The following is a 110,841-nucleotide window of genomic DNA, read 5'->3' on the forward strand; positions in this document are numbered from 1 at the left end:
ACGGATGGCGGTGCCGGCGCCGTCGAACAGCATGCTGATCAATTGATGGGGGCTGGCCGACATTACCCCGCTTTCCACCCCTACCCGGGCGTAGGCCCCCGCGCCCCGGGCGTACCCGGCGGCGCCACGCGTCATTGTCATGAGTCGTACCCTCTGCTGGTTACCTTTCCTGGCTTACTGGCTCAACTGGGCGTTCAGCGAATCGAACTGCTGAGTCAGGTAGCTGCTGGTGGAGTTCATTTCCGCGATCATCGAGTCCAGCTTGCTGAACTGCTCGCGGTAGCGGGCGATGGTGCTGTCGATGCGCTCCTCGGTGCGCAAGTAGCGTTCGCCGAGGCCCTCGATGCGGTCTTCCAGACCGCTGGTGGCGTTCCCCAGGGTGCCGCTTTCACCGAGCATCTTGCCGAGGGTGGCATCAAGCTGCGCGGCCAGGCCCTCCGATTCTCCGGTGCCGGAGAAGAAATCCGTCAGCGCGCCGAGATTGTCCGCCACCGCGGCGTCCAGTTTTTCGTCGTCCACTTCCAGGGTGCCGTCGATGGTGAGGTCCACGCCGATATCGGCGAGAGCGCTGAATTCACCGCCGGACACCACGCCGCCCATGACGCCGCGGATACGGGATTCAATGCCGCGCAGGGTGGTGTCGCCGAGCAGCTCGCCGCTGGTACCGGTTTCCTGGTCGTAGCTGGTGAGGCTGTCCATGGTCTTCTGGAGGCTGTTGTAGCTTTCCACGAAGCTGGTCACCGCTTTCTTGATGCCGGCGGTGTCGCGGGTCACCGAGATGGTGGCGTTGCCCTCTTCCTCGAGGTTGAGCGTGACCCCCTGAACCGCGCCTTCCACGCGGTTGCTCTGGCTCTCGATATCGATGCCGTTGACGCTCAGGGACGCATTGATGGCGGTGACCTCGGTGCCGGCATCCACGGCGAGGGTGTCGCCGAGACCGCCGGTACCGAAGTCGACGCTGGCGATCGCCGCGTCGGTGCCGGTGTCGGTGGCGGACAGCACCAGCCGGTGCGGCTGACCGCTGCCGTCATTGACCAGTGAGGCCTGGACGCCCTTGCCCGCCTCGTTGATGGCGTCGCGGATGCCTTCCAGGGAGCTCTGGTCCTCGCCCACATCAATACTGAAGTTGTCGCCGTTACCGAGCGTGAAACTGATCGCGCCGGCGCCCAGCTTCTCGGTTTTGTCGGTCACGCCCTGGGTGGCGATGCTGTAGGCACGGGCCTTGTGGTTGACCACGATGTCGTGGGTGCCGGGCAGCGCGTCCTCGCCGACCACGGCGGTCAGGGCGTCGCCGGACACGTTGCTCTTGACCGCGTCGAACTGCTGGCTGTCGGCGAGCTTGGCCGCCGCCTCGCGGAAGTCGTCGAGCTTGCCCTCCAGCGTGCCGTAGGCGGAAATCTTCGCCTGGTAGCTTTTCTGTTGCTGGGTGATCGGCGCCAGTTGCTGACGCTCCGCCGACTCCATCTGGTCGAGCAGGCCGTTGAGGTCGAGCCCGGAACCGATACCCAAAGAAGAAATTGAAGCCATGGTCTTTCCTTGCAAAGTACCTACGTATTGTGCGCCGCCCGGGCGCCGCCGCAGCGGTGGATAAGGGCGACCATTTACCGCTATTTCATGCTATCGGCGGTAACCGCCTCGACTTTAGCGCGCCGCCACTAGCCGGGCGCGGGCAACGACGCCACCGGCTCGCCGAGCCGCTCCAGCGCGCCGCCTTCCAGCAACTGCTCGGGGTCGGCGCCGGGAAACGCACTGCCCCGGGATATCTGCACCTCCACGGGAAGGCCCTGGTCGTCCAGTCGCCGCACCCAGGCCAGCAGCCCGCCCTGGTAACGCACCAGAGTGCCCACCGGCCAGCGCCCGAAATGCGCCCGATAGCGCTCCACCCAGCGGCGGTCGAACTGATGGGGAGAACCGTGCAGGTGATCGTGAATCGCTTCCGCGGACCAGGGCCGCCGCCCCGGGCGCAGCCGCGCCATAACGTCGGAGACATCCACCACCGAGGCGAGCCGTGCCAGCTCCGGCAGGTCGTCGGCACCGCGTCCGTGGGGATAGCCGTGACCGTCGAGCCGCTCATTGACGTCGCGCACCACCGCTTCCACCACCGAGGAGGCCAGCCAGCGGCAGCTTTCCAAACGCTGGGTAATCAGTGCCACGTGCCCCTGCAGCCAGCGGTACTGGCTGGCGTTGAGAAACTGCATCTCAAGAAGATCCCGGGGCAACAGCGCCTTGCCCAGGTCGTGCACCAGCCCGGCGGCGGCCAGCGCCTTGCACAGCTCATGGGGCATTTTTTCCCCTCTGGCGAAGTCCAGCAGATGGACCGACACGCCCAGGGAGTGCCGCACCAGCAGCGTTTCCTTATCCAGGCACTGCACCGCGAACAACAGCGCCTCACGGTCCTCGTCCTGCAGAGCCAGCAGGCGGTCCGCATGGCGCGACAACTGCACCGCGTCCACCATGCCGCCCTGGCGCAACGCCAGAATCTGGTTGTCCAGATAGGCGGCGGTGGGCGCCAGCCGGCGGGTCATGGCGGTGGCGTAATCGTGCGTCTGGCGGCGGCTCACGCTGCCGTGCTCTTCGTTTTTGTTGCCCTGGAACAACTGCGACGGCGCCAGCGGCGTGCGCGTGTTGCCCGCCATGCGCGCCGCCTCGCGCTCGATCTCGCGGACCATGAACCACAAGCGTCGGTCGTCCTCGGCGCTGCGCTCGGCGAACACAAACCCCACTTTGACCAGGCCCCGCTGCGCGTCCGCCTTCTGGTGGCGCGGGCTGCCACGCACCACGAAGCGGGTGCCGTTGGGGAAAAACAGCTCCAGCTCGAACACCGCCGCGTTGGACATCAGCGCGGTCATGGCGCTGGCGGACAGCTCCACCAGACAGCCCTGCAAGGACAGATCGCGCAGATCGCCCTGGGCGGACAGGCCGCTTTCCCGGTCACGCAGCACCACACCCACCTCCATGCCCAGCCGCAGCTCGGCACGGAAGGTATCGCGGCGCTGCAGAATCTCCATCTCCGGCGGGTAATCGCAACGGCACAGCATCCTGTCGTCACGCTCGAAACACATGTCCGCGCTTAATAAAGGCGTGCGCAACACGCCACCGCGGGCCAGCCCCATCAGCCGGAAGCCGGCGCCACGGCGCAAATCCGCGGCGATATGCCGGATCGCGCTGATATCCAGCAGCAGGCTCTCACCCGGGTTTACCTCGAACACCACCACCGGCATCGGCTCGCCACCGGTCTTATCCAACGCCAGCGACGCCGCCCCCGGCTGGGTCAGATGTTCCAGCAAATCCTCTATCTCCGGGGGATGCTCCACCCGACTGAATGCATCGTCCTGCGACGTCATACCGATATCCCTCGCCTTCGCCTCGCTAACAGGCTTGCTTATCGGCACACCCCGGCCCGGCTTTAGCCGCAAAACTTTTTGCCGCCAACCCTAAAGCGAAACGCGAATCCGCCGAAAGACGGTGTAACGGCCAGCGCCGTTGCTCTCAAACCAAACGGTGAATCACAAAAGGACATTTGCTATGTCAGTTATCAACACCAACATCACGGCCATGATCGGCCAACAGAACCTGGGCAAATCCCAGAGTGCTCTGCAGACCTCCATGGAGCGTCTGTCCTCCGGCCTGCGTATCAACAGCGCCGCTGACGACGCCGCCGGCCAGGCCATCGCCAACCGCATGACCGCCCAGACCACCGGCCTGGGTCAGGCTCAGCGTAACGCCAACGACGGCATCTCCGTGGCGCAGACCGCTGAAGGCGCGCTCAACCAGGTCAACGACAACCTGCAGCGCATCCGTGAGCTGACGGTTCAGGCACAGAACGACACCAACTCTCCGGAAGATTTGAACTCCATCCAGGACGAAATCACCCAGCGCCTGGGCGAGATCGACCGTATCTCCGAAGAAACCAACTTCAACGGCGTGAAAGTGCTGGCTGAAGACCAGGAATTCTCCATCCAGGTGGGCGCCAACGATGGTGAGCAGATCACCATGAACCTCAAGGAAATCAACGCCGAGACCCTGGGTCTGGACGATTTCAACGTGAACACCCGCCTGGCTGAAGCGCCCGCCGCTGGTGATACCATCGAAGTCGATGGGGACACCTACTCCTTCGTTGCGGCAGGTTCAGCATCCACAACTTCAGGTGATATGGAAGTTGAATCCGCCACTGAAGGCACCAAAACCGGTACTCCGATCGCTTCCGGCACTAACAGCCTGGTGATCGACGATGACGGAAACGCCTTCGTGAAAAACGAAAACGGCGGTGAAGTAAACTACTACGAAGCGGAACTTAGCGGCACCCCTGCCGACGGCACTAACGCAGCAACCCTCACCTACACGGTGGCCGCGGATGCCAAAGCGGTCAGCGGCGTGACCGACGATGCCACCAAGGTTGCCACCGAGAATCCACTGGCGGCACTGGACTCCGCACTGAGCGACGTGGACAGCCTGCGCTCCGAAATGGGTGCCATGCAGAACCGCTTCGATTCCGCGATCACCAACCTGAGCACCACGGAAACCAACCTGTCCGCGGCCCGTTCGCGCATCGAAGATGCCGACTACGCGGTGGAAGTGTCCAACATGACCCGCGCGCAGATCCTGCAGCAGGCCGGCACTTCCGTCCTGGCACAGGCCAACCAGGTACCCCAGAGCGTGCTTTCCCTGCTGGGTTAAGCCGGTTCCGGTACCACCAGAGGGCCCCTTTCGGGGCCCTTTTTTTATCCATCAAATCCCACGAATAGCCCCTTACGCATCGCCTATTCCGGCCACCACTCCGGCCTTGCGCTTGCTAGGCTGATTGCAATGCCATCTTTCCGTGTGATCGGGGTCCGGATATGTCCGCAAAACAATTCGCGCGTGCCTACCACGCAGGCAACTTTGTCGAAGCCGAGAAGCTCGCCATCGCCCTGGTCGAGCGTGACCGGCGCAATGCCATGGCCTGGCAAGGGCTGGGCGCGGCACGGCTGAATCAGCGCCGTCCTCAGGAAGCCCTTCAGGCGTTGGAAACCTCGCTTGGATACGACGCCGATAACGCACAAACCCTGTACTTACTGGGCAAGTGTCAGCTGGCGCTGAACCACTGGCGCGCCGCTGTTACCCGGCTGAGCCAAGCCGCGAGGCTGCGACCCGACCACGCCTACACCCAGGTGCAACTGGCCGAAGCCTGGCAAACGCTGAACGACCACGAGGCAGCGGTCGTATGTATCGATCGGGCCTGGGATCTGGACAATAGCAACGCGGACATCCTCTACCGCCGTATCAAGATTCGTGGTCGCGCCCGACGGATGGACGGCCTGCTCGCGGATTGCCGGCACCTGATCGCCCTGCGGAGCAACAATCCGGACTATCACAATCTGGTGGGATCGACGTATAACGACCAGGGGCACTTCGAACAGGCCGAACATCACTATCGCGAAGCGCTGCGACTCGATCCGCAACACGCGGTGGCGTTCTCCAACCGTATCTTCAACGCCCATTACAACCCGGCTCTGAGCCGGGCACATATTCTCGATCTGGTGCTTCAGTGGCGCGACACGTTCGAGCCCCGGCCCAGGCCCTCTCGTCAGCGCGCCAGTAATCGCGACGAAGGTCGCCCGCTTACGATCGGCTTGCTCTCCTCTGGCTTGCGAAGTCATCCGGTCGGCCAAATGATCACAGCAGCCCTGGAGCATCTGTCGGCGGACGATTTTCAGCTCATCGCCTATGCGACCAGCAATACCGAGGATCATATCAGCGCGCGATTACGCCGGATCAGCCACCGTTGGCATTCGGTCGCCACCGCGCGTCGTGACACCCTGAACTCCCTGATCCGGGACGATCAGGTGGACATCCTGATCGACCTCAATGGCCACGCCGACGGCAACCGTCTGCGCCTGCTGGCGGACGAGCCGGCGCCGTTGCTGGTTAAGTGGGTCGGCGGCCTGGTCAATACAACCGGCCTCGAGGCGATCGATTATTTGATCAGCGACAGCGTGGAAACACCCGCCGGATACGATGATCAGTATCTGGAGAAGCTGATCCGCATGCCCGACGACTACATTTGTTATCAGCCTCCGCGTTACGCGCCGGCGGTCGAGGCTCTACCCGCGCTACGCAACGGCTACGTGACCTTCGGCTGCCTGAACAACCCCGCCAAGATCAATCCACGACTGATCGACGAGTGGGTCCGCCTGATGGAAGAGGTGCCGCAAAGCCGACTACTCTTGAAAGGCGCCCAGTACGGCGACGCGGATTTCCGCGAAACCCTGCACGAACAGTTCGAGCGCCGGGGTATCGTGCGCCAGCGTGTGCGCCTGGAAGGCCCGGAAAATCACACCGCCTTCCTGGACACCTACAACCGCATCGACATCGCCCTGGACCCCTGGCCCTATTCCGGCGGCCTGACCACCTGCGAAGCGCTGTTGATGGGGGTACCGGTGATCACCCTGCCCGGCCCCACCTTCGCCGGCCGGCATGCCGCCTCCCACCTGGTCAACGCCGGCCTGCCGGAACTGGTGGTGGACAGCTGGGATGCCTACCGCGCCCGGGCCCGCGATCTGGCCGGCGACCTGGACAATCTGGCCACGGTGCGGCGCCATCTTCGCGATACCCTGATGCAGTCCCCGGTGTGCGACGCACCCCGCTTCGCCGCCCACCTGAGCGCCGCCCTGCGGGGCATCTGGCAGCGCTATTGCCGCGACCTGCCACCCGCCGCTCTGACGTTCAGTCAGGACGGCACCGGGCACTTCGAGGATCAGGCGCTTCCGGTACCGGAGCCGATCCTGCCATCCGTGACCCTGGCAAAGGCGGCGGCACGGCGGGAAAACGCCGGCCGATTCCAGTTTGATTTCAGCGGTAAGATCGTTGCCCTGGATAACGGCGGGCAGCTGCTGGCAACCGGCGCGGCGGACTCACTGCTGCCGCTGGGCGCGTTTGAGCTGCTGGTGTTCGATCCGCTGGGTGAGCATGCGGCGCAGGCGGACGGTCAACGCAACGGCCTGCAGGTTTTCCCGCAAACCACCCTCGGCGACGGTAACCCGGCGGTCCACTACGCCTGCCTGGACCCGGCGTTCAGCGCCACACTGCCACCCGCAGAGGGCGCCGGACAGGGCGCCCGGGTACTCACCGAGTTGCCGGTGAACACGGTAACGCTGGATAGCATCGAGGGGTTGCCCAGCCTGGACTGGCTGGTGCTGGACCACCGCAACGACAGCCTCGCCACCCTGCGTAACGGCGCCCGCGCCCTGGAGCAAACCCTGCTGATCCAGGCCACCGTCTGCTTCGGCCCCGGACCGGAGAACCAGCCGGACCTTGCCGGGCTGTGCCAGTGGGCCGGCGAACACGGCTTCCGCCTCTACCGGCTCGATCCTGTCCGGCATCACAGTCACCTGCCGGAACATCTGGGCCCGCAACGCCAGGCCTCGGAGCTGAGGACCGCCAAGGCGCTCCTGCTGCCGGTGCCCTCGCGTCTGGCGGAACTGGACCACAACCGCAAGACGCGGCTCGCGTTCTTGCTGCATACCGTCTACGGCATCCAGGATCTGGCCTATGCCCTGCTCAGCGAGGTGGACGAAACGCAGGCGGCGCGCTACCTGGCCGATCTGAACGGTGACGCCCCTTCGCCACGGACGCCGGACATTCCCGACGCGCCCTTTATGTCCGAGGCCGAAAAAGCGCTGTTCAAAAAGAGTCTGGAGCGGGCCGGGCGCTACTTCGAGTTCGGCTCCGGCGGCTCCACGGTGTGGGCCTGTCAGGCCGGGCTGACCGTACACGGCGTGGAGAGCGACGCCGCCTGGGTGGACGGGCTGAAGCAGCGTCTCGGCGAAGCCTGCCAGGTCCACGCCGAGGACATCGGCCCCACCAAGGAGTGGGGTTTCCCCGTTTCGGATGCGGCCCGTCACCGCTTCCCGGCCTACGGTGAAGCCATCCACCGCCACGATCAGGCCTTCGACCTGATACTGGTGGACGGCCGTTTCCGCGTCGCCTGCGTGCTGAATGCGATCCGTCATACCCTGAACGTCGCGGACCGACCCGGCGATACGCGCCTGTTCATCCACGACTTCTGGAACCGACCGCATTACCACGCCGTGCTTGAGTTCCTGGTGGAAGAAGAGTCGGCGGAAACCGCCGGGGTGTTCCGTATCGCCGAGAATATTGATCCGGAACGGATGGACGCGGTGCTGGAGGCCTATCGGTTCCAGCCGGCTTAGGGCTCCGGGATCCTGCGAGGCAACCTTTGCCGGCCGGCGTTGCCGGCCTTTCGCGGGCTGGGCCCGCTCCCACAAACCCGCCGCCACCCGCCTGGGCCGGTGGCGGCATAAAGTTATGGGCGTGGCGGCCGATATAGGTACAAACCTGTGCATATCACTATCGGCTGAGGGCCCGCCCATGACCACGCCCGTGGACAACAACAGCGTTTCATCCCTGCCTTCGCAGTTCTCCTACCTGGCCGCGCGTCAGCGCGTGGAAAAAGTGCTGGCACAGCTGCCCGCCGCCGGCGGCGCGGTGCAGGAGAGCGACTCGGAAGGTCGGATGGTAGAACGGGAGGAGCTGGTCAAACCGGTCCAGCAGATCAACGAAGTGCTGCGCCGCTACGGCGTGGAGTTTCAGCTGAGCGAGGATTCCGGGCGCACCATCATTCGCCTGATCGACCGGGAAAACGGCGAACTGATCCGCCAGATCCCCCCGGAAGAGGCCCTCAACGCCGCCCAACGCCTCGAAGAAGTAAAAGGCCGCCTCTTCAGCCTGGAAGTCTAAGCTCGGGCCCTGCCTCCGGCACGGCCCGCTCTTCAGCTATTAACTGTTAACTATCAACTATTAACTGCTTTTTATACTTGCATATTCATAACGTCTTTATAGGCGGACACCAGCCGATTGCGCATCTGCACGCCCATCTCGAAGGCGATGCTGGCTTTCTGGCTGGTGATCATGGTGTCGTGCAGCGACACGCCGGGCTCACCGGCCTGGAACGCCTTGGCTTTGTCGCCGGCGTCGGTCTGCATCTGGTTGATGCGCTCCAGGCTGGATTGCAGCGCCTCGCTGAAGCCGCCGCTGCCCACGGTGGTGTCCAGATTCTGCCCGCCGGCCCGGGGCACGGCGCCGGCCGCCTGCCCGGCGAGGTCCTGCATCTGGTTGAGCGCGGCCTGCATGGCCGGATTGATGGTCGGTGTGCTCATAACGTATCGCTCTGCGTTACCCGCTATTTGAACCGCAAGATTACCAGCCCCCGCCGTGACCCAAGCGGTCAAATGACGGCAAAAAGGCGGGCTTTTCTTTCCTTTGTGTGTCCCGGCGCTGCTCATAATGGCATGCGTCGCAATACCACCGGAAAGCAGCAATGCCTTTTCAACACTATTCCCGTCTCCCCGGGGGGCACGCATGAGCAACGGCGAGACCCGCCCGGACAATAACGGCATCGAACAGATGCTGGCGCGGCTGCGCGCCAACCCGCTGGTGCCGTTGCTGGTGGCCGGGGCCGCGGTGATCGCCCTGGTGGCGGCCATGCTGATGTGGGCCAGCGCGCCGGAATACCGGGTGCTCTACAGCAACCTCAGCGAAGCCGACGGCGGCCGCATCATCAGCGAATTGGAAAGCCGCGCGGTGCCCTATGAGTTCAGCCAGGGCGGTCGCGCCCTGATGGTGCCCGGCGACCAGGTCCACAAACTGCGTTTGCAACTCGCCGAGCAGGGCCTGCCGGAAGGCGGCAACGTGGGCTTCCAGATCATGGACGAGCAGGCGTTCGGCATCAGCCAGTTCGCCGAGCAGGTGAATTTCCAGCGCGGCCTGCAGGGCGAGCTGGCCAGTTCCATTGAAGCCCTGGGCCCGGTATCACGGGCCCGGGTGCATCTGGCCATGGCCAAGCCGTCGGTGTTCATCCGCGACCGTGAGCCCGCCAAGGCGTCCGTGGTACTGACCCTGGAAGCGGGCCGCGCGCTGGGCGACGGCCAGGTCGACGCGATCGTGCATATGGTCTCCAGCAGCGTGCCGGAACTGGCCCTGGAAGACGTCACCGTGGTCGATCAGGCCGGCCGCTTGCTGTCCCGGCCCTCCGGCAGCGGCGGTGGCCTGGACGGCACCCAGCTGGAGTACGTGCGCGAAGTGGAGCGCGTCTACCGCCAGCGCATCGAGAGCATTCTGGCGCCGATCCTGGGCCCGGAGAACGTGCGCGCCCAGGTCACCGCGGAGGTGAATTTCGCCCGCCGCGAGGAAACCAACGAACGCTTCGGCCCCAACCAGGGCGGCAACCCGGCGGCGGTGCGCAGCAGCCAGACCCGGGCCGTCTACAGCGGCGGCGAGGATCTTGCCCAGGGCGTGCCCGGCGCGCTCACCAATACGCCCCCGGGCGCGGCGGCCTCGCCGGTGCAGCAGAACGACGATCAGCAGGAAGGCGAAAACACCGAGGACGACGACACCACCAAGCGCCTCAACCACGAAGACGTGATCAATTACGAGGTGGACCGCAACATCACCCACGTTCAACACGAGCGCGGCCAGGTGGAGCGGCTGTCGGTGGCGGTGGTGGTGGATTACCGCGACGGCGTGAACGAGGACGGCGAAGCCGCCCCGGTGCCGCTGAGCGACGACCAGCTGGAACGGATCAACCAACTGGCGCGCCAGGCAATGGGCTTCTCGGTGGAGCGCGGCGACGGCCTGGAAGTGGTCAACAGCCCCTTCACCCGGGTGGAATCCGAGGACCAACAGCGCGCCTGGTGGCAGGACCCGTTCTGGCAGGACTTCCTGTTCTCCATGGGCCGCTGGCTGCTGGTGGGCCTGGCCGCGCTGCTGCTGTTCCTGCTGGTGCTGCGGCCGATGCTCAAGCGCTACGCCCGGCAGGCGCCGGCACCGGCGGCGCGTCCGGCCCAGGCACAGGCGCCGACACCGGCGCCGGCCGCCACCGACGAAGCCGAGGACGAGCCGGAACCGGTGGTGCCACGCCGCCGCCGGCGCCGCTCCTCGGCCTACGAACAGAACCGCCAGGACCTCCAGGACATGGCCCAGGAAGATCCGGCCATGGTGGCGATGATCGTGCGTAACTGGATGAATCGGAATGAGTGAGCTCAACAACACCCAGCGGGCCGCCGTGCTGTTACTGGCCCTGGATGAAGACAGTGCCGCCGAGGTATTCAAGCATCTGTCCGCCCGTGAAGTGCAGGAAGTCAGCCAGGAAATGGCCAAGCTGGGGAACATCTCCCACGACCAGATGCGCCAGGTGCTGGACGATTTCTATGACGAGTCGGAGCAGTTCGCGGCGCTGAACCTGTATTCCAGCGACCATATCCGCTCGGTGTTGACCAAGGCGCTGGGCAACGAGCGCGCCTCCAGCCTGCTCGAGGACATCCTCGAACAGAACGGGGCCAATTCCGGCATCGACGCCCTCAACCTGATGGAAGCCAACATCGTTTCCGAGATGATCCGCGACGAACACCCGCAGATCATCGCCACCATTCTGGTCCATCTGGAACGGCGCCAGGCCGCCGACGTGCTGGAGTACTTCGACGACAAGCTGCGCAACGACGTGGTACTGCGCATCGCCACGTTCAGCGGCGTGCAGCCCGCCGCCCTGCAGGAGCTCACCGAAGTGCTCGGCGGCATGCTCGACGGCCAGAACCTCAAGCGCAGCAAGATGGGCGGCGCCCGCACCGCCGCCGAGATTCTCAACCTGATGAACTCCAGCGCCGAGGAAACCGTGATCGAAACGGTGCGCGCGCACAGCGAGGACCTGGCGCAGAAGATCATCGACGAAATGTTCCTGTTCGAGAACCTGCTCGACGTGGACGACCGCGGCATCCAGCTGCTGCTCAAGGAGATCAACACCAACGCGCTGATGGTGGCGCTGAAAGGCTCCGACGAAAAACTCAAAGAGAAATTCCTGCGCAACATGTCGACCCGCGCCGCCACCTTGCTGCGCGAGGACATGGAAGCCAGCGGCCCGATCCGCGTGTCGCAGGTGGAGAGCGAACAGAAAGCCATTCTGCAGGTGGTGCGCCGCCTGGCGGACAACGGCGAAATCGTGCTGACCGGCGGGGACGATGCCTATGTCTAGCGCCCACTCAAGCTGGCGCCGCTGGCGGATGGGGGAACTGGACAGCGCCCGCGACCCGGGCGCCGCCCGCCCGGCCGCGGTCGACGCGGAACAGCGCAAGGCGTTTCAGCATCAGGCCGAGCTGCAGGCGCTGCGCAATGAAGCCCGTGAGGAAGCGCGCCGGGAAGGCCACCGGGAAGGCTTCGAGGCCGGCCGTCAGGAGGGCCACGCCCAGGGGCTGGAAGAGGGCCGCCGCGCCGGCGAGCACGAAACCGCCCGCCAGCGCCAGGAGGCCCTGGCGCCGCTGGCCGCGCTGGTGGACGAATTCCGCAGCGCCCTGGCCGACCTGGACCACGCCATCGCCGAGGATCTGGTGGACCTGGCCCTGGCCACCGGCCGCCAGCTGGCCGGCGACGCCCTGCGCGAAGAGCCCGCCGAGATTCTTAACCTGGTGCGCACCCTGATTCACGAGGAACCGGCGCTCAACGGCAAAACCCGACTGTGGCTGCACCCGGACGATCTGGCGCTGGTGGAACAGGAGCTGCACGCGGAATTCCACGCCGCCGGCTGGAAACTGCACCCGGACGATCAGCTCAGCCGCGGCGGCTGCCGGGTTACCAGCCCCAGCGGCGAGCTCGACGCCACCCTGGAAAGCCGCTGGGAAAACCTGGCGGCGCGGGTGCGGCGGCGCAGCCGCCGGCCGCAAGCCGGCGGCGACGACGGCGGGGAACAACCATGACCAGCGCCGAGAACCTCCATCAGGCGCAATGGCGCCGCACGCTCAACAGCGTCACCCGGCGCGTGGCGACGGCGCCCCACTACCAGGCCAGCGGCCGGGTGGTGCGCGCCACCGGCCTGGTGTTGGAAGCGGTGGGCCTGCGCACACCGCTGGGCAGCGCTTGCCGCATCGAGATCACGGCGCCGGGCAGCGACCGGCCGGACTTCGCCGAAGCGGAAGTGGTGGGGTTCTCCGGGGACAAGCTGTTTCTGATGCCGCTGGCGGAGATCAGCGGCCTGGTACCGGGCGCCCGGGTGTTCCCGCTGGGCGACGGGGAAGACACCGGCGCGCGCCGCTTCCCGCTCGGCGACGCGCTGCTGGGCCGGGTGGTGGACGGCAACGGCCGCCCGCTGGACGGCGGCGCGCCGCTGGATGACGTGCCGCACGGCACCCTGGCCTCGCCGCCCATGAACCCGCTGGCGCGGGCGCCCATCGACACCCAGATCGACGTCGGCATCCGCGCCATCAATACCCTGCTCAGCATCGGCCGGGGCCAGCGCATGGGCCTGTTCGCCGGCTCCGGCGTGGGCAAATCCGTGCTGCTGGGCATGATGGCCCGCTACACCGGCGCCGACGTAATCGTGGTGGGCCTGATCGGCGAGCGGGGCCGGGAAGTAAAAGACTTCATCGACAATATTCTTGGCGAGGAAGGCCGCCGCCGCTCGGTGGTGGTGGCCGCCCCGGCCGACACCTCGCCGCTGCAGCGGCTGCAGGGCGCCGCCTACGCTACCCGGGTGGCGGAGCATTTCCGCGACGCCGGCCTCAGCGTGTTGCTGATCATGGATTCATTGACCCGCTACGCCATGGCGCAACGGGAAATCGCCCTGGCAATCGGCGAACCGCCGGCCACCAAGGGCTATCCGCCGTCGGTGTTCGCCAAACTGCCGGGGCTGGTGGAGCGCGCCGGCAACGGCGAAACCGGCGGCGGCTCGATCACCGCCTTCTACACCGTGTTGACCGAAGGCGACGACCAGCAGGACCCGATCGCCGATTCCGCGCGCGCCATCCTCGACGGCCACGTAGTGCTGTCACGGACCCTGGCGGAGTCCGGCCACTACCCGGCCATCGACATCGAAGCCTCGATCAGCCGCGCCATGACCGCCATCGTCGGCGGCGGGCAGCAGCAGCGCGCGCAGCAGTTCAAGCAGCTGTTCTCGCGCTACCAGCGCAACCGCGATCTGATCAGTGTGGGCGCCTACAGCCCCGGCCATGACCCGGCGCTGGACCGGGCGGTGGAGCTGTACCCCTCGATTGAACACTTTTTGCAGCAGGGTATCGGCGAGCGCGCCGATATCGATGATTCGCAACAGGCACTGGGTGCCTTGCTTGGAGGTGTGCCATGAACGCGTCCAACCCGCTGGACACATTAATCGAGCAAAGCCGCAAAGCCCGCGACCACGCCGGCCGCAACCTGGCCGACGACCGCCGTGGCCAGGCGCAGAGCGCCGCGCAGCTGGACGCCCTGCGACGCTACCGGCACGAGTACTGCCGGCGCCTGCAGGACGCCATGAGCCGGGGCATCGACGCCGCCACCCTGGCCAACTACCGGCGCTTCATCCGCTCCCTGGACGACGCCATCGACAAAGCCCTGCAGGCGCTCGACCAGCAGCAGGAAAAAGTGGCCGCCAGCCAGCAACACTGGCAGCAACGGCAACGCCAGCTGTCGTCCTACGACACCCTGGCCGCGCGCCGCGCCGAGCAGGAGCGCCGCCAGGAACAACGCCGCGAACTGCGCGACAACGACGAATTGACCAACAACGCGATGGCCCGCCGCGTGCGCCGGGACTGACGGGAGGATAACCCATGGATATCACCGCCTTGCTTAGCCAGAACCTCGCCAAGACCGGCGCCACCGGGCAACCGGCGACCGCCGACGGCGAGGCCTTCGCCGGCTCGCTGCGGGATGCGGCGGCGAAACTGCTGTCCGCGTCCGAATCGGACGGCGCCAGCGGCGAGGCCGCCCTGGCGCTGCTCGATGCCGGCGGCGACCGCCCGCTCACCGGCGAAGCCAGCGACGCCCTGCGCAACGCTCTGGAAGCGCTGGCCGGCAGCCGGCTCAAAACCGGTGACGGCGACGTCCTGCCCGCTCAAAAGGCCCCGTTGGCTGAACTGGCCGGCGCCGGCGTAAGCGAAGAAAACGCCATCCGGGATTTGGTCGAGCACGCCGCGGACAACGGCGCCGCTAACCCGATGACCGGCGGCCTGGCCGTGCCCGCACCGCTGACCGCCGCCGCCTCGAAAAACACGGCGCAGGCACTGCCAGTGATGCGCGCGCCGGACGCCCTCAACCGGCCGGCCACCGTTTCCGCCCTGCCCACTGACGGCGCCGCCGGCGACACCCTGAGCCCGGCCCCCGCCGCCACCGGCGAGGCCAAGCCGGCGATGCCCGCCTGGGCCAGCGACGCCCAGGCCTTGAACGGCACCCTGGAGCGGTCACGCCTGGACACGCGCCTCGGCGCTAACCAGGAAGGCGGTGCTCAGAACGCCGGCGTGATGGGCGCCACCGGCGCCGCCGGCGGCCAGACCGGCGCGGCCGGCGCCACCGGCCCCGCCGCCCAATTCACGTTGCAGGCGCCGGTGGCCAGCGCGCCCTGGCAGCAGCAACTGGGCCAGCAGATGGTGGGCCTGGCGCAACGCGGCGACCAGCACATGGAGCTGCACCTCAACCCGCGCGAGCTGGGGCCGCTTTCGGTGAGCCTGAAACTCGACGACCAGGGTGCCCAGGCGCATTTCTTCTCCAGCCATTCCACGGTGCGCGGCGCGGTGGAGCAGGCCATCCCGCAACTGCGGGAAGCGCTGGCCGAACAGGGCATCGCCCTGGGTGAAGCGATGGTCGGCGAGCACCGCCAGGGGTTCGCCGGTAACGGCGACGGCCAGCCCGGCCAGCGCGGCGGCGCCCCGGGCGGTGACGGCCTGGCCGGCGAGCCCGCCGCCACTGAAGAGAGCGTGCCGGTGAGCCGCATCATCGGCGGCGACACCGGCGGCGTGGATCTGTACGCCTAGGGCCTGTTCACTAAACGCCAAAGATAGGCCCTTTAGCGGGGCCTTTTCCGGCCATGCCGGCGCCCGCGCCGGCGGCATACTGCACTCTGAAACGGCAACCCTTATTCAGGATGGAAGGCACAACCCATGGCGGATTCCCCGAACCGGTCGAGCAAACTTGGATGGTTGATCGCCTTGATGGTGATCCTGCTCGGCGCTCTGGTGGCCATCAATATGTACCTGCTGCTGTCCGATGACAGCGACGACGACGATGAAGAGACCGTGGAGCAGGTGGAAGCGCCCCGGCCGGTGCTCTACGTCAAGCTGGAACCGTTCACCGTCAATCTGCAGGGCGAGCTGTGCGGCCAGCGGCTGCTGTACGTGGGCCTGTCCCTGCAGGTCGCCGACACCGAGACCGAGAGCTACCTGCTCGAGCACATGCCGCAACTGCGCAGCCGCATGCTGATGCTGTTGTCCGGGCAGAGCTCGCAAACCGTGGCCACGCAGCAGGGCAAGGAATCGCTCAAGGCCGAGATTCTCGAGCTGTTCGCCCAGCCGCGCGACGACGGCCAGCCCGAACTGCAAGTGGATGATGTGCTCTTCACCGAGTTCATCGTGCAATAAACCGGGTGGACGCCAATGGCACAAGACGATCTGCTATCCCAGGAAGAAATCGATGCGCTGCTCAACGGGCCCGGCGGTGACGACGAGTCGCCGGCCAGCAAAGAGCCGCGCCTGCGCCCCTATGACCCCGCGTCCCAGCACCGGGTCATCCGCGAGCGCCTGCACAGCCTGGACATCATCAACGAACGCTTCGCGCGCCATTTCCGGGTCAGCCTGTTCAACCTGATCCGGCGCAGCGCGGACATCACCGTGGATTCGGTGCGCTACCAGAGCTTCAAGGACTTCGCGCGCAATCTGCCGGTGCCCACCAACCTGAACCTGATCGCCATGAAGCCGCTGCGCGGCACCGGGCTGGTGGTGTTCCCGCCCAGCCTGGTGTTCATGGTGGTGGACAACCTGTTCGGCGGTGACGGCCGCTTCGTCACCAAGTCCGAGGGGCGCGAATTCACCAATACCGAACAGCGCATTATCCAGCGCCTGCTCAAGCTCGCCATCGACGCCTACCAGGACGCCTGGAAGTCGGTGTACTCGCTGGAGATCAGCTACCTGCGTTCCGAGATCCAGGCCAAGTTCGCCAACATCACCAACTCGCCCAACGAGATCATCGTCAACACCACCTTCCATCTGGAAGTGGGCAACCTGGCCAGCGACTTCCAGGTGTGCATGCCCTACTCGATGATCGAGCCGCTGCGCGAGCAGCTCAATAACCCGATCGCCGATGGCCGCGACGCCGGCGATCAGGCGTTCAGCCATCGCATGGCGGGGGAAATCCGCCGTTCGGAGGTGGAGCTGGTGGCCGAGTTCGTCAACGTGCCCAGCCGCATCTCCCAGGTAATGAGCCTCAAGCAGGGCGATGTGCTGCCCATCGATCTGCCCGACACCGTCACCGCCCGCGTGGACGGCGTGCCGGTGCTGGAATGCGATTACGGCAGCCGCGACGAACAACGGGCGCTGCGCGTACAGCGCGTCATCGACCACGCCAACGCCCATGCGGCGGCGGCACCGAGGAAGCCGAGCAATGACTGATCCCAACAAACCCGATCAAAACGCCAGCGACGACGACTGGGAAAAGGCCATGGCCGAACAGCAGGGCGAAGAGACCGGCGGCGACGACGCCGATCCCTGGGCCGAGGCGCTCGCCGAACAGGAAGCGGCCGAAGGCGGTGGCACCGGCGATGCCGGGGACGCGCCGGCGCGCAATGCCGACGACCGGGTGTTCAAGCCGTTCGACGCCGGCACCGGCGCCGGCGACGCCCGCGACCTGGAAATGATCATGGATATTCCGGTCAAGCTGAGCGTGGAGCTGGGGCGCACCCGCATCACCATCAAGCAGCTGCTGGAACTGGCGCAGGGCTCGGTGGTGGAACTGGACGGCCTGGCCGGCGAGCCCATGGACATCCTGATCAACGGCTACCTGATCGCCCAGGGTGAAGTGGTGGTGGTGGAAGACAAATACGGCATCCGCATCACCGAGATCATCACCCCCTCCGAACGGGTTCAGAAGCTCAACCGATGAGCAGCGCCGACGCCCAGACTAAGACCGGCATCGAGGCGGTGCAGGCCGGCGGCGACGCCATGCTGGGCATGGCCGCGTTCGGCAAGACCGCGCTGGTGCTGGTCGCCATGGTGGGGTTTATCCTGCTGTGCGGCTGGCTGCTCAAGCGCTTCGGCCCGGGCCAGACGGCCGCCGGCCAGACCCTGAAAGTGGTGGCCAGCCGCGCGGTGGGCGCCAAGGAACGGGTGGTGGTGCTGGAGCTGGAAGACACCTGGCTGGTGCTGGGCGTGGGCGGCGGCAAGGTCACCAAGCTGCACGAGCGGCCGGCCCCGGAGCGGCCGCCGGCACCCGAGCCGGCGCCCACCAGCCAGGCGGTTAATCCGGAAGACGGCTTCGCCGGCCGTTTCGCCCAGGCGTTGAAAGCCAACCTGCGCGGCGGCCCAGGGAAACCACGATGAGCACGCTCTGGTCGCCCGGTACGCTGCGCCGCGCCCTGCCCTGGCTGGCACTGGCGCTGATCTGCGCGCTGCCCGACCTGGCCTGGGGCCAGGCGACGATCCCCGGCATCACCAGCGAGCCCACCGCCGGCGGCGGCCAGCAATGGTCGATCAAGCTGCAGACCCTGCTGCTGCTCAGCAGCCTGGCGTTCCTGCCGGCGGTGCTGCTGATGATGACCTGCTTCACCCGCATCATCATCGTGCTCAGCCTGCTGCGCACCGCCATGGGCACGCAATCGGCGCCGCCCAACCAGGTGCTGCTGGGGCTGACGCTGTTCCTCACCTTCTTCGTGATGTCACCGGTGTTCAACAAGGTCTACGACCAGGCCTGGGTACCGCTGGAGCAGGAACAGATTGAATTCCCCGAGTTCGTGGAGCGCGGCGCCCAGCCGTTCCGTGAGTTCATGCTGGCGCAGACCCGCGAGCCGGACATCGCCCTGTTCGCCCGACTCGCCGAGGTGGGCCCCATGGCCGGGCCGGAGGATCTGCCGTTCCGCGTGCTGCTGCCCGCCTTCGTCACCAGCGAACTGAAAACCGCCTTCCAGATCGGCTTCACCATTTTTATTCCGTTTCTGATTATTGATCTGGTGGTGGCCAGCGTGCTGATGGCACTGGGCATGATGATGGTGCCGCCGGCGACTATCTCGCTGCCATTCAAGCTGATGCTGTTCGTGCTGGTGGACGGCTGGCAGTTGATTATCGGATCCCTGGCGGAGAGCTTTTTCGTATGACCCCCGAAACGGTAATGTCGATCGCCTACCAGGCGATGATGGTCACCCTCTACCTGGGCGCCCCGCTGCTGCTCACCGCGCTGCTGATCGGCCTGCTGGTGAGCCTGTTCCAGGCCGCCACCCAGATCAACGAGATGACGCTGTCGTTTATTCCCAAGATCCTGGGCGTGTTCGCGGTGTTGATCATCGCCGGCCCCTGGCTGCTGTCGTTGATCATCGATTTCACCCGCACCCTGTTCCAGAACATTCCGTTCCTGGTTTCCTGAGCCCACGCCATGGTCGATGTCTCCTTTGACCAACTGCACGCCTGGCTCACCGCCTTTCTGTGGCCGTTCATGCGCCTGACGGGCTTTTTCATGGCGGCGCCGCTGCTCGGCCACAGCGCCGTGCCCAACCGGGTCAAGATCGGCCTGGCGGCGTTGCTGTGCATCGTGGTGGCACCGGCCCTGCCGCCCCTGCCCGCGGCGCCGGTGTGGTCCTGGGCCGGGCTCGGCATCGTCGTGGAGCAAACGCTGATCGGCGTCGCCATGGGCCTGGCGCTGCGGGTGATGTTCACGGTGGTGCAGGCGGCGGGGGAATTCATCGGCCTGCAGATGGGGCTGGCGTTCGCCACTTTCGTAAGCCCGGACGGCGCCAACACCATGATTTTGTCGCGGCTGTTCTACATGATCACGCTGCTGATGTTCCTGGCGGTGAACGGCCATCTGATCGTGATCGACACCCTGGCCACCAGCTTCCAGACCCTGCCGGTGGGCACCAGCGGGCTTAACCCCAACGGCTTCGAGATGCTGGTGCGCTACGGCGGCACCATCTTCGTATCCGGTCTGCTGCTGGCGTTGCCGCTGGTGGCGGCGCTGCTGATCGTCAACCTGTCGCTGGGCATCCTTAACCGCTCGGCGCCCCAGCTCACCGTGTTCTCGGTGGGCTTCCCCACCTCGCTGACCCTGGGGCTGTTTCTGCTGCTGGTACTGATGACCGATTTCGGCCGCTTCCTGCAGGGATTGTTTTCCGAAGGGCTGCAGTTCCTCAGCCAGTTGGTCGAGGCGCTCGCGCCTCTCTCCTGACGGTTGTGGATCCTCACTTGTGGGAGCGGGCCCTGCCCGCGAAAGGCAAGCGAAGCTTGCCGGCGGGATGCCAGAGACCTGTTTGAACGCGTAGAAAAGAATTCTCTGGGATCCTGCCGGGTGGCTGGACGCCACCCTTTCGCGGGCGGGGCCCGCTCCCACAGCCCGCTCCCACAGCCCGCTCCTACAAATCTACATGCGATCGAACAGAGACATGCCCTTGATGTCGACGAAGGCTTTCTGGGCGGCCTGCAGGCTGACCTGACGCAGGCTGTATTGGGAGACCACTTCCGCGAAGTTGGCGGGATCGCTCAGGTCGCCGATCAGGTTGGAGTAGGTTTCGGTGTAGTTGAGCTGGCGGTTGTCGGCCACGCCGTCGACCACATTCAGTTCGTTCAGGCGCGAGCCCACCGACGCGCGTACCGTCAACACATTGTCCAGGCTGTTATCGAACTCGCGCATGACGGTATTGATGGTGTTGGCGCGGGCCGCCTTCTCGGCGTCGTTGCCGGCCGGCTGGTCAAGCACCGCCAGCGCCTTCTCGAAGGTCTTGAACAGGTCGGTGTTCATGTTCTCCGCTTTGCCCATCTCAATGCTGTCGCCGTCGGCGGGCTGGCCCTTGAGCGTGATCGACAGGCCGCCCACTTCCACCGGCTCGCCCTCTTCATAGGCCTGCGCCGGGCCGCCGTCCACCGAGTAGGTGGTGGTGCCGCCGGTGACCGAGAATTCGATCTGGAAGCTGTTGCCGAAGTCCGGGTCGCTTTCATCGATGACCTGCGGGCCCTTGAACGTCAGGCTGCCGCTGTTGCCGGCGTCCGCTTCCGCCACATAGCCGGCGCTGGAGTGCACGCTCTGGAAAATGGTCTGGCCGTTGTCGGTCACTTGCATCAGCCGGGAGGCATCGATGCGTTGCTCGCGGGTATTGGTATCGCCGACATAGCTGACGGTGCCGTCGGCGGCGCGCACGAACGGCTCACTGGCGTCCTGGTAGCCGCCGAAAAGATGGCGGCCGTTGCCGTCGGTGGCGTTGGCCTGGCCGATCACGGTTTCATACACGCCGCGCAGATCACTGGCCACCGAGGCGCGGTCGGCGTCACTCAGGGTGTCGCTGGCGGCCTGGATCATCAGCGTCTTGGCGCTGGCGATGGCGTCGCTGACGCTGTTCAGCACGCTCTCTTCCTGGGACAGGGCGTTGCGGGCGCTGATCCGTGAATCGGTGTACTGCTGGGTGACGGACATGGATTGCGCCACCTGCACCGCCCGCGAAGCGGCCTGGGGGTCGTCGGAAGGGTTGACCACCTTGCGCCCGGTGGCGATCTGCTGGCCCACCCTCATGAACTCGCCCTGCTGTTGATTCAGGGAATTCATGCTCTGCTCATACATGGTGACGGTGCTGATACGCATGATCTTTTCCTGTTAACGCAGGCCGAGGATGGCGTCCATGATGGTGGAGCCGGTCTGAATCACCTTGGCGTTGGCCTGGTAAAATTGCTGGTAACGAATCAGGTTGGCGGCTTCTTCATCCAGGTTGACGCCGGATTCGGACTGCTGCACCGCTTCCAGTTGCTCGGTGAGGCCCTGCTGGGCGCTCAGGTTGGCCTGAACGATATTGGTGCGGTTGCCGACATCGCCGACGATCGCCGCGTAGGCGCCGCTCAGCGTGGCGCCGCCGCCCACCAGCAGGCTGTCCTGCAGGTCCTGCAGGGCCAGGGCGTTTTCGTTGTCGCCGCTGCCGCCGCCCTGCCCGGCGGCCAGTTGCGCCGGTTCACTGATACGGTTTTCCAAACCGCCGGCGGCCTGCCGCGTGGGCTGCAGCTGGAAGCGGTCGCCGTCGGCCAGGGTGCCGGCGTCGCCGATGGTCACCACCACGCCGCCCACGTTGAGCTGATCACTGCCGTCCAGGGTCGCGGTGACTCGCTCGCCGGTGTCGCGCCGGGTGATTTCAAACTCACCGGCGGCGGCGTCGGTGACCACCAGGTCGTAGTCACCGGTGGTGAGCTGGTCCACGTCACCGAACGCGGCGTCGATGGTGGCCGAGCCGGCGTTGTTTTCGTTGGAGAAGGCACGCGGCTGGCCCACGTCGAACATCGCCTCGCCGGGATCGCCGTTCAGGTCGAAGCCGGCCTGGTGCTGTTCATTGAAAGCGGTGGCCAGGGACACCGCCAACTGACCGATCTGGTTCTGGGTCTTATCCAGGGTCTCGGAGCGGAACGTGAGCAAACCGCCCAGCGCCCCACCGGTGATCGCGTCCTCGTCAAGCTCCACCTGGTTGCCGGCGGAATCGTTGTAGCCGACCACCGTGCGCGTGGGGTCCGCGGAGGACGACATCGCTTCCAGCGAGAAGCTGCGGGTGCCGGCGACAATCGGCTGGCCGTTGCCGATGGAGAGGTTATAGGTGCCGCTCTCCTGAATGGTCAGCCGCACGTCGACACGCTCGTTAAGCTCGGCCACCAACTGGTCGCGCTGATTCAACAGGCCGTTGGGCGCCTTGCCGGTCTTCGCCTTGGCCAGAGCGATCTCCCGGTTCAGGTTGGCGATCTGGTCGGCGCTGTTATTGATCTGGGTGATTTCGTCACGGATGTTGCTGTCGATACCGCTCTGCATATCGCGCAGATAACCGTCGAAGGAACGGAACTGGGCGCTGAGCGTGTCCGCCGCGCCGATCACGCCCTGGCGGGCGGCCGGGTCGGACGGCGAGCTGGCCAGGTCTTCCAGGGACGAGAAGAAATCCTGCATCAGCGGCGCCAGACCCGCGTCCTGATCGGCGAGCAGGTTATCGATCTGGCTCACCTGGGTCTGGTAGGACTGCAGCGCGCTGCTTTTGCTGCCCGCCGCGTTGAGCTGATCGGCCACGTAGTGGTCGAACTGGCGCTGGATATCGTTGACCTGCACGCCGCCACCGGCGGATTGCTGCTCGCCGAGCAACGTCAGTTCGCGGTTGTAGCCGGGCGTGTAGACATTGCTGATGTTGTTGCTGGTGGTGTTCAGGGCGTTCTGCGCGGCGTTCAGACCGCTGAGCCCGATGGAAAACATGCTCATCGTTTTGTTCCCGTTAACCAATGCCCTTTATATCGACCGCGCCGCGCGTTTCTTTAATGCTTCCTGTGGGAGCGGGCCCTGCCCGCGAAAGGCAAGCAAAGCTTGCCGGCGGGATACCAGAGACCCGTTCAATCAGCGTCTCCGGGATCCTGCCGGGTGGCTAAAGCCACCCTTTCGCGGGCCGGGCCCGCTCCCACAAGCCCACCGATCTGGTCCATCAGCGCGACCAGTTTGTCGGCGTAGGCCGGGTCGGTGGCGTAGCCGCCGTTCTGCAGAGCCTGTGCCGCCTGCTTCGCATCGGCGGCCTGCAGCACCGGCGCGTAACGCGGGTTATCACTGATCAGGCGGCCATGGTCCTCGAACGCTTCAGCGTAGGAGTCATAGACGCGGAAGCGGTCCACCACCCGGGTGCGCTGGCCGTTGATGTATTCGTGGGTGACCACCTCGGTGGTGGGGCCTTTCCAATCGGCGCCGGCCTTTATGCCGAACAGGTTATGGCTGTTGCCGCCGTTATTGGTGGGAATTTCCCGGCGTCCCCAGCCGGTTTCCAGGGCCGCCTGGGCAAGGATCAGCGGCGCCGGCATGCCGGTACGCCGGGACGCTTCCCGGGCCGGCTCCGACAGCTGGTGCACGAAGTCCGTGGGGGTGGCCGGGTTGGCGGCGCTCAGCAGCGGCGGCCGGGGCCGTTCGGTGCGCGCCACGGCGGTGGCAGCGCCGGCATCGTCCATCGCGGCGGTATCGCCTTTGGAAGCGCCTGCCGCAGGGTCGCCTGCCGCAGGGTCGCCTGCCGCAGGATCCACGCCGGGCAGGCGGCGCGGCTCGCCGCGCGGAATGGCGTCCAGCGGCGACGCGCCGCTGGCGGCCCGGGCGGCGTCCGCGGAAGTGCCCTTACCGGAAAGCTGCGCCACCAGCTGGTCCGCCAGGCCCAGACCGCGACCGGCCATGTGCTGGGACATCTGCTGATCGAACAGCGATTGATAAAAACGCATCTGCGAGCTGTCGGTGAGCTCCGAACGCGGCGAGGCGTCGCGCATGCTCTTGATTATGCGGTGCAGGAACAGCGCCTCGAACTGCTCGGCGGCGCTGCGCAGCTGTTTTTGCGGGTCGCGGGCGGCGCTGTGCTTGAGCCGGTCGAGGCCCTGCACGTCCAGCGCGAACTGACCCTGTATGGAACCGTCCAGACCGGCCATCAGATAATCTCCAGTTCCGCGCGCAGGGCCCCGGAGGCTTTCAGCGCTTCCAGTATCGACATCAGCTCCTGGGGCGTGGCGCCCAGCGCGTTGAGGGCGTCCACCACTTCCATCAGGTCGGCGCCTTCGACGAACTGCAGCGAACCCTGTTGCTGCTGAATGCTGATATCGCTGTCGGGCACCACGGCGGTCTCACCGTCGCCGAACGGGGCCGGCTGGCTGACGCCGAATTCGGTGTCGATCACCACCGACAGGTTGCCGTGGGCCACTGCCGCCGGTTTCAGGGTGACGCGGCCGTTCAGCACCACCGAACCGGTGCGCGCGTTGATGATCACCTTGGCGGGGGCGTCCGTTGGCGTCACGTAGACACGCTCCACCCGCGCCATGAAACTGACCCGGTCGTTTTCGTTCTCGGGGCCGCGCAACTGAATGGTGCGGGCGTTGCGGGCCGCCGCCACGGTGCTGCCGAATTCCTGGTTGATGGCGCGCACGGCGCGCTCGGCGGTGCCGAAGTCGGCGGTCTTCAATTGCAGTTCCAGCAGCCCGCCGTTGGCGCCCAGCTGCAGCGGCACTTCCCGCTCCACCACCGCACCGCCGGCGATACGGCCGCTGGCCTGCTGGTTGATCTGCACGCTGCTGCCGCCGGCTTCGGCGCCGGCGCCGCCGATCAGCAGGTTGCCCTGGGCCAGCGCGTAGGTGGCACCGTCGGCGCCTTTCAGCGGCGTCATCAGCAGGGTGCCGCCGCGCAGGCTGCGGGCGTTACCGATCGACGACACCACCACGTCGATGCGCTGGCCGGGGGCCGAGAACGGCGGCAGGTCAGCGGTCACCATCACGCCGGCCACGTTGCGCAACTGCATGTTGGTGCCGGGCGGAATCGCAATGCCCAGCTGCGAGAACATATTGGTCAGGCTTTGCGTGGTGAACGGGGTCTGCATGGTCTGGTCGCCGGAGCCGTCCAGGCCCACCACCAGGCCGTAGCCCACCAGCACGTTATCGCGCACCCCGGAAAAGTCCGCCAGCTCGCGCAGGGGTTCCGCCCGCGCCGGCGAGCTGAACGCGCTCAGCAGCAGCCCCAGCGATAATGTCAGCGCGACCAGACGCAACCGTGCCATGACCGTCACTCCCATGTTCAAAACGGCGAAATGTTCAGGAAGAAGCGCTGCAGCCAGCCCATGTGCTGCGCCTCGTTGATGTACCCGTCGCCCACGTACTCGATGCGCGCGTCCGCCACCTGGGTGGACGGCACCGTGTTGGTGTCGGAAATCTCCAGTGGATCCACCACCCCGGAGAAGCGGATGAATTCGGTGCCCTGGTTGATCAGAATCTGCTTCTCGCCGCGCACGCGCAGATTGCCGTTGGTGAGCACTTCCAGCACCGTCACCGTGATGGTGCCGGTGAAGGTGTTCTCCGCCTGGGAGCCGCCGCCGCCTTCGAAGTCGTTCTCGCCGGTGAGGTCGAAGCCGTAGTCGCTCAGATCCTCCAGGCCGGTGGGTACGGTGGTGGGCGTAAAGGAAGCGGAGCCGCTGCGGTCGGCGTTGCTCTGCGAGCTTTTGCTGGCGCTCACCTGCTCGTTGACCATCACCGTCAGCACGTCGCCCACCGCGCGCGGCCGGCGGTCCTCGAACAGCGGGTTCTGGCCGCGCCCGGCCTGGTAGATGGAACCGTTGGACAGCGCCGGCGGCGGTTGGGGAATTTCCACGCTTTCCTGCTCGCCGACCACCGAGGGCTGCGGCAGTTGCGCGCAGCCGCCCAGCGCCAGCAGCAACACCACGATACCGATGCGGCAATGTTTAACGATGGCGTCCACCAGGGTCTCCCGCATCAGGATCAGAGCTGCGCCAGACGGGACAGCATTTCGTCGGAGGTTTTCACCGCCTTGCTGTTGATTTCGTAGGCGCGCTGGGTCTGGATCATGTTGACCATTTCCTCCACCACATTGACGTTGGAGGTTTCCACATAGGACTGGTACAGGCCGCCCGCGCCGTTCATGCCGGGCATGCTTTCGGTGCGCATGCCGGAGGCGGTGGTTTCCAGGTAGAGGTTCTCGCCGATGCTTTCCAGGCCGGCGGGATTGACGAAGGTGGACACGGTCAGCTGGCCCACTTCCACGCTCTGGCTGGAACCCGGCTCGGTAACGGTGACCAGGCCGTCCTTGCCGATGCTTACCGACAGGGCGTTTTCGGGAATCATCACCGCCGGCTCCAGCGGGTAGCCGCTGGACGTGACCATCTGGCCGTTCTGGTCGAGCTGGAAGCTGCCGTCACGGGTAAAGGCCACGTTGCCGTCGGGCATGCGCACCTGGAAGAAGCCCTTGCCGTTGATCGCCAGATCGCGGGAGTTGCCGGTGTTCTCCAGGCCGCCCTGGCTGTGCAGCCGCTCAGTGGCCACCGGGCGCACGCCGCTGCCCACCTGCATGCCGGACGGCAGGGTGTTCTGCACGTCGTTGGCGCCGCCGGGCTGGCGCAGGTTCTGGTACAGCAGGTCTTCGAACACCGCGCGGGATTTCTTGAAGCCGTTGGTGCTGACGTTGGCCAGGTTGTTGGATATCACATCCATTTTGACCTGCTGGGATTCCAGACCGGTCTTGGCCGTCCACAAGGATTTAATCATTGGGTTCCCCTCCGCCTGGCTGCCAGGCTTACTGGATCGACAGCAGACTGTCCGCGCGCTGCGCGTTCTGGTCCGCGGTGTCGATCACCTTCATCTGCATTTCGTAGCGGCGACCGTTGTCGATCATCGCCACCATGGATTCCACCGGGCTGACGTTGCTGCCTTCCAGGGCGCCGGACACCAGCCGGGCGTTCTCGTCCATGGGCAGGGCGCCATCAGGGCCACGGAACAGACCGTCTTCACCGCGCTGCAGATCGCCTTCGCCACCGTTGACCAGCTTGACGCGGCCGATCTGCACCAGCGCATCCGGATCCTCACCGGCGCCGATGGCACTGAGGGTGCCGTCGGCGCCCATGGACAGCTTGGCGCCCAGCGGCACGATGATCGGCCCGCCTTCGCCGATCACCGGACGGCCGGCGCTGTTGAGCACGCCGTCGCCGTCCACCTGCAGGTCGCCGCGGCGGGTGTAGGCTTCGTCACCGTTGGTGGCCTGCACCGCCAGCCAGGCGTCGCCCTGCATGGCCACGTCCAGATCACGGCCGGTGGCGTTCATGGGTCCGGCGCTGAAATCGGCGCCCGGCGTGGACGCCATCACCGAGGTGCGCGTGGCCAGGGCACCGTCGCCCTGCACCGGCACCGCGCGCAGTGCCTGCATCTGCCCACGGAAGCCGGTGGTGGAGGCGTTCGCCAGGTTGTTACTGACCACCGATTGCTGGTCCATGCTCTGGCGCGCGCCGCTCATGGCGGTGTAAAGAATGCGATCCATCCGGGCTCTCCTGTAACGCGATTAGCGCAGGTTCACGGCGCTCTGCAGCACCTCGTCCTGGACCTTGATGGTCTGGGTGTTGGCCTGGTAGTTGCGCTGGGCGACGATCAGGTCCACCAGTTCGCTGGTCAGGTCCACGTTGGAGGTTTCCACGGTGCCCGCTTCCAGGCTGCCGAACTGGCCGGCACCGGCCAGGCCCAGCAGCGGCTGGCCGGAAGCGCCGGTCTCGGTCCAGGCGTTGTCGCCTTCCGGCTGCAGCCCTTCCGGGTTACGGAAGTTGGCCAGCGCGATGGTGCCCAGCACCTGGGACTGTTCGTTGGAATAGTTGCCGACGATATTGCCCACTTCATCGAAGGCGATGCCCACCAGGGAGCCGGAGGCGTAGCCGTTCTGGGTGAGAGAATCGAGGGCGAAATCCTCACCGAACTGGGTGGTGCCGTCGAAATCAATGCCGAAGTTCATCGGGTCGGCGCCGCCCCCGGGGGTAAACGCATAGTCGGGGAAGGTGCTGGCGCCTTCGTCGAGGGTGCCGTTGCCGTTAAACGCCAGCTGGCCCACGTTGGTGGCGTCCGCGTTGCCGTCCAGGGACACGCGCACTTCCCACTGGTTTTCACCGGTCTTGGTGAAGTAGGTGGTCATGGTGTGCTGCACGCCCAGGGAGTCGTAGGCGGTGCCGGTGTTGGCGTAGGAATAGGTGTCGCCGTCGGCGGCGTCGAACGGCGTGGCGCCACGGTCGATCTCATCCACGGTGGCGTCCAGGTTGAACGACGCCTCTACCTGATCGGTGGCGGTGGCCGCCATGGCACCGGCCGGCACCTGCAGGGTCTCCGGCTGACCGCCGGTGCCGACGCCGGCGGGGAAGCCGGTGAGCCGGGCGCCCTGGGCGTTTTCCAGGTAGCCGTCGGCGGTCAGGGTGAGCTGGCCGTTGCGGGAATAGACGGTCTGGTCGCCCTGGGTGAAACGGAAGAAACCGTTGCCGTTGATACCCAGGTCCAGGTTACGGCCGGTGGATTCCAGGGTACCGTTGGAGAAATCCTGCAGCACCGTGGACACGCGCACGCCCTGGCCCACCTGGGCACCGGCGTAGACGTCGGCGAACTGCGCGCCGGACCCTTTGAACCCCACGGTCTGGGAGTTGGCGATGTTGTTGCCGACCACGTCGAGATTGGTCGCGGCGGAGTTAAGACCACTGAGTGCCTGTGAAAAACCCATCTTCGTGCTCCTAGAAGTTATTCTTTACGAAATCTTGTTTAAAGAATCTGGCGGATATCGCCGAGACTGACCTGTTCGGAAACGCCGCCCAGATCCAGCAACGGCGCGCCGTTGTCATCCAGGCTCACGCCGCTGACCATGGCGTAGTTCAGATTGACCACCTCCAGAGGCTCACCGTCGGCGCTGGCTTCAACGGATACCGTGTAGGAGCCCTTGGGTGCCTCCTCGCCACTGTCCATTTCGCCGTTCCAGGTGAACGACTCACTGCCGGCGTCCATGGCGAACGGCTCGAAGCGGCGCACCACCTCGCCGCTGTCATTGCGCACCGTGATCTGCACTTCGTCGGCGGCCTGCTCCAGCTCCACGCCGAACGGCGTGGTGGAACCGTCTTCACCCACCAGCACCCGGTTGCCGGGCACCAGCACGCCGCTGCCGATCAGGCCGGCGGCCTGCATCGCCTGGCCGGCGTCGAGCTGGCCGGTGATGCCTTCCAGGGTGCTGTTGAGTTCGGAGATACCGCTGACGGTGTTGATCTGCGCCAGCTGCGAGGTCATCTCCGCGTTTTCCATGGGGTTCATCGGGTCCTGGTTCTTAAGCTGCGTGACCAGCAGGGTCATGAAACTGTCCTGCAGGTCGGCGCCGTCGGACTTGCTGGCCGCGGCGGCGGCCTGGGCGGCGGCGCTGCCGTTCACCGAATTGAGCACGTTGGAGCCAATCGTCGACATCAGTTTTCTCCCAGCGTCAGGGTCTTCATCATCAGTTGCTTGCTGGTGTTCAGCACTTCCACGTTGGCCTGGTAGGAGCGCGACGCGGAGATCATGTTGACCATTTCATTGACCGGCTCCACGTTGGGCATGGACACGTAGCCCTGGTCGTCGGCCAGCGGGTGGTCGGGGCGGAACTCCCGGCGCAGGGGCGAGGGATCCTCGATCACTTCGCGCACCCCCACGCCGCCCACGCCGGTGCCGTTCTGGCCGCGCGCCTCGAACATCACCTGCTTGGCGCGGTAGGCCTCGCCGTCGGGGCCGGCGACGCTGTCGGCGTTGGCCATATTGCTGGCGGTGACGTTCATGCGTTGCGACTGCGCCGTCATCGCCGAACCGGAAATCTCAAAAATCGAAAACATCGACATGGTTCAATTCCTATTCAGGCTGCATGGCGGACTTGAGGCCCTGGATGCGGCCGTTGAGCATGGTCAGCGCCGCCTGGTAACGCACCGAGTTGTCGGCGAAGCGGGTGCGCTCCACGTCCATGTTCACGGTGTTGCCGTCCAGGCTGGGTTGGTCCGGCACCCGGTAAAGCAGGTCGCCGACCGGCGCCGAGCCGCTGCCGCCGGCGATGTGCCCGGCGGCGGTGGTGGACAACGACAGCCCACCCTCGGCCGGCCGGCCGCTGTCCATGGCGCGGGACAATTCACTGGCGAAATCAAAATCCCGCGCCTTGAAGTTGGGCGTATCCGCGTTGGCGATGTTGTTGGCCAGAACCTGCTGGCGCTGGTGGCGCAGGTTCAGTGCTTCCTGGTCGAATTGCAGGGCGGCGGCCAGTCGGTCAATCATGCCGAAGCTCCAATGGCTTGTAGGTCAGAGTGGAGATTAATACCGGCGCGGTCAGGTCAAAGGCACAAACAGGCCACCATTTTGATTCCAATTCGTTTATTCACCCGGCGGCCGGTTACCTAGAATAAGGACCTGACTGGAAAAACCCGTTACCCCGAGGCGTCCTATGCCAGGCCCCCTGTTCCATCACATTGCACGGTTCGTCGTATCGCTGGCGCTGCTCGCCATGGCGCCGACGGTGGCCGCTGACGGCCAGCCGGCGGCGGGCGCGGCCGAGGCCCCCGCGGTCAGCGCGGTGCGCGCTTTCTTGCTGGAACGGGCCGGCGGGCTCGGCGACAGCGTCGCCGTGGAGGTCCGGGCACCGAGCGCCCACCTGCCGCCCTGCGTGGCCCCGGAAGTGTTCATGCCGGGCCGCGGCCAGAAGCCCTGGGGCCGGGTCTCCGTGGGGGTGCGCTGCGGCGAGCAACAGCGCCGCGTGCGCTATATGCAGGCCCGGGTGACCGTCACCGGGCGGTACTGGGTCAGTGCCGGCGAACTGCCGGCGGGCACGCCGATCCGCGCCGGCATGCTCCGCGCCGAACAGGGCGACCTGAGCCGCCTGCCCGCCAACGCGGTACTGGCGCGGGACCGTATCGTCGGCCAGGAGGCCGCCCGGCCACTGCCCGCCGGCACCGTGATACAGAGCCACCAACTGCGCAAGCCGGCCCTGGTGGAGCGCCGCCAGGCGGTCACCCTGGTGGCCGGCGGCGAGGGTTTCCGCATCAGCCGCGAGGGGCACGCCCTGGACGACGGCGCCCTGGGCGGCCGGGTGCGGGTGCGCCTTTCCAACCGGGAAGTGGTGACCGCGCAGGTCACTGGTCCGGGCCGCGCCCGGGTGATGTTTTAAGTATTAAAGGTTTTCCCGGCGCTGCCGATAACCGGGATGAACGCGTGACGGAGGGCTTCCCTTGAAAATTGACAACATTTCCCCCCTGACCCAGCCGGGCACGGTGAATCAGGGCAAAGGCGGCGACAAGGTTTCCACCGAGGCGCCCAAGCAAGGCGGCAACGCGACGGCCGGCGAGGTGGCCCATCTGCGCCAGCCCGCCGCCGACAGCGGCCAGGACATCGACACCGCGCGGGTCGACGAGATTCGCCAGGCGATCTCCGAGGGGCGCCTGGAAATCCGCGCCGACAAGATCGCCGACGGCCTGATCGCCAGCGTCCGCGACCTGCTGGACGCGGACTCGCAATGAGCCTGGCGGAGCACCTGGAGCGCCATCGGGCGCGCCTGGACACCCTGATCGACCTGCTTGACGACGAGCGGCGGTTGCTGGGCGACGGCACCGTCGACGGTGACGGCCTGGCCCGGGTGGCGCAGGCCAAGCAGGAACAGTTCCAGGCGCTGGAGCACTTCGAGACCCAGCGCCGCCAGGTGCAGCGGCGGCTCGGCTACGACGACGACCGCGCCGGCGACGCCCGGGCCGCGGCCGACGCCGGCTGCACCGCCCTGTGGGCGTCGATCCGTGAACGCGCCGATCAGGCCGCGCGCCTGAACCGCACCAACGGCGTGCTGATCGGCATCCGTCTGGAGCACAACCAGCGGATGCTCAACTTCATCGAGGAAGCCGCCGGCAAGGGCCTGTACGGACCCGACGGCCAGGCCCGTGCCGCCGGCGGCCATGTCAGCAGCCGCGTCTGAAACGCCAGCAAAGGGGGAGCCCCAAGAGTGACCAGAGCACGGGACGCCATCGAGGCGGAAGACAAGCTCGACGTGATACTGGCCTGCCGGCCGGTGTACACCCGCAACCAGGACGTGGCCGCGTTCCAGTTGCTGTTGCACGGCGAAAAGCCCGCCGAGGGCGCGTCGCTGTCCGACATCGAAGCCACCAACACCGTGATCCTGGGCACCTACACCCACGTCTTCCAGGGCGGCAAGACCCGCTCGGTCCCCAGCTTTCTGAAAGTCACCGACGAAGTGCTGATGGCGCCGGAGCTGCCCAACCTGCCGAAGAAGCAGTACATTCTGGAAATTCCCAACAACCTGATGCTCACCTCGGAGCTGGTGGACCGCCTCAAGGCGCTGGCGCGGCGCGGCTACCGGCTGGCCATGGACGGCTATGACCCGGGCGACGACGAACTGGACGTGCTGCTGGATATCGTCCACATCGTCAAGATCGACGTCCGCGACAGCGACGCCGACAGCCTGCGGCGCACCTCGGAAAAACTGCGCGGCCACGGCGTTGAACTGCTCGCCGACCAGATCGCCGACCGCACCCGGTTCCAGCAATGCATGGAGCTGGGCTTCGACTATTACCAGGGCGATTTCCTGAGCACGCCGTCGCCGGTGAAAGGCAAGAAGATCGCCGGCAACAAGCTGCTGCTGCTGCAACTGCTCACCGAGCTGCACAGCCCGGACGCCTCGCCGGCGCGGCTGGAAGAGATCGCCATCAAGGACGCCGGCCTCACCTACCGCCTGCTGAAAACCGTCAACTCCGCCGCCATGGGCCTGCGCCGGGAAGTGAATTCCCTGTCCGACGCCATCGCCCTGCTCGGCCTGGAGGAAATCAAACGCTGGGCCAACCTGTTCCTGATCGACGGCGAGATGCACAAACCGGAGGCCCTGACCCGGGGCATGCTGATACGCGGGCGCATGTGTGAAGTGCTGGCGGAACTCAGCGACCAGGAAGGCGGCCAGCAAAGCACCTCGGTGAACCATTTTATCGTCGGCCTGCTGTCCCAGCTGGACGCCCTGATGGACATCGCCATGCCGGAACTGATGGAACAGGTGCCGCTCAGCCAGGACGTGAAAAGCGCCCTGCTGGAACGCCGCGGCCCGCTGGGCGCGGTGCTCACCGAAGTGGAAGCCTATGAGGCCGGGCGTTTCGACGCGCTCTCGCTGCTCAGCGAGCGCGCCTACTACGAAGTGGCCTACCGCCACAGCACCGCCTGGGCCCGCCAGGTGCAGCAGGCCATGGGGTATCAGGACTAAGCGTTGCGGTCATGGTAGAGTTCGTCGCACGGAATGCGATCAACACACCGACAATCACAACAAGGATGATCCCATGCGCGCCTTTTACCTGGCCCCCGCCCTGTTGCTTATCGCCCTGCTGGCGGCCTGCAGCGACACCCCCAACGACGGCGTGATCCGCGACGCCCTGAATCAGGAACTCAAGCAGGCCCATCTTGATGAGCTGTTCCAGGTCACCGAGGTGGAAACCGCCGGCCGTTACCCGGAAGACGACGACCACGTCGCCCTGGACGTGCGCTACACCATGGAAGCGCAGCACGACCTGTCCGAGTACAGCAAGGCGGTAAAACGCGACGAGGAACGGGACGCCATGGATCGCTTCGCCATGGTCATGGCCCTGGCGGCGGTCCGGGTGGAATTCGGCAACTTCGAGGAAGGCGACAACTTCGAACAGGAGCGCCGCCTGATGCTGGAACGCACCGAGGAAGGCTGGCGCGTGGCCCAACCAGAAGCCCCAACCGGCCCCGATTCATAGCACTTTGTGCTATTTATGCCCAAGCAACTCCAGCATCATCAGCACCGCGTCCTCACGGCCGGCGCCGGCCCGATAGTAGCCCTTGCGGCGGCCGTTCTCCACGAAGCCCAGGCGCCGGTAGAGGCTCTGGGCGCCGTCGTTGCCGGCGCGCACCTCCAGGTACATCACCGACATGGAGGCGGTGCGCGCCTCGTCGAGCTCGTCCTCCAGCATCCATAGGGCCAGGCCGCGGCGCTGGCGCGCCGGGGCCACCGCCACGTTCAGCAGATGGCGTTCGTCGAGCACGCTGGAAAGAATCATGAAGCCCACCGGCTCGCCGTCCACGGCGGCCACCCGGCAACGGTAGGCCCCCTGCAGACAGTCGCGGAAATTACCCTCGCTCCAGGGGGTGGGCTGGCTGGCGTTTTCGATCGCCAGCACCGCCGGCAGATCCGCGCTGGTCATGGCCCGCATGCGGGCGCCGTCCGGCCCCACCGTCATCCACGCGACCCGGCGAAGCCGTGCGCTACCATCGCCTGCCAACTGCGTTTCTTGGCCAGCGCCGGCCGGTCGAGCATTTCCTGCAGGCTGTCCACCGCCAGCGCCGGCATCTCGCCCAGCTTCACCGCCTGGAAGCGCTCGCCGCCCAGCACCGCCGTGGCCAGACTGGGGTCCACGCAGAACAACGCCCGACGGCCACCGTGCTGGCGGCTCAACCCGGCAAAGAAAGCGGTCAGCGCCTGGGCGGCCTCGCCGGCGCTCATGGGCTGCTTGGTGAGCGGGCAATAGAAGCGGCGCGGGCGCTCCGGGGCGGCGCCGAACACGGTCAGCAGGGAGGCGGCCAGGGCGCCGGTGTAGCGGCCCAGCTCCGGCGCCTGGGGGTCTTCCTGCTGGAACACCACCCAGGTATCGCCGGCCAGATGCGCCTCCAGGGTGAAGGTCAGACCCGCCGCGTTGTCCGGGGCGGGCGCCCGGGCCGGCGTCTCGGCGACGCTGTCACGGGGCGCCGGCGCCCGGCTTGCCGGTGCCTCGGCGCTGGTGTCCGCCGCCGCGGCACCGGCCGCCGCGGTCTCCCTGGCGGGCTGCTCGGCGTCGCCCACGCCCGGCGCGGTTCGCACCGGCGTGACTTCCACCGGCGCCGCCGCCAGGCTTTCCCCGGCGTCGGTCTCGGCGGCCCAGTCCAGCGGCTCGGACGGCGCCGCGCCGGGCAGCGTCGTGCGCGCCACCCAGGGCGTCAAACCCAGGGCGCGGAGATAACTCTGACGCTGCGCTTCATTCATGGTGGTGTCCTGTGCGGCCGGCCGTACAGCTTAGCAAATGTCCGAGCGCCGTCCGAGGGTTGTGCGCCGGCGGCCAGCGACCAGCAGCATGGCCACGGCCAGCAGCGCGCCGCTGAGCGCGCCGTACAAATGGGCGTTTACGTACACGCGCCCGTTAATCCAGGCGCGCAGATAGTCCACGTCGTAGCCGGGCAGCTGCTCCCACACCAGGCGACCGGCCACCACCGCCAGCACCAGGCTGTGCAGCACCGGATTGCCGCGCCAGCCGATCAGCAGACAGAGCACCAGAAGCCCCTGCAGCAGCCCCGACAGCCCCACGTACCAGCCCAGATCCCGGTCCAGCACGAAGAAAACCGCGCCCACCAGGGGCGCGCTCACCGCGAACCACAGCCAGAACCGCCGCCGGTCCAGCAGGTCGCGGAAGAAGAACAGAATCAGCACCAGGCCGCCCAGATTCAGCAGCGCATGCCAGAGGTTCAGGTGCACCAGATGCGCGGTAACCAGACGCCAGACCTCGCCGCCGGCCACCGCGGCGCGGTCGTAGCGCAGCCAGGGGTTCACCCACTGGTGGGCCAGGCCCAATGCCAGAACGACGGCGATGAACGCCAAGGCGTGAGGAAGGAGTTTGGGATCGCGAGTTTGCATCGTGGCAGGATAAGTGAACTCAGAGGCCAGGTCTTGCCTTGTGGGAGCGGGCCTGCCCGCGAAAGGGTGGCTTTTAGCCACCCGGCGGGATACCAGAGACGCTGTTTGTGCTGCTGTTAGGAAGGTCTCTGGGATCCTGCCGGGAGCTTCGCTCCCTTTCGCGGGCGAGGCCCGCTCGCACAAGAGCGCCCTTTAACGGGCTGGGCCCGCTCGCACATAAAAAAGCCCCGGCGGGAGAACCCGCCGGGGCTTTTGGGAGGTCGTGGGACCGGCTGATTTACATCATGCCGCCCATGCCACCCATACCGCCCATGCCGCCCATATCCGGGGCGCCACCGCCGGCGTTTTCTTCCGGCTTGTCGGCGATCATGGCTTCGGTGGTGATCATCAGACCGGCCACGGACGCGGCGGCCTGCAGGGCGGACCGGGTCACTTTGGCCGGGTCCAGGATGCCCATCTCGATCATGTCACCGTACTCACCGGTGGCGGCGTTGTAACCGAAGTTGCCGCTGCCGTTGCGTACTTCCTGAACCACAACGGACGGCTCACCGCCGGCGTTGTAGACGATCTGACGCAGCGGAGATTCCAGTGCGCGGATGATCAGAGCGATACCGGCGTTCTGCTCTTCGTTGTCGCCTTTGAGCGCGCCGATGTTGGCCAGGGCACGCACCAGGGCGACACCGCCGCCGGGCACCACGCCTTCTTCAACGGCCGCACGGGTGGCGTGCAGGGCGTCGTCGACGCGGGCTTTCTTCTCTTTCATCTCCATTTCGGTGGCGGCGCCGATCTTGATCACGGCCACGCCGCCGGCCAGCTTGGCCACGCGTTCCTGGAGCTTCTCCTTGTCGTAGTCGGAGGAGGAGTTCTCGATTTCCTTGCGGATCTGCTCCACACGGGCGTCGATGTCCGCCTGCTCGCCCTTGCCACCGACCACGGTGGTGTTTTCCTTGTCGATGTTGACCTTCTTGGCGGAACCCAGGTCTTCCAGGGCCACGTTTTCCAGGCTCAGGCCGACTTCCTCGGAAATCACGGTGCCGCCGCTGAGGATCGCCAGATCCTGCAGCATGGCTTTACGGCGGTCGCCGAAGCCGGGCGCTTTCACGGCGGCGCACTTGATGATGCCGCGCATGTTGTTGACCACCAGGGTGGCCAGCGCTTCGCCTTCGATGTCCTCGGCGATGATCATCAGCGGCTTGCCTGCCTTGGCCACGTTCTCGAGAACCGGCAGCAGCTCGCGGATGTTGGAGATCTTCTTGTCAACCAGCAGGATGTAGGGGTCTTCCAGCTCCACCTGCATCTTTTCCTGGTTGTTGATGAAGTACGGGCTCAGGTAACCGCGGTCGAACTGCATGCCTTCCACGACTTCCAGCTCGTTGACCAGGGACTGGCCTTCTTCCACGGTGATCACGCCTTCCTGGCCGACCTTCTCCATGGCCTGGGCGATGATCTCACCCACGGACTTGTCGGAGTTGGCGGAGATGGTGCCCACCTGCTCGATGCTCTTGGTGGTGTCACACGGGGTGGACAGCTTCTTGATCTCTTCGACGATGGCGTCGGTGGCCTTGTCGATGCCGCGCTTGAGGTCCATCGGGTTCATGCCGGCGGCCACGGCTTTCAGGCCTTCGTTGACGATGGACTGGGCCAGTACGGTGGCGGTCGTGGTGCCGTCACCGGCTTCGTCGTTGGCCTTGGAAGCGACTTCCTTGACCATCTGCGCGCCCATGTTCTCGAACTTGTCTTCCAGCTCGATTTCCTTGGCGACGGTCACGCCGTCCTTGGTGATCAGCGGCGCGCCGAAGGATTTCTCCAGCACCACGTTGCGGCCTTTCGGGCCCAGGGTCACTTTGACCGCGTCGGCCAGGGTGTTAACACCCTTGACCATTTTTTGACGACCCTTGTCGCGGAACAATACTTCTTTAGCCATTATTCAATACCTCTGCAGTATTCTCGGCACCGGAACCCGGAGCCTGTATTCCCTGTTAATTCTCAACCTTCGATGACGGCAAGAATCTCGGCTTCGCTCATGATCAGAAGCTCTTCACCGTCCACTTTCACGGTGTTGCCGGAGTACTGACCGAAAATCACTTTGTCGCCCGCCTTCACGTCCAGGGCGCGAACGTCACCGTTCTCCTGGATCTTGCCGTTGCCGACGGCGATCACTTCGCCACGGGACGGCTTCTCGGCGGCGGAACCGGGCAGCACGATGCCACCGGCGGTTTTGGTCTCTTCCTCCTCGCGGCGCACCAGCACGCGATCATGCAAAGGACGAATTTTCATGGTCTCCATTCTCCAAGTTGGCTCTAAGGTCACCGGGGCCTGGCCCCGCAAACCGGAATTAGCACTCTCACGAGTCGAGTGCTAATCATAGTTACCGCTTCACGGCAGTCAATAGGTGGGTGACGAAATCTGTTTCGTCACCGTGCCCCGCGAGATGGGGGCGACGGGGCCCGTTTCAAGCTGTGTGTTTTGGTCATTGGCCCGCCGGGCGGCGCTGGGCATACTCCGGCCTTTAATCCGATCTGACGAGGAGCGACCCATGGATTTGAACAATAAGGTAGTGGTAGTCACCGGCGCCGGCCGGGGCCTGGGGCGGGGCATCGCCGAAGCCCTGGCGAGCCGCGGCGCGCGAATCGCCTGCGTGGACCTCAACGAGGACGACCTGCGCGACACCGTGGCCCGCTGTGAGCGCGCCGGCGGCGAAGCCAAGAGCTACCTGGCCAATGTCGCCCGGGAAGACGAGGTCACCGCCCTGTTCGACGGCGTGGTGGCGGACTTCGGCGCCCTGCACGGCCTGGTCAACAACGCCGGCATCACCCGTGACGGCCTGCTGGTGAAGTTCAAGGACGGCGAGCTGCAATCGTCCATGAGCCTGCAGCAGTGGCAGGCGGTGATCGATGTGAACCTGACCGGGGTGTTCCTGTGCGGCCGCGAGGCGGCCCGCTGCATGCTGGAGAGCGGCGTCGAGGAAGGCGTGATCGTCAACATCTCCTCGATCGCCCGCCAGGGCAGCTTCGGGCAGACCAACTACGCCGCCGCCAAGGCCGGCGTGGTGGCCATGGCCGAGGTCTGGGCGCGGGAGCTGGCGCGCTTCAACATCCGCACCGGCGTGGTGGCGCCCGGCACCATCAACACCGATATGATCGCCGCCATGAAGCCCGAGGCCCGCGACCGGCTGGTGAGCTCGGTGCCGCTGAAGCGGCTCGGCGAGCCGGAGCACATCGCCCGCTCGGTGCAGTTCATCTTCGAGAACGACTACTTCACCGGCCGCGTGATCGAAACCGACGGCGGCCTCCGCTAGACGTGCCGGGGCCAAAGGACTGTGGGAGCGAGCCTGCTCGCGAAAGGCCGGCAAAGCCGGCCGGCGGGATACCAGAGACGCCGATGGTGTTCCGCTTTTTAGGTCTCTGGCATCCTGCCGGGCGCTTCGCGCCCTTTCGCGGGCGGGGCCCGCTCCCACAATCCATCGGCTTGTAGCTTGCGACTTGAAGCCTGAAGCTAGTCTCATGAACCAAGAATTCACGGATGCGGTGTATCAGATCGTCGGCGCCATCCCGGCCGGCCGCGTGGCCAGCTATGGGCAGGTCGCACGGCAGGCCGGCTACCCCCGCCACGCGCGCTTCGTCGGCCGTTTGATGAGCCGGCTGCCGAAAGGCTCCACCCTGCCCTGGCACCGGGTGATTCGTGGCGACGGCGTGCTGCCGCTGGCCGGCACGCCCAGCGGCGAAACTCAGATCCAGCGGCTCAGCGATGAGGGCGTCACCATACTTGGCGCCCGCGTTCCCAAGTCCTGCTTCTGGCGGCCCTGACCAGAGGTCAGGGCTTGTGCGAGCTTGCCTGCAAGCGAAAGGCCGGCAAAGCCGGCCGGCAGGATCCCAGAAACGCTGATAGTGCTGCCGTTAGAAAGGTCTCTGGCATCCTGCCGGGGCTTCGCCCCTTTCGCGGGCGGGGCCCGCTCCCACAAGGCCTGCTCCCATAGAGGAGGCGGCTACCGCGCGGCGGTCTCGTCACGCCGCCGCAACCACCAGATCGTCAGCAGGATGGCCGGCACGCCGAGCAGCGCGGCGTAGTTGAAGAACACCGTATAGCCGGACGCTTCCACCACCTCGCCGGAGAAGCCGCCGATGAACTTGCCCGGCAGGGTCATCAGCGAGCTGAACAGGGCGTACTGCGTGGCGCTGAAGTTGCGGTTGGTGAGACTCGACATAAAGGCGATCAGCGCCACGTTGGCGAAGCCGCCGAACAGGTTGTCGGCGCTGATCACCGCCGCCAGCCAGGCCAGTGACACCCAGCGCACCTGCTCCGGATCCACCGGCACCTCGGTGACCGGCGAATAGGTGGCCATCACCGCGAACAGCAGGTTGGTCAGCGCCACCCCCACGGCCCCCACCAGCAGGGAGCCGCCCAGGCCGTGGCGCAGCACCGCCAGCCCGCCCACGGCGGAGCCCAGCATGGTCATGAAGAAGCCGAAGAACTTGGCCACCGTGGCGATCTCGTTCTTGGTGTAGCCGATGTCCAGGTAGAAGGGGTTGGCCATCACGCCCATGGTGATGTCGCTGATCCTGTAAATCGCCACCAGCGCCAGCAGGCCCAGGGCGATCCGCCCGTAGCGGCCGAAGAAGTCCCGGAACGGGGCGATCAGCGCGGTTTCCAGCCACTGTTTCGGGTCGCGCCCAAAGCTTTCCCGGGGCGGCGTGTTCGGCTCCCGGATAATCAGGGTGGTGACGATGCCCACGCCCATCAGCCAGGCCATGGCGTGGTAGGCGCCGTTCCAGGAGTCGTAGCTGGCGATGTAGAAAGCCCCGGCGCCGGCCACCAGCATGGCGGTGCGGTAGCCGAAGATGTAGGTGGCGGCCATGGCGCCCTGGAAGGACTCGTCGGCGGAATCGATGCGGTAGGCGTCGATGCAGATGTCCTGGGTGGCGGAGCAGAACGCCACTAGCAGCGCCAGCTGGGCGAAGCGCTCCAGGTGGCCCACAGGCTCCACCAGCGCCATCGCCGCCAGCGACAGCGCGATGCCCACCTGGGCCAGCAGCAGCCAGCCGCGCCGCTGGCCGAACAGGCGGTTCAGCAGCGGCAGCTTGAGCCGGTCCACCACCGGCGCCCAGAACACCTTGATGGAAAACATGATGCCCACCCAACTGAAATAGCCGATGGCGGCCCGGTCCACGTCCGCGTCCGCCAGCCAGGCGGACAGGGTGGAAAACACCAGCAGGTAGGGCAGCCCCGCGGAAAACCCCAGGAACAGCATCACCACCACGCGGGGGTGGCTGTAGAGCTGCCAGGCGGTGCGGAACGTATCGCTCAGGGGAGGCATGGCTTTCCCGTACTTATTCGGATCGGTCGGCGAAAGCGAACATAGTCCCGGTTTGCGCGGCACAGCACAACACGGGCCCGGGAACATTTAACAACCGCCGCCACCCCGGACGCCACGCCGCGATTGTGGCCGGCCGCCGGCGCGCCTAGCATAGCGCCATGACCACGCCAGCCTCCCCCGACCACGCCGAACCCTGGTACCTGCTGGGCGCCGGCAACATGGGCCTGCTCGCCGCCCACTACCTGCAGCGCGCCGGCTTCACCGTCATCGCCCTGCGCCGCGACGATACGCCGATTCTGGAACGCACTCTGATTCTCCCGGACGGGGACAGGGTGCGACTGCAACTCTTGTGCGAGCCACTTGTGGCCCACGAAACGGAGCTTTTGTGCGAGCGGGCCCCGCCCGCGAAAGGGGCGAAGCCCCGACAGGATCCCAGAGCCCGCTCTAACGACCGCACCAACAACGCCTCTGGTATCCCGCCGGCCGGCTCTGCCGGCCTTTCGCGGGCAAGGCCCGCTCCTACAAGGTCCGCTGCCACAACCGAGAGCACCACAATCCGGCGGCTGGTGGTGGCCTGCAAGGCGCCGTTTTCGGCGGCGGCGCTGGGCGGGCTGCCGCTGGCGGCGGACGCCACCGTGCTGCGGCTGCAGAACGGCCTGGGCAGCCTGGATGGATTGCTGCCCGCCGGCGCGCGCAAGGTTGAAGTGGTCAGCGCCTCGGCGGTGAAGCGCGACGGCGACGCCCACCGTGTGGTCGCCGAGAATGACACCTGGATGGGAGAAAGCGCCGCGCCCGGCGGTCCGGCGGCCGGCGCCGCTGAGCCTCCGGCCTGGTTCGGCCCCCTGGCCCGGCACTGGCCGAAGCTGCACTGGCCCGACGATTTCCGCCACCGCCAGTGGCGCAAGCTGGTCGGCAACGCGGTGATCAACCCGCTCACCGGCCTGCACGACGTGGCCAACGGGCACATCTTCGAGGACCCGGCGCTGGCCGCCGAGGCCGAACAACTGGCCTGCGAAGCGGACCGGGTGCTCACCGCCCTGGACCCCACCTGGCCCGGCGATTCCCTGCCCGGCGTCCGCGCGCTGGCCGAAGCCACCGCCGGCAACACCTCCTCCATGCGCGCCGACATGCAGGCCGGCGCCGTCACCGAAATCGACGCCATCAACGGCTGGCTGCTGCGCCAGGCCAGTGAACTCGGCATTCATCTGTCCGCCCACCGCCGCATTGTTGCGGCGGTTAAATCCCGCCATCCCTGAAGAGAGGCACTTGTGGGAGCGGGCCCAGCCCGCGAAAGGGGCGAAGCCCCGGCAGGATCCCAGAGCCCTCTCTAACGGCAGCACCAACAGCGTCTCTGGCATCCTGCCGGCCGGCTTTGCCCGCCTTTCGCTTGCAAGCAAGCTCCCACAAGCCCGCCCCCACAAACTCCGGCAAAGTTGTGCCGGGGCCGGCGTTGCTCTATGTTTGCCACCGCTTCAGGTGTACGGGAAGCCGGTGAAAGGCCGGCGCTGCCCCCGCAACGGTATGAGGTAGCCGTTACCACAACGCCACCAGGCACGTCCTGGGAAGGCGGTAACGGCGCCACCCCTCGAGCCCGGAGACCGGCCTGTCGCCACTGGCGCGCCCCCGCCGACCACGGCCGGGGCGCACCCCATGTACGGAGGGTGCATCGGGAGGACAATACTATGCATACCCACCCCCTTAAGCTGGCTTTGGCCATGGCTTGCCTGTACGGGCCTGTTACTCAGGCCGCTCAGTCCGACAACGATGAGACCGACAATCTGCTCACCCCGGTGGAGGTCACCGGTTCGCGCACCGCCAGCGTGGCGCGGGAACTGCCCACCGGCACCCTGATCCTGGACCGCGACACCATCGAGGCAATGCCCGCCAACAATCTGGCGGACGTGCTGGACACCCTGGGCGGCGTCCAGGTGCGCCGCAATTTCGGCATCAACGGCGCCCGCGCCACCATTGATATGCAGGGCTTCGGCGCCAACGCCACCTCCAACACCCTGGTGCTGCTCAACGGCCGCCGCTACAGCAACGTGGACCTGTCCGGCCCGGACATCGCCTCGATCCCGCTGGCGGCGATCGAGCGCATCGAAGTGCTGCCCGGCGCCGGCGCGGCGCTATACGGCAACGGCGTGGTCGGCGGCGCGGTCAACATCGTCACCCGCGAGCGCTACCGGAACCAGGCCGGCGTGGAAGTCACCGGCGGCAGCTTCAGCACCACCGGCGGCGGTCTGTGGGCCACCGGCCACCATCAGGACGAAGGCGGCGGCGACAACCACACCAGCGCCGCCGCCTCGGTGCAGGCCCTGCACAGCGACGGCTACCGGGAGAACAACGACCTGCAGCAGCGCAACGCCTTCGCCGACCTGCGCACCCGCCGCGACGACCTGACCTTCTACCTGACCGCCACCGGCGAGCGCCAGAACCTGGACCTGCCCGGCGGCCGCACCGTCAACCTGGCCACCGGCGAGAACCTGTTCGAGGACGATCCGGACGGCGCCAACACCCCCTATGACTGGGCCGACCAGGACACCGTCACGGTGATGCCGGGCATGAACGTGCGCATCGGTGATCACAGCCGCCTGCATCTGGATTTCTCCGGTCGCCGCAAGGAGCAGAGCTACTTCTTCTACTTCCCCGGCTTCTCCACCTACGGTGAAACCGACGTGGACAGCTACAGCGTCAACCCGCGCTTTACCAGCCAGTTCCGGGCCGCCGGCCTGACCCACAACACCACGGTGGGCTGGGATTTGTACGACTACCGCCTGGAGAACCGCAGCGCCGCCGGCAAAGGCGACATCGGCGACCCCACCAGCACCAAGGACCTGGACCAGCGGCAAACCGCCTGGTATTTCCACGATGTGATGACCCTGGACCGCTGGTCGTTCACCCTGGGCGCGCGTCGCCTGGACGTGGACACCGAGACGGAAACCACCGGCTTCGGCGCCGGCGAGGGCGAGGACAGCCAGGACGCGGAAATGTACGAAGGCGGCGTGCGTTACCACTTCGACGGCGGCCTGGACGTGTTCGCCGGTGCCCAGCGCAGCGTGCGCATCGTCAACGCCGACGAAATCACCCCGGACGACGAACTGCTGGAGCCGCAAACCGGCGAGCAGTACACCCTGGGCGCCAGCTGGCAAAAAGGCATCCAGACCTCGACGCTGACCGCCTGGCAGGGGCGCTTCGACAACGAAATCGTCTTCAATCCTTATGCCGGCGGCTTCGGGTCCAACGTCAACCTGGAAGACCGCACCCTGCGCCGTGGCGTGAGCCTGAACAGCCGCTGGCGGCTGGACCGCGACCTCACCCTGGTGCTCAACGGCACCCTGCAACGGGCCGAGTTCGACGAGGGCGAATGGGAAGGCAACGACGTGCCGCTGGTGTCGCGCCAGCTGTTCTACGCCCAGGCCAACTGGCAGGCGCTGCCCTGGCTGGAGCTGTCCCTGGCGCACCGCTACGTGGGCAAGCGCCGCTTCGACAACGACCAGCCCAACGACTTCCAGCAGATCGACAGCTACCGGATGACCGACCTGGAGGCCACCGCCCGTTATCAAAATGCCTACTTGCGCATCGGGGCCTATAACCTGGAGGATGAACTGGCGGCGGATTACGGCGTCAAAGCCACCAACAACCTCAGTTATAACGCCTACCCCCTGCCGGAACGGCACTACCGGGTAAGCCTGGGAATGGAATTCTGACCATGAGCGACGGCAAGGACGACAAAACCCGCATCAACCGGGTGATCACACGCAGCGGCGACGACGGCCGCACCGGCCTGGCCGACGGCAGCCGGATCGCCAAGGATCATCCGCGCATCCAGGCCCTGGGTGCGCTGGACGAGCTGAACAGCGGCCTGGGCGTGCTGCGCGCCCGGGCCCTGGACGACGATCTGGACGCGTTGCTGGAGCGGATTCAGCACCTGCTGTTCGATCTGGGCGGCGAACTGGCGGTGCCCGGCACCGTCACCCTCACCGACGACGATCTGGTGGAAGTGGAATCCCAGGCCGACATGCTCAACGCGGAACTGGCGCCGCTCAAGGAATTCGTGCTGCCCGGCGGTCATCCCGACGCCGCCTGGTGCCATCACTGCCGCACCGTGGCCCGGCGCGCCGAACGGGACCTGATCGCGGTCGGCGACGACGACCAGGTCAACCCGGTCAGCCGCGCCGTGCTCAACCGCGTCGGCGATTTGCTGTTCGTGATGGCCCGCGCCATCAACCTGCGTACCGGCACCGATGAGCCGCAATGGGTGCGTCGCCAGGATCGTTAACGGCGATGTCGTACTCCTGCAGGCACCGCAGGTTGTTCTTCAGCCAGTGCTGAAAACGGCGGCGTAGCTCTTCGTCGCTGGGCACCGGCACCTGTATCCATTCGCAGCGTTGACGCACGCCCAGCCGGAACGCTTCGAACGCGCCGTGCCGGCGCATGGAAAACCATTTCTTTTGCCCGCGCTGCGCGGTCACCGACACATTGATGCCCTTGGGCTTTTGCCGACGCGTGACGGTGATGCCGATGATACCGAAGCTGTTGTCCCGCGCTTTCAATGTATTGAGCTCGTTGACGGCGACGCGCCTTAATCGGGGCGGCGTGCCCAGGGTGCCCTGGCGTTTCAAGGCGCGCATCTGGGCGTCCCGCCAGGCCACGGCGGCGTCCAGGGCAGCCTGCTTATTGTGGTAGCGGTTGTCGCGGAAGCACTTTCTGAACTGCCGCTTACGCCCCTTTTCGTCCACATAGGGCAGCGCGCACCACCAGAATCGGCAGGCTTCCTTTCTGTAAATATACCGGTATTGATTCCCCGTTTTTTTATTCTGAATATCATCCATTTTTAAAAATTTCCTTATTATTGGGGCGATTTTTCTGTCCCCTTTTTTATTGGTTTTTATTGCGCGGGAAACCTAGCATTACCCTGACATTAACTTCCACATTAATTTGGCTAATGAGACAGACCCGGTGGTCATATATAGGGGGCGCTTGCGATTTTGAAAGAATGTGCAAGGCGCTGGGTCGCGGGGCCGGCAGGGCTTAGACTGGCGGTTCCGTTATTCTGGCGAGGTCCGCCGGCCGACCATGGGCATACGCAACAAGCTTTTCCTCACCTTTCTCGGCACCTTCGTGGTGCTGATCGTGGCCGCCAGCGGTTTCTATTTCTTTGCGTTCGAGCAGAGCCTGCGCAAGTACATCGACGAGCGCCAGCAGGCCCAGGTGGAGCGCCTGGCCGACCACCTCGGCGTGCTGTACGCGCAACGGGGCAGCTGGGACTTCCTGCTCAGCGACCCGCGGGTGCTGGGCCGGCTCTACTGGCTGGCCGGCGACCGCAACACCGACACCGAGCCGGGCAAGCGGGACCGCCGCGACGCGCCCCGCCATCTGACTCTGCTGACGGCGGACCGGCGCCCGTTGATCGGCCCGCCGCCGACGCAACAGTTCAGCCGCCTGGTGCCGATCCGCACCGACAACGATCTGGTGGGCTGGCTGGCCTACCCCGACCAGGAAGCGATCCGCGACAAGCTTGACCGGCGCTTCCAGGAGCGCCAGCTCAATTTCGCCGGCTGGATGGCTCTGGTGGGCCTGGCCCTGTCGCTGCTGGTGTCCTGGCTGCTGGCGCGCCACCTGGTGGCGCCGGTAACGGCACTCAGCGCCCACACCCGCAAGCTGCGCGAAGGCGACTATCAGACCCGGCTGGGCAGCCGGCGCCGCGACGAGCTGGGGGATCTGATCCGCCATGTGGACAGCCTGGGCGAGCGCCTGGACCAGGGCCAGAAAGCCCGCCAGCGCTGGTTTTCGGACATCGCCCACGAGCTGCGCACGCCGTTGTCGGTGCTGCAGGGCGAGCTGGAAGCGGTGGTCGACGGCGTGCGGCCGCTCAACCACGAGACCATCGCGGCGCTGGAATCCGAGGTGCGTCAGCTCACCCATCTGGTCAGCGACCTGCATGACCTGGCCCTGGCCGACGCCGGCAACCTGCGCTATCACTTCACCGCACTGGATCTGGACACGCTCTGCGAGGACGCCGTGGACGCGGTGCGCCCGGCGTTCGGCCGCCGGCGCATACGCCTGCGCACCGACCTGAGCCCGGCGCGGGTCAACGGCGACCCGGTGCGCCTGCGCCAGCTGCTGGACAACCTGCTGCAGAACAGCCTCAAGTACACCGACGAAGGCGGCGAGGTGCACCTTACCCTGGGCAGCGACGGCGACGACTGGCGCCTGACCCTGAACGACAGCGCCCCCGGCGTGCCCGATGACGCCCTGCCGAAACTGTTCGATCACCTCTACCGGGTGGAAAGCTCGCGCAACCGCCAGACCGGCGGCGCCGGCCTGGGGCTGGCCATCGCCCGGCGCATCGTCGAGGCGCACGGCGGCACGATGGAAGCGGACCATAGCCCCTTGGGGGGTCTCAGAATCACGGTGCGGTTGCCATTGTAGGAGCGGGCCTCGCCCGCGAAAGGGAGCGAAGCTCCCGGCAGGATTCCAGAGAGGCTGTTTGTACCGCTGTTAGAGAGGGCGCTGGAATCCTGCCGGGTGGCTTATAAGCCACCCTTTCGCGGGCGGGGCCCGCTCCCACAAGTCTTGCTCCCACAAGGTGGGCTTCCACAGCGAATGAAAGGAACGGAACATGGCGAAAATACTTATCGTCGAGGATGAGCCCCGGTTGGCGCAATTGCTGGCGGACTATCTGCGCCACAGCCATTTCGAGCCGGAGCAGACCGGCAGCGCCGCCGACGCCGAGCAGCGCGTGCGCGACGGCGACTTCGACGCGGTGCTGCTGGACCTGATGCTGCCCGACGGCGACGGCATGGAAGTGTGCAAGGCGATCCGCCGTTTCTCCCAGGTGCCGATTCTGATGATCACCGCCCGCGTGGAAGAGGTGGACCGCCTGCTGGGCCTGGAGATCGGCGCCGACGACTACATCTGCAAGCCGTTCAGCCCCAGGGAAGTGGTGGCGCGGGTCAAGGCGGTGCTGCGCCGCGCCGGTAACGCCGCCCAGCCCCCGGCCGAGGGCGGCCTGGCCCTGGACCGGCACCGTTTCGAGGCGGTCCACGACGGCGCCCGGGTGGCGCTCACCGCGATCGAATTCGAGCTGCTGGCGGCGTTGTCCCGCCAGGCCGGGCGCATCTGGACCCGCGACCAGCTGATGGACGTGATCTACTCCGACCACCGGGTGGTGTCCGACCGCACCATCGACAGCCATATCCGCAAGTTGCGGCGCAAACTCAGCGAAGGCCTGACCGGCGACCACGACTGGATCGGCAGCGTCTATGGCGTCGGTTATCGATTGCAAAATCCTGATGAAGAAGCTTGAACCGTTTCGTCTCCCCGCGCGAGGGTGAACCCCGCAGCGGTTGTTTCCACATTCGCTGCATACTGGCTGCACAATGTCAGTCCAATCTGTAAGGGAATCCGGGGCAACCCGGAACGTCATCACTCAAGGAGCAAGACGATGAAAAAACTGATGATTGTCACGCTGACCCTGTTCTCCGCCGCGGCCTTCGCCGGCTCACCGATGGAAAAAGGCGCCGACCGCCACGTTCAGAGAATGACCCAGGAGCTGAACCTCAACGAGGAGCAGCAGCAGGAAGTGCGCGAAATCTACCGTGAGAAAGGCGAAGAGATGCGCGAACTGCACAAGGAGACCCAGGAAGAGATCCGCGACGTGCTGAACGACGAGCAGCGCGCTCAGTACGATCAGCACCAGAAAGACCGTATGGAAAAATGGCAGGAAAAGAAGGAAAAGTGGAAAGAGCGCCACGGTAATAACTGATAGCGCCCTCTCTTTTCTTCAAAAAAAACCCGGCCTCAGGCCGGGTTTTTTATGCCACAGCATTTCCGTTACAACAGGGCGCGCCGCATGTCGCCGAGCAGGCCACTGAGGTAGGTGGTGAAGCGCGCGGCGTCGGCGCCGTCGATCACCCGGTGGTCGTAGGAGAACGACAGCGGCAGCATCAGCCGGGGCTGGAAGGTATTGCCGTCCCACACCGGTTTGGTGTCGGACCGGCTGACCCCCAGAATCGCCACCTCCGGCCAGTTGACGATGGGCGTAAAGGCGGTGCCGCCGATGCCGCCCAGTGACGAGATGCTGAAGCTGGCGCCCTTCATATCCGCCGGTGACAGTTTGCGGTCGCGGGCCTTGGCCGCCAGCTCACCGATTTCCGTGGCGATCTGGCTGAGCCCTTTCTTGTCCGCGTCGCGCAGCACCGGCACCACCAGACCGTTGGGCGTGTCCACGGCGATGCCGATGTGCACATAGTCCTTCAGGATCAGCGCTTCACCGGACGGTTCCAGCGAGCTGTTCACCCTGGGGAATTTGCGCAACGCCCGCGCGCAGGCCTGCACCAGAAACGCCAGCATGGTGAGCTTGACGCCCTCTTTTTCCAGCGCCTTGTTCTGGCTTTTGCGGAACGCTTCCAGCTCGGTGATATCCGCCTCGTCGAACTGGGTGACGTGGGGAATGGTGACCCAGCTGCGATGCAGATTGCGGGCCGCCACCTTGCGCAGCTTATTGAGCTCTTCCCGTTCCACCGGACCGAATTCGCTGAAGTCGATCTCCGGCAGATCCGGCGCGCCGGCCCCGCCGGCGGCGGCCGGCTGTTCCATGCGCTGCTTGATGTGCGCGTGCACGTCCTCCTTGAGAATGCGGTCCTTGGGACCGCTGGGCGGCACAGCACCAAGGTCGACGCCGGTTTCCCGGGCCAGCTTGCGCACCGCCGGACCGGCGTGGACGTTCCTGGACGGCCGGCCGGCCGCGGCGGCGCCGGATTTGGCCGGGTGCTCGCCGATGCCTCCGGAATCTTTACCGACCCCCGCGCCTGAATCCTGGGCGGACGTTTCAGAGGGCTGGGAGGCTTTTTCAGAGGCTTCGCGGGCAGGCCCGCTCCCACCAGACCCGCTCCCACCGGGCTTGCTTTCACCAGACCCGCTTTCACCAGACTGTTTGCCGGCGGACTTGTCTTCGCCGGCCGTCGCTTCATCGGCCGTCTCTTCGCCACCGCCGGCGGTTTCCAGCACCATCAGCTCGGTGCCGGAGGTGATCTTGTCGCCGGTTTTCACCAGCAGCTTTTTCACCGTGCCGGCGGCCGGGCTGGGGATTTCCAGGGACGCCTTGTCGGATTCCAGCACCAGGATGGTCTGTTCCGCTTCCACGGTGTCCCCTTCGCTCACCGACAGCTCAATGATTTCCGCTTCGTCGATGTCGCCCAGGTCCGGGGCGGGGATGGTTTGTTCGCGGGTGCCGCCGCCGTCTTTTTTCGCCGGTTTCTCGTCCGCTTTCGGTTCGGCCTTCTCTTCCTTTTCGCCCTGCTCGTTGTCTCCGGACTGATCCTTTTCCGCCGCCGGCTCGTTTTCCGGTTCGTCGCCGGAGGACTGGTCGTCTTCGGCACCGCCGTCGCCGGCTTCGGTGTCCAGCTCCAACAGGGGGTCGCCTTCCTTGACCCGGTCGCCGGCTTTCACCAGCAGTTCGAGAACGGTGCCGGCTTTCGGGCACGGCACTTCCACGGACGCTTTGTCGGACTCCAACACGACAATGGTGTCTTCGGCTTCGACGCTGTCGCCTTTTTTGACGGACACCTCGATGACGTCAACAGGATCACTGCTGCCCACATCGGGTACCCGGATGGTTTCCTTGCTCATGGCAGGCTCCTTATGAGATCACCGGGTAGGGTTTTTCCGGGTCGATGCCGTATTTCTGGATCGCTTCCTTAACGGTGGCGGCGTCCACTTCGCCTTCGTCCTTGAGCGCGCTGAGCGCCGCCAGGACCACGAAGTAACGGTCCACTTCGAAGAAGTGCCGCAGCTTGGCGCGCGAATCACTGCGCCCGTAGCCGTCGGTGCCCAGCACCCGGTAGGGCGCTTTGATCCAGGGGCGGATCTGGTCGGCGTAGGCCTTGATGTAATCCGTGGAGGCGATCACCGGGCCCTGGCGCTTGTCCAGACACTGCTCGACCCAGGTGGGCGCGACTTTCATATCCGGCTTGAGCAGACGGTCGCGGTCCACGCGCAGGCCTTCGCGGCGCAGTTCGTTGAAGCTGGTGACGCTCCACACGTCGGCGGCCACGCCGAAGTCCTCGCGCAGCAGCTCCGCCGCGGCTTCCACTTCGCGCAGGATGGTGCCGGACCCGAGCAGCTGCACCCGCTTGGCTTTCTTGCCGCCCTTGCCCTTGCCTTCGCGCAGCAGGTACATGCCCTTGCGGATGCCTTCTTCGGCCCCCTTGGGCATGGCGCCGTGCAGGTAGTTTTCGTTCATCAGCGTCAGATAGTAGAAGACGCTCTCTTCCTCCTCGTACATGCGGCGCAGGCCGTCCTGCAGAATCACCGCCAGCTCATAGGCGTAGGTGGGGTCGTAGCTGACGCAGTTGGGCACCGTGCTGGTGAGCACGTGGCTGTGGCCGTCCTGGTGCTGCAGACCCTCGCCGTTGAGGGTGGTGCGCCCGGCGGTGCCGCCCAGCAGGAAGCCGCGCGCCTGGCTGTCGCCGGCGGCCCACCAGAAGTCCCCGGTGCGCTGGAAGCCGAACATGGAGTAATAGATAAAGAACGGAATCAGCGTGAAGTCGTGCACGCTGTAACTGGTGGCGGCGGCGATCCAGCCGGACATGGAGCCGGCTTCGTTGATGCCCTCCTCCATGATGCGGCCTTTCTTGTCTTCGCGGTAATACATCACCTGGCCGGCGTCCTCGGGCTCGTAGCGCTGGCCCTTGGACGAGTAGATGCCGAGCTGGCGGAACATGCCCTCCATGCCGAAGGTGCGCGCCTCGTCGGGGACGATGGGCACCACCCGATCACCGATGTTCTTGTCCTTCACCAGGGTGCTGAGCATGCGCACGAACGCCATGGTGGTGGAGATCTCTCGGTCGCCGCTGCCCTCCAGGAAGGATTCGAAGAACTCCAGCTTGGGAATGGTCAGCTTGTTGCTGGCGTGGCGGCGGCGCACCGGCATATAGCCGCCCAGTTTTTCCCGCTGCTCGCGCATGTAGCGCAGTTCGGGGGAGTCCTCATCCGGCCGGTAATAGGGCACGGTTTCCAGTTCTTTGTCGGTGAACGGCATGTCGAAGCGGTCGCGGAATTCCTTCAGGCTTTCCAGATCCATCTTCTTCATCTGGTGGGTCTTGTTGACCGCTTCGCCGGCGCCGGTGGCGTAGCCCTTCACGGTTTTCGCCAGGATCACCGTGGGCTGGCCGGTGTGGTTCACCGCCTCGTGGTAAGCGGCGTACACCTTGAACGGGTCATGGCCGCCGCGATTGAGGCGGTAGACGTCCTCATCGCTCATGTGCTCGACCATTTTCTTCAGCTCCGGGTACTTGCCGAAGAAATGCTCGCGGGTGTAGGCGCCGCCGTTTTTCTTGTAGGCCTGGTATTCGCCGTCCACCGCTTCGTCCATGCGGCGGCGCAGCAGACCTTCGGAATCCTTCTCCAGCAGCGGGTCCCAGAGCCGGCCCCAAACCACCTTGATGACGTTCCAGCCGGCGCCGCGGAACAGGCTTTCCAGCTCCTGGATGATCTTGCCGTTGCCGCGCACCGGCCCGTCCAGGCGCTGCAGGTTGCAGTTGACCACGAAGATCAGATTGTCCAGCTGCTCGCGGCCGGCCATGGACAGCGCGCCCAGGGATTCCGGCTCGTCCATCTCGCCGTCGCCGAGGAACGCCCACACCTTGCGCTTGCGGTCCGGAATCAGCTCCCGGTTCTGCAGGTACTTCATGATGTGCGCCTGGTAGATCGCCTGCATGGCGCCCAGGCCCATGGACACGGTGGGGAACTGCCAGTAATCCGGCATCAGCCAGGGGTGCGGATAGGACGACAGCCCCTCGCCGTCCACTTCCCGGCGGAAGTTGTCCATCTGCTGTTCGGTGATGCGCCCCTCCAGGTAGGAACGGGCGTAGATGCCCGGCGCCGAGTGGCCCTGGAAATAGACCAGGTCGCCGGGGTTGTCCTCGTGGGGGGCTTTGAAGAAGTGGTTGAAGCCGACGTCGTAGAGCGTGGCGGAGGACGCGAAGGTGGCGATGTGGCCACCCAGTTCGTCGTCGTTGTCCTTGTTGGCCCGGATCACCATCGCCAGGGCGTTCCAGCGCACCAGGGAACGGATGCGTCGTTCCATGTAGATGTCGCCGGGAATCGGGGCTTCGTCCTTGGGGCGGATGGTGTTGAGGTAGGGGGTGTCGAGGTGGGTGCGGATAACGCCCTGTTCCTGGGCTTCATTGGTGAGGGTTTCCAGCAGCCAGCCGGCGCGTTCGGGCCCCTCCTGTTCCAGCACCGATTCCAGTGCCTCGAGCCATTCCCGGGTTTCTTCCGGGTCCACGTCTTCGAAGAAGTTTCTGTTGTGCATGGGCGCGCGTCCTTTTTCGCAGTGCCTAGCCGGCGCGGGATCGCCGCGACAGCGGGGTAAACGACGGAAACGGCGCGGGGTATATAGGCCGTCTCGTCACCCGATCATAGCAGCAAGAACGGACAGCTTCATGTCCATGAAGGTCGCGGGTTCGAACGGTAGGGGCAGACTGCTTGTGGGAGCGGGCCTCGCCCGCGAAAGGCAAGCTCTGCTTGCCGGCAGGATCCCAGAAAGGTGGTTTGTGCCGCCTTTAGAGAGGGCTCTGGAATCCTGCCGGGCGGCCCAGGAGGCCGCCCTTTCGCGGGCAGGGCCCGCTCCCACAATGCTCGCTCCAGCTAGGTGGGCAACACAGCCCAGAGCGCGGCGAAAATAAGCCACACCGCTAATGCGCGGAGCATCAGCTCCTGGAGGGCTTCGAGGCGGTTGACGCCGGCCTGGAAGGCGGGCTCGTTGCTGTCGGCGTCGCCGCCGAGGGCGGCGTCGGCGGCCAGGGTAAGCAGGCCGCGGCTGTCGTCGAGGCGCCAGATGCGCCCGCTCACGGCCTGGGCGACCATGCCGAAATGCCCCACCAGGGCCAGGGCCAGGGTGGTCAGCCGCGCCGGGATCCAGGCCAGGGCGATGTCCAGGCTGCGGGCCCAGTCGCTGTGCTCCGGATGACGGCGCAGCCAGGCCCGGTTGAGCACGAACAGCAGCGCCGCGCCGAAGCCCAGCACCGTAACCCAGAACAGCACCGCGAACAGATCGCCGGCGCGCAGCACGAAGCGGTCGGCCAGATCATTGAACCAGGCCCGCTCGCTGTCCGGGCCGTCATCCAGCGGCCCGGTGTCGAACGCCCGGGCGGCGCTGCCGGCCAGGGCGTCGCGGTCGTTCATGCGCCCGCGCACCAGCAGGGTGTCCATGCGCCGGAACTCGCTCTCCACGCCGATCAGCCAGAGCAGCAGCCCGCCGCCCAGCAGCAGGGTCAGCAACGCGCCCACCGGGCCGCACAGCCAGCTGAACAGCAGCGCCACCAGCAGTGTCGGCAACGCCACCGCCAGCCACCAGGCCAGCGCGCCGCCGCCCGGCGACAGCCGATCGATAAAGCGCTGATGGCGCTCCTCGCGGGTCAACCAAAGCGGCCAGCCGCCGTCACGACGGCGCAGGGCGAGCACGAGCAGAATAACGAGTAGTTTCATACTCTCGTTTATACCACGTCTTAGAGGCGGGTCCAGTCGAAGGCGGGGCCGGGGTCCGTCTTGCGGCCGGGCGCGATGTGCTCGTGGCCGGTGATGGCGTCGTTGGACAGGCGCGGGTAATGGGCGATCAGAGCGTCGAGCAGCGCGCGCAGGCTGCGGTACTGGGCGTCCTCGAAGGGGACGTGGTCGGCGCCCTCCAGCTCGATGCCGAGGGCGAAGTCGTTGCAGTTGTCACGGTCGCGCCAGCGGGAGACGCCGGCGTGCCAGGCGCGCTGGTCGCAGGCGACGAACTGCACCAGCTCGCCGTCGCGGCGGATCAGAAAGTGGGAGGACACCTTCAGGTCGCGGATCTCTTCGAAGTACGGGTGCTCGGACGGGTCCAGGCGATTCTGGAAAAAGGCTTCCACCTGGGGGCCGCCGAACTCTTCCGGCGGCAGGCTGATGTTGTGGATCACCACCAGGGAGATGTCTTCCGGGTCCGGGCGGGCGTTGAAGTTGGGCGACGGCACTTTGCGCGCCTGGTCCACCCAGTGATTGGTGAGTGTCAGCATGGGGCTATTCTCGCGGGCGGGGCCCGCTCCCACAAGACGTCAGGCGCTTTGCATGCGGCGCAGGTCACTGATCACGGCTTCCAGGGCGCGGTCGAACAGGGCGCCGTCCTCGATCAGTTTGACCTCGCCGTCGTGGAGCGCCTGGGCCAGGCCGGCGGCATCGTATTCGCGCACCTTGATGCCGCGCCGGTTGATGAACACCAGCTTGGCGCCGTCGCGGATGTTGGCGGCCAGCTTGGCGCGCTGGGCGTCCTCGCCGTCGCCGATTTCCAGCCACTGGCCGGCGCGCAGGCGCCGGGCCCGTGCCACCAGCTCGTGGTCGTCGGGCAGCGCCGAGGGGGCCGGCGGTTCGGGCTCCGGCGCCTTGGGCACCGCCACCCGCTCGGTCTCCAGCCCCTTGATCAGGCTGTCGTGGACGGCCAGCAGGTCGTCCAGCAGAGCGCGGGTTTCGCCGGCGTCGTACTGAATGGATTCCAGACCGTGCTCCAGCGCGCGCACCACTTTCGGGCTCAGGTCGCGCAACTTCTCCAGGTCCGCCGGGGCACGGTGAGGCATCACGCTCCACACCAGCGCGTCCACCACCTTGGCGTAGCGGCGCCAGGTATCGCTGTCCTCGCCCTGGCGCAGCCAGGTCAGGTAGAGCACCTGCTGCCAGCCCTGGCCCAGCAGGCGCACCGCCACGTCCGGCACCTGGCGGCCGGCCAGGCGCGCATCGATATAGCGGCGCACCGCGTCGGCGGCCTGCTCGGCGCGGGCCTTGCCCTCCTCGGCTTCGCGCACCCGCTCGGCGACGCGCTCGGCGCGGGCGCGCTGGTCGCTGAAGAACGATTCGAACTCCGCCAGCAGCTCGCTGAACAGGCCGGCGTCTTCGTCGTAATCGTCGATGATGGCGTGCACCGCCCGGTCGATGCGCTGGTAGGTCTCGTCGTCATAGCCCTGCTGCGGGTCCCACTGGCAGCCGGCGCGGGCCAGGGTGTTGAGCAGCAGGCGGGCGTCGTGCTCTTCGTTGCTGAAGAAGGTCTTGTCGGCGATCGCCACCTTCAAAAGAGGAATCTGCAGCCGGCCGATCAGCGCCTTGATTTCCGAGGGCAGGCCCTCGTCGTCGAGGATGAAGTCGAACAGCATGGCGACCAGGTTGATGACGTCGTCGTCCGCCTGATCCAGGGCGTGGATGGCCTCGCTGTTCTCACTCTCGAGCAGGTCGGAAAGCTCGTCCTTAACGCTGCGGTCCTGGGCGTCGGCGCCGCCCTCCAGGGCATGCTCAAGGCGCTGCAGGCGGGTGAGCAGGCCGAACAGGTCCTGGCTGCTGACCGCCTGCACCGGCGCATCGGCGGTGAGCGGGGCGCCGTTCAGGTGGGCCACGCCGTTGTGCATGATCGCCATGCCGGAGGTGGGCGCGGCGCCACCGCCGGCCACGGGCGCGCCGGCGCCGGCGGGCGCGGACGCACCGGAAGCCGGCGCGCCGCCGGCGGGGCCCAGCCCGCGCAGGGTGGTGAGCAGTTCCTGAAGCAGCCCGAACATGGCGTTGTCCGCCGGCGGCGCGGCCGCCGAGGCCTCACCCGCCGAGGACGTGCCGCCGGCGGTACGGGGCTGTTCCGAGGCCGCCGAAGCGCCCGAGCCGGAGGCCCCGGCACCCCCGCCGCTCTCGCCGGCCGGACGGCTCCGAGGCACGGGCACGGTTTTCATATCGGGCAGCACGCCGGCGTCGGCCAGCACCTGGTTGGCCTCGTTGACCATGGCGCCGGCCTCGTCCATCACCACCCGCTCGAACAGCTTGAGCACGATCAGGCGGGCGCGGATATCCAGGGACAGCCGCTCCAGGCAGGTGGAGAAACAGGCGGCCAGGTTGCGCGGCTCCAGGGGGTTGTTCCGTTCGGTGACGTCGACCTTGCTCTCGAACAGGTACTCGAGGCGGTGCTGGAAGGCGCGCAGGGCCTCGTCGTGGCCCTTGCGGGCGCGGCGGGCCAGGTTGTCCAGGGCGACCGTGGTTTCCAGCTCTTCGTGTTTCACCAGCGCCAGGTCTTCCACCGCCACCTTGCCGGTGGCGCGCTCCCGATCGTCCGGGGTGCGGGCGCTGTCCTGGAACAGATTACCCAGCGCCTGCCGGAAGCCGGTCTCCAGGGCGCCGCGCTGCAGGCGCAGCTCGCGCATGGCGTCGAAGTAGCGGTCGCGCTCGCTGTCGGTCTCTTTCTCCGCCAGATCGAACAGGGTGTCGTCGGCGCCGTCGAGCATGTCCGCCAGCAGTCCGCCGGCGCGCTCGGTAATGCGGTCACGCACGCGCTCGAGCGGCCTGGGCAGGCTCAGCGCGCGGCCTTTACCGCCTTCCAGCGGCTTGAGGCGGGTAACTTTGGACATGGCACACACCTTGGCGGCGACAAACGTGATCTACGAAGACCACTACGAATTTCCGTACGAAGAGTACCTTAGCACCGCCCTGTGCCGAGAAGTTTGAACCAATCCGCGATTCGGGGAATATCTGGTAACACCGTACAAAGAACCGCGATCGGACTCAATCTTGAGCGCTTCCCCTTACCGGTCATTTTCCCTACTCTGGCTATTTCCCGGTTGACGGAACGTGAAGGCCCGCCTCACGGCACGCGTTATGCACGCTGAACCCTGCCCACAACAAAAATGAACCCAGGACACTGCAAAGGAAAGACCGGCCATGACCGAATTTGTTGACCTCTTGAAACAGATCAGCGGCCTGCTGTGGGGCTGGCCGGCGCTGATCCTGATCGCCGGCACCGGCATCTACCTGACCATCCGCCTGACGTTCCTGCCGATCCGCCGGCTGGGCTTCGGCTTCCGGCAGATCGTGGCGCCGGCCACCGGGGTGGGCACCATCGGCGCCGGCGCGGCGCTGGCCACGTCGCTGTCCGCCACCATCGGCACTGGCAACATCGTCGGCGTGGCCACCGCGATTCACTCCGGCGGCCCCGGCGCCCTGGTGTGGATGTGGCTGATCGCCCTGGTGGGCATGGCCACCAAATACGCCGAGGCGGTGCTTGCGGTGCACTACCGGGAAAAAGACAGCCTCGGCCAGTACGTGGGCGGCCCGATGTACTACATCCGCAAGGGGCTGGGCGAGAACTGGGCCTGGCTGGCGCTGCTGTTCGCGGTGTTCGGCATGATCGCCGGCTTCGGCATCGGCAACACCGTGCAGGCCAACTCCGTGGCCCACGGCCTCAATGACAGCTTCGGCGTGCCCACCTGGGCCACCGGCCTGACCCTGGCGGTGCTGGTGGGCCTGGTGGTGCTGGGCGGCATGAAGCGCATCGCCCGGGTGGCCACCTTTATCGTGCCGTTCATGGCGCTGACCTACCTGCTGGCCGGCCTGTTCGTGCTCGCCGACCACGCCAGCGCCCTGCCCGCCGCCATCGCGCTGTGCTTCAACGACGCCTTCACCGGCACCGCCGCCGCCGGGGGCTTCGCCGGCGCCGCCGTTAAAGAGGCGATCCGCTTCGGCATGGCGCGCGGCATCTTCTCCAACGAAGCGGGCCTGGGCAGCGCGCCCATCGCCCACGCTTCCGCGCACACCGACCACCCCGCCCGCCAGGGCAGCATCGCCATGCTCGGCACCTTTATCGACACCATCGTGGTATGCTCCGTCACCGGTCTGGCCATCGTCGCCACCGGTGCCTGGACCAGCGGCGAGGAAGGCGCGCCGCTCTCCGCGCTGGCGTTTTCCAGCACCTTCGGCACCCTCGGCAACGCGGTGGTGGCCTGCGGCCTGGCGGTGTTCGCCTTCACCACCCTGCTGGGCTGGAGCCTCTACAGCGAGCGCTGCACCCAGTACCTGTTCGGCGACAAAGCCCTGCTGCCCTTCCGGATAGTCTGGGTGCTGGTGGTGCCGGTGGGCGCCATCGTCGGGCTGGACCTGGTGTGGGCCCTGGCGGACATCATGAATATTCTAATGGCGGTTCCCAACCTGATCGCGCTGCTGCTGCTGGCGCCGGTGGTGGTCCGCCTGAGCAACGAGTTTTTCAAAACGAATGGATAAAGACAGCACCCTGCCCGACTACGTCGGCGACCACCTGACCCGCGCGGTCGCCTTCGCCCTGGAAGAAGACCTGGGCGACGGCGACCTCACCGCCGGCCTGATCGCCGCGGACGACACCGCCACCGCCACCATCCTCACCCGCGAGGACGCGGTGCTGTGCGGCACCGCCTGGGCCGAGGAAGTGTTCCGCCAGCTCGGCGGCGTGAGCCTGGAATGGCACGCCAAGGACGGCGACCGGCTGGCCGCCGGCGACGTGTTCTGCACGCTCACCGGCAACACCCGACGCATCCTCACCGGCGAACGCACCGCCCTGAACTTCCTGCAGACCATGATGGCCACCGCCACCACCGCGCGCCGCTACGCCGACGCCGTGGCCGGCACCCGCGTGACCGTGCTCGACACCCGCAAAACCCTGCCCGGCCTGCGCGCCGCGCAGAAATACGCGGTGCTGTGCGGCGGCTGCCAGAACCACCGGGTGGGCCTCTACGACGCCTTCCTGATCAAGGAAAACCACATCACCGCCTGCGGCTCCATCACCGCCGCCATCCGCGCCGCCCGCGAACAGGGCCCCGGCAAGAAGATCATCATCGAGGTGGAAAACCTGGACGAACTGCGCGAAGCCGCCGCCCTCGCCCCGGACCAGATCATGCTCGACAACTTCACCCCGGAAATGCTGGAAACCGCCCTCGACCTGGCCGGCCAGAGCGCCCTGGAAGTGTCCGGCAACCGCACCCTGGACGACGTCAAAAAGCTGCCCGGCGCCCGCGACCTCTTCCTCTCCGCCGGCGCGCTCACCAAGCACGTGCAGGCCATCGACCTGTCGCTGCGGCTCGGCTGAGGGCAGGCCTAGCTTTGAGCGGACCTCGATCACCTAAAGTCACTGACGTCTTTTTCAGAGGCGGCTGACAGCCAATTCAATCCTCTTAATGACACCCTGCCTCCTTAACGGATGGAGGCAGCCAGTGACAACAACGGAAGCATCCCAGCAAGACGACTACGATTCGCCTTGGAAAGAAGCCATCGAGATAATGCTGGCCGATTTCATGGCGTTCTATTTTCCTGATGCCTGGCGGGCCATCGACTGGCAACAACCCCACCGCTTCCTGGATCAGGAGCTGCAGAAGATTGTGCCGGAGTCCGGCACCGGGCGGCGCGTCGTCGACAAACTGGTGGAAGTAGCCCTGGTGCAGGGCGGCGACCAATGGATCCACCTGCACATCGAGATCCAAAGCAGTCGTGAATCCGACTTCGCCGAACGCATGATGATTTACCACTACCGCATCTTCGACCGGTTCCGCCGGCCGGTGGCCAGCCTGGCCGTGCTGGCCGACAATCAGCCCGGCTGGCGGCCCGGTCCTTACCGGCAATCAACGCTCGGCTGCCAATGGATTCTGGATTTCCCCAACGCGAAGCTGCTCGATTACCGTCGGCGGGAGAAAGACCTTGCCGGCAGCGACAATCCCTTCGGCCTGGTCACCCTTGCTCACCTGCGCACCCAAGGCACCCGAAACCAGAGCGCACGGCGCTACCGGGCCAAATACCGCCTGATCCGGTTGCTCTATGGCAAGGGCTGGGCGAAAAGCCGTATTATTCAACTGTTACGCATCATCGACTGGCTCATGGCGCTGCCGCCGCACCTGGAACAAAGTCTGCGGCAACGAATCACCGCCATCGAAGGAGAAACTCACATGCAATACGTCACCAGCTTCGAACGCCTCGCTAAGCAGGACGGCGTGCAGCAAGGACAAGTCGAGTTGTTGATCCGCCAACTCACGCATCGCTTCGGGCCTTTACCAGACGAGATACGCCCCCGCCTGGAGCGAGCCACACCTGCGGAGATTGAAACCTTGGCCGACCGCATATTGGAAGCCAACTCGCTGGAACAGGTTTTCGAGCAAAACTAACCAGCGGGTCGCGTTTAGTCGAGCTCCTGAGTGAGAAGGACCAGTTTGCCCTTCTTGAACTGCTTGATCTCACTGATGCCGTCAAGAATCTCCGCGCCGAGGCTTCTACCACTCATTACGACATCACACTCATCGCCCTCCGCATGGGCAATGGCCTCTTCAAGCCCCTGCTTGATGTGTTCGAACGCGCTTCTCATAAAGATACCTTTTGCGCCAACTCGGACGATAAGCAATTAAACGCATAAAAGGTAGCCCAGCGAGCTGTCCCGATCAACACCGCGACCGGGCAAACGCAAGACCTGACCCTAATGCCAGGTCCCTCACCCTCCGAACCAAGCCATGCTATAAACGGTCCAATGAAGTAAGCACCGGCCAACCCGGCAAGGAGGCACCATGCACCGCATCGCCCTGATTACCCTCGCCGCCCTGCTCACCACCGCCTGCGCCTCATCCAAACGCGTGGTGGTGGACAAGCAAGGCATCGACGAAGCCCAGTACCAGCAAGACCTCACCGACTGCCGCGCCATCGCCGACGAAGTCAGCACCGGTCGCGACGCCGCCGAAGGCGCCGCCGGCGGCGCCATCATCGGCGGCATTCTGGGCGCTATCTTCGGCAACTCCGGCACGGCCGGACGCATGGCCGGCGGCGGCGCCGTGATCGGTGCCGCCGGCAAAGCCGGGGACGCGGAGCAGGAGAAAAGCCAGGTGGTTAAGAACTGTATGCGGGGGCGGGGTTATCGGGTTTTGAATTGAGGACGAATAGCGCCACCTTTAAAAGACCGGTGGGCCAGAAGACGAAACGGAAGACCTAACCCCGTTGCTGCCGTTTATCGATCGAAAAGCTGATCGACTCTAATCGGGCTTTTTATCTAAGAGCCCCAAAAGGGCCATGGAAGAGACAAAAAGCAAGCTCTCGTCCTTAAAAGGTTCGCACAAAAAGAATCGCAAATAAAAAGGCCCTGTCCAAAGAACAGGGCCTATTCTGTACGCTAACTATGTACGATTTAACGACACTCAGCCGGTAAATACTTAGCGTCGAGAGTGGTCCCAGCACCAGAGCAATCCCAGGTGATAGCACCTTCCGGCAACGTACCCGCAGCGAGCGCACCGTTATTATCGGACGGAACATAGGCGATATTGCCGCCACCGGCTTTGGCTGTGGTAGTAACGGTGATAGTGCCAGTTGCACCGTCAAGCGCGACAGCGGCAACGTTATCTGTAGCGTTAGGCGCAGTCCAGCCAGAATCCAGAGTAGCTGCACCCGCAGATGCGTTTTCCGCCACTGTGGTTTTCGCACCAGACGCCAATGACATTGCTTCAGCGACACGGGCACGCACCGTATAGTCCTGATAAGCCGGGATAGCTACGGCCGCCAGAATACCGATGATAGCAACTACGATCATCAGTTCGATAAGAGTAAAACCCTTCTGCACTTGTTTCATTTCAGCTTCTCCAGACTCGAAACTTTATTATGTGCTCACCCCCGAGGCGAGCGCCTGCACTGAGGCTATGCAGCTATTGGGCCAACTTTCACGCACCGGGTTTCCGGCTCTGGAGGTCGCTTCACCCACCAAACCGCTGCCATTTTTTGTCAGGCGCTGACAAAGAACGTCACTCTTTATGGCCTCTCCTGACCAAACCTGTCACTTAAGGTGGCGATACAACTAACGAAGCCAACCCCTTGATCGTAGGCTCTTTACAGCAGGTAGGAAGGCTGCCAATCTGCTTCGGGGGGTAAGTATAAATAACCATGATCATTTCATATGAATAGTTCCGCTGCATCTTTAAGCGGCCTGGCCCGCCGCCTTGTAAAGGAAGGCCACCTCTCCATGGAAGCGGCGCAGACCGCCGCCGCCGAAGCGCGGCAGGCGCGGGTGGCGCTTGTTCATCATCTAGTGGCGGGCGGCCACGTCAGCGCCGCCGTGGTGGCGCGCTCCGCCGCAGAGGAGTTCGGCGACCCGCTGATCGATCTGAACGCTTTCTCTAAAGAGATGATGGTCAAGGACATCGTCGACCCCAAGTTGATCACCAAGCACACCATCCTGCCGCTGCTGCGGAGGGGCAGCCGCTTGTTCGTGGCGGTGTCCGACCCCACCAACCTACCGGCTCTGGAAGAGATCCGCTTCAATACCGGCCTGAATGTGGAAACGGTAATCGCCGAGGACGACAAGCTGCGGCGCTGGATCGATCAGCTGGAGTCCGAGCAGGAAGGTAAGGCGTTCGACAATCTGGATGACGATCTGGATAACCTGGAGACCGCCGATACCGATGCTGTGCCCAGTGGTGGCGAAGACGCAGCGGCAGGCTCTGACGATGCGCCCATCGTGCGCTTCGTGAACAAGCTGCTGCTGGACGCCATTAAAGGTGGCGCCTCGGACCTGCACTTCGAACCCTACGAAAAGACCTACCGGGTGCGGTTCCGTCAGGACGGTATTCTGGAGACGGTGGCCAAGCCACCGATCACCACCGCCAGCAAACTGGCCGCCCGCCTTAAAGTGATGGCGCGCATGGACATTTCCGAGCGCCGGGTGCCCCAGGACGGCCGAATCAAGCTGAAGATTTCCAAGAGCCGGGCTATCGACTTCCGTGTTAACACTTGCCCTACCCTCTATGGCGAGAAGATCGTGCTGCGGATACTGGACGCGGAAAGCGCCAAAATGGGCATCGATCACCTGGGCTACGAGGAAGACCAGAAGAAGATGTATATGGATGCCCTGAGCAAGCCTCAGGGCATGATTCTGGTTACCGGGCCTACCGGTTCGGGTAAGACCGTGTCTCTCTATACCGGCGTGAACATCCTCAATACGCCAGAACGGAACATCTCCACGGCGGAAGATCCGGTGGAGATCAACCTGGAGGGGGTCAACCAGGTCAATGTGAACCCCAAGCAGGGTATGGAGTTTTCCACCGCCCTGCGTGCCTTCCTGCGCCAGGACCCGGATATCATTCTGGTGGGGGAAATCCGGGATCTGGAGACCGCCGAGATCGCGGTGAAAGCAGCGCAGACCGGTCACTTGGTGCTTTCGACCCTGCACACCAACAGCGCGCCGGAGACGCTGACCCGACTGCGCAATATGGGCGTGCCGTCGTTCAATATCGCCACTTCCGTGATTCTGATTATCGCTCAGCGACTGGCCCGGCGGCTGTGCGAGCACTGCAAGGAGCCTGTGGATGTGCCCAGGCAATCGCTGGTTGAGATGGGTTTCACGGACGAGGACATCCAATCCGGGTTTACTGTGTACGGCCCCAGTGGCAAAGGCTGCGAGAAGTGCAAAGGCGGCTACAAGGGGCGCGTGGGGGTTTACGAGGTAGTCCGCATCACCGACGGCATTGCGCGCATCATCATGGAGGAAGGTAATTCCATCCAGATCGCCGACCAGTGCCGCAAAGAGGGGTTCAACGATCTGTACCGTTCCGGCCTGATCAAGGTCATGCACGGCGTCACCAGTCTTGAGGAAGTGAGCCGGGTGACCAGCGGGCACTAAACTATACGGTGGGTCAGGGTTTCGACTATGGCAAAAACAGCGACAGCACAAAAATCGGCCACCTTTGCCTATGAAGGTATCGACCGCAAAGGCAGCCGGGTCAAAGGGGAAATCACCGGCAAAGGGCCGGCTCTGGTGCGCGCCGAACTGCGCAAGCAGGGCATCCAGGCCAAGAAGGTGGTGAAGAAGCGCGAGATCAACCTGGGCGGGAAAAAGAAAATCAAGCCCATGGATATTGCCCTCTTTACTCGCCAGATGGCAACCATGATGAAAGCCGGCGTACCACTGGTGCAGGCTTTTGAGATCGTTTCCGATGGTCTGGAAAACCCATCTATGCGTGATGTGGTTCTTAAACTGAAAACCGATGTAGAGAGCGGTAACAACTTCGCCGGAGCACTGCGTCAACATCCACGCCTGTTCGATGATCTCTATTGTAGCCTGATCGAGTCCGGCGAAGCTTCCGGCTCACTCGAAACGATGTTGGACCGCGTTGCCCTCTATAAAGAAAAAACCGAAGCGCTAAAGCAGAAAATCAAAAAGGCGGTAAAATATCCTATTGCCGTTATCTGCGTGGCCGTTGTCGTAACTGGCATTCTACTGGTCAAAGTGGTTCCTACTTTCCAAGAGCTTTTTGAAGGCTTTGGTGCGGAACTGCCTGCTTTCACGCAGTTTGTTATTGGGTTATCAGAAGGCCTCCAGGCCAACTTCCTAATGGTCATCATTATTACTGCGGCCTTAATTATTGGTTTTACGGAAGCCCGTAAGCGGTCACAACCCTTCCATGACGCAGTAGATAGACTTTTGCTTCGTATCCCCGTGGTAGGGCCGATTACCCATAAAGCCACCGTGGCCCGCTTCGCCCGTACCCTTTCCACCACATTTGCAGCCGGGGTGCCTCTTATTGAAGCACTGGATGCCTGTGCCGGCGCCACTGGCAATGTGGTTTACCGGAAAGCCGTACTTCAGGTTAAAGAAGACGTGGCGACCGGCCAGCAACTTCAATTCGCGATGCGCTCCACCGGCGTATTCCCAGCCATGGCGCTGCAGATGACTGCCATCGGTGAAGAATCCGGCGCGCTCGACGCCATGCTGGGTAAAGTCGCCACCTACTATGAAGACGAAGTAGATAACCTGGTGGACGGTTTGACCAGCATGCTGGAGCCGATGATCATGGCTATCCTCGGCGTGCTCATCGGCGGCCTGATCATCGCCATGTACCTCCCCATCTTCCAGCTCGGCGCGGTGGTTTAACGGTGCAGCTTCTCGATTACCTGGCGGCCAGCCCGGCCGCCCTGATTCTGGTTTGCGTGCTGTTCGGCCTGCTGGTGGGCAGCTTCCTGAATGTGGTGATTCACCGTATTCCCAAGATGATGGAGGCCACTTGGCGCCGGGAGGCCCGTGAGCTATTGGAGCAGCCGGCGCCCAAGGGCGAGGCTGAGCCGCCCATCTTCAACCTGGTGACGCCCGGCTCCCACTGCCCGCACTGCAACCACCGCATCCGCTGGTACGAGAACGTGCCGGTGGTGAGCTGGGCGCTGCTCAAGGGCCGCTGCAGCGGCTGCAAGGCACCGATCAGCAAGCGCTATCCGATTATCGAGCTGCTCACCGCGCTGGTGGCGGGCCTGTGCGCCTGGCGCTTCGGTTACGATCCCTGGTTGATCTTTATGCTGTACGGCAGCTTTACGCTCCTGGCCCTGGCGGTGATTGATCTGGACACCACCCTGTTGCCGGACGATCTCACCTACCCGCTGTTGTGGGCGGGCCTGCTGGCCGCGGTAATGGGCATCTCCCCGGTGAGCCTGTCCGATGCGGTGATCGGGGCCATGGCCGGCTATCTGGCGCTGTGGAGCCTGTACTGGGTGTTCAAGCTGCTCACCGGCAAGGAGGGCATGGGCTACGGCGACTTCAAGCTGCTCGCCGCCCTGGGCGCCTGGCTGGGCTGGCAGTATCTGCCGGTGGTGGTGCTGCTCTCCTCCGTGGTGGGTCTGGTGTTCGCGGTGTCGATGATGGCCAGCGGCAGCGTGAAGCGGGATCAGGGGATCCCGTTCGGGCCCTATCTGGCGATCGCCGGGTGGATCGCGTTGCTCTGGGGTGAGGCGATTGTGAGCTCCTACCTGGGGCTGTTTAACCTCGGGTAGCGGTCAATCCCACCGAACGCGCTTCTCTGGTATCCTGCCGGCCGGCTTTGCCGGCCTTTCGCGGGCTGGGCCCGCTCCCACAAGGCCCGCTCCCACAAACACTCTCGGATTCCGGAGCCTTCTATGTTTGTTGTCGGCCTGACCGGCGGTATCGGCAGCGGTAAGACCGCGGCCACGGACCATCTGGCGCGGCGCGGTGTGACCATTGTCGATGCGGACCTGGCGTCGCGGGCGGTGGTGGCGCCGGGCGAGCCGGCGCTGGACGCCATTGTCGACCGGTTCGGTGCGGTGCTGCAGGACGACGGCAGCCTGGACCGTCGCGCGCTGCGCGATATCGTGTTCAGCGACGAGCAGGCGCGCCGCGATCTGGAGGCGATCACCCACCCGGCCATCGGCCGTGAGCTCTACCGGCAGATCCACACCAGCGATTCCCCTTACACGGTACTGGTGTCGCCGCTGCTGCTCGAGGGTAGCCAGAAAGAGATGGTGCACCGTATCCTGGTGATCGACGTGCCGCCGGAGCTTCAGGTGGCGCGCACCGTGGCGCGGGACACCGTGCCCGAGGCGCAGGTGCAGGCGATCATGCGCGCCCAGATGGACCGCGAGCGTCGCCTGGCGGCGGCCCACGACGTGGTGGAGAACCACGGCCCGCTGCGGCACCTGCATGAGCGGCTCGACGCCTTACATGAAACGTATTTGGAACTCGCGCAACGACATGGCGGATAACGAACAGCCCACCCGTATTTACCCCTGCCCGCAATGCCGGAAACCCTCGCGCTGGGACGATAACCCCTGGCGGCCGTTCTGCTCGGAGCGCTGCAAGCTGATCGACCTGGGCGACTGGGCGTCGGAGCGTCATGCGATTCCCGGCGAGCCCACCGATCCGATGGATGATTTCGATAACCTGAGCTGAGGGTATCGGATAGGGCTCTGGGATCCTGCCGGCCGGCTTTGCCGGCCTTTCGCGGGCTGGGCCCGCTCCCACAAGGCCGCTCCCACAAACAGGCTGCCTACCAAAAGGCGCGAATGCCGGCGAGCCCAAAGGCGCCGTTGTGGAGCGCTGTGTCCAGGTCTTGCGGGGTGACGCCGCCGAGGGCGTAGAACACCAGCGGTTTGCCTTCCACCAGGGCGCGGAAGCGGTCCCAACCGAGGGGTTGGGCGTCCGGGTGCGTAGCGGTGGCGTGGACCGGGGAGAGGGTGGCCATTTGCGCGCCCCACTCTACCGCTTGGGCGATTTCCTGCTCGTTGTGGCAAGAGGCTGAGAGGATGCCTTGGAAGTTTTGGAGGGCCTGTTCAAAGTCTCTGGGATCCTGCCGGGCGCTGCGCGCCCTTTCGCGGGCTGGGCCCGCTCCCACAGAGGCCCGCTCTCGCAAGAGCCCGCTCCCATCAAGACCTGTCAGGTGGAGGCCGAAAGCGTGTTCGCGGGTGGCGAGGTGGGCGTCGTCGCGGATCCAGAAGCGGACGCCGCGCGCGCGGCAGCGGGCGGCGAGCTCGGGGAGTGCGTCGCTTTGCGACCATTGCCGCAGGTAGAGGCCGTGGCTGTCGGGGTCGAGCCGGTCGATGCCGGCGAGTACGTCCTGGTAACCGAGCCCTTCCGGGGGAATCACCAGTTGCCGGGGCAGTTTGAGGGCGGTGACCACCGGTTGGTTGGCGGCGGGGAACTGGCGGCTGGAAAGCTCGTGCAGCGGCACCCATTCCACCGGCTGGCCTTCGCGGCCGTGGGGCTCGCCGGTGTAAGCGGTCACTTCGCGGAAATGCAGCGTCACGCGCAGGTCCGGGTAGCGGTGGCGCACGGTCATAAAGGGCTGGGAGCGGGCGCCTTGCATGCCCAGTTCTTCGTCGAGCTCGCGCGCCAGGGCCCGCTCCAGGGGCTCGCCCTCCTCCACTTTGCCGCCGGGGAATTCCCACAAGCCGCCCTGGTGTTTGTGCTCGGGGCGGCGGCTAAGGCAGAGGCGGTCTCGCCGATCACGGATGATGGCGGCGACGACGGTTATTTCGGGGAGAGATTCAGACATAGGCTCGTGTCGGGGTGTGTCTCTTGGGAGCGGGCCCGCCCCCACAACCCGCTCCCACAAGTTCAGGTGCGGTATTCGGCGTTGATCTTGACGTAGTCGTAGCTGAAGTCGCAGGTCCACACCTGGCCGGTGCCGTCGCCGGCACCCAGGTCCACGCGGATGGTGATTTCCGGGCGGGCCATCACCGCGGCGCCCTGCTCTTCGGTGTAGCTGTCGGCGACGCCGCCTTCGCGCACCAGTTCCACTTCACTGAGCCAGACCGCCACCTTGTCCACGTCCAGGCTTTCGATGGGCGCGCGGCCCACGGCGGCGAGGATGCGCCCCCAGTTCGGGTCGGAGGCGAACAGCGCGGTCTTCACCAGCGGTGAGTGGCCGATGGTCTCGGCGACGATCTGCGCGTCCCGGTCGCTGCGCGCGCCGGACACTTCGATGGAGACGAACTTGGTGGCGCCTTCGGCGTCGCGGATCAGCGCCTGGGCCAGCTCCACGAACACGGTTTCCAGGGCCTGGTAGAGGAGCTCCGCGTTGCGGTCGGCCCGGTCGTTGATCTCGGCGCCCACCTGGCCGCTGGCGATCAGCATGCAGGCGTCGTTGGTGGAGGTGTCGCCGTCCACGGTGATGCGGTTGAAGGAGCGGTCCGCGAGGGATTTCACCCACTGATCCAACAACGGCTGGGACACTTTCGCGTCGGTGGCGATGAAACCGAGCATGGTGGCCATGTTGGGCTTGATCATGCCGGCGCCCTTGGCGATGCCGGTGATGGTGATGGTGTCGCCGTCCAGCTCCAGGCGGCGGCTGGCCACCTTGGGCACCGTGTCGGTGGTCATGATGCCTTCGGCGGCGCGGCCCCAGTGGTGCTCACTGAGGTCGTCCAGGGCCAGCGGCAGGCCTTCCTCGAACGGTTCCATGGGGAAGGTCTGGCCGATCACGCCGGTGGAGAACGGCAGCACTTCCGAGGGCGCGCAGTGCGCCAGCTCGGACAGCAACAGACAGGTTTCCTCGCAGTAGGCGTGGCCCTTGTCGCCGGTGCCGGCGTTGGCGTAGCCGGTGTTGATCATCAGGTAGCGGGGCGCTTTCTCGGCCAGGTTGCGGCGCGCCACCTGCACCGGCGCCGCCTGGAAGCGGTTGGTGGTGAACACGCCGGCGGCGCGGCTGCCCTCGGCCAGCTCGATGACCACCAAATCCTTTTTGTTGGGCTTTTTGATGCCCGCTGCGATGGCGGCGAGTTTAACGCCGGCCACCGGGAACCATTCGGTCTGTGTCATGGTTAATCCAGCTTTCCGTGGCACTGCTTGTATTTCTTGCCGGAACCGCACGGGCAGGGCTCGTTGCGGCCCACTTTGCGGCCTTCGCGCACCACGGTACGCGGCTTCTCCGGCGGTCCCTGGGTCTGGCCGGTGCCGTCGCCCCGGGCGGTGGGCGCGGCCACTTCTTCCTGCTCGGCCTTCATTTTCTCGGCCTGCACGCGGGCCTCTTCCTGGCGCTGGGCTTCGAGACGCTCCACTTCGTCCTCGCGGCGCACTTCGAAGTTGTGCAGCACGCGCACCAGCTCATGCTGGATCTGGTTGAGCATGGTCTGGAACAGCTCGAACGCCTCTTTCTTGTACTCCTGCTTGGGGTTCTTCTGGGCGTAGCCGCGCAGATGAATGCCCTGGCGCAGGTGGTCCATATTGGCCAGGTGCTCTTTCCAGTGGCGGTCGAGGATCTGCAGCATCAGGTGCTTCTCGATCGGACGCAGGGTCTCCGCGCCGATCTCCTCTTCCTTGCGGGCGTAGTCCGCTTCCAGCCGTTCGATAATGCGCTCGGTGACGCCCTCGATGTGCAGGCCGTTGTCTTCCTCCAGCCACTGGCGCACCGGGATGTCGCTGTTGTACTCGGCTTGCAGGCTCTTCTCCAGCCCTTCCACGTCCCACTGGTCCTCCACGGAGCCCGGCGGCATGTAGCTGTGCACCACCTCGGGGATCACGTCGCGGCGGATGCTCTCCACCGAAGAGGCCAGGCTCTCCGCCTCGAGAATCTGCTCACGCTGGCTGTACACCACGCGGCGCTGGTCGTTGGCCACGTTGTCGTATTCCAGCAGGTTCTTGCGGATGTCGAAGTTACGGGTTTCCACCTTGCGCTGGGCGTTCTCGATGGCGCGCGTCACCCAGCGGTGCTCGATGGCTTCGCCGTCCTTGAGACCCAGGGAGCGCATCATGTTGCGCACCCGGTCGGAGGCGAAGATGCGCATCAGGTCGTCTTCCATGGACAGGAAGAAGCGGGTGTAGCCCGGATCGCCCTGGCGGCCGGCGCGGCCGCGCAGCTGGTTGTCGATACGGCGGGATTCGTGGCGCTCGGTGCCGATGATGTGCAGGCCGCCGGCTTCCAGCACGGTGTTGTGGTTGGCTTCCCACTCGGCGCGGATTTTTTCGGCCTTCTCCTCGGAAGGCTCGTCCATGTGCTTGATCTCTTCCTCGGCGTTGCCGCCCAGCACGATGTCGGTGCCGCGGCCGGCCATGTTGGTGGCGATGGTCACAGTGCCCGGGCGCCCGGCCTGGGCGATCACCTGCGCCTCGCGCTGGTGCTGCTTGGCGTTGAGCACCTGGTGTTTGATCTTTTCCTTGGTGAGCCGCTGGGCCAGGTATTCGGAGGCTTCGATGGTGGCGGTGCCCACCAGCACCGGCGCGCCGCGCTCCACGCAGTCGCGCACTTCCTCGACGATGGCGTCGAATTTCTCCTGCAGGGTCAGGTAGACCAGATCGTTGGCGTCCTTACGCACCATGGGCCGGTTGGTGGGCACCACCACCACGTCCATGCCGTAAATCTGGCGGAACTCCATCGCCTCGGTGTCGGCGGTGCCGGTCATGCCGGCCAGCTTCTCGTAGAGGCGGAAGTAGTTCTGGAAGGTGGTCGACGCCAGGGTCTGGTTTTCCTGCTGAATGCGCACGCCCTCCTTCGCTTCCACCGCCTGGTGGATGCCCTCGGACCAGCGCCGGCCCGGCATGGTGCGCCCGGTGTGCTCGTCGACGATCACGATCTGATCGTTCTGCACCACGTACTGACGGTCCTTGTGGAACAGGGCGTGGGCCTTGAGCGCCGCGTGCACGTGGTGCAGCAGGGTCAGGTTGTGGGCGGCGTAGAGGCTTTCGCCGGCTTCCAGCAGGTTGTTTTCCACCAGCAGGGACTCGATCAGCTGGTGGCCGTCCTCGGTGAGCTCCACCTGACGCTGCTTCTCGTCGATGTAGTAGTGGCCTTCCGCTTTCTGGCCGTCCTCGCCCTCTTCCTCGCGCTGCGGCTGCAGCTTGGGGATCAGGGTGTTCATCTGACGGTACAGCTCGGAGGAGTCCGCCGCCGGGCCGGAGATGATCAGCGGCGTACGCGCCTCATCGATGAGGATCGAGTCCACTTCGTCGACGATGGCGTAAAACAGGCCGCGCTGCACCCGGTCTTCCAGGCGGAACGCCATGTTGTCGCGCAGGTAGTCGAAGCCGTATTCGTTGTTGGTGCCGTAGGTGATGTCGCAGGCGTAGGCTTCACGCTTTTCCGGCTGCGGCTGCTGGGAGTAGATGACACCCACGCTCAGGCCCAGGAATTCGTACAGCGGGCGCATCCAGTTGGCGTCCCGCGCGGCCAGGTAGTCGTTCACCGTGACCACGTGCACGCCCTTGCCGGCCAGGGCGTTCAGGTAGGCCGCCAGGGTGGCGGTCAGGGTTTTACCCTCACCGGTGCGCATCTCCGCGATGCGCCCTTCGTGCAGCGCGATACCGCCCATCAACTGGACGTCGAAGTGGCGCATGCCCATCACCCGGGTGGCCGCCTCGCGGACCACCGCGAACGCTTCCGGCAGTATCTCGTCAAGGGTCTTGCCGTCGGCCACGGCGGCCTTCAACTCGGCGGTCTTGGCCTGCAGCGCGCCGTCATCCAATTCCGCCATGGCGTCGCCATGGGTGTTGACCCCGGCCACCAGACGGCTGATCCGCTTGAGCTCGCGGTCATTCTTGGTCCCGAAGACTTTTTTGACGATGGTAGCCAGCATGAAACGTCCGTTTATTCTCAATGGGTGGGGCGAAAAAGAGCCATTCTAAACACAATAGACCAAGGAGATAAGGTGCGGAGGGCGACTATTCAAGGCCGGCGAAAGGGGGAGACAGGTCTCTGGGATCCTGCCGGGCGGTGTGGCACCGCCCTTTCGCGGGCAGGGCCCGCTCCCACAAGCGTTTTCAGCGGCGGGCGCGGTAGATGTAGGGGTGCGGATTGACCTGCCGGCCGTTCTTGAGCACTTCGTAGTGCACGTGCGGGCCGGTGGAACGGCCGCTGGAGCCCATCTTGGCGATCACATCGCCGGTGCGCACGATATCACCGACCTTCACGTCCACGGTCTTGGCGTGGCCGTAGCGGGTGCTGATGCCGTTGCCGTGGTTGATCTCCACCAGCAGGCCGTAGCCGGAGCGTTCGCCGGCGTAGGTGACCACGCCGGCGGCGGTGGCGACCACGTCGGAGCCGTCCTTGCCGGCGAAATCCACCCCTTCGTGCCACGCCACCTTGCCGGAGAACGGGTCGGTGCGGCGGCCGAAGCGGCTCGACATCCAGCCCTGGGTAATGGGACGCCCGGACAGGAAGGTCTGGTTTTCAAGATTGCGGTTGGCGAGCAGGTTCTCGAGGATGTTCAGCTGCTGTTCACGGCGCTCCAAGGTCTCGGTGAGGCCGTCCAGCTCCTCGATGAACGAGGGCGGCGCGAAGGCGCTGCTGTCCTGGGGTTCGGGGCCGCCCATGGCCAGCTCGCCGCCGCCGAAGTCGAATTCGTCGCTTTCGATGCCGGCCACGTCCACCAGCCGCTCGCCGAGGGCGTCCAGGCGCACCAGGCGGGCCTGGGCATCGGCCAGCTTGAGGGTCAGGGCACGGAATTGTTCTTCACTGAGCTGCTTGAGGTCCGCTACTTCGTCGCTCTGCCGCTCCAGGGAGGATTGGAAGCGTTTGGCCACCTCCTCACTGTAGGACGGCGGCGCGACCCGGTAGCTGATCCAGTAGGCGCCGACACCGGCGGCCATGGGAATCAGCACCAGCACCGCCAGCACCAGCGCGGGCAAAAACCGCGGTAAAGTAATGGTGCGGGAGTGGCCGCGCTTGCTGTTCAACAATATGATGTTCATCGTTGTATCGCGCCTGTCTCAATTCAGCTGTCGCAAGTAAAAACACACCCTGGCCGGAGGCGAGACCGCCCGGCGGGGCAAAGGGTTCCTTTCTTCCGTGAATGAGGTGGCGAGCGCCTTCCCCGTGTGCTCTCGCCTGGCAAGCTTTATAATTTTTTACATTCGCAGGGTAGCCCAAGGAAAAGGTATGAGCAAGCCGTCCCTACCCAAGGAATTGCAGGGTCTGTTGCGCCAAAACAGCACCCTGGCGCCGCTGGCGAAAGCCGCCCGCGGCCGCAAGGCGGCGGCCCCGAAAGGCCCGGCCGCCCCGCCCCAGGACTGTCTGCCGCCGGCGCTGCGCGACCGGGTGACGCTGGTGGAGGAAGAGAACCGCTGGCTGGCGATGGTGGAAACCAGCGCCACCGCCCAGCTGCTGCGCTTCCACCTGCCGCGCCTGGAGCGCAGCCTGGCGCCGGGCAAGAGCATCAAGATCCTGGTCACCGGCCGCCGGGCGGCGCCCGCCGCCACCGCCGACAAGCTGCGCGCCAATGAGCGGCCGCCGCTGGACGCGGGGAGTGCCGCGCATATTCGGCAGGCGGCGGATTGCGTGGAGGATGAGGAGTTGGCGCGGGCGTTGCGGCGGTTGGCCGGGCGGGCGGAGAGTTAAGGTCTCTGGGATCCTGCCGGGAGCGTCGCTCCCTTTCGCGGGCAAGGCCCGCTCCCACAAGGGACGCTGCCACCGGGCTACGGAGTGCTATTTGTGGGAGCGGGCCCCGCCCGCGAAAGGCCGGCTAAGCCGGCCGGCAGGATTCCAGAAACCTTTTTTACCGCACCCAAAACGAGAGCGCCCCGACCGCGGGAGAACGGTCAGGGCGCACAGGGAGGCACGACACCGCGCGGGCACGCGGCGAGGTGTGTTCGGGACGGGCCGTTATTCGGCGGCCATCACCGGCTTCACGTAGGAAATCGGTGCGTTTTCCGCGTCCTCGAAGGTCACCAGTTCCCAAGCGTCTTCCTGCTTGAGCAGCTCGCGCAGGAGGGCGTTGTTGAGCGCGTGGCCGGATTTATGACCCACGAACTCGCCGATCAGGCTGTGACCGAGCTGGTACAGGTCACCGATGGCGTCGAGCATCTTGTGTTTGACGAACTCGTCGTCATAACGCAGACCGTCCTCGTTGAGGATGCGGTACTCGTCCACCACGATGGCGTTGTCCACGCTGCCGCCCAGCGCCAGGTTCTGGCTGCGCAGGAACTCGATGTCGCGCATGAACCCGAAGGTCCGGGCCCGCGCCACTTCCTTCACGAACGACGTGGAGGAAAAGTCGATGCTGGCCACCTGGTTGCGCTCTTCGAACACCGGGTGATCGAATTCGATCGAGAACGTCACCTTGAAGCCATCGAACGGTTTGAAGGTGGCCACCTTGTCGTCCTCGCGGACGGTGACTTCCTTCTTGATGCGGATGAACTTCTTGGCGGCGTCCTGCTCCTTGATGCCCGCGGACTGCAGCAAGAACACGAAAGGACCGGCGCTGCCGTCCATGATCGGCACTTCCGGCGCCGACAACTCCACGTAGGCGTTGTCGATGCCCAGACCGGCCATGGCGGAAAGCAGGTGTTCCACGGTGCCCACTTTGACGCCGTCTTGAACCAGCGTGGTGGAGAGCGTGGTTTCACCGACTTTATCGGCGCCGGCGGGGATTTCCACCACCGGATCCAGGTCCACCCGGCGGAATACGATGCCGGCGTTCGCGGGCGCCGGGCGCACCGTCAGGTACACCTTTTCACCGGTGTGAAGACCCACGCCGGTGGCGCGAATCACATTTTTGAGAGTTCGTTGTCTGATCATCGATCCGTCACAAATCCGTCGGTATCCCGGAGGATACGGGTATCCTCAACGCGAAATAAGGGGGCGATGATAGCAAATCTCCCCTTTTCGCACCATATTTCCAACGCCGTCAGTCAGCCTGACGGCGCAGGAAGGTCGGGATATCGATAAAGTCCAGGTCTTCCGCGGTGTTCACGGCCTGGCGACCACCGCCACCCGCGGCCTGCTGCTGGGCGCGCTTGCGCTCCACCGCCGGACGATCCAGATCGTTATAGTCCACCCGGCCATCGGCGCCCATGGGGGTCTGACGCCCGCGCACCACTTTCAGTTCCTGGTGCTGCGCACCCAGACCGGTGGCCACCACGGTCACGGAAATATTATCGCCCATATCCGGGTCGATCGCCGTGCCGATGATCACGTTGGCGTCTTCGCTGGCCAGTTCGCTGACGATATCGCCCACTTCGGAGAACTCATCCAGTGCGATGGACTCGTTGGCGGTGATATTGATCAGGATGCCGCGCGCGCCGCGCAGGTCCACGTCTTCCAGCAGCGGGCTGGAAATCGCCGCCTGGGCCGCTTCCGCCGCCCGGTTTTCGCCGCTGGCGACGCCGGTGCCCATCATCGCGGTGCCCATCTCGCTCATCACGGTGCGCACGTCGGCGAAGTCGACGTTGATCATGCCGGGACGGACGATCAGGTCGGCGATGCCCTTCACCGCGCCCTGCAGCACTTCGTTGGCCGCCTTGAAGGCGTCCAGCAGGGTGGTGGAGCCGCCCAGCACGGACTGCAGCTTCTCGTTGGGGATGGTGATCAGCGAATGCACGTGCTCCTTGAGCGCTTCGATCCCTTCCTGGGCGGAGCGCATGCGCTTCTTGCCCTCGAACGGGAACGGCTTGGTGACCACGGCCACGGTGAGGATGCCCAGCTCCTTGGCCACTTCGGCCACCACCGGTGCCGCGCCGGTGCCGGTGCCGCCGCCCATACCGGCGGTCACGAACACCATGTCGGCGCCTTCCAGCAGCTCGGCGATACGCTCACGGTCTTCCATGGCGGACTGCCGGCCGATGTCCGGGTTGGCGCCGGCGCCCAGGCCCTTGGTGACCTGGCTGCCGAGCTGAATCACGGTTTTCGCGGAGGAGTTGCGCAGCGCCTGGGCGTCCGTGTTGGCGCAGATGAAATCCACGCCTTCCACGTTGGAACGCACCATATGATCGACGGCGTTGCCACCGCCGCCACCGACGCCCACTACTTTGATCACCGCGCCATGGGGTACGGAATCTTCGAGTTTGAATTGCATGGTTGATCTCCCGTTAATGCTTCCCTGTTTACTGCTTTTCCCAAAACCGGCCGGACCATCCGACCGCTTCTGAAACCTTTAAAAGTTGCCCTGGAACCACTTCTTGAAGCGTTCCATCCAGTTCACTTCGCCGCCGCCGGCCTGGGCACGGGGGCTGCGTCCTTCCTTCTCCATGCGCTGGCCGTACAGCAGCAGGCCCACGGAGGTGGAATAAATCGGGTTGCGCACCACATCGGTGAGCCCGGCCACGCCCTGCGGCGTGCCCAGGCGCACCGGCATGTGGAAAATTTCCTCGGCCAGTTCCGCCGCGCCCTCGATCTTGGAGGAGCCGCCGGTGAGCACGATGCCGCCGGGAATCATGTCCTCGAACCCGGAGCGGCGGATTTCCGCCTGGATCAGGGTGAACAGCTCGTCGTAGCGCGGCTCCACCACCTCGGCCAGGTTCTGGCGGCTGAGGGTGCGCGGTGGCCGGTCGCCGACGCTGGGCACCTTGATGGTCTCGTCGGCGCCGGCCAGCTGGGTCAGCGCGCAGGCGTACTTGATCTTGATCTCGTCGGCGTGCTGCTTGGGCGTGCGCAGCGCCATGGCGATGTCGTTGGTGACCTGGTCGCCGGCGATCGGGATGTTGGCGGTGTGGCGGATCGCCCCCTCGGTGAAGATCGCGATGTCGGTGGTGCCGCCGCCGATGTCGACGATGCACACACCCAGCTCGCGTTCGTCCTCGGTGAGTACGGAATGGGCACTGGCGAGCTGCTCGAGGATCACGTCTTCCACTTCCAGGCCGCAGCGGCGCACGCACTTCTCAATGTTCTGCACCGCGTTCACCGCGCAGGTCACCAGGTGCACCTTGGCTTCCAGCCGCACGCCGCTCATGCCCACCGGCTCGCGCACGCCTTCCTGGTTGTCGACCACGTACTCCTGCGGCAGCACGTGCAGGGTCTTCTGATCGGCGGGAATCGCCACCGCCTGGGCGGCGTCGATCACCCGGTCGATGTCCGCCTGGGTCACTTCCCGGTCGCGGATCGCGACGATGCCGTGGGAGTTAAGGCTGCGCACATGGGAACCGGCGATGCCGGCGTAGACCGAATGGATCTGGCAGCCGGCCATCAGCTCCGCCTCTTCCACGGCACGCTGAATCGAGCGCACGGTGGCTTCGATGTCCACCACCACGCCCTTCTTCATGCCCCGCGAAGGCTGGGAGCCCAGACCCACTACCTCCACAACGCCTTCCTCGGTGATCTGGCCGACGATGGCCACGACCTTGGAGGTGCCGATGTCCAGGCCCACGATCATGTTGTCCACTGCATTCGCCATTAGAGGTACATCCTCTGTTTCTGCTTAAGCATTCTTGTCCGCTTCCGCGTCGCGCCAGGTCACCGCGATGCCATCGGCATAGCGCAAATCGACCCGCGCCACGCCACGGCTGTCGGTGCTCAGTACACCGCGATACAGACGCGTGAAACGGCGTAACTTGCCCACGTAATTTTCCCGGTCCACCACCAGCTGCATTTGGTTGTCCAAAGTCAGCCGGGCGGTCAGCCGGGCGTTCACTTCCATTCGTTCGATGCCCAGGCCCACGTCACGCAGCAGCTTGCCCATGCTGTGGTAGAAGCTCATCACTTCCTCCAGGCGCTGGTCGGGGCCGTTGAGACGCGGCAGCCCGGCCAGGTCGTACTGTTTGAGCGCTTTGAACGGTTCGCCGTCGCGGGCCACCAGCACCGCTTCGTTCCACACCGCCACCGGCTCGCGCTCGGTGACGTCCAGGCTCACCGTGTCCGGCCACTGGCGGCGCACGGACACCTCCGACACCCAGCTCAGGCCGCGGGCGCGCTGGTAGATCTGCTCCAGCGGCACCGAGAAGTAGTTGGCGTCGCGCACCAGCGAGGCCAGCGCGGTCTGCACCTGCTGCTGGCGACGCACATCGGTGACGCCGTCCACGCCCACCTGGCGGATCGGGTACTGGTCCAGCACCCGCGGCAGCCAGATCACGCCGGCCACCACGGTGATCGCCACCAGCCCGGCCAGAGCGCCGGGCAGCGCCGCCGCCAACCGCTCGCGAATCGGCACGGCGGGCGCCTGCCGCTTGGCGCGGGTCGCCTTGGGGGACGCGCCGCGTGTGCGGCGGGCGTCCGGTGTCTGGCGTCTGGCCTTAGCCACGGGGCTTGCTCCCTTTGCTCGCTTTGTTCGCCTTGCGCGGCGGAAACCGGTCCACCGCTTCCAACAGAATGCGTGCCACCAGGGTGGCGAAATCGTCGCCGTCGGCCTTGGCGGCCATCGGCACCAGGCTGTGATCGGTCATGCCCGGTACGGTGTTCACTTCCAGCAGCTGCCAGTCGCCGTGTTCGTCGCGCATCACGTCGACGCGGCCCCAGCCCTGGCAGCCCACCGCCTCGAACGCCTTCAGGGCGAGCGCGCGCAGGGCCTGCTCGTCGGCGTCGTCGAGGCCCGCCGGGCACAGGTACTCGGTGCTGTTGGACTGGTACTTGGCCTCGAAGTCATAGAACGCGTTGGGCGTCTTCAGGCGGATCGACGGCAGCGCCCGGCCGTCGACGATCGCCACGGTGTACTCCGGGCCGCGCACCCAGGCTTCCACCAGCACGTCGCTGTCGTAGGCGCGGGCGTCTTCCAGGGCTTTGTTCAGTTCCGCCGCGCTGTCCACCTTGGCCATGCCGATGGAGGAGCCCTCGTGGGACGGTTTCACCATCAGCGGGAAGCCGATATCACGGTCGTCCAGGCCGGCCACGTAGAACGGCGGCGTGGGCAGGCCGGCGCCCTTCCACAGTTGTTTGGTGCGCACCTTGTCCATGCCGATGGCGGACGCCATCACGCCGGAGCCGGTGTACGGCAGTTTCAGATGCTCCAGCAGCCCCTGGATCACGCCGTCTTCGCCGCCCCGTCCGTGCAGGGCGATAAAGGCCACGTCGAAGCCCTTAAGGGTGTCCACGCCGCGCTCCGCCGGGTCCACCAGCTCGGCGATCAGGCCCAGCTGGCGCAGCGCCTGGTGCACCGCCGCGCCGCTCTTCAGGGACACGGAGCGCTCCGCGGAATCGCCGCCGGCGAGCACCGCCACCCGGCCGATGCGGGCCAGGCGCTGCTTCATTTCGCTGGTCAGCGCCATGCCGGGCGCCTTGCCGCTATCGACCATGGGCGCCTCCGTTGCCGTCGGTGGGTTCGATGCGCGCCGCCAGTTCGCGGGCGATACCGCCCACGTTACCGGCGCCCTGGGTGACCAGCAGATCACCGTCCTGCAGCACGTTGGCGAGCAGCTCGGGCAGCTTGGCCGGGTCGTCCACGAACACCGGCTCCACCCGGGCGCGCTGGCGCAGGCTGCGCATCAAGGCGCGGGTGTCGGCGCCGGGGATCGCGTCCTCGCCGGCGCTGTAGACTTCCAGCATCAGCAGTTGATCGACGCCGCCGAGCACATCCACGAAGTCCTCATAGAGGTCGCGGGTGCGGGTATAGCGGTGCGGCTGGAACAGCATCACCAGCCGGCGGCCGGGCCAGCCGTCGCGGATCGCCGCGATGGTGGCGGCCACTTCGCGGGGATGGTGGCCGTAGTCGTCCACCAGGGTGGCGCTGCCGCCGTCGGCGCAGGGGTACTCGCCGAGCACGTCGAAGCGGCGACCGACCCCGGTGAAGCCGTTCAGGCCGCGCACGATGGCCTCGTCGTCGGCGCCCTCGTCGGCGGCCACGGCGATCGCCGCCAGAGCGTTCAGCACGTTATGGCGGCCCGGCATGTTCAGGGTGATCTCCAGCGGCTCGCCTTCGGTGCGCACCACCCGGAAGGCGGTGCTCATGCCGTTCTGGCGCACGTTCTCGGCGCGCAGGTCGGCGTCGTCGCTGAAGCCGTAGCGGATCACCTGGCGGTTGACCCGGGGCAGCAGTTTGCGCACCACCGGGTCGTCCACGCACAGCACCGCCACACCGTAGAACGGCAGGTTGTGCAGGAACTCGATAAAGGTGTTTTCCAGCCGCGCGAAGTCACCGCCGTAGGTGTGCATGTGGTCGGCGTCGATATTGGTGACGATGGCGCTCATCGGCTGCAGGTGCAGGAAGCTGGCGTCGGACTCGTCCGCTTCGGCCACCAGATAGCGGCTCTGGCCGAGGCGCGCGTTGGTGCCGGCGCTGTTCAGGCGGCCACCGATCACGAACGTCGGGTCCAGCCCGGCTTCGCCGAGAATCGCCGCCACCATGGAGGTGGTGGTGGTCTTGCCGTGGGTGCCGGCCACGGCGATGCCGTGGCGGAAGCGCATCAGCTCGGCGAGCATTTCCGCGCGCGGCACCACCGGCACCCGGCGGGCGTGGGCTTCGGCCACTTCCAGGTTCTCGGTGTTGACCGCCGAGGAGGTCACTACCACGTCGGCGTCGCCGATGTTCTCGGCCCGGTGGCCGATTTCCACCCGCGCGCCCAGGGACCGCAGGTGGTCCACCACCGGCGATTCCTTGATGTCACTGCCACTGATGGCGTAGCCCTGGTTGGCCAGGACTTCGGCGATCCCGCACATGCCGGCGCCGCCGATACCCACGAAGTGGATACCGCGAATCCGCCGCATTTCAGGCACGGTATGTTTAATCGCCATGGGCGACCTCCTCGCATAGTTTCGCCACCCGGGCGGCACTGTCGGGCACCGCCAGCTGGCGGGCACGCCCGGCGATCTGCGCCAGGGCGTCCCGTTCCATCATTCCGGCCAGGTTGCGCGCCAGGGCACCGGCGTTCATCTCCGCCTGCGGCAGCATCAAAGCGGCGCCACGATCCACCAGCCAGCGGGCGTTCAGGGTCTGGTGGTCGTCCACCGCGCTGGGCAGCGGCACGAACAGCGCCGCCACCCCGGCGGCGGCCACTTCCGCCACGGTCAGCGCGCCGGCGCGGCACACCACCAGGTCGGCCCAGGCGTAGGCTTCGGCCATGTCATCGATAAATTCACTGACCAGGGCGTCCAGGCCCAGGGCCTGGTACACCGGCTCGGCTTCCCCGGTGCGGCCGGCGCCGCACTGGTGGCGCACCTGCAGCTGGGCGCCCAGGGACGCCAGCAGCAGCTCCGGCAGGTCCTGGTTCAGGGCCAGGGCGCCCTGGCTGCCACCCAGCACCAGAATCCGCAGCGGCCCCTGGCGCACGCCGTAGCGCTCCGCCGGGTCGGGCAGCTCGGCGATTTCGCGGCGCACCGGGTTGCCCACCCAGATGCCGCCGGGCAGCGCGCCTTCGAACCCTTCCAGGGTTTCGGTGGCGAAGCGCGACAGCATGCGGTTGGTGAGCCCGGGCGCCGCGTTCTGCTCGTGGATCACCAGCGGCACGCGGCACAGTTTGGCGGCCAGGCCGCCGGGGGCGCTGACAAAACCACCGAAGCCCACCGCCAGCACCGGACGCTCGCGGCGAATCACGGCGCAGGCCTGCCACATTGCGCGCAGCAGCTGCAGCGGCCCGAGCAGCTTGCGTTTTACGCCGCCGCCACGCAGGCGCCCGACGGCCAGGCTGACGATCTCAAAGCCGTGGCGCTCCACCAGACGGGTTTCCATGCCGCCTTCGGCGCCCAGCCACAGCACCCGGTAGCCGGCGTCCTGCAGCTGCCGGGCCACCGCCAGGGCGGGGAACACGTGGCCGCCGGTGCCGCCGGCCATGATCAATACCGTGGCGCTCATCGTTTGCTCCTCCCGCGTGCCTGCAGCCGCGATTGCTCGGTGCTGGCGCGCAGTACCAGCGCGATCATCACCGAACAGATCAGCAGCGAGGAGCCGCCGTAACTTACGAACGGCAGCGTCAGTCCCTTGGTGGGCAACACACCCATGTTCACACCCACGTTGATGAACGCCTGGGCGCACAGCACCAGCGCGGTGCCGTACACCAGATAGGCGTGGTAAAGAAAACCGCGCTGCTCCAGGCCGCGTCCGATCACGAACAGACGCCAGCCGAGCACCGCGAAGCCGACGATCATCGCCAGGGTGCCGACCAGGCCCCACTCCTCGGCGAGCACCGCGAATACGAAATCGGTATGCGCTTCGGGCAGGTAGAACAGCTTCTGCACGCTGTTGCCCAGGCCCACGCCCAGCCAGTGGCCGCGCCCGAAGGCGATCAGGCTCTGGGTGAGCTGGTAGCCGGCGCCGTACTGGTCCGCCCAGGGGTCGGTGAAGCTCATCAGGCGCGCCACCCGGTAGGGCTCCGCCAGCGCCACCACGGCGCCCAGGGCCACCACGGCGAGGCCGATGATCAGGAACCGCAGGGTCGGCACGCCGGCCAGGAACAGCATGCCCATGGCGGCGATGCCCAACACCACCACGGCGCCGAAATCCGGCTGCAGCAGCAGCATGAAGGTGAGCGCGGCGAGCACGCCCAGCGGCAGCAGGAAGGCCTTCCAGCCGCTTTCCAGGGCCGCCTTGTGCTGGGCGATGTAGCCGGCCAGGTAGAGCACGAAGCACAGCTTGACGATTTCCGAGGCCTGAATGGTCAGGCCCGGCAGCGCGATCCAGCGGGTGGAGCCGTTCACTTCCCGGCCGAGGCCGGGGATGAACACCATCACCAGCGCCACCAGCGCCACCGGCAGCATGGCGAAGCGCAGCTTTTCCAGCAGGGTGAGCGGCACGCAGCAGTACACGAACACGCCCAGGCCGACGCTGGCGAGCAGGTAGATGCCGTGGCGCAGGCCGTAGTGGAAGGGGCTGTCCAGGCGGGTTTCGGCGATCTGCAGCGACGCGGAGGTGACGATCACCAGCCCGGCCAGGGCCAGCAGCGCCACGGTCCACAGCAGCGGGCGGTCGAGGCCCGGATCGCGTACGTCCACCAGGGCGCTAGCCATGGGCCACCTCCCGGGCGCGGGCGGAGAAGTCGTCGCCACGGGCCACGTAGCTGTCGTACATGTCGAACGAGGCGCACGCCGGCGACAGCAGCACGGCGTCGCCGGGCTGGGCCAGTTGCGCGGCGCGCTTGACCGCCGCCGCCATGTCCGCGACCCGCTCGCAGGGCACGCCGGACAGGCCGTCGGCCACTTTGTCCGCGTCCTGGCCGAGCACCAGGGCGGCGCGCAGATACTGGCGCGCCGGCTCGCCCAGCGGCGAGAAGTCCTGGCCCTTACCCTGGCCGCCGGCGATCAGGATCACGCGGCCTTCGATGGCTTCACCGATACCGGTGAGCGCCGCCAGGGTGGCGCCCACGTTGGTGGCCTTGGAATCGTTGATCCAGCGGATGCGGGCGTCCTCCGCCACCAGCTGGCAGCGGTGCGGCAGGCCCTTGAACTGTTTCACCGTGGCCAGGGTGGTGGCGCGGTCGAAGCCCAGGGCGTCGGCCATGGCCAGCACCGCCAGCACGTTCATGGCGTTGTGGTGGCCGGTGAGCGCCAGCTCGTCCACGTGCAGCAGGGTCTCGCCCTGGTGGCAGAGCATCTGCTTGTCGGTATCCAGCTGGTAGTGCGCTTCCGGGTGGCTGCCGAAGGTGATTTCCCGGGGCACCTGGGTCTGCGGGCGGGTGGCCAGGTCGTCGCGGTTCCACACCGCCACCTGGCAGCCGTCGTAGATGCGCTGCTTGGCGGCCAGGTAGTCGCTGAACTTGCCGTAGCGGTCCAGGTGGTCCTGGGACAGGTTGAGAATCGAAGCGACCTGGGCGTTGAGGCTGTAGGTGGTTTCCAGCTGGAAGCTGGACAGCTCCAGCACGTACAGCTCCGCTTCCTCGCGCAGCAGATCCAGCGCCGGCACACCCAGGTTGCCGCCCACGCCCGGCTTGGCGTCGCAGGCGCGCGCCACTTCGCCGAGCAGGGTGACCACGGTGCTCTTGGCGTTGGACCCGGTGATGCCCACCAGCGGGCGGCTGGCGGCGCGGGCGAACAGCTCGATGTCGCCGATCACTTCCTTACCCTCGGCGATCTGCTCGGCGATGGCCGGGGTCGACACGGCCACGCCGGGGCTGACGATAAGGCGCTGGGCCCGCTTCATCCACGACGCCTTGAAGCCGCCGGTGTGAACCTTGAGCTTGGGATGCTGCTCACGCAGTTCGTCCAGACCCGCGGGCGCATCGCGGGTATCCAGGGCGCGCACGGGCATACCCTGATCCGCCAGGTAGCGGATCACGGAGCGGCCGGAAACACCCAGGCCAATAACCAGATCGAACGCGTCTTTCGCCATATACGTTTACGCCCGTCCTATCGAATCTTGAGGGTCGCGAGACCCACCAGTACGAGAATTACGGTAATGATCCAGAACCGCACGATGATCTTCGGTTCCGGCCAGCCCTTGAGCTCAAAGTGGTGATGGATCGGCGCCATGCGGAAAATGCGCCGGCCGGTGAGCTTGAACGAGGCCACCTGCAGCATCACCGACACCGTCTCCATGACGAACACACCGCCCATGATGAACAGCACGATTTCCTGGCGGACGATCACCGCCATCACACCGAGCACCGCGCCCAGCGCCAGCGCGCCCACGTCGCCCATGAACACCTGCGCCGGGTAAGCGTTGAACCACAGAAAACCGAGCCCGGCGCCGCACAGGCCGGCGACGATCACCACCAATTCACCGGCGCCGGCGATGTAGGGAATCTGCAGGTAGGTGGCGAACTCCGCGTGGCCGCTGGCGTAGGCGAAGATGCCCAGCGCCGCCGCCACCAGCACGGTGGGCATGATCGCCAGGCCGTCCAGGCCGTCGGTCAGGTTGACCGCGTTGGAGGTGCCGTTGATCACGAAATAGGTCAGCACCACGTAGAACCAGCCCATGTTGATCGCCACGGTCTTGAAGAACGGCACGATCAGCTGGGTTTCCTGCGGGCTCTGGGCGGTCCAGAACAGCGCCAGGCCGGCGCCCAGCGCGCCCACGGACTGCCAGAAATACTTCCAGCGCGCCGGCAGGCCGCGCGGGTTCTTTTCGATCACCTTGCGCCAGTCGTCGACCCAGCCCACGGCGCCGAACACCACCAGCACGCCCAGCGTGATCCACACGAAGCGGTTGCTGAGATCCGCCCACAGCAGGGTGGAGATGGCGATCGAGATCAGAATCAGGCCGCCGCCCATGGTCGGGGTGCCGGCCTTGCTGAGGTGGCTCTTGGGGCCGTCGTCGCGGATCGCCTGGCCGACCTGCTTTTCCTGCAGCTTGCGGATCATGATCGGACCGATCCAGAACGCCAGGAACAGCGCCGTCAGCACCGCCAGAATGGCGCGCAAGGTAATGTATTGGACCACCAGGAATCCGGTATAAAACTCACCCAGCAGTTCCGCCAGCCAAAGCAACATCAGTGCCCCCTCCCCTTATCGGTAAGCCGTTGCACCACTTGCTCCATGCGGGCACTGCGCGACCCCTTGACCAATACCGTGCCGCCCCGGGCCAGCGTTCCCGCTGCCCGTTCGGCGGCCTGATCGAAATGTTCCACCGGCTCGGCGCCGTCACCGAAGCCGCGGGCGGCCGCTTCGGCGCCGGGCAGGGTGATCAGCGTGTCGATGCCGGCGGCCCGGGCGTTGGCGCCCAATTCAGTCACCAGCGTCTCGGCGCTGGGGCCCAACTCCCCCATGGCGCCCAGCACCAGAGTGCGCGGTGACGGCCGCCCGGCCAGCCAGGCGATGGCCGCCCGTACCGAGCCGGGGTTAGCGTTGTAGGTGTCGTCTACCAGGGTGCCGCCCTGGCAGTCGATCACGTTCATGCGTCCCGGGACCGGCTTGAGCTGTTCCAGGCGCGGCGCCCGTTCCGCCAGGTCGACGCCCAGCGCCTGTACGGCGGCCAGCGCCATCAGCGCGTTGCTGATCTGATGCGCGCCCACCAACGGCAAGCGCAGAGTCAGGCCCAGGGGCCGTAGCACGAAGTCGCAGCCGTGGTCGTCCAGGCGCACCGCGTCGGCGTGCAGGTCGCCCTGCTCGCGGCCGACGGTGACAATGTTCAAGCCGGCGGCGCGGGCCTGGTCGGTGAAGAACGGCGCGTAGTTGTCGTCGCCGTTGATCACCGCGGTGGCGCCGGGGGCGCAGCCCGGGAAGATTTCCGCCTTGGCGCGGGCGATGCCGTCCATGGAGCCGAAGCCTTCCAGGTGGGCGCCGGTGACGTTGGTGATCAGCGCCACGTTGGGCTTGACCAAACCGCTGGTCCAGGCGATCTCGCCGGGGGCGTTGGCGCCCAGCTCGAACACCGCCTGGCGGTGTTCGGCGGTCAGGCGCAGCAGCGTGAGCGGCACGCCGATGTCGTTGTTGAGGTTGCCGTGGGTGGCCAGGGTGCCCTCGCCCAGCAGCACGGCGATCATCTCTTTCACGGTGGTCTTGCCGGCGTTGCCGGTGACGGCCACGCGCGGCACCGGGAACTGGGCGGCGTAACCGGCGGCCAGGCGGCCGAGGCCCTGGCGGGTGTCGGCGACGCGCACGTCGGCGTCGAACACGCCGGCGTCGCTGCCGTCTTCGCCTTGGCAATCAATCAGCGCGGCCACCGCGCCGGCGTCCCGGGCCTGGGCCAGGAAGGCGTGGCCGTCGAATCGCTCGCCGCGCAGCGCCACGAACAGGCTGTCCGGGCCCAGCGTGCGGGTGTCGGTGCTGACCGCGCTCAGGGTGCGGTCTTCGCCGCGCATCTCGCCGGCGGTCCAGTCACGGATCTGGGACAGGCGCATCATGCGATCCCCCCTGCCGGGGCGGCCGGCGCCTGCCACGCGGCCAGGGCCTCGCGGGCCAGGTCGCGGTCGTCCATGGGGTGGCGCTCACCGGCCACCTCCTGATAGTCCTCATGGCCTTTGCCGGCCACCAGCACCACATCGTCGGCGCCGGCCTGGGACACCGCCAGCGCCACGGCGCGGCGGCGGTCGGTTTCCACCTGCACGGCGCCAGGGTGGTCGAGACCGGCGCGCATCTGTTCAATGATCGCGTCCGGGTTCTCGCCGCGCGGGTTGTCGCTGGTGAACAGCACCCGGTCGGCGCCGCGCTCGGCGGCGGCGGCCATCAGCGGGCGTTTGCCGGTGTCCCGGTCGCCGCCGCAGCCGACCACGCAGTGCAGACGGCCGGGGAAGTGCTCGCGGGCCGCCGCCAGGGCTTTTTCCAGGCCGTCCGGGGTGTGCGCGTAATCGACGATGACGGTGGGTTTGCCCGCTTCGCGGATCGGCTCCATGCGGCCCGGCACCGGGGTAATGGCGGCCAGGGCGTCCGCCAGCGCGCGGGGCTCGACGCCGCTGCCGTGCAACGCCCCGGCCACCGCCATCACATTGCTGAGGTTGAAGGCGCCGAACAGCGGCAGGGTCACGTTCAGGGCTTCGCCGCCCACGGTGAGCCGCAGGTCCATGCCGTCCGGGTGCGGCTGCCAGGCCACGCAGCGCACGGTGGCGCCGGCCTGGGCGCCGTAGGTGATGCAGCGCACGCCGTCGTTGAGCCGGCCGAGCAGCACCGGGGCGGCGTCGTCGTCGCTGTTGATCACCGCTTCCTGGAGCTCCGGGCGGGTGAACAGCGCCACCTTGGCGAGCAGATAGGCGTCCATGTCGCCGTGGTAGTCCAGGTGGTCGCGGCTCAGGTTGCTGAACACCGCGATGCGCACCGGGGTGCTGCCCAGGCGGTGCTGGTCGAGGGCGTGGGACGACACTTCCATGGCGACGCTGTCGGCGCCGGCGTCGCACAGGTCGAGCAGCGCTTTCTGCAGGGTAATCGGGTCCGGCGTGGTGTGGCCGGTGCTGTCCTCCTGGCCCTTGAGGCCGACGCCCAGGGTGCCGATCAGCCCGCAGGCGTGGCCCAGGGCGTTGAGCGCGTCACGCAGGAACCAGGTGATGCTGGTTTTGCCGTTGGTGCCGGTGACGCCGATCACCTTCAGACGGCGTCCGGGCTCGCCGAAGTAGCGCGCCGCCAGCACGCCGACCTGGCGGCGCAGTTCCGGCACGGTGATGCGCACGGCGCCGTCGTGCGGATGCACGGCGAAGGCGTCGCCCTCTTCCACCACCACGGTGGCGCCGGCGCGGACCGCCGCGTCGATGAACTGGCGGCCGTCCGCGTTGTGGCCGGGCACCGCCAGGAACAAGTCGCCAGGGGTCACCGCGCGGCTGTCCAGGCGCAGTGCGTTGATGGTCAGGTCGCGCAGCCGTTCCGGCAGCGGCTGGTCGGGGAGCAGATGCCGCAGTGCGATCATGTGGCGTCCTCCCCGTCCAGTTTGCCGGCGATCAGGCCGTCGGTCTTGTCCGGCGGCACGTGCAGGGTGCGAAGAACGCCGCCGACGATGGCGGAGAACACCGGCGCGGCCACCAGGCCGCCGTAATAGGATTCGCCGCGCGGGTCGTCGATCACCACCACCGCGGCCACCCGCGGGTTGGAGGCCGGGGCGATGCCGGCGAACAGGCCGATGTAGCGGTCGTCGGCGTAGCCGTTGGCGGTGACCTTGTGCACGGTGCCGGTTTTGCCGGCCACCTGGTAACCGGAAATCTGCGCGCGGCTGGCGGTGCCCTCGATGCTGACCACGGTTTCCAGCATGCGCACGATGGACTGGGCGCTGGCCGGCGCGATCACCTGCTCGCCCTCGGGCGGCTGGTCCACCTTGAGCAGGGACAGCGGCACCCGGCGGCCGTCGTTGGCGAGGATCGCGTAGGCCTGGGCCAGCTGCAGCGCGGTGGTGCTGACGCCGTAGCCGTAGGACAGCGCGGCGCGCTCCACGTCCCGCCAGCGGGCGCGCAGCGGCAGCATGCCGTCGCTCTCGCCGGGGTAGTCGATGCCGGTGCGCTGGCCGAAGCCGAAGCGCTCCAGGTAGCCGGGCAGCACCATGGCGTCCATGGACAGCGCCAGCTTGCTGACGCCCACGTTGGAGCTCTTGGTGAGCACGGTGGTGACGTCGATGACACCGTAATCGCGGTGGTCACGGATGGTCTTGCTGCCCACGCGCAGATAGCCGGGGTGGGTGTTGATCGCCGTGGTGGGCGTGACCAGGCCCTGCTCCATGGCGGCGGCGACGGTGAACGGCTTGATCGTGGAGCCCGGCTCGAACAGGTCGGTGACGGCCCGGTTGCGCAGGCTGGCGGTGTCCAGGTTGCCCCGGTTGTTGGGGTTGTAGGCGGGCTGGTTGACCATCGCCAGCACTTCGCCGGTCTTGATGTCGAGCACCACGGCGGAGCCGCCCCGGGCCTTAAAGCGGCGGGTGGCGGACAGCAGTTCTTTGTAGGCCAGGTACTGCAGGCGCAGGTCCAGGCTCAGGGTGATGTCCTGGCCGGGCGCCGCCGGTTCCAGCACTTCGATGTCCTGGATCACGCGGCCGAGCAGGTCGCGAACCACTTTCTTGCGGCCCGGCTCGCCGGACAGTTGCTCTTCGAAGGCCAGTTCCACGCCTTCCTGGCCGCGCTCGTCGATGTCGGTGAAGCCGACCAGATGGCTGGTCACTTCGCCGGCCGGGTAGTAGCGGCGGTATTCGGTGAGCGGGTGGATGCCGGGCACCTGTTTGGCGAGCACCGTCTGCGCCTGTTCCGGCGCCAGGCCGCGGGCCAGGTAGATGAATTCCTTGCCCTTGTGGCTGTTGACCCGGCTGGCGAAGGCGCGGCTGTCGATGATCGGGTTGTTGCCCAGGCGCGCCCACTGCTCCTGGTGCTCCAGGGCTTCGCCGGGGTTGGCCCACAGGGTGGTGACCGGGGTGCTCACCGCCAGCGGCCGGCCGGCGCGGTCCTGGATCACGCCACGGTGGGCGGCCACCGGCTCCACCCGCAGATTGCGGATGTCGCCCTGGTCGGCCAGGAAGTCGTGCTGTACCACCTGCAGCTGCACCGCGCGCCCCACCAAAACACAGGCACAGCCGGCCCAGAACACCAGCATGAAACGCCAGCGCAGGGAGCTGTTGGCCTGGCGCGCCGACGCCTTGGTGGCGGCTTTGCGCGTTGCCTTGGGTGTGGTTCTACGGGCGCCTTTCATGGCCGTATCAACACTCGCTCGTCGGTCTTCGGTAATTTCATGCCCAGCTCTTCACGAGCCAGGCGCTCCACCCGGGCGTAACTGCCCCAGGTGCTGTGTTCCAGCAGCAGCTGGCCCCAGCGGGTTTCCAGCTGCGCCTGCTGCCGCTGCGCCTGCTGGGCGCGGTCGGTGAGGCGGCGCGATTCGTGCACGCTGTAGGCCACGCCCACCGCGGACGCCACCACCAGCACCAGCAACAGCGGCGGCAACCAGCCGGCGGCGAGCACCGAGCCCGTGGCCTGGCCGCGGGCCGCGCTCATGCCACTTTCTCCGCCACCCGCAGCACCGCGCTGCGGCTGCGCACGTTGACGCGCAGTTCGTCCTTGCCGGCGTAGCGGGCCTTGCCCAGCGGCTTCAGCCGCTCCGGCGGTTCGTCCATCATCGGCAACCCGCCCCGGCCTTTCGGCGCCTGGCCGGAGTGATCGCGGATAAAGCGCTTCACCACCCGGTCTTCCAGGGAATGGAAGCTGATAACGACAAGACGCCCGCCGATGGCGAGCGTCTCCAGGGCCTGGTCCAGCGTGTTGCGCAACGCGTCCAGTTCCCCGTTTATATGTATTCGTAACGCCTGAAAGCTGCGCGTTGCCGGGTGCTTGCCCGGCTCGCCGCGTCCCATCACCGATTGAATCAGGCCGGCCAGCTGCGCCGTGGTGCGGATCGGCTGCTGATCGCGGCGCTCGCAGATCGCCCGGGCGATGCGGCGTGATTTGCGCTCATCGCCGTACTGGTAGAGCACGTCGGCGATCTGCTTCTCGCCGGCCCGCGCCAGCCAGTCGGCGACGCTTTCGCCGCTGTCCGGGTCCATGCGCATGTCCAGCGGGCCGTCGCGCAGGAAGCTGAAGCCGCGCTCGGCGTCGTCCAGCTGCGGCGAGGACACGCCCAGATCCAGCAGCAGCCCGTCGATCTGGCGGTGCTCTTCCGCCACCAGCTCCGGCAGGCAATCAAAGCGGGCGCGGCGAATCCGGAAGCGGGTGTCTTCCAGGGCCAGCTTCTCGCCTTCCAGTACCGCCTCCGGATCGCGGTCCACACCGACCAGACGGGCGCCGGCGTCCAGCCGGGCCAGCAGCGCGCGGCTGTGACCGCCGCGGCCAAAGGTGCCGTCCACGTACAGGCCGTCGGTTCGGGTGGGCCACATTTCCAGTACCTCCTCCAGCATTACCGGCTGGTGTTCGTACTGCCTGTTGTCGCTGTTCGCCATGGCCGGTTGCCCTCGCTTGTTCGCTGCCAAATTCAGAACGAGAGGGACTGCACACTCTCGGGCATGGCGTCCTGATCCAGATCCTGTTGTTCCAACTGATTCCAGGTTTCCTCGGCCCAGATTTCGAACCGGTGCATCAAACCCACCAGCATGGCGTGTTTTTCCAGGCCCACCACGGACCGCAACTCCGGCGGTACCAGCAGGCGGCCGTTGCCGTCCATTTCCATTTCCACGGCCTGCCCCAGGAAGCGGCGCTTGAGCGCCCGCACCTGAGAGTGGGAATCGCTTTGCGACGCCACCTGGCGGGCGATGTCACGCCACTCGGGGAAGGGGTACATCACCAGGCAGGCGTCGTAGGGGTGTTGCGTGAGCACAAGGCGACCGCCGCAAGCGCTGTTCAGCGACTCGCGGTAGCGGGTCGGCACGGTAAGCCGACCCTTGGCATCTAGATTGAGCGCCGTACGCCCGTTGAACACTGGCCTTCCCCTTGCGTTGGGATCCGTCCCACTTTGTGCGTTTCTGGCGGCGGGATGGAGGATTTTTCCCACTTCATCCCACTTTCCACCACAATGCGACACTCTAGGTCCACGGGAATTACCAAGTCAAGCTCGGCGAAACCGGCCAATGTAAAAGAAAGTCTTTGCAAATCAGTTTGTTAGCTGCGTCACACTGGGGGTGAGCAAGGCGGGGGAAGAGGAGTTGTCAACGTAATCAGGGCGCTGCGGGGCGCAGCTAAGGAATCACTTTAAGAGTTAGACTATTTTGGAATAAAGAGGGCGCAATAAATGAGAGGAATGCCATATTCAGGGTGAGTGCTGACTCTCGCCGCAGGCCACTGATAGCGGTCAACTGGCCTGTGGGAGCGGGCCCAGCCCGCGAAAGGCAAGCAAAGCTTGCCGGCAGGATGCCAGAGACCTTGGTTCGCGCATTATGGAGGTCTCTGGGATCCTGCCGGGTGGCAGAGCCACCCTTTCGCGGGCAAGGCCCGCTCGCACAGGCCCGCTCCCACAGGGAGCGGAATGTCGCTTCGAATAAGGTGGATCGGTCGATAAGCCGGGTTCTGTCGTGGACAGCCATTCATCTGGGACCCGCGTCGCCACGGGCCTCAAGCGACCTACCCGGACCCGGCGCGGGCCACGCCCATGGGTCCCTATTTGGTCTTGCTCCGGGTGGGGTTTACCCTGCCACCGCTGTTGCCAGCGGCGCGGTGCGCTCTTACCGCACCTTTTCACCCTTACCCGGTGGCTCGAAAGCCGCCGGGCGGTACCTTTTCTGCGGCACTTTCCGTAACCGCGCCGTCACCAGCGCGGCCCCCAGGCGTTACCTGGCACCCTGCCCTATGGAGCCCGGACTTTCCTCCAGCGGCTTGCACCGCCAGCGGCTGCCTGACCGACCCGGGGCGGATTCTAGCGGAGACAGTGAATAGTGAACAGTTAATAGTGAAGAGTTCGCGGGTGGGGCCGGGGTGTCGTGGAGGCCGTGCCCGCGCTCATTGCGTGAGCGCAAACCTTCGATGCTAATACGCAACCAGCGCGGAGCGCACTGTTTTCGCTATTAACTATTCACTGTTAACTATTAACTCCTTCCAGGTAGTTGTAGAGCTCCTGCCGCTTCAACCCCGTGTGGGCGGCGAGCACCCGCGCCGCCCGCGACACCGGCAGTTCCGCCAGCAGGGCCTTGGCGAGGGCGCGGTCCTGTTCGCTGAGCTGTTCGCCGCGGGCGGCGGGGGACAGCACCAGCACCAGCTCGCCGCGGCGCTGGTCCTTGTCGCCGCGCACCCACTCGAGCAGCTCGGCCACCGGGCCTCGGCGCACGGTCTCGAAGCGTTTGGTGAGTTCCCGGCAGAGGGTCAGTTCGCGGTCGGCGTCGACCAGGCCGGCCAGGCTTTCCAGCAGCGACACCACCCGGTGCGGCGCCTCGAAGATCACGCTGGTGACGTCCAGGCCCGCCAGCCGGCGCAGGGCGTTTTCGCGGGCGGCGCCCTTGGACGGCACGAAGCCTTCGAACAGAAAGCGATCGCTGGGCTGGCCGGACACCGCCAGCGCCGCCAGCAGCGCGGACGCGCCGGGCACCGGCACCACCGCCACGCCGGCGTCCTGGCAGGCGCGCACCAGCCGGTAGCCCGGGTCGCTGACCAGCGGCGTGCCGGCGTCGCTGATCAAAGCGCCGCTTTCGCCGTCGCGCAGGCGCGCCACCAGTTCCGGGCTGCGCTCGGCTTCGTTGTGGTCGTGGCAGCTGATCAGACGGGCCTTGATGCCCAGATGGTTGAGCAGCGTCTGGCTGTGCCGGGTGTCCTCGGCGGCCACCCAGTCCACCTGGCCGAGCACCTCAAGGGCGCGACGGGACAGGTCGTCCAGGTTACCGATCGGTGTGCTGACCACATACAAAGAGCCGCTCATGGGGGGCGTTTTCCTGATTGGGTGTAAAGAGTTGTGTGATGCCACCGATCCGTTCCGCAATCGTGGACCGTCGGGGGTGATTCGCGACTTGCAAAACGCCTACAATAGCGGCTTCTTTCCCGAAGTAGCAAAGGGGTTACCCTAGAGCCATGGAATTACGACAGGCCCGCCTGGCCGCAATGGCCCTCGTTCTGGTCCTTGCCGGCTGTTCTCAATTACCGAGCCCGAACGGCTCGACCGCCAAGGAACCGGCACCCCTTCGCGATGCGCCGCAACAGGTCGATAACGCCAGCGACCAGCTGGCCGAGCTGGCGGAACCGGTGCGCACCGACACCGCCCTGGCCTGGGCACGTTCTTACCTGGTCAATGAGCGCGCCGACGACGCCGGCGAATTGCTCGACCAGGTGGGCGACGGCGCCCTGTCCCGGGATCAACGCTTCCGCTGGCTGCAGTTGCGCGCCCAGTCCTGGATGGCCGAGCAGCAGCCGGACCGGGCGGTGGCGTTGCTGGACGACTACCGGAGCGATATCGACGGCTTCGACGCCCAGCGCCGCGCCAAGCTGAACCTGCTGCGCGCCGACGCCCAGGCGCTCAACGGCAAGTTGATGAAAAGCCTGCGCCAGCGCGTGGCGGTGGACCCGCTGCTCAATGACGACGACCAGGAATACAACCGCCAGCTGACCTGGGAAGCGCTGATGCGCTTGCCGCTGGAGACGCTGGAAGCCCGCGCCGAGGACACCTCCGGCGAGCTGCGCGGCTGGCTGGAGCTGGCGCTGCTGTACCGCGACCCGCAGGCCAACATCGACAGCCAGGTGCAGCGCCTGTCGCGCTGGCGCGAGGACTGGCCCGACCATCCGGCCGCCCGCCAGTTGCCGGAAACGGTGCGGGCCCTGCAGCGCGCCGCCCGCGAGCGCCCCCAGCGGGTCGCCGTGCTGCTCCCGGAGAGCGGCCCGCTGGCGCCCGCCGCCGAGGCGATCCGCGACGGCATGATGACCGGCTACTACAGCGCCGAGGAAGCGGGCAACCCGACCCCGGACCTGCGTTTCTACGACGTCAGCGACGCGGACGTGCGCTCGGTGTTCCAGCAGGCGGTGGACGACGGCGCGCAGTTCGTGGTCGGGCCGCTGGCCAAGGACAACGTGGCCGAGCTGGCCCGCATGGGCACGCCGCCGGTGACCGTGCTGGCGCTGAACTATCTGGATCAGGACAGCGAGGACGCGCCGATCTTCCAGTTCGGGCTGGCGCCGGAGGACGAAGCCCGGCAGATCGCCCGGCAGAGCCTGGAAGCCGGCGACCGGCTGGCCGGCGTGCTCTATCCGCGCAGCGCCTGGGGCCAGCGCGTGGCCGAGGCGTTCGTGGCCGCCTGGCAGGACGGCGGCGGCCGGATCGTGGTGGAAAGCTCGTTCACCGACGACACCATCGGTGAAACCGTGGAGAGCCTGCTGGACACCGCCCGCGCCGAAAAAGACCTGCGCCGCGACCCCTCGTTCTCGGATCTGGACTCCGAGCGGCCGGAGGAGTGGCCGCAAAGCCTGGATTTCCTGTTCCTGGTGGCCGACCCGAACGAGGGCCGGCAGATTAAACCGGCGCTGAATTTCCATTACGCCCGGGACCTGCCGGTGTTCGCCACCTCCCATCTTTATAACGGCACCCCGGCGCCGCGCCGCGACCAGGACCTGGACGGCGTCTACTTCCTGGACATGCCGTGGATTCTTTACGAAGGCACCAAGCTGCACCGTATGGCCGAGGAAACCTGGCCGGACGGCCACGGACGCTACGCGCGTCTGTTCGCCATGGGCGTGGACGCCTACCGGCTGCAGGCGCGGCTGTACCTGCTGCGCAATCTGCAGGACAGCACCCTTCCGGGCGTCACCGGCACTTTGCGGCTGGACGGCGCGCGGCTGGTGCGTGAGTCGGACTGGGCGGTATTTCGTAACGGTGAGGCGATACCGGTGCCCCGCGTCGGTGAAGGGCGGGTGGACAGCACACAGTATTAGGATCGGGTGGCTGTAAGCCACCCTTTCGCGGGCTGGGCCCGCTCCCACAATAGGAGGAAAGGAGGCCTCTATGTACTGGCGCAAGGAACGCGGCCAGCGGGCTGAGCACCGGGCACGACGCTGGCTGGAACAGCGCGGCCTGGTGCCGGTGATCGCCAATTATCAATGCCGCCTGGGCGAGGTGGACCTGATCATGGACGACGGCGAGACGCTGGTGTTCGTGGAGGTCCGCTGGCGTGCCTACAACCGCTACGGCGGCGCCCTCGCCTCGGTGGACGGGCGCAAGCAGCGCCGCCTGATTCTGGCGGCGCGGCACTATCTGGGCCGCTACCCTTATCAGGCACAACGGCCCTGCCGCTTCGACGTGCTGGGCCTGGAACCGGATGACGACGGCGAAGTCCGTTATCATTGGGTGCAAAACGCATTTTACGGAGACCAGTAATGAGTGTGGACCGCATCAGACAGTTGTTCGCCGAAAGCATGGAAACCAAGGCCAAGGCCGGCGAAGTGCTGCCCGAGGTGATCGCCGCCGCCGGCCAGGTGATGGTGGAATGCCTGCTCAACGGCGGCAAGATTCTCAGTTGCGGCAATGGCGGCTCCGCCGGTGACGCGCAGCATTTCTCTTCCGAGCTGCTCAACCGCTTCGAGATGGAACGCCCGGCTCTGCCGGCGGTGGCGCTGACCACCGATTCCTCCACGCTCACTTCGATCGCCAACGACTACAGCTACAACGAGATCTTTTCCAAGCAGGTGCGCGCCCTGGGCAACCCCGGCGATGTGCTGCTGGCGATTTCCACCAGCGGCAATTCCGCCAACGTGATCCAGGCGATCCAGGCCGCCCACGACCGGGAAATGAAGGTGGTGGCGATGACCGGCAAGGAAGGCGGCGAAATGGTGAACCTTTACGGCCCCGGCGATATCGAAGTACGGGTCCCGGCCACTTCCACCGCGCGCATTCAGGAAGTGCATCTGCTGGTGATCCACGCGCTTTGCGACTTTATCGATCAACAGCTTTTCGGAGGCTCTTGATGCGTCACCCTGCCCTGCCGGCGTTGCTTGTGATGCTGTTCGCCCTGTCCGGCTGCGCCGCCCTGACCAAGAACATGGCCCAGGAACCGGTCGACCGGGACCACGGCTCGCGCACCTTCGGCGCCTTCGTGGAAGACGGCAATATCGAGCGCAAGATCAAGGTCAATCTGGCCCGCGCCAGCGAGGCCCTGGACCAGAGCCACATCGTGGTGGTGAGCTTTAACGGCAATGTGCTGCTGGCCGGGGAAGTGGCCAGCGACGAGCTGCGCGTGCAGGCGGAGAACATCGCCGCGCGGGTGCGTCACGTGCGCCACGTGCACAACGAACTGAAGCTGTCCGGCGACAGCGGGGTGTTATCCCGGGTCAACGACGGCTGGCTGACCACCAAGCTGAAAACCCGCCTGTTCGTGGACGGCGATGCGCCGGGCATGCGCACCAAGGTGGTGACGGTAAGCGGTATTGTCTATCTGATGGGGCTGCTCACCCGCGACGAGGCCGACGCCGTGGTGGCGCAGGCCCGTGAGGTCGGGGGTGTGCAGAAGATCGTTAAGATTATCGAGTATATTGATTAATCACTTCACGACTTTCAGGTGACTGCCCTTGGAGGCTGGCTTATCGTCGTCGCTGGGGTCGGTCGGTGACGGCTGCGGCGGCGGATCTTCGGGTTCGAAGGCCATGCCTTGGCCGTTTTCGCGGGCGAACACGGCCATCACCGCTTCCACCGGCACGCGCACCGTGCGCGGCACGCCGCCGAAGCGGGCGGAAAAGGTGATTTCCTGATTGCTGGCCTCGAAATTGGTCACCGCCCGCGGGGCGATGTTGAGTACGATCTGGCCGTCCTGCACGAATTCCTGGGGCACTTCCGCCCCGGGAAAATGGGCGTCCACCGCCAGATGGGTGGTCAGGCCGTTATCGCAGATCCATTCGTGCATCGCCCGTATCAGATACGGGCGATTGGGGGTCATGTCATCATTCATGGCTTACAGCTGGCGCAGTTCGCGCTCTGCTTCGGAAAGGCTGGCCTGGAAGGCGTCACGGTCGAACAACCGCTCGGCGTAGTCCAGCAGCGGCTTGGCCTGCTTGGGCGGCAGTTCAATGCCCAGTGCCGGCAACCGCCACAGAATCGGACCCACCACGCAATCCACCAGGGTGAATTCTTCGCTCATGAAGAACGGCAGCTCGCTGAAGATCGGCGCCGTGGCGATCATCGCTTCGCGCAGTTCCTTACGGCGCTTGGTCAGCGCGGCCTCTTTCTCGGTACCCGCCAGAATAGCGTCCACATGGGCGCACCAGTCGCGCTCGACGCGGTGAATCAGCAGGCGGCTCTGCGCCCGGGCCACCGGGTACACCGGCAACAGCGGCGGATGCGGGAAGCGCTCGTCCAGGTATTCCATGATCACCGTGGACTGATACAGGGTCAGTTCCCGGTCCACCAGGGTGGGCACTTCGTTGTAAGGGTTCAGTGAGGCCAGATCTTCCGGCTTGTCACCATTGTCCACATCGACGATATCCACGGTGACGCCTTTCTCCGCCAGAACGATCCGCACGCGATGGCAGTAATGATCGTTCGGCGAGGAAAAGAAAGTCATTGAGGAACGTTTTGTCACCACACCCATGGTTGAATCATCTCCACGCTACGTCTCTATATAACACAAACAGGGTAGCCGCTCGCGCGGGTACCCTGTTGCTCGCCGAAAAGCGTTCCGAGCGGTAATTTCCGCTTAGTGAACGTCTTTCCAGTACTCTTTCTTCAGCAGGTATGCCGGAATCAGCAAAATACCCAGGAACACCAGCACGTACACGCCGATGCGCTCGCGGGTGGGAGCCATCGGCTCGGCCGCGTAGGTCATAAAGTTGGCAATGTCGCCCATATTGGACTTGAACTCTTCCTCGCTCAACTCCTGCTGCATTCCGGCCATCACGTGGGGCATACCCACGTTGGGGAACACATGGTTGTTGTAACCGAAGGGCCGTTCCTCGTCCTCGTAGAAGCTGATCAGGTAAGAATACACCCAATCGGCGGAGCGGTGGCGGGCGGCCAGCGTCAGGTCCGGCGGGGTAACGCCGAACCACTGCTTGCCGTCTTCCTCGGCCATGCCGTTTTCCATCGGGTCACCGATCTTGTCGCTGGTGAAGTTCAGGTTCTCCAGCACCAGGTCATCGGGGATGCCCAGATCTTCCGCCATGCGCCCGTAGCGCAGGTACTCCATGCTGTGGCAGCCCATGCAGTAGTTGACGAACAACTTGGCGCCGTTCTGCAGGCTCACCTTGTCCTGCAGGTTCACCGGTGCGTCCACCACGTATTCATTGTTGCCGCCGCCGGCGGCGAACGACATCACCGGCAGGCAGCTGAAAAGCATTACCGCGACTAGCTTTCTCATCAGTGACCCCCCGTTACGCGTTCAGGAACCGGCTTGGCTTTCTCGAATCGATGCGCCAGCGGCAGCCCGATAAAGAAGAAGGCGAAGTAGTACACCGTGCCGATCTGCGCCAGGGTCTTGGCCAGGCCCGAAGCGGGCTGGGTGCCGAGATAACCGAGCATCACGAAGTCGGCGGCGAACACCAGCAGCAGGAGCTTGCTGAGCCAGCCTTTGTAGCGAATCGACTTCACCGGGTGACGGTCCAGCCAGGGCAGCAGGAACAACACCACGATACCGCCGCCCATGGCGATCAGGCCCCAGGCCTTGGACGACATGCCGAACCAGTCGATGGTGGTGGCCCGCAGCATGGCGTAGTAGGGACCGTAGTACCACACCGGTGCGATGTGATCCGGGGTCTTGAGCGGATCCGCCGGCACGAAGTTGGGCTTCTCGATCAGATAGCCGCCGCCGGTGGGGAAGAAGAACACCACCACGGCGAAGATGATCAGGAAGATGATCACGCCGGGCAGGTCTTTCACGGTGTAGTAGGGGTGGAACGGGATGCCGTCACGCGGGATGCCGTTCTCGTCCTTGTTCTGCTTGATTTCCACGCCGTCCGGGTTGTTGGAACCGACTTCGTGGAGCGCAAGAATGTGCAGGAACACCAGCGCCACCAGCACCAGCGGAATCGCCACCACGTGCAGGGCGAAGAACTTGTTCACCGTGGCGGTGGACAGCAGGTAGTCGCCGCGCACCCAGGTGGTGAGGGCGTCGCCGATCTCCTTGGCGTCCTTGGCGTCGATGAACGGCAGGATGTCGAACGGAATCGCGCCGGCCAGGGAGATGATCACCTGGGCGCCCCAGTAGGACATGTTGCCCCAGGGCAGCACGTAGCCGAGGAAACCTTCCGCCATCAGGGCCACGTAGATCAGCATGCCGAAGATCCACACCAGCTCGCGGGGCGGCTTGTAGGAGCCGTACAGCAGGCCGCGGAACATATGCAGGTAGACCACGGCGAAGAAGGCGGACGCGCCCACCGCGTGCATGTAGCGGATCAGCCAGCCCCACTGCACGTCGCGCATGATGAACTCGACGGACTCGAAGCCCTGGCTGGGGGAGTAGAACATGGTCAGCCAGATGCCGGTGAGCAGCTGGTTGACCAGCACCACCATGGACAGCACGCCAAAGTAGTACCAGAAATTGAAGTTCTTCGGAGCGTAGTACTCCGACATGTGCTTCTTGTAAGCGTTGACGACGGGGAGACGCGCATCCACCCAGTCGATCAGACCGTTCACCATTCTCATCATGCCTTGGTCTCCCCTTCTTCAGAGCCGACGATAACCACGGACTCGCTCAGGTAGGAATGGGGCGGCACCACCATGTTGGTCGGCGCCGGCACGCCCTGGTAGACGCGGCCCGCCAGGTCGAACTTGGAACCGTGGCAAGGGCAGAAGAAGCCACCCTCCTTGAGTTCTACGGTGGGTTCTTCTTCGTACAGAGGAGAACACCCCAGATGCGTGCAGATGCCGATCAGGATCAGATATTCTTTTTTGATCGAGCGCCACAGGCTGGACGCATAGGCAGGCTGCTGGTCTTCTTCGGATTGCGGGTCCTTGAGCTGGTCGTTCAGCTTGTCGAGCGCCGAGACCGTCTCTTCGGAGCGGCGGATCACCCACACGGGCTGGCCTCGCCATTCCTGTACCACGCGCTGGCCCATCTCCAGCTTGCTGATATCCACCTGGACCGGGGCCCCCGCGTTTTCAGCTTTGGCGCTGGGCTGCCAGGATTTAACAAAAGGAACCGCCGCGCCTAATGCACCCGCGGCGCCGACTGCTGAGGTCAGGCCGATCAAAAAGGTGCGGCGGCTGGTGTTTACGCCGTCATTGCTCATTGAGAAGTTCTCCCCTTAAATCCCACGCTCGGGGGGTGATCCGAGACTCGAGGTCGGTCCTCGTGCTCCGGGCGGAGTAAGGCGGCGCAAATGTTAATGAAAAAGCCCACATCTGACAACCGGTTATTCCCCACGGGCAAACCGCTAAACCCCTGATTTGCACACAAAAAAAGCCCAGCAAAGCCGGGCTTTTTTCGGGCGTAAAACGGCTCTGGACGGCCGTCTTAGCGCTTGGAGAACTGCGGACGCTTACGCGCCTTGTGCAGACCCACCTTCTTACGTTCCACGGCGCGGGCGTCACGGGTGACGTACCCGGCGCGGCGCAGGGAACCGCGCAGCTCGCCGTCGTACTCCATCAGCGCACGGGTGATACCGTGACGGATGGCACCGGCCTGGCCGTTGTTGCCACCGCCGCTGACGGTCACGTAGACGTCGAACCGGTCCAGCGCGTCGGCCAGCTCGAGGGGCTGACGCACCACCATGCGGTTGGTGTCGCGACCGAAATAAACGTCAAGCGGACGACCATTCACGGTGATGTTACCGCTGCCCGGACGAAGAAAAACACGTGCGGCGGCCGTTTTGCGGCGACCTGTTCCGTAGTCGGCGTTTGCAGTTGCCATCGACTGACCTCTTAAATTTCCAGCTGCTGCGGCTGCTGAGCGGTATGCGGATGCTCGGTGCCGGCGTAGACTTTGAGTTTGCGCAACATGTCGCGACCCAGGGGGTTACGCGGCATCATGCCTTTAACGGCTTTCTCGATCACCAACTGAGGCTTGGAATTGATCAGCGTCTCAAAGTTGGCTTCCTTGATGCCGCCCGGGTATCCGGTGTGGCGGTAGTACATCTTATCGGTGGCTTTTTTGCCAGTGACCGCCACCTTTTCCGCGTTGATCACAACGATGTAATCGCCGGTATCAACGTGCGGGGTGTATTCCGGTTTATGCTTGCCACGCAGCCGGGTGGCGACTTCTGAGGCCAGCCGGCCCAGCGTTTTGCCGGAGGCGTCTACCACATACCAGTCGCGCTTTACGCTTTCCGGTTTGGCGCTGTAGGTCTTCATGGGAGTCTTCCCTAAAAATTGTGCCCTGAATTCATAACGTTACGGGTAATACCAACCCTCCGGCGAGAGCCCGCCGGGCAAGAGGGTGCGAATTGTACTGAACGCCCCCGGCAAAGACAAGCGTAAAGACGCCCTTTCGCGGGCTGGGCCCGCTCCTACAATCGGGTATAGTCACCGTTTTGCCGAAGCAAACCTATTATAGGAGGGAGAGCATGGAATACCGTCCGCTGGGCAACACCGATCTGAAGGTGAGCAGCCTCTGCCTGGGCACCATGACCTGGGGCAACCAGAACAGCGCCGAGGAAGGCTTCGCGCAGATGGATCTGGCCCTGGACCGGGGCATCAACTTCTTTGATACCGCCGAGATGTACGCGGTGCCCGCCAGCGCCGAGACCTCCGGGCGCACCGAGGAGATCATCGGCCAGTGGTTCGCCAGGACCGGCAACCGCGACAAGGTGGTGCTGGCCACCAAGGCCGCCGGCCCGGGCGACTACGTGAAACACATCCGCGGCGGCCCGCGCCTCAACCAGGACCACCTGGAGCGCGCCGTGGAAACCAGCCTTCAGCGCCTGCAAACCGACGTTATCGACGTCTACCAGCTGCACTGGCCGGAGCGCACCACCAACTACTTCGGCCGCCTGGGCTACAAACACCGTGAAGACCAGGACGCGGTGCCCATCGCCGAGACCGTGGCCGCGCTGAAGAAGCTGGTGGACAGCGGCAAGATCCGCCACTGGGGCCTGTCCAACGAGACCGCCTGGGGCACCATGGCCTTTATCCGCGAGGCGGAGAAGATCGGCCTGGCGCCACCGGTATCGATCCAGAACCCCTACTCCCTGCTCAACCGCAGCTTCGAAGTGGGCCTGGCGGAAGTGGCGCACCGCGAGAACGTGGGCCTGCTGGCCTATTCGCCGCTGGCGTTCGGCATGCTCACCGGCAAGTACCGGGGCGGCCAGTGGCCCGCCAACGCCCGCCTGACCCTGTTCAAGCATTTCGCCCGCTACACCAACGACCAGGCCACCGACGCCACCGAGGCCTACTGCCGCCTGGCCGAAGAGCGCGGCGTCAGCCCCACGCACCTGGCGCTGCAGTTCGTCACCACGCGCCCGTTCGTGACCAGCAACATCATCGGCGCCACCAACCTCAACCAGCTGCGCGAAAACCTGGACAGCGTCGACCTGCCCTGGGACAAGGACCTGGAAAAGGAACTGGAAGCGATCCACACCCGCTTCCCCTACCCGGCGCCCTGAGGAGGGTGCGGGCTTGTGGGAGCGGGCCTTGTGGGAGCGGGCCTTGCCCGCGAAAGGCAAGCTCTGCTTGCCGGCGGGATACCAGAGGCTTGGTTGAAGCCCCTCTTTCCAGGGTCTCTGGGATCCTGCCGGGAGCTTCGCTCCCTTTCGCGGGCCGGGCCCGCTCCTACAAACCTCGCTCTTGACCGGGCGGCTGGATTGGGCGAATGTGTACGCTGTACACTTCAAGGGAGCGCCCCCACCATGCCCAGCCCGCAGCCCAGTTCCATCCGCGTCGGCCGCCGCTACCGCGCCAACCGCCTGGACGGCCCCTATGACGTCCTGGTGATCGGTTCCGGCATCGGCGGCCTGTGCGCCGCCGCCTGCCTCAGCAAGCTGGGCAAGAAGGTGGCCGTGTTCGAGCAGCACTACACCGCCGGCGGCTTCACCCACAGCTACGAACGCAACGGCTACGAGTGGGACGTGGGCGTCCACTACATCGGCGACATGGGCGCCCGCCACACCCTCAGCCGCCGGCTGTTCGACCACATCACCGACGGCAAGCTGCAGTGGGCGCCCATGGACGCCTGCTACGACCGCATTTTCCTCGGCGACCGCCACTACGACCTGGTCGCCGGCCCCGACGCCTTCCGCGCCGAGCTGAAACGGGCCTTCCCCGACCAGCACGACGCCATCGACGCCTATATGAAGGCACTGAACAAAGCCGCCGGCGCCATCAAACCGTTCACCGCCAGCAAGCTGCTGCCCACGCCGCTTACCCGTGTGACGCGGCTGGCGCTGAACCGCGGCGCCCTGGGCCGCTACAACCGCCCCACCCGCGAGGTGCTCGCCGAGCTCACCGACGACCCGGAGCTGATCGCGGTGCTCACCGGGCAGTGGGGCGACAACGGCCTGCCCCCGGCCCGCTCCAGCTTTTTGATCCATGCGCTGATCGCCCGCCACTATCTGTACGGCGGCTACTACCCGGTGGGCGGCGCCTCGGAAATCGCCCGCAACGTGATTCCGGTGATCCAGCAAAGCGGCGGCGAAGTGTTCACCTACGCCGATGTCACCAACATCCTGATCGAAAACGGCCGCGCCGTCGGCGTGCGCCTGGCCGATGGCCATGAAGAGCGGGCGGCCACGGTGATCAGCGACGCCGGCGTGTTCAACACCTTCACCGAGCTGCTGCCAGACACCGCCCCGCAGCACGCGGCCTACCGGAAACAGCTCGGGCAGGTGCGGCGGGCCATGGCCAGCGCCTGCCTGTACATCGGCCTCAACGACACCGCCGAGAACCTGGGGCTGCCGAAAACCAACTACTGGATCTATCCGGACAACGACTACGAAGGCCAGCTCGACCGCGCCCTGGCCGACCCGGACCACCACGATATCCCGCTCACCTATATCTCCTTCCCCAGCGCCAAGGACCCGGACTTCACCCGCCGCTACCCGGGCCGCGCCACCATTGAGATCGTCGCCGCCGCGCCGTTCGAGTGGTACCAGCGCTGGGCCGACGCCCCCTGGGGCAAACGCGGCGATGACTACGAAGCGAAAAAAGAAGATTTTTCCCAGCGGCTGCTGGAAAAGCTGTTCGAGAAGCACCCCCACCTGCGCGACCACCTGGACTACTACGAGCTGTCCACGCCGCTCTCCACCGCCCACTTCTGCCGCTACCCGGAGGGCGAAATCTACGGCCTGGACCACGACCCGGAACGCTTCGAACAGGACTGGCTGCGCCCGAAGACCAAGGTGCCCGGCCTCTATCTCACCGGCCAGGACATTCTCACCTGCGGGCTGGGCGGCGCCCTGGTCGGCGGCCTGATGACCACCCTGGCGATCAGCGGCCGGCGCGGGCTGCCGCTGGCCAAACGCATGCTGGTGTGAAGCCGGGGACACCATGCGCTTCTGGTTGATGTGCCTGCTGCTGGCGCCGCTGCTGTTCGTTCAGGCGCGGCGCGCCCGCCGGGACACCCCGCGCCTGCCGGAGGCCGGCGGCGCCGACCGGGGCCGCGAAGGCAGCGGCGACGGGCCGCCGCTACGGCTGCTGGTGGTCGGCGAATCCACCGCCGCCGGCGTCGGCGTCGCCGAGCACCGCCAAGGCCTGGGCGCGCATCTGGCCCGTGCCCTGGCGGCTCGCCATCAGAACACGGTTACCTGGCAGGTGATCGGTGTGAACGGCATCCGCGCCCTGGGCCTCAACCGGCATCTGGGCGCCCGGCCGCCGGCGGAGGCGGACCTGGCCGTTATCAGCCTGGGCGTCAACGACACCACCGGCGTCACCCGCCCGAGCCGCTACCGCCAGCACCTTACCGACCTGATCGGCACCCTGAGACGGCACCGGCCCGACCTGCCGGTGTATCTGCTCGCGGTGCCGCCGATGCAACACTTCACCGCCCTGCCCCGGCCGCTGCGCGACCTGCTGGGCCAGCGGGCGGCCCAGCTTGATCGCACCCAGCAAACCCTGGCGGCGCAGCTCCACGGCGTGCACCACCTGGCCTACCCGGCGATCGCCGACCCCGCCTGCCTGGCCGAAGACGGCTACCACCCTTCGGAAAAGGGGTACGCCTACATCGCCGAGCAGGTCGCCGGCCAACTGCGCCCGGCGCCGTTCAGCGGCGCCGGAGTGGACGTCACGAGATCGCCGTGACCGGAACACGCCGGCGCACTTTCACCACCGGCTTGCGCCCGGCCTCTTCCCGGTCACCGCCGGAAGACGCCTCGCCGAAGGCGCACACCACGCTCGCCGACTCCGCGTCCAGCACACCCTGCGGCACACCGTCCTGGTTGTCCGGGTGCGCGCACCAGATTCCGGGGCCGTAGGGCGTGCGTCTCGCCCTGGCGTCGCCGTACCGGCAGCCGCTGCAACATTTCAGTTTCATCCCTGGGCTCCCTTCCTTGCGCTGCTGCTATTCATGGTTATCCGTCCCCATTTTCACGGCGAAGATCGCCGCTTCAGGGGGAACCCCAAGAGTCGCAGAGCGTGGCAGGCGGCGTAAAGCGGATGTGCGGGTTCGGCAAGAGAGGACTAACTAAACGATCTCAGGAGGCCAGGGCTCGGAGCACGTGCTGCGGATCCTTTTTAATGGCGCGCAGCAGCGCCTTGGCAGGGCCTGTAGGCTCGCGGCGGCCTTGCTCCCAGTTGCGGAGTGTCGCCAACTGCACGTCGATCATTTTGGCGAATTTAGCCTGCGTCAGCCCCGTCGCCTGACGGATGGCTTTCACGTGCACCGCGTCCACGGTGAACTCGCGCGAAGGCTGACGCTCCCCGCGCTGGATTTCGTCCATTTGCTGGACGCTTTCCATGAGGTCATCAAAGAGTTTGCTCATGGTGATTACCTCCAATGTTCGATGATTTGCTTGAGCGCTCTGCGCTCGGCCACGCTCAGGTCATCCTTTTCGCTCTTCGGGTAGATCAGCAATAAAGCAATCTGCGATGCCGAGACGAAATAGTAATAAATGACCCTGGCGCCACCCCGCTTTCCACGCCCGCTGGATGCAACCCGAACCTTGCGGAGCCCGCCGGTGCCCTGAATCACATCGCCCATGTCGGGGCGGCGAGCGAGCGCCTGCTGGAAATCGGCATAACTCTCATCGTCGAGAAGACCGCGCAGGCGCTTGGTAAATATCGGGGTCTCAATAAAGATCATGGCGGAAATGTACGCCAATGGCGTACAAAATGCAATGCCGACAAGCACCAAAAACACTGTTGATACGAACAGTATTCTGGTGTTGGATGGAAGGTGGGAGTTATTAATAAGCGCTGCCTCCGGGTGTTGGCCCACCCGAAAGCAGCTAACCACAACAGACTAGTGAGGAGTCTATTATGGCTGAGCGCAATGTTATGCCAGAGTATCGCGCCACCGAAAGCCCCGCCGGGAAGCCAGCACGTCCCTTCCCCTATTGGCGCACCCTGAAGGTACACCGCAGCCGCGACAGCGTGCCCCTCAAACCCTATCAAGGCTTCCAGCCGGCACCGCCGGCCGTGCCCCGCGTGCTCTTGAGAGGGCAATGGCTGAGCGAAGCGGGCTTCGGCGCGGACACGTTGCTGGATGTGGAGGTGAGTGAGGGCCGGATCGTGCTTACCGCTGTGGTGAACTGAGGGAGGATGCCTTCTGCTCGGGCATCGCCAGTCGACGCCCGGGCGACCTCCCAACCGGGTCCCAAAGTCTACTCCCTGCACCTCACGCACTAGCCAGTTTAGCCAGACCTGGCTAGCCCCACGTTCCAAAAAGACATGTCCCATAGCAATGCAGAGACGCTATCCGAGGCCTTGTGCGAAGCGTAGGAACCGGTTTATCCCCGCCCGCCCGGGGAACAGCGCATCACCGTCGCGCCGGCGTTCATCCTGCCCGGCCTATCCCCGCAGGTGCGGGGAACACTGAATTGAAACAGTCCCTTCGTGGGTGTGCTCCGGTTTATCCCCGCAGGTGCGGGGAACACGTTAGGCGTGACGATCTGCCCATCGTTCGGGTTCGGTTCATCCCCGCAGGTGCGGGGAACACTTGGTGCCGTCGTACTGCTCGGACCAGCAGAACGGTTCATCCCCGCAAGTGCGGGGAACACGTGGACCTGGCGGAACCGGGCTTCCGGGGACTGCGGTTCATCCCCGCAGGTGCGGGGAACACGCCTACCCCAAGCGATACTCATCGCTCACCCCTCGGTTCATCCCCGCAGGTGCGAGGAACACGCAGGTCGAAACGAGCGACAGTGAAACCGTCTACGGTTCATCCCCGCAGGTGCGGGGAACACTCGGTGTCGTCCGGCGCGGCGAACGCCGACGGCGGTTCATCCCCGCAGGTGCGGGGAACACAGCGGCCTCAGCGCGCACCGCGTCGAGTTCCGCGGTTCATCCCCGCAGGTGCGGGGAACACGGCGCCCACGTTGTTACGGGTCAGGAACACACCGGTTCATCCCCGCAGGTGCGGGGAACACTGCCGGAAGGCACCGACCCACACCAATACAAACGGTTCATCCCCGCAGGTGCGGGGAACACGTGGAGCGCAATCGCGGTCGCGGTCGGCGCCGGTAGCTAGGTTCATCCCCGCAGGTGCGGGGAACACGGCTCCGAAGGAGCCACCCCCGGCTGAAGGCTCGGTTCATCCCCGCAGGTGCGGGGAACACAGTCGCGGGCACCGTCAAAGTGCTGCCCAGCCCGGTTCATCCCCGCAGGTGCGGGGAACACGTTAATCTGAAAGATCATCCGGACACTGACCGCGGTTCATCCCCGCAGGTGCGGGGAACACCCCTTCTGGAGCGAGGCTACAGGTGAACTGGACGGTTCATCCCCGCAGGTGCGGGGAACACTGGTTGACCATGCTCACGGTGTGGCTCATGGACGGTTCATCCCCGCAGGTGCGGGGAACACGAACAGCCGCTGCGCCTCTTCGATGCTGCCGACGGTTCATCCCCGCAGGTGCGGGGAACACGAGGGCATGCCCATGAAGATCGGACGCGAGACCGGTTCATCCCCGCAGGTGCGGGGAACACACCGAAGCGCCGAGCGCCATGTCGTGGTAGGGCGGTTCATCCCCGCAGGTGCGGGGAACACAATGACAGGTCATCGGCATAGGGATAGCCCACCGGTTCATCCCCGCAGGTGCGGGGAACACAGAAGTCGGCAAAGGCGTTCCGCTCCTCAAGGCGGTTCATCCCCGCAGGTGCGGGGAACACGTTCGGACCTCTGCGACCAGCTCAGCATAGAACGGTTCATCCCCGCAGGTGCGGGGAACACTGGTGTACCAGCGGCGACCCCGTAACCATCACCGGTTCATCCCCGCAGGTGCGGGGAACACATCATCACTGCGAACAGCAGGAGAAAAACAAACGGTTCATCCCCGCAGGTGCGGGGAACACGGCTTCGATCTCATGACCCCGCTCGAACAGCACGGTTCATCCCCGCAGGTGCGGGGAACACCGCTGATCACGCCGGTGGCGGTGTCAATCAGGCGGTTCATCCCCGCAGGTGCGGGGAACACGTTTTGACGTCTTTAAGTTGCTCGATGGAGTGCGGTTCATCCCCGCAGGTGCGGGGAACACGTAGTCGTCGGCAAGCAGTATCCATTGATAATCGGTTCATCCCCGCAGGTGCGGGGAACACTAATTTAGGGGGCAGAAAATCTAGCCGATGTACGGTTCATCCCCGCAGGTGCGGGGAACACCACCGCGCCCGCGCTGTTCGTGAAGGCGGCGACGGTTCATCCCCGCAGGTGCGGGGAACACGGCGCAAGATTCGACACGCGGGGCGCTCAGGCCGGTTCATCCCCGCAGGTGCGGGGAACACCTCCCATGATCCGCACCGTACAACACGTCTTGCGGTTCATCCCCGCAGGTGCGGGGAACACTCGGCGGTGGCGGTGCGCTCGCTGTTAGCGACCGGTTCATCCCCGCAGGTGCGGGGAACACGTCCACCCTGTACCAATTAGGCTGATGCGGTCCTGGTTCATCCCCGCAGGTGCGGGGAACACCGCATCAGGTCGTGGGCGTCGTCTTTCGTGAGCGGTTCATCCCCGCAGGTGCGGGGAACACGAGCTGGTCGATGTGGAGCACCAGGGTTTCCGCGGTTCATCCCCGCAGGTGCGGGGAACACTCCGGGTAGGGGTTGGCGGCGTCCCTGGCTGCCGGTTCATCCCCGCAGGTGCGGGGAACACGGTCTTGGGGTCGGGGATGGTGTCCCCTATTTCGGTTCATCCCCGCAGGTGCGGGGAACACGCTGGGCGGGCTCTTGGCGGGGCGGGGCGAAGCGGTTCATCCCCGCAGGTGC

At 65.8% G+C, this 110,841-nt stretch carries 106 protein-coding genes, 1 other RNA gene, 1 CRISPR repeat array and 1 riboswitch (2 of these 109 running past the window's edge); of the genes, 47 read left to right on the top strand and 60 right to left on the bottom strand.

The features are described from left to right. The 3 genes from fliS to ACMG4O_RS14265 form a co-directional block, all read right to left on the bottom strand. Nucleotides 1-141, bottom strand: partial view of a flagellar export chaperone FliS gene (fliS, locus tag ACMG4O_RS14255; RefSeq protein WP_142948119.1) — the 5' portion only. 285 nt of this gene lie to the left of the window's left edge; 141 of the gene's 426 nt are visible here — the first part of the coding sequence; the start codon lies at nucleotides 139-141; its stop codon lies off the left edge, out of view. A 33-nt stretch (nucleotides 142-174) separates the two neighbouring features. Then, nucleotides 175-1,527: a flagellar filament capping protein FliD gene (gene fliD, locus ACMG4O_RS14260; protein WP_414434020.1), complete on the bottom strand. Its 1,353-nt coding sequence runs from the start codon at nucleotides 1,525-1,527 to the stop codon at nucleotides 175-177. Between the two features lie 128 nt (nucleotides 1,528-1,655). Continuing rightward, nucleotides 1,656-3,344, bottom strand: coding sequence for an HD domain-containing phosphohydrolase (locus ACMG4O_RS14265; RefSeq protein ID WP_414434021.1), 1,689 nt, complete (start codon nucleotides 3,342-3,344; stop codon nucleotides 1,656-1,658). 181 nt (nucleotides 3,345-3,525) lie between these two features. Between ACMG4O_RS14265 and ACMG4O_RS14270 the strand changes: the two genes are divergently transcribed. From ACMG4O_RS14270 to ACMG4O_RS14280, 3 genes are all read left to right on the top strand, one after another. Next, a complete protein-coding gene (locus tag ACMG4O_RS14270) occupies nucleotides 3,526-4,677 on the top strand; it encodes a FliC/FljB family flagellin (protein WP_414434022.1) in 1,152 nt (383 codons plus the stop codon). Nucleotides 4,678-4,838: 161 nt separating this feature from the next. Continuing rightward, on the top strand, nucleotides 4,839-8,192 hold the full coding sequence (locus tag ACMG4O_RS14275; protein WP_414434023.1) for a tetratricopeptide repeat protein: 3,354 nt from the start codon (nucleotides 4,839-4,841) through the stop codon (nucleotides 8,190-8,192). A gap of 178 nt (nucleotides 8,193-8,370) precedes the next feature. Then, nucleotides 8,371-8,739 (top strand): flagellar protein FlaG, encoded by a 369-nt coding sequence (locus ACMG4O_RS14280; RefSeq protein ID WP_067609185.1) that lies wholly within the window; start codon nucleotides 8,371-8,373, stop codon nucleotides 8,737-8,739. A 71-nt stretch (nucleotides 8,740-8,810) separates the two neighbouring features. On the opposite strand, the gene fliE is transcribed toward ACMG4O_RS14280, so the two are convergent. After that, a complete protein-coding gene (fliE, locus tag ACMG4O_RS14285; RefSeq protein WP_142948113.1) occupies nucleotides 8,811-9,158 on the bottom strand; it encodes a flagellar hook-basal body complex protein FliE in 348 nt (115 codons plus the stop codon). 202 nt (nucleotides 9,159-9,360) lie between these two features. Between fliE and fliF the strand changes: the two genes are divergently transcribed. The 13 genes from fliF to fliR all read left to right on the top strand — a co-directional run bounded on the left by fliF (nucleotide 9,361) and on the right by fliR (nucleotide 20,175). After that, on the top strand, nucleotides 9,361-11,037 hold the full coding sequence (fliF, locus tag ACMG4O_RS14290) for a flagellar basal-body MS-ring/collar protein FliF (protein WP_414434024.1): 1,677 nt from the start codon (nucleotides 9,361-9,363) through the stop codon (nucleotides 11,035-11,037). After that, nucleotides 11,030-12,025, top strand: coding sequence for a flagellar motor switch protein FliG (gene fliG / locus ACMG4O_RS14295; RefSeq protein WP_414434025.1), 996 nt, complete (start codon nucleotides 11,030-11,032; stop codon nucleotides 12,023-12,025). The genes fliF and fliG overlap by 8 nt, the downstream gene beginning before the upstream one ends. After that, a complete protein-coding gene (gene fliH / locus ACMG4O_RS14300) occupies nucleotides 12,018-12,743 on the top strand; it encodes a flagellar assembly protein FliH (protein WP_414434026.1) in 726 nt (241 codons plus the stop codon). The genes fliG and fliH overlap by 8 nt, the downstream gene beginning before the upstream one ends. Then, nucleotides 12,740-14,125 (top strand): flagellar protein export ATPase FliI, encoded by a 1,386-nt coding sequence (gene fliI, locus ACMG4O_RS14305; protein WP_142948110.1) that lies wholly within the window; start codon nucleotides 12,740-12,742, stop codon nucleotides 14,123-14,125. Before fliH ends, fliI begins: the two co-directional genes overlap by 4 nt. Continuing rightward, nucleotides 14,122-14,571 carry a flagellar export protein FliJ gene (gene fliJ / locus ACMG4O_RS14310; RefSeq protein WP_142948109.1) on the top strand — a complete coding sequence of 150 codons (450 nt, stop codon included), beginning with the start codon at nucleotides 14,122-14,124 and terminating at the stop codon, nucleotides 14,569-14,571. The genes fliI and fliJ overlap by 4 nt, the downstream gene beginning before the upstream one ends. A 14-nt stretch (nucleotides 14,572-14,585) precedes the next feature. After that, entirely contained in the window at nucleotides 14,586-15,785 is a 1,200-nt protein-coding gene (locus ACMG4O_RS14315; RefSeq protein WP_194856558.1) for a flagellar hook-length control protein FliK, read from the top strand. A 126-nt stretch (nucleotides 15,786-15,911) separates the two neighbouring features. Then, nucleotides 15,912-16,388, top strand: a complete 477-nt coding sequence (gene fliL / locus ACMG4O_RS14320) for a flagellar basal body-associated protein FliL (RefSeq protein WP_194856557.1) — start codon at nucleotides 15,912-15,914, stop codon at nucleotides 16,386-16,388. Nucleotides 16,389-16,403: 15 nt separating this feature from the next. Continuing rightward, complete coding sequence (fliM, locus tag ACMG4O_RS14325) at nucleotides 16,404-17,414, top strand: flagellar motor switch protein FliM (RefSeq protein ID WP_142948106.1); 1,011 nt, start codon at nucleotides 16,404-16,406, stop codon at nucleotides 17,412-17,414. Beyond that, a complete protein-coding gene (gene fliN, locus ACMG4O_RS14330) occupies nucleotides 17,407-17,904 on the top strand; it encodes a flagellar motor switch protein FliN (RefSeq protein WP_142948105.1) in 498 nt (165 codons plus the stop codon). Before fliM ends, fliN begins: the two co-directional genes overlap by 8 nt. After that, nucleotides 17,901-18,341: a flagellar biosynthetic protein FliO gene (fliO, locus tag ACMG4O_RS14335; protein ID WP_414434027.1), complete on the top strand. Its 441-nt coding sequence runs from the start codon at nucleotides 17,901-17,903 to the stop codon at nucleotides 18,339-18,341. Before fliN ends, fliO begins: the two co-directional genes overlap by 4 nt. Further along, the gene (gene fliP / locus ACMG4O_RS14340; RefSeq protein ID WP_142948103.1) at nucleotides 18,338-19,111 is read left to right on the top strand and encodes a flagellar type III secretion system pore protein FliP; all 774 of its coding nucleotides are present in this window, start codon (nucleotides 18,338-18,340) and stop codon (nucleotides 19,109-19,111) included. The genes fliO and fliP overlap by 4 nt, the downstream gene beginning before the upstream one ends. Further along, entirely contained in the window at nucleotides 19,108-19,377 is a 270-nt protein-coding gene (fliQ, locus tag ACMG4O_RS14345; protein WP_142948102.1) for a flagellar biosynthesis protein FliQ, read from the top strand. Before fliP ends, fliQ begins: the two co-directional genes overlap by 4 nt. Nucleotides 19,378-19,386: 9 nt before the next feature. Further along, nucleotides 19,387-20,175, top strand: coding sequence for a flagellar biosynthetic protein FliR (gene fliR / locus ACMG4O_RS14350; RefSeq protein WP_142948101.1), 789 nt, complete (start codon nucleotides 19,387-19,389; stop codon nucleotides 20,173-20,175). A 192-nt stretch (nucleotides 20,176-20,367) separates the two neighbouring features. Here fliR and flgL read toward each other — a convergent pair whose 3' ends face one another. The 11 genes from flgL to flgB all read right to left on the bottom strand — a co-directional run bounded on the left by flgL (nucleotide 20,368) and on the right by flgB (nucleotide 30,551). Continuing rightward, nucleotides 20,368-21,579 carry a flagellar hook-associated protein FlgL gene (flgL, locus tag ACMG4O_RS14355; protein WP_335629102.1) on the bottom strand — a complete coding sequence of 404 codons (1,212 nt, stop codon included), beginning with the start codon at nucleotides 21,577-21,579 and terminating at the stop codon, nucleotides 20,368-20,370. A 12-nt stretch (nucleotides 21,580-21,591) separates the two neighbouring features. Then, nucleotides 21,592-23,214, bottom strand: a complete 1,623-nt coding sequence (gene flgK / locus ACMG4O_RS14360) for a flagellar hook-associated protein FlgK (RefSeq protein ID WP_142948099.1) — start codon at nucleotides 23,212-23,214, stop codon at nucleotides 21,592-21,594. Nucleotides 23,215-23,342: 128 nt separating this feature from the next. After that, nucleotides 23,343-24,404: a flagellar assembly peptidoglycan hydrolase FlgJ gene (gene flgJ / locus ACMG4O_RS14365; RefSeq protein WP_414434028.1), complete on the bottom strand. Its 1,062-nt coding sequence runs from the start codon at nucleotides 24,402-24,404 to the stop codon at nucleotides 23,343-23,345. Beyond that, nucleotides 24,404-25,519 (bottom strand): flagellar basal body P-ring protein FlgI, encoded by a 1,116-nt coding sequence (locus tag ACMG4O_RS14370; RefSeq protein WP_185956876.1) that lies wholly within the window; start codon nucleotides 25,517-25,519, stop codon nucleotides 24,404-24,406. The genes flgJ and ACMG4O_RS14370 overlap by 1 nt, the downstream gene beginning before the upstream one ends. 17 nt (nucleotides 25,520-25,536) lie before the next feature. Beyond that, nucleotides 25,537-26,214: a flagellar basal body L-ring protein FlgH gene (locus ACMG4O_RS14375; RefSeq protein WP_370202938.1), complete on the bottom strand. Its 678-nt coding sequence runs from the start codon at nucleotides 26,212-26,214 to the stop codon at nucleotides 25,537-25,539. Between the two features lie 20 nt (nucleotides 26,215-26,234). Then, nucleotides 26,235-27,017, bottom strand: coding sequence for a flagellar basal-body rod protein FlgG (gene flgG, locus ACMG4O_RS14380; RefSeq protein ID WP_142948095.1), 783 nt, complete (start codon nucleotides 27,015-27,017; stop codon nucleotides 26,235-26,237). 28 nt (nucleotides 27,018-27,045) lie between these two features. Further along, nucleotides 27,046-27,783, bottom strand: a complete 738-nt coding sequence (locus ACMG4O_RS14385) for a flagellar basal body rod protein FlgF (RefSeq protein ID WP_414434029.1) — start codon at nucleotides 27,781-27,783, stop codon at nucleotides 27,046-27,048. Nucleotides 27,784-27,804: 21 nt separating this feature from the next. Continuing rightward, nucleotides 27,805-28,995, bottom strand: coding sequence for a flagellar hook protein FlgE (gene flgE / locus ACMG4O_RS14390; RefSeq protein WP_142948093.1), 1,191 nt, complete (start codon nucleotides 28,993-28,995; stop codon nucleotides 27,805-27,807). Between the two features lie 38 nt (nucleotides 28,996-29,033). Then, complete coding sequence (gene flgD, locus ACMG4O_RS14395; protein WP_142948092.1) at nucleotides 29,034-29,720, bottom strand: flagellar hook assembly protein FlgD; 687 nt, start codon at nucleotides 29,718-29,720, stop codon at nucleotides 29,034-29,036. Next, nucleotides 29,720-30,127: a flagellar basal body rod protein FlgC gene (flgC, locus tag ACMG4O_RS14400; protein WP_194856547.1), complete on the bottom strand. Its 408-nt coding sequence runs from the start codon at nucleotides 30,125-30,127 to the stop codon at nucleotides 29,720-29,722. Before flgC ends, flgD begins: the two co-directional genes overlap by 1 nt. 10 nt (nucleotides 30,128-30,137) lie before the next feature. After that, the gene (flgB, locus tag ACMG4O_RS14405) at nucleotides 30,138-30,551 is read right to left on the bottom strand and encodes a flagellar basal body rod protein FlgB (protein WP_142948090.1); all 414 of its coding nucleotides are present in this window, start codon (nucleotides 30,549-30,551) and stop codon (nucleotides 30,138-30,140) included. A 166-nt stretch (nucleotides 30,552-30,717) separates the two neighbouring features. On the opposite strand from flgB, the gene flgA reads away from it, so the two are divergent. From flgA to ACMG4O_RS14430, 5 genes are all read left to right on the top strand, one after another. Then, on the top strand, nucleotides 30,718-31,437 hold the full coding sequence (gene flgA, locus ACMG4O_RS14410; protein WP_414434030.1) for a flagellar basal body P-ring formation chaperone FlgA: 720 nt from the start codon (nucleotides 30,718-30,720) through the stop codon (nucleotides 31,435-31,437). Nucleotides 31,438-31,498: 61 nt separating this feature from the next. After that, nucleotides 31,499-31,786, top strand: coding sequence for a flagellar biosynthesis anti-sigma factor FlgM (gene flgM, locus ACMG4O_RS14415; protein WP_228548129.1), 288 nt, complete (start codon nucleotides 31,499-31,501; stop codon nucleotides 31,784-31,786). Next, complete coding sequence (locus ACMG4O_RS14420; RefSeq protein WP_414434031.1) at nucleotides 31,783-32,232, top strand: flagella synthesis protein FlgN; 450 nt, start codon at nucleotides 31,783-31,785, stop codon at nucleotides 32,230-32,232. The genes flgM and ACMG4O_RS14420 overlap by 4 nt, the downstream gene beginning before the upstream one ends. 27 nt (nucleotides 32,233-32,259) lie before the next feature. Next, on the top strand, nucleotides 32,260-33,522 hold the full coding sequence (locus tag ACMG4O_RS14425; RefSeq protein WP_323745386.1) for an EAL and HDOD domain-containing protein: 1,263 nt from the start codon (nucleotides 32,260-32,262) through the stop codon (nucleotides 33,520-33,522). 73 nt (nucleotides 33,523-33,595) lie between these two features. Next, nucleotides 33,596-34,036, top strand: a complete 441-nt coding sequence (locus ACMG4O_RS14430; RefSeq protein WP_414434032.1) for a hypothetical protein — start codon at nucleotides 33,596-33,598, stop codon at nucleotides 34,034-34,036. Nucleotides 34,037-34,045: 9 nt separating this feature from the next. On the opposite strand, the gene rimI is transcribed toward ACMG4O_RS14430, so the two are convergent. The 5 genes from rimI to groES all read right to left on the bottom strand — a co-directional run bounded on the left by rimI (nucleotide 34,046) and on the right by groES (nucleotide 38,217). Then, the gene (gene rimI / locus ACMG4O_RS14435; RefSeq protein ID WP_335629096.1) at nucleotides 34,046-34,516 is read right to left on the bottom strand and encodes a ribosomal protein S18-alanine N-acetyltransferase; all 471 of its coding nucleotides are present in this window, start codon (nucleotides 34,514-34,516) and stop codon (nucleotides 34,046-34,048) included. Beyond that, entirely contained in the window at nucleotides 34,513-35,295 is a 783-nt protein-coding gene (locus ACMG4O_RS14440) for a hypothetical protein (RefSeq protein WP_414434033.1), read from the bottom strand. The genes rimI and ACMG4O_RS14440 overlap by 4 nt, the downstream gene beginning before the upstream one ends. 30 nt (nucleotides 35,296-35,325) lie before the next feature. Then, a complete protein-coding gene (gene rrtA, locus ACMG4O_RS14445) occupies nucleotides 35,326-35,940 on the bottom strand; it encodes a rhombosortase (RefSeq protein ID WP_142948084.1) in 615 nt (204 codons plus the stop codon). Nucleotides 35,941-36,217: 277 nt separating this feature from the next. Next, entirely contained in the window at nucleotides 36,218-37,864 is a 1,647-nt protein-coding gene (gene groL / locus ACMG4O_RS14450; protein WP_142948083.1) for a chaperonin GroEL, read from the bottom strand. A gap of 62 nt (nucleotides 37,865-37,926) precedes the next feature. Then, entirely contained in the window at nucleotides 37,927-38,217 is a 291-nt protein-coding gene (groES, locus tag ACMG4O_RS14455; protein ID WP_067607474.1) for a co-chaperone GroES, read from the bottom strand. A gap of 259 nt (nucleotides 38,218-38,476) precedes the next feature. Here groES and ACMG4O_RS14460 point away from each other — a divergent pair, with 259 nt between their 5' ends. Next, nucleotides 38,477-39,238: an SDR family oxidoreductase gene (locus ACMG4O_RS14460; RefSeq protein ID WP_142948082.1), complete on the top strand. Its 762-nt coding sequence runs from the start codon at nucleotides 38,477-38,479 to the stop codon at nucleotides 39,236-39,238. Between the two features lie 205 nt (nucleotides 39,239-39,443). After that, the gene (locus ACMG4O_RS14465; protein ID WP_370201662.1) at nucleotides 39,444-39,746 is read left to right on the top strand and encodes an MGMT family protein; all 303 of its coding nucleotides are present in this window, start codon (nucleotides 39,444-39,446) and stop codon (nucleotides 39,744-39,746) included. A gap of 179 nt (nucleotides 39,747-39,925) precedes the next feature. Here the strand turns inward: ACMG4O_RS14465 and ACMG4O_RS14470 are convergent, their stop codons facing one another. Next, complete coding sequence (locus tag ACMG4O_RS14470; RefSeq protein WP_370201663.1) at nucleotides 39,926-41,254, bottom strand: AmpG family muropeptide MFS transporter; 1,329 nt, start codon at nucleotides 41,252-41,254, stop codon at nucleotides 39,926-39,928. 158 nt (nucleotides 41,255-41,412) lie between these two features. Between ACMG4O_RS14470 and ACMG4O_RS14475 the strand changes: the two genes are divergently transcribed. The 3 genes from ACMG4O_RS14475 (at nucleotide 41,413) to ACMG4O_RS14485 (ending at nucleotide 45,533) form a co-directional block, all read left to right on the top strand. After that, nucleotides 41,413-42,510, top strand: coding sequence for a ketopantoate reductase family protein (locus ACMG4O_RS14475; protein WP_414434034.1), 1,098 nt, complete (start codon nucleotides 41,413-41,415; stop codon nucleotides 42,508-42,510). A 201-nt stretch (nucleotides 42,511-42,711) separates the two neighbouring features. Continuing rightward, nucleotides 42,712-42,876, top strand: a riboswitch (cobalamin riboswitch). Nucleotides 42,877-42,936: 60 nt separating this feature from the next. Next, nucleotides 42,937-44,961, top strand: a complete 2,025-nt coding sequence (locus tag ACMG4O_RS14480; protein WP_414434035.1) for a TonB-dependent receptor domain-containing protein — start codon at nucleotides 42,937-42,939, stop codon at nucleotides 44,959-44,961. 2 nt (nucleotides 44,962-44,963) lie between these two features. Next, nucleotides 44,964-45,533 carry a cob(I)yrinic acid a,c-diamide adenosyltransferase gene (locus ACMG4O_RS14485; RefSeq protein WP_370209784.1) on the top strand — a complete coding sequence of 190 codons (570 nt, stop codon included), beginning with the start codon at nucleotides 44,964-44,966 and terminating at the stop codon, nucleotides 45,531-45,533. On the opposite strand, the gene ACMG4O_RS14490 is transcribed toward ACMG4O_RS14485, so the two are convergent. Further along, on the bottom strand, nucleotides 45,478-46,086 hold the full coding sequence (locus ACMG4O_RS14490) for a hypothetical protein (RefSeq protein ID WP_414434036.1): 609 nt from the start codon (nucleotides 46,084-46,086) through the stop codon (nucleotides 45,478-45,480). The genes ACMG4O_RS14485 and ACMG4O_RS14490 overlap by 56 nt on opposite strands. Before the next feature lie 244 nt (nucleotides 46,087-46,330). Here ACMG4O_RS14490 and ACMG4O_RS14495 point away from each other — a divergent pair, with 244 nt between their 5' ends. The 3 genes from ACMG4O_RS14495 (at nucleotide 46,331) to ACMG4O_RS14505 (ending at nucleotide 49,022) form a co-directional block, all read left to right on the top strand. Next, a complete protein-coding gene (locus ACMG4O_RS14495; protein ID WP_414434037.1) occupies nucleotides 46,331-47,686 on the top strand; it encodes an ATP-binding protein in 1,356 nt (451 codons plus the stop codon). A gap of 190 nt (nucleotides 47,687-47,876) precedes the next feature. Beyond that, on the top strand, nucleotides 47,877-48,563 hold the full coding sequence (locus ACMG4O_RS14500; RefSeq protein WP_142948076.1) for a response regulator: 687 nt from the start codon (nucleotides 47,877-47,879) through the stop codon (nucleotides 48,561-48,563). Nucleotides 48,564-48,701: 138 nt separating this feature from the next. Then, nucleotides 48,702-49,022 (top strand): Spy/CpxP family protein refolding chaperone, encoded by a 321-nt coding sequence (locus ACMG4O_RS14505; RefSeq protein WP_414434038.1) that lies wholly within the window; start codon nucleotides 48,702-48,704, stop codon nucleotides 49,020-49,022. A gap of 68 nt (nucleotides 49,023-49,090) precedes the next feature. Here ACMG4O_RS14505 and ACMG4O_RS14510 read toward each other — a convergent pair whose 3' ends face one another. The 5 genes from ACMG4O_RS14510 to ACMG4O_RS14530 form a co-directional block, all read right to left on the bottom strand. Continuing rightward, nucleotides 49,091-50,887 (bottom strand): dihydrolipoyllysine-residue acetyltransferase, encoded by a 1,797-nt coding sequence (locus ACMG4O_RS14510; RefSeq protein ID WP_414434039.1) that lies wholly within the window; start codon nucleotides 50,885-50,887, stop codon nucleotides 49,091-49,093. A gap of 10 nt (nucleotides 50,888-50,897) precedes the next feature. Continuing rightward, the gene (gene aceE / locus ACMG4O_RS14515; protein ID WP_414434040.1) at nucleotides 50,898-53,573 is read right to left on the bottom strand and encodes a pyruvate dehydrogenase (acetyl-transferring), homodimeric type; all 2,676 of its coding nucleotides are present in this window, start codon (nucleotides 53,571-53,573) and stop codon (nucleotides 50,898-50,900) included. A gap of 335 nt (nucleotides 53,574-53,908) precedes the next feature. Beyond that, nucleotides 53,909-54,748, bottom strand: coding sequence for a hypothetical protein (locus tag ACMG4O_RS14520; protein ID WP_414434041.1), 840 nt, complete (start codon nucleotides 54,746-54,748; stop codon nucleotides 53,909-53,911). 20 nt (nucleotides 54,749-54,768) lie between these two features. Then, nucleotides 54,769-55,299, bottom strand: a complete 531-nt coding sequence (ampD, locus tag ACMG4O_RS14525; RefSeq protein ID WP_414434042.1) for a 1,6-anhydro-N-acetylmuramyl-L-alanine amidase AmpD — start codon at nucleotides 55,297-55,299, stop codon at nucleotides 54,769-54,771. Nucleotides 55,300-55,338: 39 nt separating this feature from the next. Then, nucleotides 55,339-57,654 carry a DUF1631 domain-containing protein gene (locus ACMG4O_RS14530; RefSeq protein WP_414434043.1) on the bottom strand — a complete coding sequence of 772 codons (2,316 nt, stop codon included), beginning with the start codon at nucleotides 57,652-57,654 and terminating at the stop codon, nucleotides 55,339-55,341. A 310-nt stretch (nucleotides 57,655-57,964) separates the two neighbouring features. Between ACMG4O_RS14530 and ACMG4O_RS14535 the strand changes: the two genes are divergently transcribed. From ACMG4O_RS14535 to ACMG4O_RS14550, 4 genes are all read left to right on the top strand, one after another. Then, nucleotides 57,965-59,299: an alanine/glycine:cation symporter family protein gene (locus tag ACMG4O_RS14535; protein ID WP_414434044.1), complete on the top strand. Its 1,335-nt coding sequence runs from the start codon at nucleotides 57,965-57,967 to the stop codon at nucleotides 59,297-59,299. Beyond that, a complete protein-coding gene (gene nadC, locus ACMG4O_RS14540) occupies nucleotides 59,292-60,137 on the top strand; it encodes a carboxylating nicotinate-nucleotide diphosphorylase (protein ID WP_414434045.1) in 846 nt (281 codons plus the stop codon). The genes ACMG4O_RS14535 and nadC overlap by 8 nt, the downstream gene beginning before the upstream one ends. 124 nt (nucleotides 60,138-60,261) lie before the next feature. Then, nucleotides 60,262-61,203 (top strand): DUF4351 domain-containing protein, encoded by a 942-nt coding sequence (locus ACMG4O_RS14545; RefSeq protein WP_414434046.1) that lies wholly within the window; start codon nucleotides 60,262-60,264, stop codon nucleotides 61,201-61,203. Nucleotides 61,204-61,596: 393 nt separating this feature from the next. Continuing rightward, nucleotides 61,597-61,956, top strand: a complete 360-nt coding sequence (locus tag ACMG4O_RS14550) for a glycine zipper family protein (protein ID WP_370185368.1) — start codon at nucleotides 61,597-61,599, stop codon at nucleotides 61,954-61,956. 251 nt (nucleotides 61,957-62,207) lie between these two features. Here the strand turns inward: ACMG4O_RS14550 and ACMG4O_RS14555 are convergent, their stop codons facing one another. After that, the gene (locus ACMG4O_RS14555) at nucleotides 62,208-62,645 is read right to left on the bottom strand and encodes a pilin (protein ID WP_414434047.1); all 438 of its coding nucleotides are present in this window, start codon (nucleotides 62,643-62,645) and stop codon (nucleotides 62,208-62,210) included. Nucleotides 62,646-62,966: 321 nt separating this feature from the next. Here ACMG4O_RS14555 and pilB point away from each other — a divergent pair, with 321 nt between their 5' ends. From pilB to ACMG4O_RS14580, 5 genes are all read left to right on the top strand, one after another. After that, complete coding sequence (gene pilB, locus ACMG4O_RS14560; RefSeq protein WP_414434048.1) at nucleotides 62,967-64,688, top strand: type IV-A pilus assembly ATPase PilB; 1,722 nt, start codon at nucleotides 62,967-62,969, stop codon at nucleotides 64,686-64,688. Between the two features lie 27 nt (nucleotides 64,689-64,715). Continuing rightward, nucleotides 64,716-65,939 carry a type II secretion system F family protein gene (locus tag ACMG4O_RS14565; RefSeq protein WP_414434049.1) on the top strand — a complete coding sequence of 408 codons (1,224 nt, stop codon included), beginning with the start codon at nucleotides 64,716-64,718 and terminating at the stop codon, nucleotides 65,937-65,939. Nucleotides 65,940-65,941: 2 nt separating this feature from the next. Further along, nucleotides 65,942-66,826 (top strand): prepilin peptidase, encoded by an 885-nt coding sequence (locus ACMG4O_RS14570; RefSeq protein ID WP_414434050.1) that lies wholly within the window; start codon nucleotides 65,942-65,944, stop codon nucleotides 66,824-66,826. A gap of 123 nt (nucleotides 66,827-66,949) precedes the next feature. Continuing rightward, on the top strand, nucleotides 66,950-67,552 hold the full coding sequence (gene coaE / locus ACMG4O_RS14575; RefSeq protein ID WP_370209635.1) for a dephospho-CoA kinase: 603 nt from the start codon (nucleotides 66,950-66,952) through the stop codon (nucleotides 67,550-67,552). Further along, entirely contained in the window at nucleotides 67,512-67,739 is a 228-nt protein-coding gene (locus ACMG4O_RS14580; RefSeq protein ID WP_414434051.1) for a DNA gyrase inhibitor YacG, read from the top strand. Before coaE ends, ACMG4O_RS14580 begins: the two co-directional genes overlap by 41 nt. A 97-nt stretch (nucleotides 67,740-67,836) precedes the next feature. On the opposite strand, the gene mutT is transcribed toward ACMG4O_RS14580, so the two are convergent. The 4 genes from mutT to ACMG4O_RS14600 form a co-directional block, all read right to left on the bottom strand. Next, nucleotides 67,837-68,841: an 8-oxo-dGTP diphosphatase MutT gene (mutT, locus tag ACMG4O_RS14585; RefSeq protein ID WP_414434052.1), complete on the bottom strand. Its 1,005-nt coding sequence runs from the start codon at nucleotides 68,839-68,841 to the stop codon at nucleotides 67,837-67,839. Between the two features lie 62 nt (nucleotides 68,842-68,903). Continuing rightward, the gene (gene argJ, locus ACMG4O_RS14590) at nucleotides 68,904-70,106 is read right to left on the bottom strand and encodes a bifunctional glutamate N-acetyltransferase/amino-acid acetyltransferase ArgJ (RefSeq protein WP_414434053.1); all 1,203 of its coding nucleotides are present in this window, start codon (nucleotides 70,104-70,106) and stop codon (nucleotides 68,904-68,906) included. Nucleotides 70,107-70,108: 2 nt separating this feature from the next. Further along, nucleotides 70,109-72,856, bottom strand: coding sequence for a preprotein translocase subunit SecA (gene secA, locus ACMG4O_RS14595; RefSeq protein ID WP_414434054.1), 2,748 nt, complete (start codon nucleotides 72,854-72,856; stop codon nucleotides 70,109-70,111). 184 nt (nucleotides 72,857-73,040) lie between these two features. Next, on the bottom strand, nucleotides 73,041-73,970 hold the full coding sequence (locus ACMG4O_RS14600; protein WP_142948048.1) for a M23 family metallopeptidase: 930 nt from the start codon (nucleotides 73,968-73,970) through the stop codon (nucleotides 73,041-73,043). A 187-nt stretch (nucleotides 73,971-74,157) separates the two neighbouring features. Here ACMG4O_RS14600 and ACMG4O_RS14605 point away from each other — a divergent pair, with 187 nt between their 5' ends. Next, on the top strand, nucleotides 74,158-74,616 hold the full coding sequence (locus ACMG4O_RS14605) for a hypothetical protein (protein WP_414434055.1): 459 nt from the start codon (nucleotides 74,158-74,160) through the stop codon (nucleotides 74,614-74,616). A gap of 264 nt (nucleotides 74,617-74,880) precedes the next feature. Here ACMG4O_RS14605 and lpxC read toward each other — a convergent pair whose 3' ends face one another. The 18 genes from lpxC to rsmI form a co-directional block, all read right to left on the bottom strand. Beyond that, nucleotides 74,881-75,795, bottom strand: a complete 915-nt coding sequence (lpxC, locus tag ACMG4O_RS14610) for a UDP-3-O-acyl-N-acetylglucosamine deacetylase (RefSeq protein WP_142948046.1) — start codon at nucleotides 75,793-75,795, stop codon at nucleotides 74,881-74,883. A 109-nt stretch (nucleotides 75,796-75,904) separates the two neighbouring features. After that, the gene (gene ftsZ / locus ACMG4O_RS14615; RefSeq protein WP_067607881.1) at nucleotides 75,905-77,071 is read right to left on the bottom strand and encodes a cell division protein FtsZ; all 1,167 of its coding nucleotides are present in this window, start codon (nucleotides 77,069-77,071) and stop codon (nucleotides 75,905-75,907) included. Nucleotides 77,072-77,149: 78 nt separating this feature from the next. Next, nucleotides 77,150-78,385, bottom strand: a complete 1,236-nt coding sequence (ftsA, locus tag ACMG4O_RS14620) for a cell division protein FtsA (protein ID WP_142948045.1) — start codon at nucleotides 78,383-78,385, stop codon at nucleotides 77,150-77,152. 24 nt (nucleotides 78,386-78,409) lie between these two features. Continuing rightward, complete coding sequence (locus ACMG4O_RS14625; RefSeq protein ID WP_323745327.1) at nucleotides 78,410-79,228, bottom strand: cell division protein FtsQ/DivIB; 819 nt, start codon at nucleotides 79,226-79,228, stop codon at nucleotides 78,410-78,412. Beyond that, complete coding sequence (locus tag ACMG4O_RS14630) at nucleotides 79,221-80,189, bottom strand: D-alanine--D-alanine ligase (protein WP_194855125.1); 969 nt, start codon at nucleotides 80,187-80,189, stop codon at nucleotides 79,221-79,223. Before ACMG4O_RS14630 ends, ACMG4O_RS14625 begins: the two co-directional genes overlap by 8 nt. 16 nt (nucleotides 80,190-80,205) lie before the next feature. After that, the gene (murC, locus tag ACMG4O_RS14635) at nucleotides 80,206-81,651 is read right to left on the bottom strand and encodes a UDP-N-acetylmuramate--L-alanine ligase (RefSeq protein WP_414434056.1); all 1,446 of its coding nucleotides are present in this window, start codon (nucleotides 81,649-81,651) and stop codon (nucleotides 80,206-80,208) included. Then, the gene (murG, locus tag ACMG4O_RS14640) at nucleotides 81,641-82,708 is read right to left on the bottom strand and encodes an undecaprenyldiphospho-muramoylpentapeptide beta-N-acetylglucosaminyltransferase (protein ID WP_414434057.1); all 1,068 of its coding nucleotides are present in this window, start codon (nucleotides 82,706-82,708) and stop codon (nucleotides 81,641-81,643) included. The genes murC and murG overlap by 11 nt, the downstream gene beginning before the upstream one ends. After that, nucleotides 82,705-83,859 (bottom strand): putative lipid II flippase FtsW, encoded by a 1,155-nt coding sequence (gene ftsW, locus ACMG4O_RS14645; protein ID WP_194855097.1) that lies wholly within the window; start codon nucleotides 83,857-83,859, stop codon nucleotides 82,705-82,707. The genes murG and ftsW overlap by 4 nt, the downstream gene beginning before the upstream one ends. Continuing rightward, the gene (murD, locus tag ACMG4O_RS14650; protein WP_335629063.1) at nucleotides 83,852-85,177 is read right to left on the bottom strand and encodes a UDP-N-acetylmuramoyl-L-alanine--D-glutamate ligase; all 1,326 of its coding nucleotides are present in this window, start codon (nucleotides 85,175-85,177) and stop codon (nucleotides 83,852-83,854) included. The genes ftsW and murD overlap by 8 nt, the downstream gene beginning before the upstream one ends. A gap of 17 nt (nucleotides 85,178-85,194) precedes the next feature. Continuing rightward, complete coding sequence (mraY, locus tag ACMG4O_RS14655; RefSeq protein ID WP_067607168.1) at nucleotides 85,195-86,277, bottom strand: phospho-N-acetylmuramoyl-pentapeptide-transferase; 1,083 nt, start codon at nucleotides 86,275-86,277, stop codon at nucleotides 85,195-85,197. Beyond that, complete coding sequence (locus ACMG4O_RS14660; RefSeq protein ID WP_414434058.1) at nucleotides 86,277-87,629, bottom strand: UDP-N-acetylmuramoyl-tripeptide--D-alanyl-D-alanine ligase; 1,353 nt, start codon at nucleotides 87,627-87,629, stop codon at nucleotides 86,277-86,279. The genes mraY and ACMG4O_RS14660 overlap by 1 nt, the downstream gene beginning before the upstream one ends. Then, nucleotides 87,626-89,119 (bottom strand): UDP-N-acetylmuramoyl-L-alanyl-D-glutamate--2,6-diaminopimelate ligase, encoded by a 1,494-nt coding sequence (locus ACMG4O_RS14665; protein ID WP_414434059.1) that lies wholly within the window; start codon nucleotides 89,117-89,119, stop codon nucleotides 87,626-87,628. Before ACMG4O_RS14665 ends, ACMG4O_RS14660 begins: the two co-directional genes overlap by 4 nt. Continuing rightward, nucleotides 89,116-90,780, bottom strand: coding sequence for a peptidoglycan D,D-transpeptidase FtsI family protein (locus ACMG4O_RS14670; RefSeq protein WP_370203715.1), 1,665 nt, complete (start codon nucleotides 90,778-90,780; stop codon nucleotides 89,116-89,118). Before ACMG4O_RS14670 ends, ACMG4O_RS14665 begins: the two co-directional genes overlap by 4 nt. Nucleotides 90,781-90,872: 92 nt before the next feature. Then, complete coding sequence (gene ftsL, locus ACMG4O_RS14675) at nucleotides 90,873-91,175, bottom strand: cell division protein FtsL (protein ID WP_142948037.1); 303 nt, start codon at nucleotides 91,173-91,175, stop codon at nucleotides 90,873-90,875. Beyond that, the gene (gene rsmH, locus ACMG4O_RS14680; RefSeq protein ID WP_142948036.1) at nucleotides 91,172-92,113 is read right to left on the bottom strand and encodes a 16S rRNA (cytosine(1402)-N(4))-methyltransferase RsmH; all 942 of its coding nucleotides are present in this window, start codon (nucleotides 92,111-92,113) and stop codon (nucleotides 91,172-91,174) included. The genes ftsL and rsmH overlap by 4 nt, the downstream gene beginning before the upstream one ends. 32 nt (nucleotides 92,114-92,145) lie before the next feature. Then, nucleotides 92,146-92,589: a division/cell wall cluster transcriptional repressor MraZ gene (gene mraZ / locus ACMG4O_RS14685; protein ID WP_370211786.1), complete on the bottom strand. Its 444-nt coding sequence runs from the start codon at nucleotides 92,587-92,589 to the stop codon at nucleotides 92,146-92,148. Between the two features lie 557 nt (nucleotides 92,590-93,146). Continuing rightward, nucleotides 93,147-93,510: RNase P RNA component class A (rnpB, locus tag ACMG4O_RS14690), an RNA gene on the bottom strand. 171 nt (nucleotides 93,511-93,681) lie between these two features. Next, nucleotides 93,682-94,512 (bottom strand): 16S rRNA (cytidine(1402)-2'-O)-methyltransferase, encoded by an 831-nt coding sequence (gene rsmI, locus ACMG4O_RS14695; protein WP_335629058.1) that lies wholly within the window; start codon nucleotides 94,510-94,512, stop codon nucleotides 93,682-93,684. A 149-nt stretch (nucleotides 94,513-94,661) separates the two neighbouring features. Between rsmI and ACMG4O_RS14700 the strand changes: the two genes are divergently transcribed. From ACMG4O_RS14700 to ACMG4O_RS14715, 4 genes are all read left to right on the top strand, one after another. Beyond that, nucleotides 94,662-96,509 carry a penicillin-binding protein activator gene (locus ACMG4O_RS14700; protein ID WP_414434060.1) on the top strand — a complete coding sequence of 616 codons (1,848 nt, stop codon included), beginning with the start codon at nucleotides 94,662-94,664 and terminating at the stop codon, nucleotides 96,507-96,509. A gap of 70 nt (nucleotides 96,510-96,579) precedes the next feature. Continuing rightward, nucleotides 96,580-96,951: a YraN family protein gene (locus ACMG4O_RS14705; RefSeq protein WP_067610774.1), complete on the top strand. Its 372-nt coding sequence runs from the start codon at nucleotides 96,580-96,582 to the stop codon at nucleotides 96,949-96,951. Further along, nucleotides 96,951-97,538 carry a phosphoheptose isomerase gene (locus ACMG4O_RS14710; protein ID WP_067607112.1) on the top strand — a complete coding sequence of 196 codons (588 nt, stop codon included), beginning with the start codon at nucleotides 96,951-96,953 and terminating at the stop codon, nucleotides 97,536-97,538. The genes ACMG4O_RS14705 and ACMG4O_RS14710 overlap by 1 nt, the downstream gene beginning before the upstream one ends. After that, complete coding sequence (locus tag ACMG4O_RS14715) at nucleotides 97,538-98,110, top strand: BON domain-containing protein (RefSeq protein ID WP_142948031.1); 573 nt, start codon at nucleotides 97,538-97,540, stop codon at nucleotides 98,108-98,110. The genes ACMG4O_RS14710 and ACMG4O_RS14715 overlap by 1 nt, the downstream gene beginning before the upstream one ends. Here the strand turns inward: ACMG4O_RS14715 and ACMG4O_RS14720 are convergent, their stop codons facing one another. The 7 genes from ACMG4O_RS14720 to rplM all read right to left on the bottom strand — a co-directional run bounded on the left by ACMG4O_RS14720 (nucleotide 98,111) and on the right by rplM (nucleotide 102,849). Continuing rightward, a complete protein-coding gene (locus ACMG4O_RS14720) occupies nucleotides 98,111-98,503 on the bottom strand; it encodes a ClpXP protease specificity-enhancing factor (protein ID WP_414434061.1) in 393 nt (130 codons plus the stop codon). Nucleotides 98,504-98,518: 15 nt separating this feature from the next. Then, nucleotides 98,519-99,154: a glutathione S-transferase N-terminal domain-containing protein gene (locus ACMG4O_RS14725; RefSeq protein WP_414434062.1), complete on the bottom strand. Its 636-nt coding sequence runs from the start codon at nucleotides 99,152-99,154 to the stop codon at nucleotides 98,519-98,521. A 105-nt stretch (nucleotides 99,155-99,259) separates the two neighbouring features. Next, a complete protein-coding gene (locus tag ACMG4O_RS14730) occupies nucleotides 99,260-99,919 on the bottom strand; it encodes a cytochrome c1 (protein WP_194855087.1) in 660 nt (219 codons plus the stop codon). Then, a complete protein-coding gene (locus ACMG4O_RS14735; RefSeq protein ID WP_370203703.1) occupies nucleotides 99,919-101,205 on the bottom strand; it encodes a cytochrome b in 1,287 nt (428 codons plus the stop codon). The genes ACMG4O_RS14730 and ACMG4O_RS14735 overlap by 1 nt, the downstream gene beginning before the upstream one ends. Further along, the gene (petA, locus tag ACMG4O_RS14740) at nucleotides 101,202-101,789 is read right to left on the bottom strand and encodes a ubiquinol-cytochrome c reductase iron-sulfur subunit (protein ID WP_370186298.1); all 588 of its coding nucleotides are present in this window, start codon (nucleotides 101,787-101,789) and stop codon (nucleotides 101,202-101,204) included. The genes ACMG4O_RS14735 and petA overlap by 4 nt, the downstream gene beginning before the upstream one ends. 224 nt (nucleotides 101,790-102,013) lie before the next feature. Next, the gene (gene rpsI / locus ACMG4O_RS14745) at nucleotides 102,014-102,409 is read right to left on the bottom strand and encodes a 30S ribosomal protein S9 (RefSeq protein ID WP_067607123.1); all 396 of its coding nucleotides are present in this window, start codon (nucleotides 102,407-102,409) and stop codon (nucleotides 102,014-102,016) included. Between the two features lie 11 nt (nucleotides 102,410-102,420). Next, nucleotides 102,421-102,849 carry a 50S ribosomal protein L13 gene (gene rplM, locus ACMG4O_RS14750; protein WP_067607125.1) on the bottom strand — a complete coding sequence of 143 codons (429 nt, stop codon included), beginning with the start codon at nucleotides 102,847-102,849 and terminating at the stop codon, nucleotides 102,421-102,423. Nucleotides 102,850-103,061: 212 nt separating this feature from the next. Here rplM and ACMG4O_RS14755 point away from each other — a divergent pair, with 212 nt between their 5' ends. The 3 genes from ACMG4O_RS14755 (at nucleotide 103,062) to ACMG4O_RS14765 (ending at nucleotide 106,728) form a co-directional block, all read left to right on the top strand. Continuing rightward, complete coding sequence (locus ACMG4O_RS14755; protein WP_414434063.1) at nucleotides 103,062-104,099, top strand: aldo/keto reductase; 1,038 nt, start codon at nucleotides 103,062-103,064, stop codon at nucleotides 104,097-104,099. A gap of 243 nt (nucleotides 104,100-104,342) precedes the next feature. After that, a complete protein-coding gene (locus ACMG4O_RS14760; protein ID WP_414434064.1) occupies nucleotides 104,343-105,965 on the top strand; it encodes a phytoene desaturase family protein in 1,623 nt (540 codons plus the stop codon). 13 nt (nucleotides 105,966-105,978) lie between these two features. After that, the gene (locus ACMG4O_RS14765; protein ID WP_414434065.1) at nucleotides 105,979-106,728 is read left to right on the top strand and encodes an SGNH/GDSL hydrolase family protein; all 750 of its coding nucleotides are present in this window, start codon (nucleotides 105,979-105,981) and stop codon (nucleotides 106,726-106,728) included. Here the strand turns inward: ACMG4O_RS14765 and ACMG4O_RS14770 are convergent. The 3 genes from ACMG4O_RS14770 to ACMG4O_RS14780 all read right to left on the bottom strand — a co-directional run bounded on the left by ACMG4O_RS14770 (nucleotide 106,712) and on the right by ACMG4O_RS14780 (nucleotide 107,776). Next, nucleotides 106,712-106,960: a hypothetical protein gene (locus ACMG4O_RS14770; RefSeq protein WP_142948023.1), complete on the bottom strand. Its 249-nt coding sequence runs from the start codon at nucleotides 106,958-106,960 to the stop codon at nucleotides 106,712-106,714. The two genes, ACMG4O_RS14765 and ACMG4O_RS14770, sit on opposite strands and share 17 nt — an antisense overlap. 160 nt (nucleotides 106,961-107,120) lie before the next feature. Continuing rightward, nucleotides 107,121-107,408: a NadS family protein gene (gene nadS, locus ACMG4O_RS14775; RefSeq protein ID WP_414434066.1), complete on the bottom strand. Its 288-nt coding sequence runs from the start codon at nucleotides 107,406-107,408 to the stop codon at nucleotides 107,121-107,123. A 5-nt stretch (nucleotides 107,409-107,413) separates the two neighbouring features. Then, entirely contained in the window at nucleotides 107,414-107,776 is a 363-nt protein-coding gene (locus ACMG4O_RS14780; protein WP_414434067.1) for a type II toxin-antitoxin system RelE/ParE family toxin, read from the bottom strand. Nucleotides 107,777-107,904: 128 nt separating this feature from the next. Between ACMG4O_RS14780 and ACMG4O_RS14785 the strand changes: the two genes are divergently transcribed. Continuing rightward, entirely contained in the window at nucleotides 107,905-108,180 is a 276-nt protein-coding gene (locus ACMG4O_RS14785) for a SymE family type I addiction module toxin (RefSeq protein WP_414434068.1), read from the top strand. 251 nt (nucleotides 108,181-108,431) lie between these two features. Continuing rightward, nucleotides 108,432-110,841: direct repeats of the CRISPR family, unit length 29 nt; unit sequence CGGTTCATCCCCGCAGGTGCGGGGAACAC; it runs 985 nt beyond the window's last position.

The organism is Alloalcanivorax venustensis, from assembly GCF_047495515.1.
GTDB classification, from domain to species: domain Bacteria; phylum Pseudomonadota; class Gammaproteobacteria; order Pseudomonadales; family Alcanivoracaceae; genus Alloalcanivorax; species Alloalcanivorax venustensis.

Excerpts from the sequence above, each read along its gene's own strand:
- ACMG4O_RS14725 (WP_414434062.1), bottom strand. The coding sequence starts at position 99,154 with ATGGGTGTGGTGACAAAACGTTCCTCAATGACTTTCTTTTCCTCGCCG.
- mutT (WP_414434052.1), bottom strand. The coding sequence starts at position 68,841 with ATGTCTGAATCTCTCCCCGAAATAACCGTCGTCGCCGCCATCATCCGT.
- ACMG4O_RS14580 (WP_414434051.1), top strand. The coding sequence starts at position 67,512 with ATGAAACGTATTTGGAACTCGCGCAACGACATGGCGGATAACGAACAG.
- ACMG4O_RS14630 (WP_194855125.1), bottom strand. The coding sequence starts at position 80,189 with ATGGCGCTGACCAGCGAAATGAAGCAGCGCCTGGCCCGCATCGGCCGG.
- rrtA (WP_142948084.1), bottom strand. The coding sequence starts at position 35,940 with ATGCAAACTCGCGATCCCAAACTCCTTCCTCACGCCTTGGCGTTCATC.
- flgE (WP_142948093.1), bottom strand. The coding sequence starts at position 28,995 with ATGGGTTTTTCACAGGCACTCAGTGGTCTTAACTCCGCCGCGACCAAT.
- ACMG4O_RS14755 (WP_414434063.1), top strand. The coding sequence starts at position 103,062 with ATGGAATACCGTCCGCTGGGCAACACCGATCTGAAGGTGAGCAGCCTC.
- fliP (WP_142948103.1), top strand. The coding sequence starts at position 18,338 with ATGAGCACGCTCTGGTCGCCCGGTACGCTGCGCCGCGCCCTGCCCTGG.
- ACMG4O_RS14315 (WP_194856558.1), top strand. The coding sequence starts at position 14,586 with ATGGATATCACCGCCTTGCTTAGCCAGAACCTCGCCAAGACCGGCGCC.
- flgJ (WP_414434028.1), bottom strand. The coding sequence starts at position 24,404 with ATGGCCGGTCTGGACGGTTCCATACAGGGTCAGTTCGCGCTGGACGTG.
- secA (WP_414434054.1), bottom strand. The coding sequence starts at position 72,856 with ATGCTGGCTACCATCGTCAAAAAAGTCTTCGGGACCAAGAATGACCGC.
- rpsI (WP_067607123.1), bottom strand. The coding sequence starts at position 102,409 with ATGGCAACTGCAAACGCCGACTACGGAACAGGTCGCCGCAAAACGGCC.
- ACMG4O_RS14270 (WP_414434022.1), top strand. The coding sequence starts at position 3,526 with ATGTCAGTTATCAACACCAACATCACGGCCATGATCGGCCAACAGAAC.
- petA (WP_370186298.1), bottom strand. The coding sequence starts at position 101,789 with ATGAGCAATGACGGCGTAAACACCAGCCGCCGCACCTTTTTGATCGGC.
- nadS (WP_414434066.1), bottom strand. The coding sequence starts at position 107,408 with ATGAGCAAACTCTTTGATGACCTCATGGAAAGCGTCCAGCAAATGGAC.
- ftsL (WP_142948037.1), bottom strand. The coding sequence starts at position 91,175 with ATGAGCGCGGCCCGCGGCCAGGCCACGGGCTCGGTGCTCGCCGCCGGC.
- ACMG4O_RS14715 (WP_142948031.1), top strand. The coding sequence starts at position 97,538 with ATGCGTCACCCTGCCCTGCCGGCGTTGCTTGTGATGCTGTTCGCCCTG.
- ACMG4O_RS14495 (WP_414434037.1), top strand. The coding sequence starts at position 46,331 with ATGGGCATACGCAACAAGCTTTTCCTCACCTTTCTCGGCACCTTCGTG.
- nadC (WP_414434045.1), top strand. The coding sequence starts at position 59,292 with ATGGATAAAGACAGCACCCTGCCCGACTACGTCGGCGACCACCTGACC.
- flgD (WP_142948092.1), bottom strand. The coding sequence starts at position 29,720 with ATGTCGACGATTGGCTCCAACGTGCTCAATTCGGTGAACGGCAGCGCC.
- fliE (WP_142948113.1), bottom strand. The coding sequence starts at position 9,158 with ATGAGCACACCGACCATCAATCCGGCCATGCAGGCCGCGCTCAACCAG.
- fliM (WP_142948106.1), top strand. The coding sequence starts at position 16,404 with ATGGCACAAGACGATCTGCTATCCCAGGAAGAAATCGATGCGCTGCTC.
- murC (WP_414434056.1), bottom strand. The coding sequence starts at position 81,651 with ATGGCGATTAAACATACCGTGCCTGAAATGCGGCGGATTCGCGGTATC.
- fliD (WP_414434020.1), bottom strand. The coding sequence starts at position 1,527 with ATGGCTTCAATTTCTTCTTTGGGTATCGGTTCCGGGCTCGACCTCAAC.
- ACMG4O_RS14600 (WP_142948048.1), bottom strand. The coding sequence starts at position 73,970 with ATGAACATCATATTGTTGAACAGCAAGCGCGGCCACTCCCGCACCATT.
- ACMG4O_RS14530 (WP_414434043.1), bottom strand. The coding sequence starts at position 57,654 with ATGTCCAAAGTTACCCGCCTCAAGCCGCTGGAAGGCGGTAAAGGCCGC.
- ACMG4O_RS14660 (WP_414434058.1), bottom strand. The coding sequence starts at position 87,629 with ATGATGCGCCTGTCCCAGATCCGTGACTGGACCGCCGGCGAGATGCGC.
- ACMG4O_RS14770 (WP_142948023.1), bottom strand. The coding sequence starts at position 106,960 with ATGAAACTGAAATGTTGCAGCGGCTGCCGGTACGGCGACGCCAGGGCG.
- ACMG4O_RS14670 (WP_370203715.1), bottom strand. The coding sequence starts at position 90,780 with ATGCTGGTGTTCTGGGCCGGCTGTGCCTGTGTTTTGGTGGGGCGCGCG.
- pilB (WP_414434048.1), top strand. The coding sequence starts at position 62,967 with ATGAATAGTTCCGCTGCATCTTTAAGCGGCCTGGCCCGCCGCCTTGTA.
- mraY (WP_067607168.1), bottom strand. The coding sequence starts at position 86,277 with ATGTTGCTTTGGCTGGCGGAACTGCTGGGTGAGTTTTATACCGGATTC.
- ACMG4O_RS14720 (WP_414434061.1), bottom strand. The coding sequence starts at position 98,503 with ATGACCCCCAATCGCCCGTATCTGATACGGGCGATGCACGAATGGATC.
- ACMG4O_RS14700 (WP_414434060.1), top strand. The coding sequence starts at position 94,662 with ATGGAATTACGACAGGCCCGCCTGGCCGCAATGGCCCTCGTTCTGGTC.
- fliQ (WP_142948102.1), top strand. The coding sequence starts at position 19,108 with ATGACCCCCGAAACGGTAATGTCGATCGCCTACCAGGCGATGATGGTC.
- ACMG4O_RS14480 (WP_414434035.1), top strand. The coding sequence starts at position 42,937 with ATGCATACCCACCCCCTTAAGCTGGCTTTGGCCATGGCTTGCCTGTAC.
- ACMG4O_RS14605 (WP_414434055.1), top strand. The coding sequence starts at position 74,158 with ATGAGCAAGCCGTCCCTACCCAAGGAATTGCAGGGTCTGTTGCGCCAA.
- fliI (WP_142948110.1), top strand. The coding sequence starts at position 12,740 with ATGACCAGCGCCGAGAACCTCCATCAGGCGCAATGGCGCCGCACGCTC.
- ACMG4O_RS14520 (WP_414434041.1), bottom strand. The coding sequence starts at position 54,748 with ATGAAACTACTCGTTATTCTGCTCGTGCTCGCCCTGCGCCGTCGTGAC.
- aceE (WP_414434040.1), bottom strand. The coding sequence starts at position 53,573 with ATGCACAACAGAAACTTCTTCGAAGACGTGGACCCGGAAGAAACCCGG.
- fliN (WP_142948105.1), top strand. The coding sequence starts at position 17,407 with ATGACTGATCCCAACAAACCCGATCAAAACGCCAGCGACGACGACTGG.
- ACMG4O_RS14550 (WP_370185368.1), top strand. The coding sequence starts at position 61,597 with ATGCACCGCATCGCCCTGATTACCCTCGCCGCCCTGCTCACCACCGCC.
- ACMG4O_RS14385 (WP_414434029.1), bottom strand. The coding sequence starts at position 27,783 with ATGGATCGCATTCTTTACACCGCCATGAGCGGCGCGCGCCAGAGCATG.
- ACMG4O_RS14760 (WP_414434064.1), top strand. The coding sequence starts at position 104,343 with ATGCCCAGCCCGCAGCCCAGTTCCATCCGCGTCGGCCGCCGCTACCGC.
- ftsA (WP_142948045.1), bottom strand. The coding sequence starts at position 78,385 with ATGGCGAATGCAGTGGACAACATGATCGTGGGCCTGGACATCGGCACC.
- fliR (WP_142948101.1), top strand. The coding sequence starts at position 19,387 with ATGGTCGATGTCTCCTTTGACCAACTGCACGCCTGGCTCACCGCCTTT.
- ACMG4O_RS14500 (WP_142948076.1), top strand. The coding sequence starts at position 47,877 with ATGGCGAAAATACTTATCGTCGAGGATGAGCCCCGGTTGGCGCAATTG.
- fliJ (WP_142948109.1), top strand. The coding sequence starts at position 14,122 with ATGAACGCGTCCAACCCGCTGGACACATTAATCGAGCAAAGCCGCAAA.
- rsmI (WP_335629058.1), bottom strand. The coding sequence starts at position 94,512 with ATGAGCGGCTCTTTGTATGTGGTCAGCACACCGATCGGTAACCTGGAC.
- flgA (WP_414434030.1), top strand. The coding sequence starts at position 30,718 with ATGCCAGGCCCCCTGTTCCATCACATTGCACGGTTCGTCGTATCGCTG.
- coaE (WP_370209635.1), top strand. The coding sequence starts at position 66,950 with ATGTTTGTTGTCGGCCTGACCGGCGGTATCGGCAGCGGTAAGACCGCG.
- ACMG4O_RS14465 (WP_370201662.1), top strand. The coding sequence starts at position 39,444 with ATGAACCAAGAATTCACGGATGCGGTGTATCAGATCGTCGGCGCCATC.
- ACMG4O_RS14460 (WP_142948082.1), top strand. The coding sequence starts at position 38,477 with ATGGATTTGAACAATAAGGTAGTGGTAGTCACCGGCGCCGGCCGGGGC.
- fliL (WP_194856557.1), top strand. The coding sequence starts at position 15,912 with ATGGCGGATTCCCCGAACCGGTCGAGCAAACTTGGATGGTTGATCGCC.
- ACMG4O_RS14765 (WP_414434065.1), top strand. The coding sequence starts at position 105,979 with ATGCGCTTCTGGTTGATGTGCCTGCTGCTGGCGCCGCTGCTGTTCGTT.
- fliF (WP_414434024.1), top strand. The coding sequence starts at position 9,361 with ATGAGCAACGGCGAGACCCGCCCGGACAATAACGGCATCGAACAGATG.
- ACMG4O_RS14730 (WP_194855087.1), bottom strand. The coding sequence starts at position 99,919 with ATGAGAAAGCTAGTCGCGGTAATGCTTTTCAGCTGCCTGCCGGTGATG.
- ACMG4O_RS14735 (WP_370203703.1), bottom strand. The coding sequence starts at position 101,205 with ATGATGAGAATGGTGAACGGTCTGATCGACTGGGTGGATGCGCGTCTC.
- rplM (WP_067607125.1), bottom strand. The coding sequence starts at position 102,849 with ATGAAGACCTACAGCGCCAAACCGGAAAGCGTAAAGCGCGACTGGTAT.
- ACMG4O_RS14535 (WP_414434044.1), top strand. The coding sequence starts at position 57,965 with ATGACCGAATTTGTTGACCTCTTGAAACAGATCAGCGGCCTGCTGTGG.
- flgL (WP_335629102.1), bottom strand. The coding sequence starts at position 21,579 with ATGCGTATCAGCACCGTCACCATGTATGAGCAGAGCATGAATTCCCTG.
- ACMG4O_RS14705 (WP_067610774.1), top strand. The coding sequence starts at position 96,580 with ATGTACTGGCGCAAGGAACGCGGCCAGCGGGCTGAGCACCGGGCACGA.
- ACMG4O_RS14370 (WP_185956876.1), bottom strand. The coding sequence starts at position 25,519 with ATGGCACGGTTGCGTCTGGTCGCGCTGACATTATCGCTGGGGCTGCTG.
- ACMG4O_RS14275 (WP_414434023.1), top strand. The coding sequence starts at position 4,839 with ATGTCCGCAAAACAATTCGCGCGTGCCTACCACGCAGGCAACTTTGTC.
- ACMG4O_RS14430 (WP_414434032.1), top strand. The coding sequence starts at position 33,596 with ATGCGCGCCTTTTACCTGGCCCCCGCCCTGTTGCTTATCGCCCTGCTG.
- groES (WP_067607474.1), bottom strand. The coding sequence starts at position 38,217 with ATGAAAATTCGTCCTTTGCATGATCGCGTGCTGGTGCGCCGCGAGGAG.
- ftsZ (WP_067607881.1), bottom strand. The coding sequence starts at position 77,071 with ATGCAATTCAAACTCGAAGATTCCGTACCCCATGGCGCGGTGATCAAA.
- ACMG4O_RS14440 (WP_414434033.1), bottom strand. The coding sequence starts at position 35,295 with ATGAATGAAGCGCAGCGTCAGAGTTATCTCCGCGCCCTGGGTTTGACG.
- rimI (WP_335629096.1), bottom strand. The coding sequence starts at position 34,516 with ATGACGGTGGGGCCGGACGGCGCCCGCATGCGGGCCATGACCAGCGCG.
- fliG (WP_414434025.1), top strand. The coding sequence starts at position 11,030 with ATGAGTGAGCTCAACAACACCCAGCGGGCCGCCGTGCTGTTACTGGCC.
- groL (WP_142948083.1), bottom strand. The coding sequence starts at position 37,864 with ATGGCTAAAGAAGTATTGTTCCGCGACAAGGGTCGTCAAAAAATGGTC.
- ampD (WP_414434042.1), bottom strand. The coding sequence starts at position 55,299 with ATGCTGACACTCACCAATCACTGGGTGGACCAGGCGCGCAAAGTGCCG.
- ACMG4O_RS14485 (WP_370209784.1), top strand. The coding sequence starts at position 44,964 with ATGAGCGACGGCAAGGACGACAAAACCCGCATCAACCGGGTGATCACA.
- ACMG4O_RS14470 (WP_370201663.1), bottom strand. The coding sequence starts at position 41,254 with ATGCCTCCCCTGAGCGATACGTTCCGCACCGCCTGGCAGCTCTACAGC.
- lpxC (WP_142948046.1), bottom strand. The coding sequence starts at position 75,795 with ATGATCAGACAACGAACTCTCAAAAATGTGATTCGCGCCACCGGCGTG.
- ACMG4O_RS14475 (WP_414434034.1), top strand. The coding sequence starts at position 41,413 with ATGACCACGCCAGCCTCCCCCGACCACGCCGAACCCTGGTACCTGCTG.
- rsmH (WP_142948036.1), bottom strand. The coding sequence starts at position 92,113 with ATGGCGAACAGCGACAACAGGCAGTACGAACACCAGCCGGTAATGCTG.
- murD (WP_335629063.1), bottom strand. The coding sequence starts at position 85,177 with ATGGCGAAAGACGCGTTCGATCTGGTTATTGGCCTGGGTGTTTCCGGC.
- ACMG4O_RS14665 (WP_414434059.1), bottom strand. The coding sequence starts at position 89,119 with ATGATCGCACTGCGGCATCTGCTCCCCGACCAGCCGCTGCCGGAACGG.
- murG (WP_414434057.1), bottom strand. The coding sequence starts at position 82,708 with ATGAGCGCCACGGTATTGATCATGGCCGGCGGCACCGGCGGCCACGTG.
- ACMG4O_RS14265 (WP_414434021.1), bottom strand. The coding sequence starts at position 3,344 with ATGACGTCGCAGGACGATGCATTCAGTCGGGTGGAGCATCCCCCGGAG.
- ACMG4O_RS14555 (WP_414434047.1), bottom strand. The coding sequence starts at position 62,645 with ATGAAACAAGTGCAGAAGGGTTTTACTCTTATCGAACTGATGATCGTA.
- ftsW (WP_194855097.1), bottom strand. The coding sequence starts at position 83,859 with ATGGCTAGCGCCCTGGTGGACGTACGCGATCCGGGCCTCGACCGCCCG.
- argJ (WP_414434053.1), bottom strand. The coding sequence starts at position 70,106 with ATGACACAGACCGAATGGTTCCCGGTGGCCGGCGTTAAACTCGCCGCC.
- flgK (WP_142948099.1), bottom strand. The coding sequence starts at position 23,214 with ATGAGCATGTTTTCCATCGGGCTCAGCGGTCTGAACGCCGCGCAGAAC.
- ACMG4O_RS14510 (WP_414434039.1), bottom strand. The coding sequence starts at position 50,887 with ATGAGCAAGGAAACCATCCGGGTACCCGATGTGGGCAGCAGTGATCCT.
- flgC (WP_194856547.1), bottom strand. The coding sequence starts at position 30,127 with ATGTCGATGTTTTCGATTTTTGAGATTTCCGGTTCGGCGATGACGGCG.
- ACMG4O_RS14490 (WP_414434036.1), bottom strand. The coding sequence starts at position 46,086 with ATGGATGATATTCAGAATAAAAAAACGGGGAATCAATACCGGTATATT.
- ACMG4O_RS14785 (WP_414434068.1), top strand. The coding sequence starts at position 107,905 with ATGGCTGAGCGCAATGTTATGCCAGAGTATCGCGCCACCGAAAGCCCC.
- fliH (WP_414434026.1), top strand. The coding sequence starts at position 12,018 with ATGTCTAGCGCCCACTCAAGCTGGCGCCGCTGGCGGATGGGGGAACTG.
- ACMG4O_RS14420 (WP_414434031.1), top strand. The coding sequence starts at position 31,783 with ATGAGCCTGGCGGAGCACCTGGAGCGCCATCGGGCGCGCCTGGACACC.
- ACMG4O_RS14565 (WP_414434049.1), top strand. The coding sequence starts at position 64,716 with ATGGCAAAAACAGCGACAGCACAAAAATCGGCCACCTTTGCCTATGAA.
- ACMG4O_RS14280 (WP_067609185.1), top strand. The coding sequence starts at position 8,371 with ATGACCACGCCCGTGGACAACAACAGCGTTTCATCCCTGCCTTCGCAG.
- flgB (WP_142948090.1), bottom strand. The coding sequence starts at position 30,551 with ATGATTGACCGACTGGCCGCCGCCCTGCAATTCGACCAGGAAGCACTG.
- flgG (WP_142948095.1), bottom strand. The coding sequence starts at position 27,017 with ATGATTAAATCCTTGTGGACGGCCAAGACCGGTCTGGAATCCCAGCAG.
- fliO (WP_414434027.1), top strand. The coding sequence starts at position 17,901 with ATGAGCAGCGCCGACGCCCAGACTAAGACCGGCATCGAGGCGGTGCAG.
- ACMG4O_RS14710 (WP_067607112.1), top strand. The coding sequence starts at position 96,951 with ATGAGTGTGGACCGCATCAGACAGTTGTTCGCCGAAAGCATGGAAACC.
- ACMG4O_RS14505 (WP_414434038.1), top strand. The coding sequence starts at position 48,702 with ATGAAAAAACTGATGATTGTCACGCTGACCCTGTTCTCCGCCGCGGCC.